Source organism: Bacillus sp. bc15 (assembly GCF_900142585.1).
In the GTDB taxonomy this organism is placed as follows: Bacteria; Bacillota; Bacilli; order Bacillales; family Bacillaceae_G; genus Bacillus_A; species Bacillus_A cereus.
Window position 1 is genome coordinate 626,704 of sequence record NZ_FRBJ01000001.1, and the last position, 115,343, is coordinate 742,046.

The following is a 115,343-nucleotide window of genomic DNA, read 5'->3' on the forward strand; positions in this document are numbered from 1 at the left end:
CCGACCGGAATAACAGGACTAACCGGAGAAACGGGACCGACCGGAATAACAGGAGCAACCGGAATAACGGGGTCGATCGGAGAAACGGGACCAACTGGAGAAACCGGATCAATAGGGATAACGGGACCGACGGGAGCAACAGGGATAACAGGAGCAAAAGGACCAACTGGAGAAACGGGAGCAACAGGTCCTACTGGGGGCATTGGTCCTATAACCACAACCAATTTGTTATATTACACTTTTGCAGATGGAGAGAAACTTATATATACAGATGCTGACGGGATACCTCAATATGGTACAACGAATATTTTGTCTCCTAGTGAAGTTTCTTATATTAATTTGTTTGTTAACGGAATACTGCAACCACAACCATTATATGAAGTGAGTGCTGGTAAATTAACTTTATTGGATACGCAACCACCATCGCAAGGATCTTCAATTATATTACAATTTATCATTATTAATTAAAAGGACAGTTCCTTAATGAAAAGGAATCTGTCCTTTTTGTTTTATATTTGAATAGTTAAAATTAAGTGAAGGTACATTCAATTTCTAGCTGTTATAAATGGTTGAATGATAGGAATTTTAACTTCAATCCTTTTCATAGTGTATTGGAATAAAATATAAAATGAATTTTTCAATATAGTATATGAGAGTTCTCTATAATACAAACGGCTTCATGTTTAAAAAAGAGAACACAATCTTAGTAAAGAAATAAGGTATATTTATATGAAAAAAATGGCACTGTTAATTGTTGAGTATATTCAAATTAATATGTGTATTTAAACCTAAGAGATAAACGTGGAAAAATAAAATAAACTCTTAAGTTTAGGTATTTAATCTAAGCAGTCAATTATTAAAAACATATAATTAATATGTGAGTCATGAACATAATTAAATAGCGTTTGCAAGTTTAATTATATTTCATGTTTCCTATTTTAAGTCAATATATAACACATACTCTTTTACAACTTTATGATCCTTATAATAGGAAAAACTCAAATATAAAACAAGTAAGGAGGACATAAATGACAAGTAATAATTGTTTCGGTCATAACCACTGCAATAATCCGATTGTTTTCACTCCAGATTGCTGTAACAATCCACAAACAGTTCCAATTACTAGTGAGCAATTAGGTAGATTAATTACTTTACTAAACTCTTTAATTTCGGCTATTGCAGCGTTTTTTGCAAATCCAAGTGATGCAAACAGATTAGCTTTACTCAATTTGTTTACTCAACTATTGAACTTACTAAATGAATTAGCACCTTCTCCAGAAGGGAATTTCTTAAAACAATTAATTCAAAGTATTATTAATTTACTACAATCTCCTAACCCAAATCTAAGTCAATTACTTTCTTTATTACAACAATTCTACAGTGCTCTTGCACCATTCTTCTTCTCTTTAATTATTGACCCTGCAAGCTTACAACTTTTATTAAACTTATTAACTCAATTAATTGGTGCTACTCCAGGAGGCGGCCCAACAGGTCCAACAGGTCCAACAGGTCCAGGAGGCGGAGCAACAGGAGCAACAGGAGCAACTGGTGCAACAGGAGCAACAGGTCCAACAGGAGCAGGAGTAACAGGAGTAACAGGAGCAACAGGAGCAACAGGAGCAACAGGTCCAACGGGAGCGACAGGTCCAACAGGAGCAACAGGAGCAACAGGCCCAACAGGAGCAACAGGATCAACAGGTCCATCAGGAGTAACAGGAGCAACAGGCCTAACAGGAGCAACAGGAGCAACAGGTCCAACAGGAGCAACAGGTCCAACAGGAGCAACAGGAGCAACAGGCCCAACAGGAGCAACAGGATCAACAGGTCCATCAGGAGTAACAGGAGCAACAGGCCTAACAGGAGCAACAGGAGCAACAGGTCCAACAGGAGCAACAGGTCCAACAGGAGCAACAGGTCCAACGGGAGCAACAGGCTTAACTGGTGCAACAGGAGCAACTGGTGGCGGAGCTATTATTCCATTTGCTTCAGGTACAACACCATCTGCGTTAGTTAACGCGTTAATAGCTAATACAGGAACTCTTCTTGGATTTGGATTTAGTCAGCCTGGTGTAGCTTTAACTGGTGGAACAAGTATCACATTAGCATTAGGTGTAGGTGATTATGCATTTGTAGCACCACGCGCAGGGGTTATTACGTCATTAGCTGGTTTCTTTAGTGCAACAGCTGCTTTAGCTCCATTATCACCTGTTCAAGTGCAAATACAAATATTAACTGCACCTGCAGCAAGCAATACGTTTACAGTACAAGGCGCACCTCTTTTATTAACACCAGCATTTGCCGCAATAGCGATTGGTTCTACAGCATCAGGAATCATTGCTGAAGCTATTCCAGTAGCGGCTGGAGATAAAATACTACTGTATGTTTCATTAACAGCAGCAAGTCCAATAGCTGCAGTTGCTGGATTTGTAAGTGCAGGTATTAATATCGTTTAATTTGTTACAATGTTTAGTAGGAAATTAAACAGGGGTTTGTATATAGTCCTTCCTAATAAATTTAGGAAGGACTATATTTTTTGAGGAAATAAGTAATAAATCAATTGAACAATTACTCTTTATTAAGTTCGTATAAAAAAGTATAATTTACCCTTTCTCATTTAAGGCATAAGTTATGTAACTTTAAAAATTTCCGACCAGCAAAAAAAGATGAATTCTTTTAAAAAAGAATTCATCCATAAAATAAACTATTTATTTTTATTACAGTTACATCCTTTTTTCTTTACATAGCCTTGCTCGGCTAAGTCTCTTTGCGATTGGGAATTGGAAGATTGAGAATTGGAAGATTGAGAGGATGCTGAAGAGCTACTATTTTTATTATAAGAGTAGTTTTTTCGATAGTTATAATTACTCATAGTACTATCACCTCCAATTTAATATATAAATATTATATGTATGTACACTATCAATTGTTACTATTATTAATAGGAAGAGAACATACAATAAAAAAATCTCCTCGGTATTTTCCTAGGAGATAAATGATGATTCTTTTAAAAATTTACAAATTAATAGCCCCAGTAAAGAGGAAAGTAATAAGAATCTTGGGGATACGGATTATGTTGTTGAGGGAGGGGCTGGGTTGGGTAATTTTTCATTCCACGGTTTTGATTGCAGTTTGCCGGAGGGCCAATAACAGTAGTTGATTGAATAGGAGAAACCGCTTGTTTCCATTGTTGTTCATTGAGGCAGTAAGTATGGGCCATCATATGAGCCGGAGTTAATCTTAAAATATCAGAACCGAAAATAACTTCTGGCGCTGGGGCATTGAAAATAGCTAATAAATGAGTATTATCAGCTGTAGCAATTTCATAATGCCACCACGCTTGTGGAATGTTGGCAACTTGCCCCGGTTTTATCGGTAAGTTTAATATTTGATTCGTAAATGGATTAAGTAAAGAAACAACAGCAGACCCTGAAATACAATAAACAAGTTCAGCTGCATTTTGATGAATATGTGGTTCTACAACATTTCCTGTACTTAAATAAATATCTAATAAAGAAGTATTTTCTAAAGTGTTTAATTGTTTAATACCAAGTACATTTATATAATTTTGGGCATCTTTCCGAAAAAAATTACTTTTATTTACATCATAAGTAAAATTGGTTGAGGGGGAGGTATAGTCGATGTTGGCAGTCAATTGTATTACCCGCCTTTCTATAGGTAAGTTAGGTTACAAAATTAGGATATGTGTCTAGTCTTTGTTTTGTGCTGTTGTCGGTAGCTTAATAAATTCACTTATTCCATAAAGAATAAAGTATAAAGATTAAACTATATTCGTATTCCCATTCATACTTTGGATTGATGGAAAAAAGTAATGAAAATGTTAATTTAAAAGTACATCAATCATTTATAAGGAGTGAATGTTCATGTCATTTAGTGAAATGATTAGAAATGAAGTACTCAGCTGGGCGGGTGTTTCTGAAAAACCGCATCGATTTGGTGGTATTGAAATAAATTATGGTAAGAAAGAACTTGGCCATCTTCATGGTGATAAATTAGCTGATTTACCATTTCCGAAGTTAAAGCGAGATGAATTAGTGAAGCAAGGATTGGTAAAACCACATCACGTATTACCTGAATCAGGATGGATCAGTTATTATATAAAGAGTGAAGAGGATATTCCATTTGCAATTGAGTTATTTCGTATGCAATATGACCGAATTAAAAAGTAATGAAATAAAGTAGGGTAATAAAAATTTATTTTCATGTCACATCCCTCCTTAATCGTTCGTCTTGTATGTAGAACGATAAGGAGGGATTTTATTATGAATACATTTGATGTAGCAATTGTTGGCGGTGGGCTTGCTGGATTAACAGCATCTATATATTTAGCGAAAGCTGGAAAGAAAGTGATTGTATTAGAAAAATCCAGTCAATTCGGTGGCCGAGGGATGACTATAAATAAAAATGGAATCTGCATGAATCTTGGTGCACATGCTTTATATAGAGGCGGGGCAGCGTTTATAACTTTTAATGAGCTCGGTTTGAATCTTCCAGGTGGAATACCATCTACAAAAGCACATGGAATATGGAAAGGGGATATATTCACCATCCCAACAGATTTTCGCTCAATTTTATCAACACCACTACTTTCGTGGTCTGCAAAAGTACAATTCTCACGTCTTATGATTCGTTTAGGAAATTTAGATGTAGGAGAAGTTCCGAAAATGAGTCTAACTACATGGGCAGAAAATGAAATAAAAGATCCAATGGTTCGTAATATATTTTATGCGCTATGCCGGACAACAACATATACGTTTGCTCCTACAATACAATTAGCATCATCTGTACTAAAGCAAATACAGCTTTCTATAAAAGAAGGAGTGCTTTATGTAGATGGTGGTTGGGAGACGATAATAACAAAATTAAGAGATTTAGCGAATGATGTCGGGGTAAAATTTTTGGCTAAAAAGCATGTTTTGGAAATAGAGCATTATGAAGATAAACAAAGAATACATTGTGTTGATGATGAGGTTTTTGCAGTAGATACAGTCATCGTGACGACTCCGCCAAAAGAGGCTTGTAAAATAATAAAAGGTGCAGAAGGAACAAGTTTGCATAGATGGAATGAACAATCGGTACCGGTTACTGTTGCTGCATTAGATATTGGCTTGAGACAATTACCCAATCCTACACATCAATTTGTATTAGGATTAGATCAACCTATATTTTTCACAAATCAATCGAGAGCAGCTAAATTAAGTGAAGATGGATCAATTGCAGTGAGTCTAATTAAGTACCATAATCCTATGCTAGAGATGAATCATATTCATGAAGATAAAGAACAGTTGGAAAGTACGATGGAGTTGTTACATCCAAATTGGAAAAGAGAAGTTGTTGCACAGCAATATTTACCGAAAATAACAGTAGTACATGATTTTCCTCATATTGACCGTGTTGAAAAGCCGGGTCCTAATATACCTGAAATGCCAGGTGTTTATGTTGCAGGAGATTGGGCAGGGCATGATGAAATATTAGCTGATGCTGCGGTAGCAAGCGGGAAACGAGCAGCGTTACACATTTTAAAGCAATATGGAAGTGAGGCAGTTCATCATGGAAACGGAGCAGTTATATGAAGCGTATCAACCATTATTATTTTCGTTAGCATACAGAATCCTTGGGAGTGTTATGGATGCTGAGGATATCGTTCAGGATGTATTTATCTCGCTAAATAATATAGAAGATCCTCAATCTATAGAAAATATGAAAGCATATTTATGTAAGATGGCGACAAATCGTTCAATTGATAAATTACGATCGGCAGCGCATAAACGTAACGTGTATGTAGGGATGTGGTTACCAGAGCCACTTGTAGACGAGAGTGATGAGCCATCAAAGTCATTTATAATGAAAGAATCCCTTTCCACCGCATATTTATTACTTTTACAACAACTATCTGAGGTAGAAAGGATTGTTTTCATATTAAGAGAGGTTTTCAGTTATGAATACGAAGAAATAGCTTCAATTGTTGATAAGAGTAGTGTGAACTGCAGGAAGATCTTTCAACGTGCACGAAAAAGCATTTTGGAGAAACCGAAGCAATCAAAATTAAGCACGGAGAAAATGGCTTCTTATGTTGAAAAGTTTGTATCATCATTACAGTGTGGGGATGCGGAAGGTATGTTAGAAGTATTAAAAACAGATGCTATACTCAAAGCTGATGGTGGTGGTAAAGTTACGACTGCGATTAATCCGATTTATTCTGCGGATCGAATTATACGTTTGTTCTTTGGGATTGCACAACGATTGACAGAAGAGTACACTGTTGATTTCAAAATGGTAAATGGTATACCAGGAGTTATAGTTACAATAAATAATAAAGTAACGTATGTTCTTTCGTTTGCATTTGAGGATGAGAAAATTTCAAATATTTATATGATGGTTAATCCTGAAAAACTTATGCATTTAAATGTAAAAATATAAAAAAGCGCATTTCTTCAGAAATGCGTTTTTTATTATTTTTCTAACATTTCAAGAGGTACATCTTTTTCGCCCGCTACCTCAAATTTAATTTCCCCGTCTTCTTCATAAATACGTGTAATAATCGGTATAGTAATCATTAATTTTTTATGCTGTTTTCGTTTTCGAGCAGCATCTAAGCTAATCACGTTCATTTGTAAGCATCCTTTCTTCTGGAAATATATAAACAAAGAAAATGCGTCCGAAAAGGGCGCTTAATTGAATTTGAAATACCGATTCATTTAAATGGGGTTTATATAATTTAATAACTGCAATTTTAATATGAAATAATATGAATGGAATAATTGCACGTAGAAATTAACTTTACCAAAAAACGAAACAATATGCTATAAAAAATTATAAATCTTTGTCATATAACAGGAAAAAGGTTTTTGTTTCGCATATAATAAAAAATAGACGGGCAGCAAGAGCTTTTTCATCATATTGCTTGGAAAGGCGATGAAAAGAATGGATACAGTAGATTCATTATTATTGCAACTTGAACAATATGGAGAAGAGCATGATCGAAATAAAAAAACAAGGGAAGAAAAACTACGGAATGTTTCTCGTGAGATGGGGCAATTTTTATCAATTTTAGTAAAAGGGTGTAATGCAAAAAATATCTTGGAAATTGGAACTTCTAATGGTTATTCTACATTGTGGTTAGCTAATGCGGTAGAAGAAACAAATGGAAATGTAACAACTGTAGAGCTTTCTTCAGAACGAGTTGGAGAGGCACTTGTCAATTTTGAAAAGGCAAACCTGTTACAAAGAATCGATATTCATAATCAAGAAGCAGGGGCATTTTTAGATTCCCAATTAGATCATTCATTTGATTTTATTTTCCTAGATTCAGAGCGCACGCAATACATGTGGTGGTTTGAGCATATAAAACGTATGTTACAACCAAAAGGTTTTCTTGTTGTTGATAATGCAACTTCTCATGCGAGTGAATTAGATGAGTTTATAAAAATGATTGAAGAAGATGATACGTTTGAAACGGTGTTATTAGCGTTTCAAAAGGGAGCATTTGTAGCTCGCAAAAATAAATAGAAGTGAGTGTAATAGAATTATCACATTGAAAACGGGTGAATGTCAAAAGATTGAGTGTAGCACGATTGAAAGAACGTAAATTATTTAGGAAATATATGAAGAATCCGCCTTCAGCATGTTGTTCTCTAGGTCTTAAGTCTGAGGAAAATTATGTTGATTACAGGTATACTTATAGTAAGAAACAGGGAATGACTGCATAAATAGGCATTTCTAAAAAAGTCGATTTCAAGCAGTCAGAATGTATATGAAATACGATATAATTGATGAAATATAGTGCATATAAATTCGCACATATAAATAAAGGAGCGATTTTGTTGACTGAACTCGAGAAAAAAGAACCTGTATCCATTGTGAAAGATAATAATGTAGAAGTAGTAGTTGATACAGTTATACAAGATGCAGAATTAGAGGAACTAAATAAAGAAGCTGATCTTTATGTACAAAAATTAAATAGCGAGCAAAATACAGATTTATCAAAAGTATTGTCTCAGCTAGGAGATTTAGGGGATAAAGAGCAACAAGCAGCAGGACAAACGTTATCAGCTTTAAAACGCCCTGTAACAGCGATGATGAATGGGAAAAATGAAGAAATTCCAAATACATTGTTAGAATTAAGAAAAGTGGTATCAGAGCTTGATCCCAATTCACTTAAAGCAAGTGGTATGAAGAAAATAATGTTTAAAGTATTCAAGAAAAATCCACTTGAAACATACGTGCATAAATACCAATCTATAGATAAACAAATCGAGGAAATTATTAGATCCCTTCTAATTGGTCGTGATAACTTACAAGAGGATACAGTTGGTCTTGAAATGTTAAAAGAACAATCGCACGATAAAATTCATGCTCTTGATAAACAAGTATACTTAGGGAAAAAGCTTGCTGGCATGCTTGAAGCTGAGAAACAAAACCCAGAGCGTCAAAGGGATATTCCGTTAATTAACGATGCATTAGAAAAGATACTTGTACGTACACGTAATATGCAGCAAGCGAAAAGTGTATTATTACAATCTATAGCTTCTGTAGACATCATTAAGAAAAATAATGAAAAATTAACAGAGGCAATACGTAATGCGATTACGATGACACAAAACGTTGTAACAGTTTCAGCTGCTATTCAGCTTGCATTAACGAATCAACGGAAAACAATTGATGCCGTAAATGCGACGAATGAAGCAATTGAATCGATGGTATTAAGTAATTCTCAAGCGTTAAAACAAAATACAGAAGAAACGACGAAATTGCTTGAAAACCCTGCTATTAGCATGGATAAATTACGTGAATCATTCCAAAATGTGTTCGCTGCAATTGAAGCATCTGAAAAATCGTCAGAACGTATTATTGAGTCAAGCAAGAAGTTCGTTATTGAACTAGACACATTTAATGATGAGATGAAGCAGAAACTCATTCAGCGTCCAAGGAAATAACGGATTATTAGAGGAGGTGAACAAATGAGTTTCATTCAAACAGTACTATTACTACTTGGTACATTGCTTTTAATAGCATTTACTGTCGTTGTTTTAGTCGTATACTTCGGGCGGAAACTGTATTTTTCATGGACGAAGCCATATAAAAGAGCGCAAGATTCTCTAGATAAGATATCAAACAAATCAATACCGTTTCTACAAGAATTTACACAACATCCACTGTTTTATCGCTGGATTCGCACCGAAGGAAAGAAAGAACAAAATACATTAAATACTCTATTTTGTGCATCAGGTCAACGTACGAGAGAGCAAGTCTTCTCGATGTTACCGAAAGAAAAGCAGAAAAAAGTGCATGTAATGGCAAAAACTACGAAAAAGCTTACGAATGAAGATATTGATGTGGCTGCGATGAAAGTGAAAGATTTCTTAAGACAAGAAACGCAGCAAACTGTAAAACCGACAGACTTATCATTTTACAAATTGTATTTTTATGACCGTTATCCAGACGCATTAAATACAATTCAAGCGTATAAACGCTCAATAAATCCTTCATTACAAAGAACGGTTGATGATATTACAATTTCGGTATTAAATGCACTTCCGTACTATCAAGAGCAACGCATGTTTGAACAACAACATAAACTTGAAACATTCTTAATGAAAGATTTAACGGCCATGTTATCGTTGGTAGTACAATTACCACCTTCACAAAGACCAGAGAAGGAAGAAGAACTGAAGATCTACTTGGAAAATTTCAAAAAAGAAATGGAAGTAGTAGAGCGAGATATTCGCGACTCGATTGATCACGATTTAAATGTGAAGATGAGGGCAGCGACTGAGAAGTTTAAGAATAAATAACAAAAAGCGCCTTAAAAGCTAAATATCACAGCTTTAAGGCGCTTTTTTTATGAGGTTTTATTTTGCTCTAACGGTAGTATGACTAGAAGCCACACTTTCATTATGCAATCGATCAACTGCAGTTACGACATACGTATACGTTTCTCCAGAAATAGCGGTTTTATCTACATAAATTTCTCCAAGTTTTGTTTTTCTTACAGTAGTAAGTAAATTTTTGGGATTTTGTATATCCACTTCATTTTTCCCATTCACGCGGTAAATAGCGTAATAAGCAGAATCATTATCTCTATTGTCAATGATACCGATTGCAATACCTTCATCTCTTGGAATGGCGCCTTTTAAAGTCGGCTGTTTTGGTGGATCATGATCAAGCCAAGGCATAGGCGGGATTAATGCAGGATGTTTATATATGTTTTTTGAAAGTCTATCTTTAACTCCGAGTGGATTGTTATTAATATCTTTTAAGCTAAAATGCATACTACCTTTTATATCAGGATATAGCCGGTTTAATGCAATTTGTTTTGGATATTCTTCTGGATCAGACCAAGCAGGGACGGAGTTATTATTAATTTTATAGGCCGCTTGACCGATGTATAGGTGAAGCGGTTTGTTATTTGTTTCTTTAACCCACCAATCTACTAATATGTCATATGCAGCTGGGGTGAAACCTATATTCCAATATATTTGCGGTGTAATGTAGTCAATATATCCTTTTTGTATCCACTCACGTGTGTCAGCATAAAGGTCATCATAGTTTCTTTGGCCTGCGGTTGTGTTAGAGCCAGTGGGATCGTCAGCTATATTTCGCCATACGCCGAACGGACTAATGCCAAACTTTACATATGATTTTTCTTGTTTTATAGCAGTATTTAAATCTTTTACAAGTTCATTTACATTATTACGTCGCCAATCTTCTATATTTGTAAATCTACCATTATTATATGTTTCGTATGTTTTCTGATCTGGAAATTCTTCACCGGCTACTTTATATGGGTAAAAATAATCATCCATATGCAGCGCATCAATATCGTAATTTTGTACGATTTCTAAAGCGCCTTCTGTTATAAATTTTTTCACTTCCGGAATACCGGGATTGTAATATAACTTTCCGCCATAAGTGACAACCCAATCGGGATGTTGCCTTGCAGGGTGATTATTTGATAATCGATTTATATCGGTGTGATTCATCGTTATTCGGTATGGGTTAATCCAAGCGTGGAATTCTATATTTCTTTTATGAGTTTCTTCAATCATAAATGCGAGCGGGTCATAACCAGGATCTTTTCCTTGTGTTCCTGTAATGTATTCAGACCAAGGACCGTAATTTGAAGGATAGAAAGCATCAGCGGTTGGTTTAATTTGTACAACAACTGCATTCATACCAGTGCTTTTTACATCGTCTAATAATCTTATAAATTCTTGTTTCTGTTTTTCAATGGGTAAGCCAGTTTTTGAGGGCCAATCAATATTCAGAACAGATGCAATCCATACAGCACGTAATTCATGTTTTTTGTACGTAGTATTTACTTCAGCATAAGTAAAGTGAGGGGGAATGAAAGAGAAAGGGATGAACAAGATGACGATACAACATATCATTAATAAACGTTTAACGATCATTTATACGCCTCCCTATCATATGATTATTTAAAATAATATATGAGGCGAGGTTGACTTTGCAATAGAGAAAATTGCATATTGAAACATTAATTTAATAGGAAAAATATTTTTAATGAAATTTACTTTCATTATAACTAAATTCATTTACTACTTCATATGCTTGTTAGTAAAGTGAAACTTCCTTTCATTTGAAGGGTAATAAATTATAAGTATAGGAGGATTAATAAATGAAAGTTTTGTTCGTCTGTTCTGGAGGAATGTCCAGTGCAATTGTTGTAAACGCTTTAAAAAAAGAAGCGGAGAAAAATGGTGTGAACATGGAAGTGCATGCAATTGGAACGAATGAGGTAGAGGAAGAAGTAAAGAATGGCTGGGATGTCGTAATGGTGGCACCTCAAATAAGACACCGATTTGACTCTGTAAAAAAATTTGCAGAGGAGGAATCTATTCCGTGTGGCATCATACCGCCGCAAGCATACACACCGCTTGGTGGCCCGACTTTATTAAAAACTGTAAATGAATTAATAAGTTAGGGGGAAACGTTATGAATAAGTTTGTCACGTTTCTTGATAAAAACTTATCTGGACCGATGGCAAGGCTTTCTGAGCAGAGACATTTACAAGCAATCCGTGATGGAGTTATTTCGGCGTTACCATTTATTATAGTAGGAAGCTTCTTTTTAATAGTAGCATTTCCACCACTGCCGAAAGATAGTTTCATATCAGTTTGGGCATTAAAGAATCAAACAAGTATATTGATACCATATCGTTTAACCATGTTTATTATGTCCTTATATATCGCATTTGGAATAGGATATAATTTAGCGAAAAGTTATAAATTAGATGCTTTATCAGGAGCACAGCTCGCGGTATGTTCACTACTTTTAACATTAACGCCTGAGTTAATTGATAAAAAAGGATTCATGCTTCCGATGACAAATCTCGGAGGTCATGGATTATTTGTGACGATGATTGTTTCTATTTTATCCGTAGAGATTTTAAGATTTTGTAAGAAGAAAAATGTAATGATTAAAATGCCAGAACAAGTACCGCCATCTGTATCGCGTTCATTTGAAGCACTTATACCTGCAGCATTCGTTATTATTATAATGAGTCTAGTAACTGTCGTTTTTAGCATTGATTTACACCATGTTGTTGATAAATTAGCAGCACCATTAGTAAAAGCTGGGGATAGTTACTTCGGTGTAATGATTCCAGTGTTTTTAATTACGTTTTTTTGGTCATTCGGAATCCATGGTGTGTCGGTTGTTGGAACTGTTGCTCGGCCATTATGGGAAGTATACCTAGGGAAAAATGGTGAAGCAGTTGCTAGTGGAGCAGATCAGTTGCCATTTATTTCACCAGAGCCGTTATATCAATGGTTTATATGGATTGGCGGTTCTGGTGCGACGTTAGGGCTTGTATTAGCTATGATTATATTTGGTCGATCGAAATATTCGAAAGCATTATCAAGAACTTGTATTGTTCCGGGTATTTTTAATATTAATGAACCAGTCATATTCGGATTACCGATTGTACTAAATCCAATTTTAATTATCCCATTTATCATTACACCACTTGTAACAGCAACTGTTGCATATTCAGCAACTGCGATGGGATTTGTAACACCAACGCATATTATGCCGCCATGGACATTACCTGCTCCAATTGGTGCATATTTAGCAACAGGTGGAGATTGGCGTGCGATTGTATTAGTATTTATAAATATAGCAATATCGTTCCTTATTTATTTACCATTCTTTAAAATGTACGACAAAAATATGCTTGAAATTGAAAAGAATGGTGACGGGGAATCTGTTAATCCTTAATCTGCACGCTGTTATTTTGAGTGATAGACTTTTTGTCTATCACTTCTTTCACATTAAAACTAGAAAGGGGGAAATAGAATGAATATAAAATTTAGTTATAAAGGCGTATTTTTATTATTATTTGGAGTGATTTGTGCAAATTTACTTTTTGTCCCTTTATTAGGCATGCTAAATCTATCACAAATGCATAGTATATGGCTCGTTACAAGTATTGCGGCAAGCGTTTTGCTTACGGTAGTTGTTTCTTTCATTGATGGATCGTTTGCATCGAAAGCTCAGTTGTTTTTTAGATTTATATTGTTTTCGATTGGTTGTACGTTCGTTACTTACATGATTGTTTTTTAGTAAATAGGAGGTCATGCACGTTATGTATATTGCAGGGGTAATGTCTGGTACTTCATTAGATGGAATAGATGTAGCGCTCGTTCATATAGAAGGAAGTGGTGTAGATTCTAAAATCGAACTCATCCATTTTACTACTGTTCCATTTTGTAATGATATGAAAAATGAGATCCAACAAGCGTTATCAATTGAAACTTCGAATGTCCAACTTATATGTAGTTTAAATTTTAAACTTGGTTTATGCTTCGCCAATGCTGTAAAGGAAGTTTGTAAAGAGGCCAATTTTCCTTTGAGACAATTAGATTTAATAGGCTCTCACGGACAAACGATTTATCATCAGCCAAAGCAAGAAGGTAATATTCTTTCTTCAACTTTGCAAATTGGGGAACCAGCAGTAATAGCGTATGAAACGAATACGACAGTTATTTCTAATTTTCGAACGATGGACATGGCAGCTGGAGGACAAGGTGCACCACTTGTACCATATTCAGAGATTATTTTATATCGTCACCAAACTAAAAATAGACTACTACAAAATATCGGCGGGATTGGTAATGTGACTGTAATACCAAGTCAACTAAGTGAGAAGAGCGTTATAGCATTTGATACAGGTCCAGGTAATATGGTAATGGATGAAGTATGCCAAAGGTTATTTCAGTTGTCATATGATCAAAATGGTAAGATTGCAAAACAGGGGGTAGTTGTAGAAGAAATTTTGACATATTGTATGAATCACCCATTTTTGAAAATAAATCCACCGAAATCAACTGGTAGAGAACAGTTTGGAGAAGCGTTTGTGACTGAATTATTGAATCGATTTGAAAAGCATAGTAGAGAAAATATATTGGCAACTGTCACGATGTTTACAGCAAGTTCAATTGTTCATCATTATCAGGAATTTATTTTTCCGTATTATGAAATCGATGAAGTAATTTTAGGCGGGGGCGGAAGTTATAATCGTACACTTGTTGAAATGATACGATTTGGATTAAAGGAAGAAAAATGCAAAATATTTATTCAAGAAAATTTAGGCTATTCCTCAGCGGCGAAAGAAGCGATCGCCTTTGCGGTTTTAGCAAACGAAACGTATTATCGTAATCCGAGTAATGTGCCGAGCGCAACAGGTGCTAAGAATTCCGTGGTTTTAGGGAATGTAACATTCCCTCCAATATGTAAATGAAAATGAGGCGAACATATGAAGTATATGATCGGAGTAGATGGCGGGGGAACGAAGACAGAGGCAATTGCATTTGATCAAAATGGAAATGAAGTTGTAAGAGGTATGAGCAGATTTGGAAATGTATTAATAGATTTTGATGAGGCACTTTTGCATATTATGGAAGCAATTGATCAATGCCAGAAGAGTTTAATAAATGGGCATTGCGTTTGTGTTTGTTTAGGGTTAGCCGGCATAAGTGGCGCGAATACAAATGAATTAACATTACGTTTAAAAAAGAAATACGGAACAGAAATTGAAATTTTTAATGATGCAATGATTGCGCATGCAGCTGCTTTAAAAGGTAAGGATGGAATATTAACTATAGGTGGTACAGGGGCAATTTGTATCGGAAAGAAAGGAGAAGTGTATGAGTATAGCGGTGGATGGGGACATATTTTAGGTGATGAGGGGAGCGGATATTGGATTGCATTACAAGCTTTAAAGAAAATGGCAATTCAATTCGATCAAGGAATCAGTCTTTGTCCATTGAGTTTGAATATTCAAAGTCAGTTTCAACTGTTGACACCGTCTCATATAAAAAGCTTAGTATATACTTCTTCTAAAGATAAAATTGCAGCAATCGCGCCATTAGTTATTCAGGCAGCGAGAAATGGCAATGATTATGCGCATGAAATTATAATGCGAGCTGGAAAGGAATTAGCAAGAATTACGGTAGATGTTTATAACAAGATGCAATTTAAGCGCTCAACTCCAATTGCAGTAAGTGGCAGTATATTGCGTTTAGTTCCTGAAATATTTGCTGCATTTAAGAAATGCTGTGAAGAAAGTATTAAAGAAATTGTATTTGTATCACAAGCAGAAATGGCAGTGAAAGGAACATATTATTTAATGAGGGATATATATTTTTAAAAATAGCGTATGAGAATTTTTGTATGATTTGTAAAAATATGATATTAAAATGTATAAAGGGATGTATGTTAAAACGTACAATATACGTAGTAATTGAATATTGTATATGTAATCCCATGTAGAAAGTGAATGATTACATGATTAATAGTATGCAGTTTTTATATTTGATGGCTTCTTATTTAATTGGAAACATCTTGACCGCTTATATAGTAACAAAATTGAGACATAACGTTGATATTAGGGGTGAAGGAAGCGGAAATCCTGGTGCAAGAAATATGGGGCGCGTATATGGAAAAGGGTATTTCATCGCTACATTTTTAGGGGATGCGATTAAAGGGGCAATCGTTGTTACTGTTGCAAAATATCTTTTTGAAGATCCTACATTCGTAATGTTAACATTATTGGCCGTTATTATTGGACATATTTACCCAGTTTTATTTAAAGGTAAGGGCGGTAAAGGTATTTCAACATTTATTGGAGGATTAATCGCATTTGATTATTTGATAGCGCTTACCCTCATAGGCATTTTTATTGTATTTTATTTAATATTTAAAGGATTTACGAAGCCAGGACTAATTACGATTGCTTGTTTACCAATTTGTATGATTTTTTATTCTTATTCTATTGTTACGACTATTTTAAGTGGAATGATTATTGTACTTATTCTATATGTAAATCGAGAATAAAATAAATGTTTAATAAGTGGGGATAATCTCCACTTATCATTTTTTATTAAATAGATAAAGGAGATAAGGCATGGGGTTAATTTATAAAGTTGCTGATCAAGATTGGGAATTTGAAAGTATACATAAATTAAATTATAAAACTTTTGTAGAAGAGATTCCGCAACATGAAGAAACGAAAGACCGGTTTCGTATAGATCGGTTTCATGAAGAAAATACATATTTAATTTGTTTAGATGAGGATAGATTAGTAGGTATGGTCGCGGTGCGGGGAAAACGACCATTCTCGTTAGATTATAAAATTTCAAATTTAGATGTTTATTTGCAAGAGCATGGAGAAAAAGTGTATGAAATTCGTTTACTTTCAGTAGAACGTGAATATAGGAATGGAAGAGCGTTATTAGGATTAATTCGTTTTCTACATCGTTATTTGCTTCTAAATGGATATGAATTGGCACTCATTTCTGCAACAACACGTGAACTAGCTTTATATGAGCAAATGGGATTCAAATCTTTCCATACGTTAGTTGGTACAGAAGAAGCAGCCTTCCAGCCAATGTATGTTACCCCTGCTATGTTTGAAGAATCGAGTGTTGGAAGTATTATGACGAAAGAATACACGTTTTTACCTGGTCCAGTAGATATTGAAGAGAATGTTCGAAAGGCATTTTCTACGCGGCCTATTTCGCATCGCTCTAAGTCATTTCAAGTGACGATGGACAATGTGAAAAAACGGTTACTTCACATGACAAAAGCAAAACATGTACAGCTTATGTTAGGAACAGGGACGTTAGCAAATGATGCAATTGCTTTGCAACTACGTTCTTTAAAAGGGAAAGGACTAGTATTAACAAATGGAGAATTTGGAAATAGATTAGTTGGGCATGCAAAACGAGCACAATTACATTTTGATACGTATAAAAAGGAAATGGGAGAGCCGTTTATTTATAACGAATTAGAAGAAATAATGACAACCGGAAATTATGAATGGCTTTGGTTTGTTCATCATGAAACATCTAATGGAATGTTAAACGATTTAAACGAGCTAAATACTCTTTGTAACGAGAATCAAATGAAACTATGTGTAGATTGCATAAGCTCAATTGGAGCAATACCAATAGACTTGAAGGATGTGTATTTTGCAAGTGGTGTTAGCGGTAAAGCGATTAAATCATATACAGGAATTTCTTTCATTTTTCATAACCACATTGTAAAAATAAACGAGGCTGTGCCGGCTTATATGGACATTGGTATGTATGAAGAAAATGAAAGCATTCCATACTCACAATCATGGAATTTAATTTATGCATTGCAAGAAGCGTTGAAGAGATTTGAAGATGAAAAGGCATTTGTAAAAATTAAAGAGACATACGATTATGTTGAAGAAGTTATTACTGATATGGGGTTAAAGCTTGTTTCACCTAAAGAACATGCCGCGAAAATTATATTTACAATTCAATTAAGCGAAGGTCAGTCTTCTAAAACGGTAGGTGATGCGTTAGCTTTACAAGGATATATTGTCCATTATGAATCAGCGTATTTACAAAAGAATAACTGGATCCAAATTGCATGCCTGAATCATTATAAAGAACGTGATATGAAGAGGATGTTAAATTGTTTGCAAATGTGTTTATTTCAGAGTGGGGTACATATATAAAGACTTTTTCTTTTCGTATAAAGGAGCTACGACTTACGAAAACTTAGGAATAGAACATTGGAAGAGGTGTAAGTATGATAACTAGAAAACTACCATTACATATAGACGATATTAAAAAAGCTCACAAGATTCTAGATAGAAATGCTCGTAAAACGCCATTAGTAAAATCTTTTTACTTGACTAGTAAAACGGGCGGAGAAATTCATTTGAAATTAGAAAATATGCAATTAACGGGTTCTTTTAAATTCCGTGGCGCATTTAATAAAATGTCGCGGCTCACGGATCAAGAAAAAGAAAAAGGTGTAATTGCATGTTCAGCAGGTAATCATGCACAAGGAGTTGCATTATCTGCTCATTTACTCGGTATTAAGAGTAAAATTGTTATGCCAATTTCTGCACCGCAGGCGAAAGTTGAAGCAACTAGAGGATATGGATCTGAAGTGATTTTACATGGTGAAACCTTTGATGATGCAAAGGCAAAATGTGAAGAAATTATAAGGGAAACAGGTGAGACATACTTACATCCATATGATGATGTAGAGGTAATGGCTGGTCAAGGTACAATTGGATTAGATATTCTTGATGATATGTGGGATGTAGATACTGTTATTGTACCAATAGGTGGAGGCGGAATTATTTCTGGTATTTCTGTAGCATTAAAATCTTTTAATCCATCGATTAATATAATTGGTGTCCAAGCAGATAATGTTCATGGAATGAAGGCATCTTACGATAAAGGAGCAATCGTAGAACATTATGAGGCACCTACTATTGCAGATGGTTGCGCAGTTAAAATACCAGGGGAATTAACATTTGAAATTGTAAAAGAATTAGTAGATGATATTGTAACTGTATCAGAAAAAGAACTGGAAGTAGCGATGAAAGATTTATTACAACGTGGGAAAGCTGTTGTAGAAGGTGCAGGTGCATTAGCAACTGCTGCACTTCTTGCAGGAACAGTTGATAGTTATATAAAAGGGAAAAAAGTAGTAGCTGTTATATCCGGTGGGAACGTGGACTTACAGCGCATATCAAGTGTATGTGAGCACTTTTTTGTCGCTAATGAAGTGAAATAGTTTTATAAAAGAAGAGCTAAGAGAAATGATCTTAGCTCTTACTTTTTGTCTACCGTTTACTGTAAGTATCAATAATTTTGCTGTTTAATGAATTGTTTTATTTAAGCGCCAATTTTTACACATATCTTGAACGTTACAATAATTATTTCAATATTGTCGAAACATAAGCAGAAATTTAATATAATAGTTTTAATGTGCTAATGAGCGGTGAGGAGGGCAGGTCATGAATAAAGAAGAACAGGTCATGAACGGTTTCAGGGAATTATATAATAAGCTGGTTTGGCTTAATAAAGATAAGATGGAAGAAGGTCTTAAAGGTTTTAAGTCTTCTGAAGTTCACTGCATTGAATATATTGAAAACAATGCAGATTCTAACGTGACACAACTCGCAGAGGCTTTTTATGTGACTCGCGGTGCTATAAGTAGAATGACTAAGAAGCTCATACAAAAAGGTTTTATTGAAAGCTACCAAAAGTCAGAAAATAAGAAAGAAATTTATTTTAGGCTTACCGAACAAGGGAAAGAAATTTATAAAATCCATGAAAATCTGCACAAAGAGTTTCATGAGCGGGATAAAGCTGTATTTGAGCAAGTAACTAAAGAAGAATTCGACAGTATAATTCGTTTCGTGGAAAAGTATAGTAGACATTTGGATGCAGAAATAAAGAAACAAGGTATACATATTAAATCGTAATACATTTTAATAATGAAATGGCAGCCCTACTCTAATGCGAATAGGCTGCTTTTTCATTATGTCATTTTTGTTGACTAATCAACAAAACGGAGTTATTATTTTGTTGACGAAGCAACAAAGTATTTTAAGGAGAGAAGTTAAATGTCTATATTTAGATCACAAAATGAAAGGGAAACTGAAAAAAGCATAGATAAACATGCTTTACTATTCGGACTTATTTCTGTATTTCTTTGTGGTATAGGTTTCAGTATCATCATGCCTGTAGTCCCATTCTTAGTACAGCCATATATAAGTAATCCGGAAGAACAAGCATTAGTTGTAACACTACTAACTTCCGTATATGCGGCTTGCGTGTTTTTAGCTGCCCCAGTACTCGGGGCTTTAAGCGATAAGTATGGCCGTCGTCCATTACTTTTAATATGCTTATTTGGTTCTGCAATTGGGTACTTAGTTTTTGGAATAGGAGGAGCTTTATGGGTACTATTTGCTGGACGCATAATAGAAGGAATAACAGGCGGGAGCATAAGTACTATCTTCGCATACTTTGCAGACATCATTCCAAAAGAGCAGAGAACGAAATACTTTGGATGGGTGAGTGCAGTTGTAGGTGCGGGAACTATCATTGGTCCAACCATTGGGGGGGGACTTGCCAAGTTTGGTGATACTGTACCTATGTATTTTGGTGCAATCATAACGTTAATAAATGTTGTATATGGGATCAAATATATGCCTGAGAGTCTTGAAAAAAATAATAGGTTGAAAGAGATTACTTTTGTAAGGTTAAATCCTTTTGCACAGCTAGCAAACATACTTTCCATGAAAAGTTTAAAATGGTTACTTGTCTCAGCGTTTTTACTTTGGATACCTAACGGATCTTTACAAGCAATTTTCACGCAATTTACAATGGATACTTTCAGTTGGAAACCTGCATTAATCGGACTTATGTTTTCAATTTTGGGCTTTCAAGACATCTTTTCACAAAGTTTTATCCTGCCAAAGCTTTTGATCCAGCTTAGTGATAAACAAATAGCAATTCTTGGGATGGTTTCGGAGATTATAGGATACAGTTTTATTGCGGCATCAGCTTTGTTTTCACTCTATCCACTACTTATCGTTGGAATGCTGATGTATGGTTTTGGGGATTCAATTTTCGGGCCTTCATTCAACGGGATGCTTTCAAAGTCTGTTAGTTCTAGTGAACAAGGAAGGATTCAAGGTGGAAGCCAATCTATTCAAGCTTTAGCAAGAATGATTGGTCCTATTATTGGAGGACAAATCTATGTATCACTTGGTCATACTGCACCTGCTTTTATGGGTATGATCCTTATAGTCGCGGCAATAGCAGTTTTGTATAAGGGGACACATGCAACTATATAAACTATCTGCACTGTTATTGACTTTCGTTATGAAAGAATCTCTCTACCGGAATCTTTCATGAATCAATTGCATAACAAATATAAGAACAAATAATAGGGTGTCAGAACTTAGGAACAAGTGCTGACACCCTATTTGTTTACAGTTTGAGGACTAAGAGAAATTCTTTTACTTTTTAGGAATTTATATTGTGCAATACTCTCATGGTAAATGACTAGATAGTTTAATTATGCTTGTGCTGAAGTAAATAATGACTCCATTTTTACCTTGCTTTTCTCTCGAATTTCAGCATCTGCATGGCGCATCACATATTTATGCGCTACAGCGATTGCTAAAACATCATCTAATAAGCCAATCCCAATAATAGCAGCTATATCTGGAATGAAATCGATTGTTAATACGTAATAAGATAAAGCGGCTAATATTATGAATTTCGCTTTAGTAGGTAATTCTTTCTTTTTCATTGTGTAGAATAAGATAATACTTTCATATACGCTGGATTTACCGAGGTTTACAGAGCTTTTTTTGAACTTTTTCCAAAGTGTCTGTTTCTCCATATAAACACTCCTTTTACAAAAACATAGATTTTTTAAAAGGATGGACAAAGAAGAGAGAGATTAATCAATTTTATTGTTTTTCTTAATTATATATTTCCATAAAAATAGGGGAATACCTGTTCAAAATAATATAATGTGGATTATGCAACGATTCACAGTGTTCCGTTACATAGTATATATATTGTAAAATGTATGTGGGTGATTTAGTTATTATTATGCATTTTATAAGCGGTATGGGGGAAGAAAAATGAAAATAATAGAACTACCAATTGAATTCGAATTTAACGGGCAAAAACAATGTATTTATCCAAGTTTAATTATATTACATAATGAATTAACGTTAGTCGATACAGGATATCCAAGTTTTTTACCTTTAATTGAAAATGCAATATTAAAACATGGATATGAGATGAAAAACTTAAAGAATATAATTATTACCCATTATGATGACGATCATATAGGATCTTTATATGATTTCAAAGTGAAATATCCAAATATTAATGTTATTGCTAGTGAAATTGAATCTAACTATATTAATGGTGATATAAAATCAGAGAGGTTAGTTCAAGCTGAAGAAATGTTAGAACGTATGCCAAATGAAGAAAAAGAATTTGGTAAATGGTTTATACAACAGTTAAAAAATATAAAACATATTTCCGTCGATGAAAAAGTACATGATGGTCAAATGATTTTGAATAATGAATGTCAAGTAGTGGCAACGCCAGGACATACCTCGGGGCATATTTCATTATATTTTCCCAATTTAGACTGTGTAATTACAGGAGATGCAGCGGTTCAAGAGAATCGAGAGTTAGTTATAGCTAATCCGAATTTTTGTTTAGATATAGAAAGGGCGGAACAGTCTTTAGATAGGATTAAAAGTCTTAAAGCAGCACAGTATTATTGCTATCATGGAGGAAAGCTTACTGTATAAACTAATGAAAACCGGTCTTTCCTAAATCGAAAAGATCGGTTTTTTAGTTCATATATTTTGCGAGTTCAACCAAATCAGTAACATTATATTTCGGTAAAATTGAAGTATATATGTAAAGAAGAATATATATAATTTGAGCAAGGGTATAGGGGGGAGAAGATGGGTTCGTTATTTGATGTAATAGCAGATATCATTTTATTTTATCCTCGAAATGACATGAAATTGAAACACCATATCGCAAAATTAAGTGAATTAGAGTGGTTTTGAAATCTACATGAAGATCCGAAGTATACAAGTTTAATTTGGAGTAATAGAAAAATTAAGAAGTTCATTTTGTCTTCTACTAACATGGAAGCATTAATAAAATCTGAGAAAAAGCAAAAAGAATTTGTTCATCTAGTACAGGATGAATATAAAAAAAGAAGATAAGAATTTTTTTATTTTTCATATTTGGCGAAACAAATGGTACAATGAAAGCTAATGTGAAAAATAAGGAAAAGAAGTGGTCTATTTGAAAAACTTTTTAGAATTAGGAATTAGTGAAACTTTTAATCATACATTACGTGAAAATGGAATTACAGAAGCAACACCAATTCAAGAGAAGGCAATTCCTGTTATTATGTCAGGTAAAGATATTATTGGGCAGGCGAAAACAGGAACGGGTAAAACGTTAGCATTCGTGTTACCGATTTTAGAAAAAATCGATCCAGAGTCTAGTGATGTTCAGGCTTTAATTGTTGCACCAACAAGGGAACTAGCCCTGCAAATTACAACTGAAATTAAAAAAATGCTTGTTCAAAGAGAAGATATTAATGTACTAGCGATTTATGGTGGGCAAGATGTAGCACAACAGTTGAGAAAATTAAAAGGTAATACACATATTGTTGTAGCAACACCAGGACGATTATTAGATCATATACGACGTGAAACAATTGATTTAAGTAATCTTTCAACGATTGTACTAGATGAAGCGGATCAAATGCTTTATTTCGGTTTCTTATATGATATTGAAGATATTTTAGATGAGACACCTGGTAGTAAACAAACGATGTTATTCTCAGCAACGATGCCAAAAGATATTAAAAAATTGGCGAAACGTTATATGGATGAGCCGCAAATGATTCAAGTACAAAGTGAAGAAGTAACGGTAGATACAATTGAACAGCGTGTCATTGAGACGACAGATCGTGCAAAGCCAGATGCACTTCGTTTTGTTATGGATCGTGATCAGCCATTTTTAGCAGTTATTTTCTGTCGTACAAAGGTTAGAGCAAGTAAGCTTTATGATAATTTAAAAGGACTAGGTTATAATTGTGCTGAACTTCATGGTGATATACCTCAAGCGAAACGTGAAAGAGTTATGAAGAGTTTCCGCGAAGCTAAAATTCAGTACTTAATCGCAACGGATGTAGCAGCTCGTGGACTTGATGTAGATGGTGTAACGCACGTATTTAACTTTGATATCCCTGAAGATGTAGAAAGTTATATTCACCGCATTGGCCGAACAGGACGTGCAGGTGGATCAGGTCTTGCAATTACGTTCGTTGCAGCGAAAGATGAAAAACATTTAGAAGAAATTGAAAAAACGCTTGGTGCACCAATACAAAGAGAAATAATCGAACAACCGAAGATAAAACGTGTAGATGAAAATGGAAAACCGGTACCAAAGCCAGCTCCGAAGAAATCAGGTCAAAATCGTCAAAGAGATAGCCGCGAAGGTTCGAGAAGTGAATCAAGACGTGATTCTAGAAATAGCTCAAGAAATGATTCAAGAAATAGTTCGAGAAATGAAAACAACCGATCATTTAATAAGCCAAGTAATAAAAAAGGTAGTACAAAGCAAGGTCAGCAACGACGTGGCCGTTAAATAGGTATTATTGTCAAAGAGTCGCAAAGCGTTGCGGCTCTTTTTTTATACAAAGAAGTCGATACAAGTACAAGGGAGGTGTTAAAGAGTAATTCTTGAAATTTCATTCACCGTATTAAAATATTTTAAAAAATCCATAAAGGAAATAGAAAGTATGGTGTTGTATATGTACGATAATAGGAAACTTTTTGCAAACTAAACATATAATTTTAATAGACCGACAGTCGGTCTAGTGAGAAGGAGAACTTGAATGCGAATTGTAAAAGAGTATGAGGAGCGTAGAAAGGAAATTTTAGAAATAGCTGAGCGTTTGTTTCTTACGAAAGGCTATACGAAAACAACCGTGAATGACATTTTAAAAGAAATTGGTATAGCAAAGGGGACGTTTTATCATTATTTTAAGTCGAAGGAGGAAGTAATGGATGAAATCATTATGAGGATTATTAAAGAGGATGTCACTAAGGCGAAAAGGATTGTCTCCAATCCCGATATTCCAGTTTTAGATAAGTTATTTAAAATTTTAATGGAACAATCACCAAAATCGGGAGATGTAAAAGAAAAAATGATTGAACAATTCCATCAACCAAATAATGCAGAAATGCATCAGAAAAGTTTAGTGCAGTCCATTATACATTTATCTCCTGTATTAACGGAAGTTTTAGAGCAAGGAATAGAAGAAGGCATATTTTGTACCTCATACCCACAAGAAACGATTGAACTGTTAATTTCCTCAGCGCAAGTCATATTTGATGATAGTTTATTCCAGTGGAAACCTGAAGAAATGATAAACAGAGCTAAAGCTTATATCAAAATGATGGAAGCATCTGTCGGAGCGAAAGAGGGATCTTTTGATTATATGATGGAAGTTTTAATTAAACAGAAATAGTGATTTTCTGTTTAAGTATTATCGACCGACAGTCGGTCTAGGTTAAATGAAGGATGTGACGAGGATGCCAGCAAGTATTCAATCTTCCTTGAAAGATTTTCACTTAATGGTAAGTGGTCAAATTATTACTATTTTAGGTTCAACACTATTACGTTTTGCTCTCTCACTATATGTGCTAGATATAACAGGGCGTGCAGATATATTCGCAGGGTTATATGCGGTAACGAGTATTCCGTTTCTGCTAGCACCTCTTGGCGGAGCAATAGCAGATCGTTTCAACCGCCGTAATGTAATGGTCATTTTTGATTTTATAAACGCTGCTATTGTATTAAGTTTTATAGTTTTGTTATTAACTGAATCGGTATCTATTTTAATGATTGGAACAATTATGTTTTTACTAGCAGTCGTTAGTGCAATGTACGCACCAGTTGTAATGGCGAGTATTCCTCAATTAGTTCCAGAGAAAAAGTTAGAACAAGCAAACGGTATCGTAAATGGTGTGCAAGCATTATCTAATATAGTTGCACCTGTACTAGGAGGAATATTATACGGCATAATTGGTTTGAAAATGCTCGTAATAATAAGTTGTCTCGCTTTCTTTTTATCTGCAATTTTAGAAATGTTTATTACAATACCATTTATAAAAAGAATACAGGAAGGCCATATCGTACCGATAATTGTAAAAGATATGAAAGAAGGTTTTCTTTATGTTTTAAAGCAACCTTTTATTTTGAAGGCTATGTTACTTGCAGCTTTACTAAACTTAATTTTGACACCGTTATTTGTTGTTGGAGGACCTATTATATTACGAGTAACTATGCGGAGTAGCGATACGATGTATGGAATTGGAATGGGATTAATTGATTTTGCAACTATATTAGGTGCATTGTCAATCGGTTTCTTTGCTAAAAAGTTACAGATGAAAACATTATATAATTGGATGCTTATCATAGTTTTATTAGTAATACCAGTGGCACTATCAGTTACACCGTTTACTCTTAATTTAGGATACTATCCACCATTTATCCTCTTTATACTTTCTTCTCTTCTAATCGCAATGACTATGACAATTGTATCCATCTATGTGATTACTGTAGTCCAAAAGAAAACACCAAATGAAAATCTAGGAAAAGTAATGGCAATTATAACAGCGGTATCTCAATGTATGGCGCCAATTGGGCAAGTCGTATATGGTTTTATGTTTGAAGGATTCAGTGCGAAAATTTATTTACCTATATTTGCTATTAGTTTCATAATGATATTAATAGCTATAGTGACGAAGAAAATATTAAGAAATGAAGGGAACTAGCTTCATATGATTAGGAGAATGTTAAAAAGAGATTTCTCTAAAAATAAAATGATAATTATCATTTTATTTATGTTTATCAAGTTATCAAGTTTTTAATGGCTAGTGCTTCAAGTAACGTTATAAATCTATGATCGATTGTTTAAAGTATCAAGCGCACCGCACGTCGTACAGATTCATACCGGAGAAATAAATCAAAAGTCAATGGATTCATTTGTAGAAAAAACTCCTTTTGTAAAAAAGTGGCAAACGGCAGAGATGATCCAAGTACAAGTAAACGGGTATAACATTTTTATACAAAATAAAAATAAGGCGAACATAATAGCGTAATAGATATTAGTTCCGTGAAACAAAACGCTAATTTTAATTTTTTATTAGATTTAAATAATAAAGTGATACAGATTAGTAAAGGGGAAATAGGTGTACCGATTTATTTTATGCAAAAATACAATCTGCATATTGGAGATGAAATATGGATTATAAAAAATAATATAGAACAAGAATTTACGATATCAGCATGTGTTCGTGATGTTCAAATGAATCCATCAATCGTTAGTTCAAAGCGATTTGTAATAAGCAATGAAGACTTAGAAAGATTAAAACGAAATTTGGGAGAAAGAGAATATCTTATTGAATTTCAGTTAACAGATGTAAATTAGATAAATGAATTTGAAGATTTATACCAGTCATCGAACTTACCTCAAAAAGGTCCCTCTATTACTTATCCTCTTTTTAAAACACTTAATTCATTAACTGATGGAAGAATACTATCGGGAAATTAGTGTTATGAAAGCTATCGGCATTACAAGTAAAGATATTCAAAAACTATATGTAACAAAATATGTTGTTATTTCAGCTGGCGGATGTATATGTGGATATATTCTTTCACGATTTGTTACAAAAGTATTCACCTCAAATATCGCTCTTTATATGGGGGCAGGAAAAAGTGATATACGGATAGATTTACAGCAATCTGAAAATATAGAGCAACGATTTAAGGGCGTTATATCAAGAATATAACATGTTAGGTCAAACAAACCTTGATATAACAATGTTTGTTTAACTTGAATTTGTAAAACATTTACATTTTATAAATGCAAGTTATCCAAATCAACGTAATTATAAACATAAACATGATTAACACCAATCGGTTTACGTGACATTTGTATATTTTAAGTCTTTGATAAATAATACAATTTAAATTTTGCAGATCAGTAGAATGAGGAAATATGCTTAGAGTATTAGCGAAACCCAACCCTAATCAATTCTTCATCATTTATTTCAATTACGAATCTATATTCTTTGTCTAATAGCCAGTAATAAAAACTGACTGCATCAACGTCAACTAGTGATTGGAATACTTTATCAAGATTTGTACTTACTACAGGGATTTCATAGTTATCCCATATTATAAAAATCTGTTCGTCAAAATCTAGTTGGTTTGCTCTAATAAGGGAAATTATTTGTTCTTTGTTCGAAGCTATGAATTGGTTATCTATCTGTTCCCAATCTATTCTTCCCGAGACAGTTATAGGAAATGAATTCATTAAAATAGTAGCAATCTGCTGGCTTTTTTCTTGGGAGAAAATGAGAGTTTCGTTTCCTAGGGATTCAAGGCATTCATTAAACAAAGGGTTTGTATCATTTCTGTTTTTTGTTTTCAGTGCTCTTAACTTTTGTCGCAATTTCCATTGTCTTGACGATCTATCATCCATTTTTAACATTCCTTATACAATTATTTAAGAATGAGTATAGCATATAAGGGAAGTCTTTATGAAAAGGAACTTTTTAAATATAAATTAAACAAAAGTGTTATTTGAAAAAAGGGCCTTTTACGGAAAGATAAGAGGCCATCAAAAAATATAACAACATAAAAATTTTATATTATGTATATACAATTTGAAAAGTTTACTGGAAATAATAAAATGTATAAAATTCTTATAAAAAAAGCCCTAGGATTAGGGGGGCTAGGGCTTACTTTGTTGGTATATCTCACAAGATATTATAAAAAGAAAAAGAACTTAATGAAGATAACACATGAATGTTTCGTAAATGTATCAAAAAAGTGAACAAAAGCGTTATTTTATTAGAAAAGTATGATTGTATGAAATAACATGTATGAAAGAAGAGGCGTTAGCAAAAATATCCCTTAACGAAATCGGCTTTATTTTTCAGCAAAGTAACCTTCTTAAGTGACTCATGTTGTATAGGTAGCAGAGAAAACAAAAAGAGTTCTTTTTATGGAGGACGGAGAAGTTGTTAGTGAAATACAACTAGGCAAGTTTAGGAATGATGATTTAAAAGCGCGAGAAGAGAAATTGTTAAAATGGTTAGCTGTACTCGGATTTTAAAGACAAAAACTCCTATTGAATATAGGAGTTTTTTCTTTGTTTGAAAGTTCGAAAAGATATATAATAATTTTCTGACTATTAATTTATGGAGGGGTATTAATGAAAACTGAAACGTTACACACACAAGAAGATATTTTAAAAATGCTTGATTCATTATTAAGACCTGCAGAACCATTTTGGAATGAGTTTTATGAGAATAAAGAAAAAGATGTTCCGTTTTTTGAAAATATTCCAGATGAGAATCTAGTTTCGTATATAAAAAAAGAGAGAGTTTCAAAAGGGAAAGTATTAGAACTTGGATGTGGTCCAGGTAGAAATGCCATTTATTTAGCGACTCAAGGATTTGATGTAACAGCAGTGGATTTATCTGTAGAGGGCATTAATTGGGCTAAAGAGAGGGCATTAGAAAAAGGAATAGGAATTCATTTTATTTGTAATTCAATTTTTAATTTAGAGGTTCAAAACGAATTTGATTTTGTATACGATTCGGGCTGTTTGCATCACATTCCACCGCATAGAAGAATAAATTATGTGGATTTAATTAAAAACTCATTAAAATCGGGTGGTTATTTCGGATTAACATGTTTTGCGGCAGGCGATTTAGATGAGCGAAATGGATCAGAAATAACAGATTGGGATGTATATAGAGGGTGGAGTCTACAAGGTGGTCTTGCATACTCGGAAGAAAAGTTACGAGAGATATTTAAAGAATATGAGGTAATTGAGATTAGAAGGATGGAACAAATGAAACAACCGAATGAAATGTTTGGAGAATCATTTCTTTGGACAGCATTATTTAAGAAGAAATAAGAAAGTAGATAATTGACAAACTCATCGTTTTTATAGACAATACACTCATAGGAATGTACGTTCGGTTTTTTGGCCGACTTATGTTTTACATAAATATATAACAAGGGGCTGTCTCCATATGAGTAACACAAATCAAAAAATTACTACGTTTTTAATGTTTGAAGGCAAAGCTGAGGAAGCAATGAATTTTTATACGTCGCTATTTGATCAATCGGAAATTGTAAGTATTTCTCGCTACGATGAAAATGGACCTGGTAAAGAGGGAACTGTAATTCATGCAACTTTTACGCTAAATGGCCAAGAGTTTATGTGTATTGATAGTTATGTAAATCATAATTTTACATTCACTCCAGCTATATCTCTTTATGTAACTTGTGAGACAGAAGAAGAAATTGAAACGGTCTTTCATAAACTAGCGCAGGATGGAGCAATTCTTATGCCTTTAGGTTCTTATCCGTTTAGTAAAAAGTTTGGCTGGTTAAATGATAAGTATGGTGTATCTTGGCAGTTAACTCTTGCTGAATAAAAAAGAAAAAGCGTAGCTTATTTGTTTGTAAAAGATGTTCATCTTGTATGGGATGAAGTTTCTAGGGTTTTAAAGAATAAAGGTATTCTTATTGCTGGATTTACAAATCCGTTACTATGGATCTTTGATGATAACCAAGAACAAAAAGGTATTCTTGATGTTAAACATTCAATTCCTTCATCAACATTGGATTATTTACCAGAGGATGAAGTTCAAGATTACATCGATTCAAATCAAACAATAGAATATGCGCATACTTTAGAAGACCAAGTCCAAGGCCAAGTTGAAGCTGGTTTTGCTATAACAGGTTTTTTTGAGGATGATTTTGGTGGAACAAGGATATTAGATAAGCATATTAAAACATTTATTGCGACAAAAGCTATAAAGTTAAAGATGGATTAAGAATTTTTGCTTGTCATACGGGGCGTTAGTCGAAGAATGCTCTTAAAATAGAAAAGGATGGTGCTTTCCATCCTTTTCCTTATGTATTTTGAGTGTCGAAACTATTCTCAAAACAAGTTTTACACTACCAATTGTATAATTAGGTTATGCTTTTATATTAAGAATTTTGCTGACCGAATCTTTTCCCGAGTTTAGCTAACAATTCAGGTTGATCGCTTTGGCTCATTATAACTTCAATAAAGATAAGTTGATTCTTATTAAAAGTTATATTTGTTAAGACTTCTGCTAATTCTGCTTCATTTTCTACTTTAAATGTTAGACTTTTTTCTTCTGATCCAAATACCATTGATAGTTTATTGTAATCCCACATTTGTATATCATTATAAAGTTGGTTTTGGCCGTGAATGGCACGTTCAACAGTGTATCCGTTGTTATTGATTAAAAATATAATCGGTTTTAAATTTTGACGTAGTATAGTTGATAACTCTTGGGCAGTTACTTGGAAAGAACCATCACCAATAATTAAAATGTTGCGCCGTGATAAATTGGCGAGCTGTGTACCAAGTAGAGCGGGCAGTGTATATCCGATAGATCCCCATAACGGTTGTCCTACATATGCAGTGTTATTAGGTAGAGGGATAGCAGCACTACCAAAGAAAGGTGTTCCTTGTTCTACAATTAAGATGTCGTTTTCTTGTAAGAAATGGTACATTTGCTGCCAAAAACGTTTTTGTGTGACCATTTGTGCTTTTGGATTGAACTCTTCAGTAAAAGGTGATGGTGCTGAAATAAATGGCTTAATTTCAAGAGTATCTTTATTACGATGCGCAATTGAATCACTTAAATGTTGTAAAACATCCTGCATTACAACTGGACCGTATTTTTTATCTATAATTTTCACAGTGTAGGGATGGATTTCTATAACTTGTTCTTTTGTAAAACCTTGTGTGAAGCCGCCTGTAATAGTATCAGTTAACTTCACACCAATACTAATAATACAATCAGATTCATCAATTCTTTTTCTCAAGTACGGAGAACTTACATCACCAGTATAAATCCCTATAAATTGAGGGTGTTTTTCTGGGAATATTCCTTTTCCCATACTTAACGTCGCGATGGGAAACCCAGTTTTTTCTACGAATTGATGTAAATTTTCTTTAGCGTGAAATCGATCTACTTCAAAATCAGCTAAAATTACAGGTTTTTTGGCATTATTTATTATTGAAGTGGCATGTAGAAGCATTTTATCCAACGCTTCTTTATTACTTAAAATCGGTTTATATAAAATTGGTTCTGTAGGTTTATTAATTGGTTTATTATACACATCAATCGGCAAATTAATATGAACCGGGCGTTTTTCATTCCAACATGCGCGTAAAACACGGTCAATTTCCTCAGCAGCATGCTCAGGTGTTACATTTGTTTGTGCCACAGTGATTTCTCGATACATATTGGAAAAGTGATCGAACTTTCCATCTCCTAACGTATGATGGACGATTGCTCCATTTTCCATTACTTTTGTTGGTGGCGTACCCGTGATTTTTATAACTGGCACGTTTTCCGCATATGAGCCAGCAATACCGTTAATAGCGCTTAATTCTCCAACACCGAAAGTAGTAATAAGAGTAGCGATTCCTTTTATGCGAGCGTACCCATCTGCTGCATATGCAGCATTTAATTCATTACAATTGCCAATCCACTTTAACTTTTCATGTGCCACCACATCATCTAAAAAGGCAAGATTATAATCACCAGGAACCCCAAATATATGTTCAATTCCTAATTCGTGTAGTCTATCCAATAAATATGTACTTACAGTGTATTGTTTTTTCAAATGAATCAGCTCCTAATTATGCAATGAATGTTTCAATAGACTGAACAAGTTCTAATGCGTTGATTAAAATATTCATTACTAGATTGTGGTATAATTTACATACAGGGGGAAAGTAGATGATACAACATAAAGAAGAACAGATGAATGAGGCATTAGCATTATTTTATTTTGCATATAAAACATTTACTGAAAAGCCAGATGAAATTATAAAAGAATATGGCATTCAACGAGTACATCATCGAATTTTATTTTTTATCGCACGTTTTCCAGGGATAAGTGTAAATGAGTTATTATCACTATTAGAAATAAGTAAACAAGCTCTTCACGGACCGTTACGTCAACTTGTGGAAAAGGGCTTAATTGAGAGTAATGAGGCTATGCATGATCGACGTGTAAAACAGTTGTCTTTAACAGAAAAAGGTGCAGATTTAGAGAAAAAACTGAGTGATGTACAAAGACAACAAATGGGTGTTATTTTTTCAAAATTTGGTGAATCATGTGAGGACAATTGGCACCAAGTTATGAATGAAATGGCAAATAGCCGATCAGGTTTTGATGCTTGGGTATCAAAACGGGAAATACCAGTCGATCAAAAATAATGAAAAAACTTCTGTTTTTATCGTTTGAAAAAGAACAAATTTTATCCATACATTTGGCAACTATCGTTTGGTCATAGAGTGAATGGATAAAAAGATACATTACTAGATACTTTATACGTGTACGCAATGGAACAATAAAATTCACATTTCCGAAAGGGGAATTATAATGATAAAACTTGTACTTATTCGTCACGGACAAAGTTTATGGAATCTTGAAAATCGCTTTACTGGATGGACAGATGTTGATTTATCAGAGAACGGATTAAGTGAAGCGAGAGAAGCAGGAGCAATATTAAAGAAAAACGGATATACTTTTGATGTGGCTTATACATCTGTATTAAAACGCGCAATTCGGACGTTATGGATTGTACTTCATGAGATGAATCTTACTTGGGTCCCAATACATAAATCTTGGAAGCTAAATGAAAGGCATTATGGTGCATTGCAAGGGTTGAATAAAGATGAAACTGCTCAAAAATATGGTGAGGAGCAAGTTCATATTTGGAGAAGAAGTGTTGATGTAAGACCACCGGCTCTTACTGAAGACGATCCTCGATATGAAGCGACCGATCCAAGATATAAAACACTCAAAAAAGGTGAATTTCCATTAACTGAATGTTTAGAGGATACGGAGAAGAGAGTACTTGCTTATTGGCATTCAGAAATTGCGCCGACATTAAAAAGTGGTAATAAAGTAATTATTTCATCACACGGTAACACAATTCGCTCGCTAGTAAAATATTTAGACAACCTTTCAAGTGATGGTGTAGTTTCATTAAATATTCCCACTAGCATTCCGCTTGTTTATGAATTAGACGAAAACTTACGTCCGATTCGTCATTATTATTTAAGTATGAATGGAGAAGTACCTGAAGGGGAAATTCCGAAACATATTTCTTTTTAATACGAAAATTTGAAATGAATGCTTGTCTACATATACAATATAGACTCATGGTAAAGTGAAATTTTAATCAGTGGGGGTCTTACTGCCCACAAATAACAGGATAAAAGACGTGGTACTTTCTAATGTATATGCGATGTAGCTAATTTTAGAAGCTTGTCCACGTCTTTTGTCATAAAGAGAGCAGCTTGCGCATGTAATGATATCGTGAGTAGTTTTTGAATGGAGGGTGATGTGATTAATGATCTCTAACATTCGAATTGGCTTATTTGTTTTAGCGATTGTCTTTGTAGTCCTTGTTTTCTTTTATTGGAAAAATGAGGAGTTATACGAGGAGAAAAAGCAACGTATTAGAAAGACTTGGTATGGTTTGTTTATCATATCTGTCACCGTGTATTTCATGATAAAAGGAATTGATTTAACCCTCTGGAAAAATCTTTTAATGTTTACTGCAATGGTTATTTTTGTTGATATTGCGTTCATTTTAACACCTAATATTTCTGAAATATGGGGTGCGAAATTTAGCGATATTGGCAAGACAGTTCAATCAATAAAACGATCATTAATTGCATCTAAAGCGAGAGGAGAAATATACACGACAATTATTCAAAATGTTAATCCATCAGTATTCGGTAAGATGGAATGGCATACGGAAGAGGAATATACAAAGAGCTTAAATGCATTTTTAGATTCATATGCGGAAAAGATTGGTGCGAAAATTGTTGTTTTTGAAGCCGCGAAGGAATTAAATACAAACTTTCGTGGTATTCGCTCGCAATTTAGTATTATCGTTCCGTTAGAACATATCGAGCAATTGAATGAGCAGAAAGCGGTGCAAGTAGAAAATGTCGGGATTATACCAGCAAAAATAGTAAGTGACGTTTTCATTGTTATTGATGGAAAGAAAAATAACCTGCAAGATCGGGATTTTGAAAATGTATATAATTTAACAATACATCATAGTTATTTTAGTAAATAAGGACAGAATCTTTTTCTGTCCTTTTCTTCTATACATAAATTAAAAACAAAATCCGACAAAGTTGAATAAAATTGGACAATCATTCCTACACTAGCATGTAGAGGTGATTGTAGTGGTAAAAGATTATGACAATGATTTTTTTAAAGAAGATAACGAAGATACAACAGATTTCTCTTTAATAAAAGGGGATACGTTGCAGCAAGTAGAAGAATTAGAAGAAGAATTAAAAAGAAAATCATAAGTATACACTCTTTCTACATTTGCTATATAATATAAATAAAAGGTTGTATCTTTTTGAAAAGGGGGAGAAGAGATGGCTGAAGTCAATGTACAAAAGTCTTCGTTTTTTAAAGAAAAAAAAGAAGAATCAAATACAGATTTCTCTCTTGTGAAAGGTGCATTAACGGAGAATATAAATCGGTTAGAGAAACTGATGAATAATAGTAGTTCAAAATATATACAGGTGAAAAGAACAAAAGAAAATGCATAGAGCATTTTCTTTTGTTCTTTTATTTAATAGTAAACTTTTCTCTTATTTTTTCAGGCAAATCTGCTTTCTGAATCTCTTCATAGGACTTTACTTCAATTGATGATATTTCATTTTTATTATTATCATCTTGATCTACATAAAGGCGTAAAAACGCGTCTGCATTTAATTTATGATTGTTTTCTTTTTTTGTACTTCTAAATGTAATTTGTTTTTTGACGCCATCTTCATCATATGCGGGCAGCGTATAGTTTCGTAAGTTTCTACCATCTACCTTTTCGATAGTTCCTTCGCCTTTTATCTGCATGTAATATACATCTTTACCAATTCTATTTAGTGACGCTCTCTCACAGCCAATAGTAAAACTAGAAAATAATAAACATAGTGTAATAATTGCTAAAAACTTTTTCATTTTCTTTATCTCCTTTAATGTGTTTCTTTAAAAAGTATACGGCTATTATTAAATGAGAAAAATCGATATAGATTACAATGCCCTTACAATGTTGTAAGAGTGTTTTACAGAAAATGAACAATAAAAGTTAAAAGAAAGGTAAAATAATGAATCATGGTATAATGATAAAAGACTTACATACTATTTTTTCATTTTGAAAGGAGCTTGAAAAATGTATTCTACTTTAGAACAATTAACAAAGCACCCTGTATTTTATCATTTTGCAGAAATTTCAAAGATTCCTAGAGGATCAGGTAATGAAAAGGAAATTAGTGATTATTTAGTGGGCTTTGCAAAAGAGCGTAACTTAGAAGTCATTCAAGATGAAGCATTAAATGTCATTATTAAAAAAGAAGCAACAGCTGGTTATGAAAATGTACCAGCTATTATTATTCAAGGTCATATGGATATGGTTTGCGAAAAAAATCAAGCAACAGTACATGATTTTGAAAAAGATCCAATTGAATTAAGAATCATTGGGGATATGTTATATGCAAATCAAACAACTTTAGGTGCTGATAATGGTATTGCAGTTGCGTATGCATTAGCTTTATTAGATTCAAAAGAAATTACGCATCCAGCACTTGAAGTCGTTATCACTACTGAAGAAGAAACGACAATGGGTGGGGCTTTTGCTATTGATCCAAATCATTTTGAAGGAAAGATATTTATAAATATTGATTCTGAAGAAGATCATAAATTACTTGTAAGTAGTGCAGGTGGTGCGAAAGCTGTTGAAACAATTCCCGTAATTTGGGATGAAACGCCAGCGAATATGGATGCATACCGTCTATATGTTGGTGGTCTAAAAGGCGGACATTCTGGTATGGAAATTGATAAACAACGTGGTAATGCGAACAAAATATTAGGACGAGTATTACGTGATTTATCAGCACATACGGAGTTTAACATAAGTGAAGTTCACGGCGGATTAAAAACGAATGCAATTCCGCGTGAAAGTGTAGCTACAATTTTAATTCGTACAGAAGATGTAGGACAAGTAGAAGAAAAACTAGAATCATGGACACGTGTATTACAAGAAGAAATGCGTGCTGTTGATCCAGATGTTCATGTTACACTGACAAAATTGGATGAAAAAGTTGAAAAAGTATTTGCTAAAGAGACACAAAAGCAGCTTATTTCATCATTATTCTTAATTCCGAATGGCATTCAAAGTATGAGCATGGATATTAAAGGTCTTGTAGAAAGCTCAACAAATTTAGGCGTTATTGAAACGTTGCAAGATGAAATTAAATTACGTAACGAAGTGCGAAGTTCTGTAAGTAGTTTAAAACAACATGTTGCAGAAGAAATCAAATATATTGCTGAATTAGTTGGTGCTACATTTGAAATAGAGTCAGAGTATCCAGAATGGCCATACAATCCAAACTCACAAATTCGTAATTTATTTGAAAAAGTACATCAAGAAAAATACAATAAAGAAATTGAAATCTTCGCTGTACATGCGGGGATTGAGTGTAGCGCATTCGTTCAAAAGATGCCTGAATTAGATGCAATTTCATTCGGACCAGACATTTTCAACGTCCACACTCCAGATGAACATATCAGTATTTCTTCTGTAGTGAATAACTGGGGATTCTTCATTGATGTAATGAAGGGTACGAAAGAATTAGCTAAGTAATAACGACGAAATAAAAAGGAGTCTATAAAAATTTATAGGCTCCTTTTTTGTATTGGAATTTATCCCACTATTTGCCGGGCAGCCCGATTGGTTCAACTAATAATCAGTGGGGGATGAATAAAACCACTACTGATTAAAGTTTCACTTTATGAGAAGTCATTTTTCGTTAGTATGTAATATTAAGCTTGAACAATTAATAAGGATGAATTGTTGATGTTTTTTAGTACTGATGAAGGGGTGGAGAAATGAAGGAAAGAAAGCATTTTATTGTTTGTATGTTTTTATTGTTCTTCACATTTAGTTTTATTGGTGTTCAGAAAATAATAGCAGAAGAAGTTGAATTTTCAGGAACAACAGCTCCATTGAATGTAAATGTTAGAGAGGCAAAAAGTTTAAATGCAAATATTGTAGATGTGATTCCCGGAAATACAAAAGTATCTTTTAAAGGATGGGAGTATGGTGAAGCGGTTAAAGATTACTGGACAGGAAATTTAGATAATCGTTGGTTTTATTATTTTAAAGATGGAAAAAAAGTATATGTAACGTCAGCGTATATTAATGGAAATCCTCCAAATACATCAATAGATCGTAAATTATCTGTACCTAACATATTACAAGAAAGGTCAAATTGGTGTTGGGCAGGCACTTCGGTTTCAGTTTTAAATTATTTTGGGAAAACTCCATCACAAGATCAGTACGTTAGGTATGTTAAGGGTGGATCATATAATAATCCTGCAACTTCACGTGAAATACAATATGGATTATCGGGATATGGTGTTAGCTCAGCTATAAGTTCTGGAGCAAAATCTTATGATTGGTTCAAAAGTCAAATTAATAGTAATCAGCCGATGATTGCACTCATTATGTGGCAAAATGGAGCTAACATCGGACACTTTCTAGTACTTGATGGGTTTTATAAAGGGACAAATGGAACAGATTATATAACATACATGGACCCTTGGTATGGTGATCATTATAATCATAATTTCAGTACGTTCCATAACAATAATAATTTTTGGTGGAGTGAAACTGTTTATAATATCCATGCAAACTAATAATATTAAAAGCGGGGGTTCATAAATGGGAAAACTACTTAAGCTTGTGATACCGTGCATGTGCTTAATGACTGTTATTATTTTTGCTAGTAAAATTAGTTATGCATCAAAAAATAAAAGTGAATCAGTACAATCGATTGCATTAAAAGATTATCAATATAGTAAGGGAGGTTCTTCAGAAAATTTAAGTTTTGAAAAAATAACAACATCTCCATTTTCGTTACCAATCTATGAAACAATTCCAGCACAGCAAATTTTAAATAGCTCTGAATTTAAGTATTTACTATTACCAACAAATGAAAAGCTATGGTTTATTATGAAGGATGAGCAGCCAGAAGGACTGATTGTTGCGAATGATACTGAACCGATTCGAACGGGCGGAGAAAATAGAAGTAAAGATTTATATGGATTATATAAATCAATAAAAAATAATACAAATGAAACAAAAGATATTATTTATTTCGAATTTGAAGGGCAAGGAATATTGGTAGTAAATCAAAATAATGATCAAGAAATATACCTTAGTAAAGGTGCCGCTGCCATATTAAAACTTCCTGCTAGTCAAAAAGTATTGAGCAGTGAAGTAATACAGAAAATGAAAGAGAGAATTGTAACTGCTTTTGAATAGTTAAATATAAACTGAATAAATATATATATGTATTTAATATGAAATTTCATGTACTGTATTATTTTCGAAAATAATACAGTACATGGTATAAAAAGGATAACAAAAAAAGAGTGTAAGATATTATGAAAAAATGATGATTATAGTAGGAATAGTTGATTCTTACTTATTTTGTATAGAGTTCGATTCAAATTGCACTTCACATTTAAAATATTTAAATAATTCAAACGGAAAAGCTTGACCTTCACACTATGTAAAGGTTTACAGTAAGACAGAAAAGGAGGTTAAGAAATGAAAAAAATAACGAATTTGTGTATGAGTGCTATACTAACCACATCTATTTTCAGTGGTTATGCTCTAGGGAAAGGGATTGAGAAAGTTCAGGCGAAGGAAATTGAAAAAACGCAAAGAAAAGATATGAAGAAAGTAGAGGTACGAAAACAAGTAGGAAAGTATACAATGCCAGATGAAAAAAGCAAACATGAAGGAACATGGCTACAATGGCCTCATGAATTTACATATGGGCAAAAATATCAGCAAGAAGTAGAGCCAATTTGGATTCAAATGACAAATGCTTTAAGCAAAGGCGAAAAAGTTCATATTGTTGCATATGATCAAGAAGAAAAAGAAAGAATTACTGAGGTTTTAATAGATCACGGGGTAAATATGGGGAAAATTGATTTCTTTATCGCACCTACTGACGATGTATGGGCGAGAGATACTGGACCAATTTTTGTTTATGATAATGACAAAAATCTAAAGATATTAGACCCAGGATTTAACGGATGGGGAAAGAAAACACCATATAAGAAAGATGCTCGTCTTCGTGAGAATCTTAGTAAACAGTTAGGAATTGAAAGAATTGATTGGAATAAATTTGTTCTTGAAGGTGGCGCATTTAAATTAGATGGTAATGGAACTGCTTTACTAACTAGAAGTGCTGTAACGAATAAAAATAGAAATGCAAAATTGTCAGAAAAAGATATTGAAAAATATATTAGTGACCTTGGGGTAACAAATTTTATTTGGTTAGATGGAGTACCTAACTTAGATATTACTGATTTTCATATTGATGGATTTGCAAAATTCCACGATAAATCTACTATTATAACATTAAACAAAAAAGATTTAGCTGAATGGGGAACGTCTGATAAAGATATTAACAAGTTGTTGCAGGCAAAAGATGCTGAGGGTAATAAGTACAAGTATGTATATCTGCCGCTAAGCAAGAATAATATTACATTAGAAAACGGAAAGCAACTTGATTATAAAGGTTCATATATTAATTATTATATAGCGAATCAAGTTATCTTAGTACCTAACTATAATGACCCTAATGATAAAATAGCAAATGAGACGATTCAAAAACTTTATCCTGATCGTAAAGTGGTGGGGGTTGATGTAAGAGAGCTTTATAAAAATGGTGGTATGATCCATTGTATTACTCAACAACAACCAATTAATTTAAAATAATATATTTATAGTGTTTAGGGAAGTTTTCTATTTCTTATGAGAACCTGTTTATCTATAGGATAGGTAAAGATGCGATGGCATTTTTACCTATTTTATTTTATTTTTTATCCTGCATTAACGGGCAGCTCGAATGATTAAAGTTTCAGTTTATAAGTTAAGTATACCTTTCCTATAAACTGAAGAAACCCACCCTTTTTGAAAAAGCTTAATCAAAATGGATGGATTTTCTACATTAAAAGCTATACTTGCTGTTACGGAAGAAACATTGTCTAAAGGTATGTTTTTACCTTTTAAAAGTTCCTGGTACAATTAGTCTTACTAAAATATCTAAATACAATCTATATTTTTTCTTTTAGCAAGCCATACATGCCCATCACCTTCAGAATTACCTTAAATAATAAAAGTTCAGTGACTTTTCTGTTTTTATTTGTAAATGAACACATTATACTTGGCCAATTATTGTGCAACCTTTTCGAATAAATGATTTTCTTTATTTGAAAATAAGGGTGCATCTATAAAACCATAATGATAAACTAAAATACCTAATTCCACTCTAGAATTAATATGCCATTTTTCTTTAATATGATTAATTATCGTTGAAATTCTTCGAGGGGTAACATATATTTTTTTTGAAATTTCTACATCTGTAAATCCTTTTGCTACATAAATAGCCACTTCTAACTCTCTTTCGGTCAAAATTCTTTTCATAAAATACGCTCCTTCGAAATGATTTATATAAAAATCAAAAGAAACTATTAAAAGAAATAAAGGTGAAAAATCATATTTATTTTAATCTGGCTATTTGCGGGTAGTAAGACTCCCACCTCAAAATTTAGATGTGGCAAAGAAGTCGGACTCCCTGAAAAAGCCTGCCTGGAGTGGACTAATAATCAGTGGGGATGAATAAAACTCCCATTGATTATTAGTGAACCATATTTTAATAATTTCTCGTATTGTGATACAAGTTTGTAAAAGAAACTATAAATCCATATAATTAGTAATTGTAACTATATTAATTTTACATTACATTAAAAGTTGGAAAATATTCTTATACTCATAAAGTGTTACATTTGAGGGAGGAAAGATGGAATTCTACAATCTTGGTATTATTATTAAAGAACTTAGAAAGAAAAAAAACATGTCACAATCTGAATTATGCCATGGAATATGTTCACAAAGTCAAATTAGTAAGATAGAAAAAGGTATTATTTATCCATCTAGCATATTGTTGTATCAATTATCTGAAAGACTTGGTATTGATCCAAATTATATATTTGCACTAACCAAAAACAAAAAAATAAAATATATTGAAAATGTAAAATATGTAATGAGAGATTGTGTGAAACAAAAACAATATAATGAGCTTTACGAAATAGTGAAAAAAGAGAAAAACGAAAATAATTTCCAATCAAAAGAAGATAAACAATTTCTATTATGGCATGAAGCGATTGCTATATATTATGTAAATGGAGCAACAATTAATGCTTTTGACATTTTAAATAGAGCACTAAAACAAACCTTAAGTAGTAGTAACTTTTTATCAGAAAAAGAAATAAGCATAATGAATTCAATTGCTATAATACATGCAGAAAATAAAGAGTATGAGAAAAGTATAAATATATTAAAACAAAGTTTAATTAATTTTAATAAGATAGAATTTCCTAGAGAAAAAGAAATCAAATTAAGACTCATTCATACGTTAACAAAATGTTTACACCTTGCAAATCAATATGAAGAAGCAATAAAGTATAGTGAAATAGGCATAAAATTAGCCATAAATATGAATACTTTATACTTATTAGGTGAATTATTTTTTGAAAAAGGTGCAATTTTATTAAAAGTTCAGCACTCTAATGAAGTTGGTTTAACATACATAAAAAAGGCATTATTTATATTTGAATTAACAGAAAGAAAACAATATATAAAAATGATCAAGGATAAATATATTAAAAATCAAGAATAAACAAGAAATAATTCTAACATAAGTTATTCCTAATTGGTATTTATTCCTAAAAAAAGTGCTGTAATACGAACTATTCCTAATTGTTGTTTATTGCTAAAATAAGTACCGTAATATTAGATAAAAATAAAGGGTGGCATTTTATGAAAACAAGAGGGATTACTCGTAAAGCAGATAGCATGGGGCGTATTGTTATTCCAATGGAAATAAGACGGAGTTTAGGAATTGTAGAAAAAGATTCTCTTGAAATGTTTATAGAAGAGGATCAGATTATTTTACGAAAATATCAATCTCCAAGAGCTTGTGCACTTACAGGGGATATTTCAGACAGCAATATTTCGTTAGCGAATGGGAAGATTATTGTAAGTCCAAACGGGATGGAACTGTTAATAAAGAAGTTACAGCAATATCTTTTAAAATAAAAGGTAAGTAAGAAATTTAAAATAGAATATACTTGGAAAAAGGTCCTCTATCACCATTTAGGGGACCTTTTTATTGTTATCAATAAAATTGAGAGGCCGTAGTTGGTTCAATGAAATACGAATTACCTTATAAATAGTCTGACTATTTTTTATAAAAAAACTATTTATTTACATTTTTTGGTTTCGTGTTATATTTTTAGTGTCAATATATTTATCTTGAAAATTCTGATTTTAAACTCGGGAAAACTTTAGAAAATGAAATACTCTTACTTGAATTGAAAATCATATAAACATAGTTTGAAAGTAAAGTATGAAAATGAATCAGATTTTCAAATTAAATTTGCCAATTTAACGGAGATTCGTGGGGGAAATGTGACTAAGAAGAAATCTCTTATACTCCACGTTTTTTATCTGTAAATTGGTAGTTCTAATAGCTTTGAAGAAAAGCAAAGGAGCAAAAAAGAAGTAGGTAGTTCATTTAATAGAAGATATGGTGTGAAAAAATAAAACAACGGAGGTTTTATAATGAATAAAGGAACACTGCAGATTACAGAAATTGAAGAAATTAGCATTCCTAATGTATTGAAGGATAAAATCAAGAATCTAATAGACCATGAATTAAAAACTCATAATCCGTATACTTGTGATCAAGAAATAGCTGCAAGCTTTTCGAGAGAGTGGCTTAATTGTTTGATTGATTATTCAAAGAAAACTTCGAATTCAGACATAAAAAAACTACTACATATGATAAAAGTAGCGAATTGTGGTGGGAACGTACCACCTACTCTTATTAAAAATATTCCATGTGATCCTATGGAAACATTATTACCTGGGGAGAATCGCAAAGGTTTTAATTATGGTGAAGACGAAGACGATAGAATGAAAAAATATTTTTATGCAGAATGGGTCACATGGCTTTTTGCCACACTTTTTAATTATGATGCTTTAATTCACCCATCCGAACATGCAGGGAAAAATAGATTTCACCTCATTTCCCCTTTGAACAACGATGAAGTTTTGCGAAATGTCGGTGCAAGCACCGGTGGTGGGAATTTTTATCAACATAACGATGCCACAGTGTTTACAGATATGAAAGACCAATCAGATATTGAAGCAAGATTGAAAACATTCAATACGAATTTAGAAATTGTATCAAATAGACTTAATAAATCCGTGGAACGAATAGTGTCTGAAATTACTTGTGGAAAATTTACTAGAGTTGATGCTCTTTTATTAAAAGGAGTGTTAAATTTAAAAACTCAAACTCATATTGGAACGCCAAAATTACTTCAAAAGCATCTTGAAGAAAATCACTTCAGTAAAGATGATATATTGGCGATAAGTAAAATGCCTATTGCTCATATCGCAGGAATGGCGGATGGTGAAATATCTGGATTTGTAGGGGAAATAAACCAAATTATATTTTTGGATGATAATGGTGATATTATTGCAACTTGTTTGAATGGAGCAGAAAATAGATTGATTTATGTGGGAGAAAGTGAAGAAGAAAAATTGAAATTTGACATGTTTTTAGAACTCTTACGAACAACGCCTACTTATAAGGTTCCACTTACATCTGAAGATTTATTAATTATCCCAAATTCATACTATGGTAAACAAACAAATGTAACTCATGGTAGGGAAAGGTTATCTGAGGAAGAATATAAAATCCCGATTGGAGATAATAAGTACGGAAGAAGAATTGTTTGCAGGCAGTACGTTTCCAGCCGATTACGTGATCAGAAAGAAAGTTACTTTACAGATATCATTAACTAGTTTAAAGAGAGGAGGGGCGATGGGGAGGTTTGGGTTATAATAGCTCAAGCCTGCCCCTATTCTTTGTATGGATTTTACTATTGAATTACTCATACTACTATTTTTAGTAGCTGTATTAGCAGGATGGATAGATACAATTGCTGGGGGCGGTGGTATGATAACTATCCCGATAATGTTATTAGTAGGTATGTCTCCTTCTGTAGCGATAGCAACTAATAAACTACAAGGGAGTAGCGGAACCCTCATGGCAACAATGATTTTTATTAAGAAGAAAGAAATTAATCTCAAAGATATGCGTTTGTCCATCTTAATGACCTTTTTGGGATCCGTTTTCGGTGGATGGCTTGTTTTACAGATACGGGCAGAATATCTAATCATGATATTACCTTTTTTACTTATTATTATTGGTCTTTATTTTCTATTATCTCCAAATATAGCAAACGAAGATCGACCGAGAAAAATAAGTATGTTGTTGTTTGCGTTAACAGTGGCTCCATTCCTTGGATTTTATGATGGCTTCTTCGGCCCAGGAACAGGTAGTTTAATTGCTTTAGCATTCATTCTTTTATGTGGATATAGTGCTACAAGAGCAACTGCAAATGCTAAGATCTTGAATTTTACAAGTAATTTCGCCGCTTTGTTATATTTTATTATTTTTGGCCAAATCGATTGGACAATTGGGTTGATTATGATGCTTGGTCAAATTATAGGATCATATATTGGAGCGAAGATGGTGCTTACAAAAGGGACGTCGTTAATACGACCAATAGTGGTTATTGTTTGCTTTGTCATGGCAATTAAAATTTTTTTACAAAATATGAACTAAATGTAATCAAAATATTATTTGGATCAAAGTTAGAGTGTTTTCATGTTCTTATTGCAGTATTACGCTGTTTAAGATGTGTTCAAAATTACACAATTTGACTAGTGTAATGTATTGCGTTATGCTTTTTTTAGTATAAAAGAAAGGCTTGAAGATAATGATTCGTCGTTTGAGAAAGCTAAAAAATGTAGCTGTCGTAGTAAGCTTCTAAGTAAATAGCAAAATATATAATACTTAGAAGCGAGGAATAAAGTTATGAAGTATCCATTATTTAATCATTGGTCAGAAACACAGTATATAAAAGATATAGTAACAAATCCACTCATTGAAGTGGGAGAGTACTCCTATTATTCAGGCTATTATAGTCATCAAAATTTTGAAGATGGCTGTGTAAGGTATTTGTGGGGGGATGCTAAGTCTCAAGCACTTTTCAATCCAATTGAACAGATGGGATGGCATCTTGATAAACTCATTATTGGGAATTATGTTTGCATTGCAAGTGGAGTAGTCATTTTAATGGGTGGTAACCATAATCATCACTCAGAATGGATTACAGTATATCCATTTGCTGAGCAAATTGAACAATCATATGAACCTAAGGGCGATACAGTCATAAAAAGTGATGCTTGGATTGGAATGAATGCTATAATAATGCCTGGCGTTACTATTGGTGAAGGGGCAATTGTTGCTGCGGGATCTGTCGTAAGTAAAGATGTTCCGCCGTATACAATAGTTGGTGGAAATCCTGCTAAGGAAATAAAGAAACGATTTACTGATACAGAAATAAATATGTTAATGGAAATGCGTTGGTTTGATTGGGATAGGAAATTGATTGAGAAGGCAATTCCGCTGTTATCTAGTCCATCCATCGAACCATTATTTGCTTTTTATAAAAATAAAGTGAAAAATAAATAAATCAGTTAGAAAAACTACATCCAGTATAGGGTGTAGTTTTTTTATTACAAAAAACTAATAGTTTAGACTAAAGAAAATTCATCTCTAATATAAGTCTAGCAAATAGCTGAATTGAATAATTAAAATCCTTGATAGCTAATAAAGCATTAACGGGCAGTAAGACCCCCACTGATTAAAGTTTCACTTTATTTTTTGTAAATATGGAACAAATGTAATATCTAGATTGTCTATTAATTGTAATCCTAAAAAATATGAAAGTGCGAATCATTTTGAAAAATATAAGGGGATTAAAAATAGGGATATGTGTGGGAATACAAAGTATCAGGGCATCTAAAAGTGTCGGGTGAGATGGTCTATATGAAAGCGATTCTAATGTCTTATATGTATATACAATTTGAGAACACTGTCTGTTTTTTTGAGATTATGTTAGAATAACGCTTTTTTGAGTACAAAGATATTGGAGGTAACAGAAGTGAAAGGTATGTTTTGCAAGAGATTTATTGCAATAGTAACAGTGCTTACACTATTTTTTAGCATGTTCGTTACATTTGGAAGAGCAGCAGCGGAAACAGTTTCTGCTATAGACGTTGAAGCGGGATCAGCAATTTTAATAGAAGCAAATTCCGGAAAAATTTTATATGAAAAAAATGTAGATGAATCATTGGCAATTGCTAGTATGACAAAAATGATGAGCGAATACTTAGTTCATGAAGCGGTGGATAAAGGAAAACTTAAATGGGATCAAAAAGTTAAAATCTCTGAATATGCACATAAGATTTCGCAAGATCGTTCATTATCAAACGTTCCATTAGAAAATGGTGGCTCTTATACGGTAAAAGAGTTATATGAGGCAATGGCAATTTACTCTGCAAATGGTGCAACAATTGCTTTAGTTGAACAGATTGCTGGTAAAGAAGTTAATTTTGTAAAAATGATGAACGATAAGTCGAAAGAGTTTGGAATGAAAGATTATAAATTTGTAAACTCTACAGGCTTAACAAATCAAGATTTAAAAGGATATCACCTAGAAGGGACAACTCTAGACGAGAAAAATAAAATGTCTGCAAGGGATTGTGCAATTTTAGCACAACGTCTTATTCAAGATTTCCCCCAAATATTAAATACAGCAAAAATTCCTAAAAAAACATTCCAAGAGGGTGGTAAATATCCAATTGATATGGCGAACTTTAACTGGATGTTAAAAGGTTTAATTAAGCAATATGAAGGTGTAGATGGTTTGAAAACAGGAACGACTCCAGAAGCGGGAGATTGTTTCACTGGTACAGTAGAAAGAAATGGTATGCGCCTAATTTCTGTAGTGATAAAAGCAAAATCTCATACGGCACGTTTTGATGAAACAAAGAAATTATACGATTATGGATTTGCGAATTTTGAAGTGAAGAATGTCTACGGAAAAGATTCAGTAATAAAAGGATATGAAACAGTTCGAGTGGCAAATGCAAAAGACAAAGATGTAGTAGTTCAAACGAAGCAAGCTGTTTCACTTCCAATGCCGAAGGGCAATAAAGACATTTATAAAAAAGAATTTAAAGTATTGAATAAAGAACAAGAAGCGCCTATTAAAAAAGGTGTAACAATTAGCAAAATGATTATCTCGCCTAAAGATAATACAGATCCTGGGTTCTTATCAGGTAAATCATTACAAATAGACCTTGTAACAAAATCTGATGTGGAACAAGCAAATTGGTTTACACGTTTTATACGTAAAACTGGATCTTTTTTTAGTGGTATGTGGGATAGTGCGATTGATATAGTAAAAAGCTAATTTTATAGGATACAACTAAATGTTTCACTTTATAAAAATTTAATAAAATCTTTTCTTTGTATTAAATATTTTGTTTTAAATTATGTATATAAAGAAATGGAGGTCAAATTAACTTTGTACTGCTTATATTAGGAATTTAAAGAAAGAATATGTACAATTCTCCCACTACATTCTTATAGTGGCCTTTATGAACAGCAAAATTTACAATTTACAAGGAGAACATTTTATGAGTAACAGAATAAAAGAATTAGATTCCATACGAGGGTTAGCGGCACTTACTGTGGTATTTGGACATTTTTGTTTAATGCTACCATCGTTGCCTAATTCTATTAAATTTTCCCCGCTTAGGTTTTTATGGGCGGGTGGGGAAGCTGTTATCGTTTTTTATGTACTAAGTGGTTTTGTGTTATCTATGGCACTTTATCATTCAAAAACAAATTATTGGGGATATTTAATTAAGAGATTTGTAAGAATCTATATTCCTTATTATTTTTGGATAATCGTTACCTTTGTTTTATTTATTTTATTTTCGTCGTATGAAGTGGTAGGATTACGGGATTGGTTCTATGATAGGTGGCAAGGGTCTATAACAAAATTAGATATTCTAAACCACTTTGTACTTCTTAATAACTTTTTTACGGAAAATTATAATCCAGTTATTTGGTCATTGGCTCAAGAAATGCGTATATCTATTGTGTTTCCTTTGTTATTCCTTCTTTTTTATAAACTGAATTGGAAGAAAACGATACTATTTGCTTTGAGCTTTTCATTAATTAGTGTTGTTCTTAATATGTTGCATATTGGGAAAGCTGAAGGGTTTTATAATGGTTATGCTGATACACTGCATTTTACATCTATGTTTATGGTTGGAATGTTACTTTTTAAGTATCAGGAAAAACTTATCTACTCATATAGGAATATGAAAAAATTTAAAAAAGGATTTCTTATTACATTAGGGGTTATTCTATATTTATATTCCATTTTAATTTATGGTTTTTCCCGTAATGATACAACTTTCTTAATAAAAGATTGGGGTGTCGTAATGGGGGTTAGTATATTTATTATAATGGCTATGAGTAACCTAAAAGTAAAAGCATTTTTAAATAAGAGTGTATTTGTATATTTAGGAGAAATTTCATACAGTATCTATTTATGTCATTTTCCAATCATGATGGTACTATTTAAACTTTTGTATACAAAGATACCTATCTTTTTCCTTCTTACTTTGTGCATTGCAATGACACTACTTTTTTCTATAGTTTCATATCATTTAATCGAAAAGAAATGTATCAACTGGGCAAAACAAAGAACAACAAATTTTTTGAAAAAAGTATAATTCCTAGATAGATTGTATTTCTTTAGTAAATATATGAATATGACCGATTCCTAAGTATACTTAGGAATCGGTCAATTTTAGATTCTAAATGTAAATATAGTAAAGTGGAATATAATTGAAATCGAAAACCACTTAGAAATAACAATTACGGTGTGAGCTATTGTATAGTATAGATATGGTTAATAATAAAGGGGGAATACATATGTGGAAGCGATTTGTAGCAATTGGCGATAGTTTTACAGAGGGGATAGGGGATGAAGTTGAGGGAATTACATTAAAAAGCTGGGTAGATCATTTTGTTCAACTGTGTGAAAACGATATAGAATATGCCAATTTTGCAAAGCGTGGGTTAGTAACTGAAGAAATTCGCTCGCAGCAATTGGAAAAGGCGCTAACTTTTAATCCAGATTTGGTTAGTCTCATTGCAGGGGCAAACGATGTTTTAAAAGGACGTTGGAATCATGATGCATATAAGAACGATATGGAATTTATGGTAGATACATTAAGTAAAGCAGGGGCTGATATTATTATAGCAAACCTTCCGGATTTTACAGTTAGGCTTCCTTTTGCTTTTGAAAAAAAACAAGTAATAAAAGAACAATTATTAGAGGCAAATGAAGTTATACGTTCATTGAGCAGAGAGTATAAGCTTCATCATGTTGATTTTTGGAATCATCATTTAGTTAATGACAATACGCTTTGGTCTAAGGATTTAATTCATCCAAACTCAAAAGGATATGTAAAAGTTGCTGAATTAATTTTTAGTAGTTTGCCTGTACAGAAGACAAAATAATAGTTTGCAATGTAACGAATATGGTATTAATTGTATTAAGCTATGTTTTTTAGTAAATGGAAAGAACTAAACATTTAGCAAACAAAGCGTATCTACGATATATTTCTACAGTAGTGCATAAATGTAGAATCACAAAGAAAGATCACTTATGGAAATAGGTGATCTTTAAACGTTTTTATAACTAAATTAAAATATATACTGTATTACTAACAATTTCGTACTACATAAAAATTAAGTTCTCTTATAGAAAAACTGATTTTATATTATCTTAAAATATAATAACATATTCAAATCATATTTTGGGTATGTATCCTAATTGTGAATAATGTGTAATTTTTTTGAAGTATAAATATCCAATAAATAAAATAGGTAGTAGGTGCAGAAGTATTAATACTATATTATTCAATTCTGTTATGAGTACATTAGTAATTGGTAGTATTATATTTTTATTATCAATTTTAGTTATTGGAATTAATTTGCATAGAAAATATGTAGGATAAGAAAAGATAAATATACTTTATTGTATATTTATCTTTTTGTTTAGTAGGATTTATAGCCTCTTTAAACTATTATGTTAATAAAATTAAAAAACTTAATTTTTGATATCCTTATGGCTAAAGCCATCTATAAAATGGCAATATAACTAAATAATTGTTTGGTATGATTTTTGGATTTGGTTTTTTTATCCGAATTTTCTGATTCAAATATTTCAACTTTATGAATATAGTAGGTGAAATATTTGTGTGATAGTATTTGAGATAGAAAAAAGCCAACTTTAAAAAGGATGTGAATTGAATGTGCAAACGACTGTAAAGGGTTATATTAAGGCAACGTTTAGCTGTTATTAGTGTAAGGGAAAGATATATTTTGTAACAGTTGATATAAAAATGAAGAAATGGGTACGCTTTATTTTATCTGACTATTTTAAAGATATAAAAAATAATAGTTTAAGTTTTGACGAAGTTAAATTTTAGGTGAGATGTCAATAATGATTAATTTGGTTTAATAAAGAGGTACCTTATACGCAAAAGCGTTTATATTAGTAACCTAAGGAGCTTGCTTTTATGAAAACTACCGATTCAAAAGGCCTATTAGGAAATAGGGTATATTTACAAGTTTTCTCTGCCTATTCATTGCTTATGCTTGGTGTTTTTATTGATATGTTAGCGATTATGACTATAGTTGGGTTTGAATGGGAAGTAGATCCTACTATGATTGGATTGATTCCTGTTGCATATGCACTTCCAGGAATTATTTTTGGCTCATGGGCAGGTGTTATTGCAGATCGTTTTAGAAAAATTCCAATTATGATGTTCTGTAATCTAATGGTTGGTCTAATAACGATTGCTCTTTTATTTGTACAAGATATCCACTGGCTCTTAGTGGCATTAATGATTCGTTCCATTTTTATTGTTTTCTATTATCCTGCACAGCAAACACTAACAAGACAGATTGTATCCCCGGATTTGCTTACTAAAGCAGTAAGTATCAACGGAATAGTAGAGCAGGGTACCAAAATAGTAGGCCCACTTATAGGGGGTATGTTGCTGAGCTGGTTTCAACCAGAGTTCTGCCTCATTATAAGAGCTATAAGTTGTTTATTAGCTACCTTAGTTCTCATACCCACAATAAAATTTAAAGAAACTATATCGAAAGAATTTGTTGAAAAGCAAAAACAAAGTACTTGGACCGCTTGGGTACAAGGGTGGGGTTATGTGTTATCTAATCGGATAATATTATCAACCATGATTTTCGTTACAATAGCCATGGCAGTATTACAATTAGTAGACTCACAATTCCCAACTTTATTTAAGAGCCTATTCCCACATGATAAAAGTAAAATGGGATATATCATTTCTATTATTGGTCTTGGCGGGATACTTGGTGCATTACTAACTCAGAAATTAAAACAATTTCAATATGGCTGGGTAGTATGTGGAGGTATGGTTTTAATGGGAATTGGTTTTGGGGGGATTGGTTTGATAACGCCCGGTACGGTCTTCGTTTTAGCCTATTTAATTAGTTTTATCGCTGGTATCGGAAGTGGGCTGATGCTTGTATCTAATCAAGTCATATTACAAATAGAATCCGATCAAGATCAAGTAGGAAGAGTATTTGGTATTCAAAGTAGTTTAACAAACGCAGTTTTAATTATTTCTCCTGCTATGAGTGGCCCATTAGTGCATTTGTTTGGAGTAACTCAACTCTATGTTTATGGAGGGATTGGGCTTGTTATTATTGGAGTAATTGGAGTTTCAATGCAGAAATATTTATGGGGTAAACATAAACACGAACCTATAAGAGCAAATAATTTTTGAAGGGAAGATTTTTATGACCAATGAGGAATGTTATCCATTAAGCCATCCGCAGCGAAGAATATGGTATACAGAAGTTATTCATTCTGATAAAGGAATATGTAATTTAAGATTTTTATTTAAACTTCATCGAAAAATGAATTATTCAAAATTAAACCAAGTTGTGAATCGCGTTATCAGTGAAAATGACGGTCTGTGCATTAGGTTAAAAGAAAATGGGCATCAGGAACCGAAACAATATTTTATTAAACATGAAGAACAAGAATTTGAGTTTTTTGATTTCAGTAATGTGGAGAATACAAATTTACTTGAGGAATGGATTGAGCAGAAAACAAAAGAAACGTTTACATTATTTAATTCAAATTTATACTATTTCGCTTTAATAAAATTAAACGATAATGAATGTGCAGTCTTTGGAAATGTTCATCATATTATTATGGATGGTTTATCAATTCAAATATTTACTGAGCAGATTGCAAAATATTATTATGACATGCATAACGAGAATGAAGAAGGCGAAATTAAAAATTCATATGTTCAATTTCTGACCAATGAACAAACATACTTGAATAGTAGTCGCTTTCAAAAAGATCAAAAATTCTGGTTAGAGGAATTTAAAACACTGCCATCTGCGACTGGATTGAAGCCTTATAATACGTACCAAGTTAGTACCAAAGCATCACGTGAGACGTTTATATTAACGGAGCATTTGAAGAGAAAGATAGAAAAATTTTCTGAAGATTACAAATTTAGTTTATACACCCTTTTTGTTGCTGCTTTCTCGTTGTCCATGTATCGGTGGACCTCATCGCTTAATATTGGTTTAGGAATGGCTTACGGCAACCGTATGACTAAAATGGAACGAAAATTGATTGGAATGATGGTGAGTACAGTTCCTTTAAGAATGGATATTGATCCAGAAGAAGAAGTACTTTCATTTATTAGTAGGGTGTCCAGAAAACAAAGTAAATCATTAAGACATCAGAAATATCCATTTGATTTGTTATTAAAGCGGATTAATAAAGAGAATAACAGTAATGTGAGACTTTTCGGAACTACGATTGATTATAGGGATCGTGATGAAAGTGGTGACTCACTATGGATTCCAAACCGTGAAGAAGTACAAGATTTTGCAGTGCATATTGAAAATCTAATTGATATAGACTCTTTACATGTACATATTGATTATCGTGAGGAGCTATTTTCTAAGGAAGAGATAAAACAGTTTTTTAACGTGATGTTAGCGATAATGGAAAACACTTTTGAAAACCAAAAGCAGAAGGTGGCTGAAATAGAAATCATTTCTGAGGAAGATAAAAGAAAAAGTTTAGTTGAGTTCAACAATCCTAAACTGGATGTCCCGCCTCAAGTAACTATTCATGAAATGTTCGAACGGCAAGCGATGATTTATCCAAATGCTATTGCAGTTACGTATGAAAAAGAAAAAATTACTTATAAGGAGCTTAATGAACGTGCAAACCAGTTAGCTCATTATCTGCAGAAAAAAGGAGTAGGACCTGATACTTTAGTTGGACTGTGCGTTGAACGTTCCCACGAGATGATTGTAGGTATTTTAGGGATTTTGAAGGCTGGTGGGGCTTATGTCCCACTTGATCCAACATATCCAGAGCAACGACTTCAATATATTTTAGAAGATGCTAGCATTCAGTTATTCGTAACGCAAGAAAGTTTAAAAGAATTGAACTGGTTACCAGAAAATGTTGAGTCGATTTGCCTGGATCGTGATCAAGATGAGATTGGGAAAGAAAGTAAGACTTTGCCGGTTTCTAGTGTCGGTCCCCAAAATCTGGCATATGTAATCTATACTTCGGGATCAACGGGAAATCCAAAGGGCGTTATGATAGAGCATCACAATGTCATTCGGTTATTTAAATCGACGGATTGTTGGTATCAGTTTAATGAAAAAGATACTTGGACGCTTTTTCATTCGTATGCATTTGATTTCTCAGTATGGGAAATTTGGGGAGCATTATTATATGGTGGAAAATTAGTTGTTGTTCCGTACTGGATTAGTCGATCACCTAAGGATTTTTATCAATTATTGGTGGAGGAAGAAGTCACAGTTCTAAATCAGACACCCTCCGCATTTCGACAATTAATACGAGTGTGTGAACAAGAAGATAAGAATAAAAATTTGCAGCTGCGTTATGTGATATTTGGTGGAGAAGCGTTAGAACCTACTAGCTTGTTACCGTGGTTTCAAAGGTATGGGGAGAAAAACCCACAGTTAATTAATATGTATGGAATTACAGAAACTACAGTTCATGTTACATATTATCCAATTACTCTAGATGATGTGCAGCATGCTTCAAGAAGTAATATTGGAAAGCGGATTCCCGATTTAGAAGTGTATATACTAGACGCTTATCAACAACCTGTTCCTATAGGTGTCGATGGTGAACTTTATATTGGCGGGGCAGGGCTTGCACGTGGGTATTTAAATAGACCTGAATTAACAGCAGAGCGTTTTATATCTCATCCATTTAGTAGTGATCTGAAAGCAAGATTATACCGGACAGGAGACTTAGCGAGGTATTTGCCAGATGGGAATCTAGATTATCGTGGAAGAATTGATCATCAGGTTAAAATACGTGGTTTCCGAATTGAGATTGGGGAAATTGAGTCTACTTTACATACATATGCATATGTAAAAGAGGCAGTTGTAATTGTAAGAGAAGATCAGCCGGGCGATAAAAGATTAATAGCATATGTTGTAGGAGATGGAAATGTAGATGCGTGGAGAGAGTATCTTAAAGCGAAACTACCAAGTTATATGGTTCCTTCGGGATTTGTGGCGATGGAAGCTATTCCACTTACAGCTAACGGTAAAGTTGATCGTGAGGCCTTACCTATGCCAGAGGAAAAGCAGATTAATAGTGAATGTGTTGGCCCTCGGAATAGTAACGAACAGATACTGACTACCATTTGGAAGCGAGTATTAGGTGTTAAAAAGGTGGGAATCTATGATAATTTCTTTGAAATTGGTGGCGACTCGATTCTCAGTATTCAAATCATATCTCAAGCAAGTCAAGTGGGGTTAAAACTTACTCCAAAGCAAATGTTTGAATGCCCAACTATCGCTGAGCTGGCACAAGTGGCTATAGAAACGCAGGGAGTACAAGCGGAGCAGGGAATTGTGATAGGTGATGTGCCTCTTACTCCAATTCAGTGCTGGTTCTTCGAGCAAGAACATCCACATACAGAGCATTGGAATCAATCAATGCTTTTAAGAGTAAAAGAAAGATTGAATGTGAAATTACTAGAGGGAGCGATATTAAATTTACTGAAACATCATGATGCTTTACGTTTCCGGTACGAACAGTTACCAAACGGAACGTGGAGGCAGAGAAATGAAGGGACTGATGAGCTGTCAGTACTCCATGTTGTAAAACGTAATCAAGTTAATGAAAAAGAGTGGAATAAAATAATACAAGAAGAGATGAACATTAATCAAGCTAGTTTCAATTTAGTTAATGGTCCGTTAATGAGAGTAGTGTACTTTGAAGATAACTTGACTAGAAATGATCGAATATTCTGGGTGATTCATCATTTAGTAGTAGATGGAGTGTCATGGAGGATTCTATTGGAAGATTTACAGGTGGTATATAACCAGATGAAACAAGGTCAAGAAGTTCGCTTACCTGCGAAAAGTACATCTTTTAAAGAGTGGTCTGAACGACTCCAGACATACAGTGATTCGGGTATTTCAAAAGAAGTACAAAATTATTGGAATGAACAAGTAGAAAAAGAAACGATGAAAATTCCAATGGACTATCCAATACAAGAAACAACAGAAGAATCGATTGATCAAGTGACGAGGACTTTAGGAATAGAAGAAACACAAACATTGTTACACGAAGTTCTAGTCACTCATAAGACAAGGATTGATGAGGTACTATTAACGGCATTAGGACAAGCTATCGTCGATTGTACAAATCAGCAAACCGTTTCTATTCATCTAGAAGGACACGGAAGAGAAGAGATGATTGAAGGTATTGATTCATCAAGGACAGTGGGCTGGTTCACGAGTATTTATCCCGTTCATCTCAATTTTCAAGGAACTCAAACACCTATTGAAGGGTTAAAGGCTGTCAAAGAACAATTACGTCGAATTCCAAATCGCGGAGTTGACTATGGTATTTTATGTTACTTGAATAAAGGATTACTTCCGTTTTATCAGCAAAAGCCTTCAATAAGCTTTAACTATTTGGGCCAATTTGATCAGGTGTTTTCAAGGGACTCTTTGTTTATGCAAGAGACAGGATTTACATTTTTAGATCATGCTCCAGATTCCAAACCATCTCATCTAATTGATGTTATCGGAATGGTGAAAGATGAAAAGTTACATTTTGTTTGGATGTATAGTAGAGAACAGTTTTCTAAATTGAAAATTCAATTGATAGCAGATGGTATGTTAAGGCATCTCCGTCAACTTATAAATAAACCAACAACAGAGTCTGCTTTTACGGTATCAGATTTTGCTGATGCAGAGGATCTTACGGAAGAAAGCTTGAGCAAAGTATTACTTAAATTAACAAAGAAGAGGGTGTAAAAATGGGAGACGTTATTGATATATATGGTTTATCACCTTTGCAAAAAGGAATACTGTTTCATACTTTATACGATCAAGATGATGAACATTCTTTTTCCTATATTGTACAAGTAGGTTTCTTGCTCGGGGGGCAATTGGATGTTGATATTTTTGAAAAGGCTTGGGAATATGTTATTAATCGACATGAGGTTTTACGTTCAGTATTTGTGTGGGAGGAAGTAGAAAAGCCATTACAAGCGGTTTACCAACGTCTTCCTTTTACTATTCATCAAGAGGATTGGAGCACCCATCCACATGAGGAAAGGGCGAAGAAATTACAACAGTTTTTGAATGTAGATCGTAGAAAAGGATTTTTATTGGATGAAGCACCATTGATGAGAGTCACTGCGATTAAAGAAGCAAAAGAGGAAACGAGAATTATCTGGACACATCATCATATTTTGCTAGACGGATGGAGTGTGTCATTGGTCTTTAGTGAAGTGATGGAAGTTTATCTCAAGATGATAAAGGGAAAATTGTTGAATCTTCCTAAATCTCTTCCTTATAAAAAATATATTCAATGGATAAATAAACAAGATCAAAGTCAAGCAGAGGAATTTTGGAAAGAAGAATTAAAAGGGTTCTATGCACCTACTCCATTAGCAATGGAAAGAAAGGATCAAGGACAAGAGAAGGGTTATGGAGAGTGTGCTTATCAAGTATCTGAGGAACTTACTGAGAGTTTACAAAAGTGGGTACGAAATAATCGATTAACGTTGAATACGTTAGTACAAGGTGCATGGGCTTATTTGATGAGTAGGTATAGCGGTGACAGTGACGTCGTATTTGGCGTAACTAGCGCTGGACGTCCTACTGATTTAATAGGAGCAGAGAATATGGTGGGGCTATTTATTAACACATTACCTACCAGAATTCGATTAACGGATAATACATCAGTAGTAGATTGGCTTCGTAAAATACAAATGAAAGAAATGGAACGAAGACAGTATGAGTATAATTCGTTGATAGATATTCAAGGCTGGAGTGAGGTTCCGCGAAATTGCTCCTTATTTCATACCTTGTATGTGTTTGAAAATTATCCAATTCAAGGTGAGAGAAATGATGATTTAAGATTACTAGATGTTAAAAGCACGGAACAAACAAATTATCCTTTAACACTCATTGTAATGCCCGGTAAGAAAATTACTTTAAAGTTGATGTATGATCGAAGCTATTTTAATGAAGAAGCAATAAATCGGATTCAGAATCACTTATTGCAAATATTAATTCAGATGACGAAGAGCCTAGATTCAAAACTATTTGAAATTACTCATTTAACAGAAGAAGAACAAATACAGTTACTAGAGGAATGGAATCATACTCAAGTTAATTATTCGGCTGAAGGCATGATTCATACGATGTTTGAGGAGCAAGTAAAAAAAACACCGGAAGCAATCGCGGCTAGTTACGAAAATGAACAAATTACCTATAAAGAGTTGGAGAAGCGTGCAAATCAGTTAGCTCATTATTTACAAAAGCATGGTGTAGGCCCAGAGTCTCTAGTTGGGGTATATATGGAACGTTCATTACAAATGATGATAGCGTTATTAGGTATTCTAAAATCAGGAGCAGCGTATGTTCCACTTGACCCTACTTATCCAGAGAGTCGACTTCGATATATATTAGAGGATGCTGGAATCGAAGTACTAGTGACGGAAGAGAATTCTAAAAATTTGTTTGTATCTGAAAATATAGAAACGATTTGTATGAATAAAGATTACACTGCAATTGAAAAAGAAGAAACAACCCCATGTATAAGTGGTGTAACAGGAGAAAATTTAGCGTATGTTATGTATACTTCAGGATCTACAGGGAATCCAAAGGGAGTAATGATTGAGCATCATTCAGTAATTAATTATCTAGAATGGATGCAACATAAATATCCGCTTTCTGAAAAAGATGTGGTCTTGCAGAAAACGCCATTCTCATTTGATGTCTCTGTTTGGGAATTGTTTTGGGGCATTCACGTTGGTGCAAGTGTATCTTTCCTACCTCCAGGTGGAGAAAAAGATCCTTCTATTATAGCTGAAGTGATTAAACAACATCAGGTTACTATAGTTCAATTTGTACCTTCGATGTTATCTGTTTTCTTAGATTACTTCAATCATATTGAATTGAACATGAATTGTTCGTCCGTACGCCATGTATTTTCTGGTGGAGAAGAACTAAGTTCAGGGTTAGTTAGACGTTTTCAACAGAAATGGGATTATAGTGGACAAGTGAAATTAACCAACTTTTATGGGCCAACTGAAGCCACTATTTATGTGAATGCATTTGATATTCAGCCTAATCAAGAATTTGTTTCTATTGGGAAGCCAATACAGAACACGCAATTATATGTATTAGACCAAAATCAACGCTTGCAATCAATAGGAACTGAAGGTGAGTTATATATTGGTGGTGTTGGTTTAGCGCGTGGATACTTAAATCGTCAGAATCTTACTGCTGAAAAATTCATTTCGCACCCATTTCAATTGGGGGAACGACTATATCGAACAGGAGATTCAGTAAGATATCTAAATGATGGAAATATAGAATTTATAGGTAGAATGGATCATCAAGTCAAAATGCGTGGTTTTAGGATTGAACTAGGAGAAATTGAAGCAACTTTAGAAAAATGTTCGTTTATTAAAGAGGCTGTCGTATTAGTTAGAGAAGATCGTCCAGGTGATCAACGATTGGTTGCATATGTAATAAGCGATGGAAATACCGAAGAGTGGAGAGAGTATTTACAAAACCAATTACCGAATCATATGATTCCAGCGCACTTTATAGAGTTAGAACATTTCCCGCTTACTCCGAATGGGAAAATTGACCGAAAGGCCTTGCCAGCACCTGATGAGCAAGCTATTGAAGATTTAAATGTGCTACCTCGGACGCCATCGGAAGAGCTTATTGCCTCGGTTTGGAGTCAAGTGTTAGGAACAGAAAATATTGGCATTCAGGATTCCTTCTTTGAACGTGGTGGGCACTCACTACTTGCTACTCAAATCGTCTCTCGATTGCAAGAACTGTTCCAAATTAAAATTCCATTACGTGAACTTTTCAAGCACGATACAGTGGAAGCATTGGCGAAACGAGTGGATCAGTTACGAAAGGAAGATAAAAAACGAAAGGTTGCTCCTCTTGTACCTATGAAACGAGAAGAAGTTATCCCACTTTCCTATGCGCAGAAACGTCTATGGTTTATTGATCAATTAATGCCAAATAGTGCTATGTACAATATTCATGCAGCGTGTCGCTTAACAGGTAAATGGTCAATTGAAGCATTGGAGGTCGGATGGAATCAATTGTTGGAGCGTCATGAATCATTAAGGACGACAATTCTAGAACAAGAGGGTGAACCTTTTCAACAGGTTCAATCTCATGTGTTCAGGCATATTCCTCAAACGAATCTAACAGATCTTTCTTTGGAAGATAGGGAAAGAGAAATGAAACGCCTTATTCAAAACGAGGCGGAGGAACCATTTCATTTTGGACAAGGTCCTCTGATTCGAACACGAATATTAAAAGTGGACAGGGAAGAATGGGTTCTCATTTGTACGATGCATCATATTATTTCAGATGGATGGTCAATGGGAATCTTACTTGAAGAATGGATGGCTTTTTATGAAGGAGCACTAACCGGAAAACCAGTGGAATTGAAGGAGTTATCTATCCAATATGCAGATTTTGTCATGTGGCAGAAGGAATGGCAAAAAGAGGAGAGTTTGAATCAGCATCTTCAATATTGGAAGGAAGAATTATCTGGGGAACTACCGGTTTTACAATTACCGATGGATCGTCCTCGACCTGCAGTTCAAACCCATCGTGGTGCAAGTCAGTCCTTAATAGTGGCGAATTCCTTACAGGAAAAGCTCAAAGATTTAAGTTTGCAAGAAGGATGCACTTTATTTATGACATTGATGGCAGCGTATCAAAGCTTCCTTTCTCGTTATACAGGACAGGACGACATTATAGTTGGAAGCCCAATCGCTAATCGAAATGTGAAAGAGATTGAGGGATTAATAGGATTCTTTGCAAATACGTTAGTTTATCGAGCTGATTTCAGTGGAAATCCGACGTTCCAAGAACTATTGTCGCAGGTAAGAAAAAAAGCGCTAAAAGCATTCGAGTATCAGGACATCCCATTTGAGAAAGTGGTAGAATCCGTAAAACCTGAACGGAATACAAGTCATTCACCAATATTCCAAACTATGTTTACTTTACAGAATACGAAACAAGAATTTCTTCAGCTATCTGAAAGACAAATGGAACTCATGAAAAGCCATGCTTCTGTTGCCAAATTTGATTTGAGTTTATTTGCTTCTGAGACGGAAGAAGGATTATCACTAACCTTTGAATATAATACTGATTTGTTTAATGATACAACCATTGAACGTATGGCAAGTCATTTTAAACATTGGTTAAATCAAATTGTCTCTCATCCAAAATGTATACTATCAGAACTGAATATGTTATCGAAAGTAGAATATAAGCAACTACTAGAGGAATGGAATGAATCAGCCGTTATAGATATAGAAGATAGTACGATTCATACAATGTTTGAAGAACAAGTGGAAAAAACACCAGAAGCAATTGCAGTAGTGTGCGAAGATGAAGAACTAACATATCGAGAGTTGGACGAACGCTCAAATCAGTTGGCACATTATTTACAAAAAAATGGTGTAACATGCGAATCATTAGTTGGGATTTGCGTTACACGTTCATCCGAGATGATTGTCGGTCTCTTAGGAATTATGAAGGCGGGAGGAGCATATGTCCCAATTGATCCAGCGTATCCGGAAAGTCGACTGCAGTACATTTTAGAAGATGCTCAAATAAAGGTACTGGTGACACAGGAAAAGTTACAACAAAAAATGGTTATACCTACATTCGTCAACGTCATTTGTATTGATCGTAATCGAGCAGAAATAGAACAGGAAGTTACTACGGTATGCACGAGTGAAGTGACGGGCGATAACTTAGCCTATATTATCTATACTTCAGGTTCCACTGGAAATCCAAAGGGAGTAATGATTGAGCACAGGAATACAGTAACAATGATTCATTGGGCGTATCACACGTATTCTCGAAAGGAATTAGCGGGAGTATTAGCTTCAACTTCACTATCTTTTGATTTATCCGTTTTTGAAGTATTTGTTCCCTTAACGATGGGTGGTAAGGTGATTGTCGCTGAAAATGCTCTACATCTAGACAAGTTGTCTACCAAAGGTGTGACTTTGGTTAATACTGTGCCATCGGCAGCAAAGGAACTGGTTCGAGCAAAAACAATTCCTTCTTCAGTAAAGGTAATAAATTTGGCTGGAGAACCGTTACCATATCCGCTTGTTCAAGATTTATACGAGAGAAGTACGATTGAGAAGGTGTTCAACTTATATGGACCGTCTGAAGATACTACGTATTCCACGTATATGGAATTAGAAAAGGGTGTCATGCATAGGGTACCACCAATCGGTAAACCAATCTTCAATACAGAAGTATATGTATTGAGTGCTGAACAAAAAATGGTTCCAATTGGTGTAGTTGGTGAGCTATACATTGGTGGATCAGGGTTAGCACGTGGATATTTAAAACGCCCTGACTTAACGAAAAATCGATTTATACCGCATCCGTTTAAAGAAGACGAGCGAGTATACCGGACTGGAGATCTAGTAAGGTATTTGCCGGATGGAAATTTGGAGTATGTTGGAAGAATTGATCATCAGGTGAAAATTCGTGGATTCCGGATTGAACTAGGAGAAATCGAGGCGGTATTACAAAAGCATACATTAGTTAGCGAAGCTATTGTGATGGTGCGGGAAGATTATCCTGGCGATCCACGTTTGATCGCCTATGTTGTAGGAGACGGGGATGCTCAAAAGTGGCGTGATTATCTCAAGGATCAACTACCAAATTATATGATTCCAGCCTATTTTGTTGGATTAAATGCATTTCCACTCACTCCTAATGGGAAAATTGATAGGAAGGCCTTACCAGCACCAGAGAGACAGGAGATAGCAAGTGGTTATATTGCTCCTCGTACGTCTACGGAAAAAACAATTGTTTCGATATGGCATGAAGTTTTAGGTATGGAAAACATCGGAATTCAGGATTCGTTTTTTGAAATTGGTGGACATTCATTACTTGCTACGCAAGCTGTTTCCAATCTTAAAGAGGCTTTTGGAATCGAGATACCATTGCATGATTTATTTATGTTTCATACGGTGCAGCAATTGGCAGAACAGATTGATCAATTGCTCTATAACAAAAATCAAGAAATGCAGAATGATAGTAAAGAGAATGTAAGTCTTCAAGACTATATTCAAAAAGAAGCAGAAGTGAGTAATGATGAAGAATTACTGGAACTACTTAAGCAATTAGAGGAGCTATCAGAGGAAGAAGCACAAGGGATATTCGAGAGTAATTTGATTGAGGAAGGGGTAAAAAAATGAGAAGTGATTTACTTGCAAAGCTGAGTTCACTTTCTCCTGAGAAGAGAGCATGGCTTCAGAAGCAAATGCAAAAAAAGGAGAATAAAGAAGCACTCCCGTTGTCTTATGCGCAACAACGTTTGTGGTTTATGGACAGATTTAACCCAAACAGTTCTTTATATAATATTCCAACAGTATGGCATCTAAAAGGAAATTGGATACCTGAAGCATTAGAGAAGGGATTCAATCGACTCATTGAACGTCATGAATCATTACGAACTGTTTTTAAAGAAGTAGGAGAACAGCCTGTGCAACAAATTCTCGAATTTCTTCCTAGAGCATTACCTGTAAGGGATTACTCTCAACTTCCTCTAAAAGTAAAAGAAAAAGAGGTAGATAGTTTAATTGCGAGAGAAGCGCAAGAACCATTTGATTTAATGAATGGTCCTTTAATTCGTAATCAGCTTGTTCAATTAGAGAAGGATGAATGGTTATTACTGTGTACGATGCATCATATTATTTCTGATGCTTGGTCCATTGGTATATTCATGAATGAATTACTTGCTTTCTATGAAGAAGAAATGGGTGGAAATCCTGCTAAATTAAGTTCATTATCCATTCAATATGCAGACTTTGCGAAGTGGCAAAAGGAGTGGTTGCAAGGTGATGTGCTAAATCGTCAGCTTACGTATTGGCAGGAAGAATTGTCTGGTGAACTTCCTATCTTACAACTGCCAGTGGATCGACCTCGACCGGTTAAGCAGACTTACTCTGGGGCTACGCATCATGTAATTTTTCCTTATAAATTGCTTAGTCAATTGAAGGATATAAGCCGACAAGAAGGATCTACTTTATTTATGACTTTAATGGCCGCATACCAGAGCTTTCTTGCTCGTTATACAGGACAAAAAGATATTCTAGTTGGTAGCCCGATTGCAAATCGGAACCATAAGGGAGTAGAAGGATTAATTGGTTTCTTTGTTAATACGTTGGTTTATCGATCAGATTTGAGTGGCACCCCTACCTTTCGGGAGATTTTGAACCAAACAAAGAAAAAGGCGTTAAAAGCTTACGAATATCAAGATATACCATTTGAAAAAGTGGTAGAAGCTGTGCAACCTGAACGAAGCATGAGTCATTCCCCTATATTTCAGACCATGTTTACGCTACAGAATATAAAACAAGAACGACTAGATTTGCCTGATAGAAGTATTGAAATGGTAGAAAGTAATATGTCTATTGCTAAATTTGATTTGAGCTTAACTGCCTATGAAGTGGAAGAAGGTCTATTCGTCTCATTTGAATACAACACGGATTTATTTGATAGTAGTACCATTGCACGTATGGCAGGACATTTTGAGAACTGGCTAAATGAAATCACGTATCATCCAGATGAATCATATACAAAGCTGTCAATGTTATCGGATACTGAGCAAAAACAACTCCTAGAAGAATGGAATGATACGGACGTAGTTTATGGTCATGATTGTATGATTCACGAGCTATTTGAGCAACAAGTTGCACGGACACCTGATGCAGTGGCGGTAGTTTATGAGGGTGGAAAGCTAACGTATCAAGAACTAAATGAAAAATCGAATCAATTGGCACATTTTCTACAAAAACGAGGTATCGGACCTGAATCATTGGTTGGTATATGTATTGAACGTTCTCCTGATATGATTATCGGTCTCTTTGGGATTTTGAAGGCAGGTGGGGCTTATGTCCCACTGGACCCAAGTTATCCCGAAAACCGCCTGAGATACATTTTGGAGAATTCACAAATTCAAGTGCTGTTAACAAAAGAGGCACTACAGGACTGGTTACCTAAAGATATTCAAGCAATTTGTTTAGATCGGGATCAAGTAATGATTTCTAAAGAGAGTAATTTAGCTCCGGTGAGTGGAGTAACAGCAAATAACTTAGCCTATATTATATACACTTCGGGTTCGACAGGAAATCCAAAGGGGGTAATGATTGAACATCATTCTGTTATAAATCGCCTACAGTGGATGCAGAAAAAATACCCATTGTCTGAGGAGGATACAATCCTACAAAAGACACCGTTTTCGTTTGATGTTTCTGTCTGGGAATTATTTTGGTGGTCATTTGTAGGAGCACGTGTTTGTTTACTTCCACCAGGAGGAGAGAAAGATCCTGCGGTGATTGAGGAGTATATTGAACGATACCGTGTGTCCACCATGCATTTTGTTCCGTCGATGTTATCTACTTTCTTAGATTATATGGAATTATATAATTCGAAAAGGGATGTATCGTCTTTAATTCAAGTTTTTACTAGTGGAGAAGCGTTAAACACTGAACAGGTTCGCCGGTTTAAGGGGATCTTTTACAATGCTCAGCAAACAAAGTTAATTAACTTGTATGGTCCTACTGAAGCAACTGTGGATGTGACTTATTACGATTGTGATTTAGAAAAAGAACCAATGCTTATTCCGATTGGTCGTCCGATTGATAATACAGAGTTGTATGTGTTAGATCAATATCAACAAGTGGTCCCGATTGGTGTGGCAGGGGAACTTTACCTTGGAGGAGTAGGATTAGCACGTGGCTACTTCAATCGACCGGATTTAACTACTGAACGTTTTATTCCGCATCCCTTTAAGGACGGGGAACGATTATATCGAACGGGTGACTTGGTTAGATATATAAATGATCGTAACTTAGAATATATTGGAAGAATAGATAACCAAGTTAAAATTAGAGGATTCCGAATTGAATTGGGAGAAATAGAAGCAGCTTTACATGATCACTCATCTGTAAAAGAGGCAGTCGTGTTGGTGAAGGAAGATCGACCAGGAGATAAGCAGTTAGTAGCTTATGTAGTGGGTGAAGGGGATACTGGGGAGTGGCGTGAATATCTCAAGAAGCAATTACCACATTATATGGTTCCGGCATACTTTTTCCAAATTGAAGGTATGCCACTTACTCCAAATGGTAAAGTGAATCGGAAAGCATTATTGGAATTAGAAGAACAGTTCATAAGTGAAGATATTACTTCATCACGAACACCAGTGGAGGAGCTCATCGTTTCCGTTTGGAGCCAAGTGTTAGGAATAAAAAATATTAGTGTTCAGGATTCCTTTTTTGAAATCGGTGGTCATTCACTACTAGCTACTCAAGTAGTGTCACGTTTACAGGGAATTTTTCAAATCGAATTACCAGTACGTGAACTATTTGAATATACAACGGTGGAGTCACTGGCAAAGCGATTAGAACAGTTACGTAAAGGAGATAAAAAACGAGAGATTCCGCCACTAATACCAATGAAACGAGGAGAAGCTATTCCACTATCTTATGCCCAACAACGTTTATGGTTTATTGATCAATTTACACCTAATAGTGCCCTTTACAATATGCCAATGGTATGCCGTCTTACAGGGAATTGGCTACTTGAAGCATTGGAAACGGGATGGAATCAACTAATAGAACGTCATGAATCACTGCGGACGGTCTTTCAAGAAGTGAATGGTCAACCCGTACAGCAAATTGAACCGTATGCTTTTCAATCAATTCCGAAAACGGATTTAACTATGCTTTCTTCTGAAGATCAAGAAGAAGAAGTTAAACGTTTAATTCAACAAGAAACAGAAGTGCCATTTGATTTAACAGAGGGTCCATTAATCAGGACAAGTATTTTGCACGTGGGAGAGGAAGAATGGATACTCCTTTGTACTCTACATCATATCGTTTCAGATGGATGGTCAATGGGAATCCTACTTGAAGAATGGATGGCATTTTATGAGAAAGCAACGGATGGAAAGGTAGCGGAACTTGAACCATTACCGGTTCAATATTCCGACTTTGCTCAGTGGCAAAAAGGATGGCTAAAGGAGGAGGTGCTTGATCAACAACTCCAATATTGGAGGGAAGAATTGTCTGGGGAGCTTCCTGTACTCCAACTTCCTGTGGATCGCCCGCGTCCCGCAATACAAACTCATCACGGGTCGACATACACTATGGTTCTGCCAAGCACGCTACATGATAAATTGAATGAACTTAGTCGAAAAGAAGGGGCTACGCTCTTCATGACGCTTTTAGCTGCATATCAAAGTTTTCTATCTCGTTATACGGGACAAGAAGATATTCTGGTCGGAAGCCCAATTGCGAATCGGAATTATAGAGAAATTGAAGGACTAATTGGTTTCTTCGTTAACACGCTGGTTTATCGAGCTAATTTGAGTGGTAGACCGACATTTCAAGATGTACTGTATCAGGTTCGTCAAAAGGCATTGAAGGCGTATGAATATCAAGATATTCCATTTGAAAAAATTGTAGAAGTTGTGCAACCGGAGCGAAGTACAAGTCATTCGCCAATCTTCCAGACTATGTTCATCTTGCAAAATATGAAACAAGAGTTACCGGTGTTATCTAGTAGAAGTATTGAAATGATAGAAAGCCATAGTCCAATTGCAAAGTTTGATTTAAGTGTAATGGCAGTTGAGACGGAAGAGGGATTACTTTTTACTTTTGAGTACAATAAGGATTTATTCAATGCTACTACTATTGAACGGATGGCAGGACACTTTGAGAAATGGCTACATGAAGTTTCTCATCGCCCACAAAATCCGTTGCATGACCTGAGCATGCTATCAGAACCCGAACGTACTTTGTTATTAGAAACATGGAATGACACTGTAATGGAAATGTCTCATCAGGGTCTTATTTGCGACAGATTTGAGGAGCAAGTAGCAAGGCGTCCGGATGCGATTGCGGTAGTTGATCAAACAAAACAGTGGACTTATGGTGAACTGGATACACAAGCAAATCAGTTGGCAAATGTTTTACGGCGAAAGGGAGTAGCCCCAGAGTCAGTGGTAGGAGTTTATCTTCCGAGGTCAGCTGAGCTAATGGCAAGTTTACTAGGCATTTTAAAAGCTGGTGGAGCTTATGTTGTTTTAGATCCGTTATATCCAAAATCAAGGTTAGAATACATGATTGAAGATGCAGGAATTCAATTTGTAGTGACGGCGGAAGGACAAGAAGGACATTTCGCACACGTCGAAATGGTGAGGTTAGAAGAACTAACAGTGGAAAGCGTAATCGCACCTACACGTCAAATAAATCCAGAGAACTTAGCCTATATTGTTTATACCTCTGGTTCTACAGGAAAACCGAAGGGTGTCATGGTTGAAAATCGCTCATTAATGAATATGGTTTCTTGGCATCAAGAAGTTTATCATATTTCAGCAGAGGATCGTGCGACTCAGATTGCAGGGGTTGCTTTTGATTCGGCTGTCCAGGAGATTTGGCCGTATCTAACTGCTGGCGCAGCACTCTACTTGTCAACAGAGGAACTGAGAATTAATCCAGAAGCACTAAGGGACTGGCTCATTGATTCACGAATAACAGCTAGTTTTGCACCTACGCCTATTCTGGAAAGACTCTTGAAATTATCTTGGCCAGATAAAACGGATCTTCGTTTTATCATTACTGGTGGGGATCAATTAACGCAGTATCCATCTAGCGATATTCCTTTTGCGGTAATTAATCAGTATGGTCCATCGGAAAATACCGTTGTTACCACAGATTGTTACGTACCTGTAGGGGTGACAACAGGTACGCCATCTATTGGTCGACCGATTGCAAATACAGAAGTTTATGTGTTAGATTCTCATCTTCAGCTAGTACCAATTGGTGTAATTGGAGATCTCTATATTGGAGGGAAGAGTCTTGCACGTGGATATGCTAATCGTCCGGATCTTACAAAGGAAAAATTTATTCCACATCCTTTCAAGTCAGGAGAACGTCTCTATTATACAGGAGACAAAGCAAGTTATCTTTCTGATGGTAATCTCCAGTTCCATGGACGTATAGATGACCAAGTAAAAATTCGTGGTTTCCGGATTGAATTGGGAGAAATAGAAGCTGTTTTGCAGGCACATTCTTCTGTGAAAGAAGCAGTTGTATTGGTACGAGAGGATAATCAAGGTGATAAGAGATTAGTAGCTTATGTAGTTGGTGAAGGAAGTGTCCATGAATGGCGAGAACATCTACAAACACATTTACCAAATTACATGGTTCCAACAAACTTTATTGAGATGGAATTTTTATCACTTACACCGAATGGAAAGCTTGATTTGAAGGCATTGCCTATACTTAGTGAACAATCCGCTGAAAATACTGTATACCCAAGAACTCCGCTGGAAGAACTTATTGCTTCAGTGTGGAGTCAAGTGCTAGGAATAAGAGACATTGATGTTCAGGATTCATTCTTTGAGCTCGGTGGTCACTCTCTACTTGCTACACAAGTGGTCTCACGCTTACAGGAAGTCTTTCAAATCAAATTGCCAGTACGTGAACTGTTCGAATATTCAACGGTCGAAGCATTATCGAAACGAATAGATCAGTTACGTAAGGGGAGCGAAAAACGAGAAATTCCACCATTGATGCCGATGGAACGAGGGGGAAATATTCCACTGTCTTATGCCCAACAGCGCTTATGGTTTATTGATCAATTTGCACCTAATAGTGCACTTTATAATATGCCAATGGCATGCCGTCTTACAGGGAATTGGTTACCTGAGGCATTGGAGTTGGGATGGAATCAGTTGATAGAGCGTCATGAATCTTTGCGGACTGTATTTTATGAAGAGGATGGCCATCCTATGCAGCAGATTCAACCGTACGTTTTCCGTCCGCTTCTGCAAATGGACTTAACTAAGCTTTCATTAGAGGAGCGAGAAAGAAAGTTGGAGCAATGGATTCAAACTGAAGTCGAATCTCCATTTGATTTAGAAAAAGGGCCATTGTTCCGTGGGAAACTCATAAGAATTTCAGAAGAAGAATGGGTTCTTCTGTGTAATATGCATCATATTATCTCAGATGGATGGTCGATGGAAATCTTGCTTCAAGAATGGATGGCATTTTATGAGAATACGATTGGTGAAAAACAAGCAGAGCTGGAACCACTACCAGTTCAATATGCCGATTTTGCTCAGTGGCAAAGAGAATGGTTGAAAGATGAAGTACTATATCAACAACTTGCGTATTGGAAGGAAGAATTATCCGGTGAGTTACCAGTCTTAATGTTGCCAATGGATCGTCCGCGTCCGCCAGTGCAAACCCACCATGGATTAACTCATAATGTTTTGTTATCGCGCTCATTACTGGATAAATTAAACGAACTAAGTCGTCAAGAAGGGGCCACACTTTTCATGACCTTATTGGCATCGTATCAAAGTTTCCTTGCTCGTTATACGGGACAAACGGATATTATTGTTGGCAGCCCAATTGCAAATCGAAATTATCGAGAAATTGAAGGGCTGATTGGTTTCTTTGTCAATACATTGGTTTATCGCGCTGATTTAAGTAATGCACCGGCATTTCAAGAGTTGTTGTCTCAAGTGCGGATAAAAGCATTGAAGGCGTATGAGTATCAAGATGTTCCGTTTGAGAAAATTGTAGAGGTTATCCAACCTGAACGAAATATAAGCCATTCTCCGATTTTCCAAACCATGTTTACTTTGCAAAATACGGGACAGAAGCTACCAGAACTACATGGAAGAAATATAGAAGTAATGGAAAGTAATGCTCCTATCGCTAAGTTTGATTTAAGTTTAACTGCTGCAGAAGTGGAAGAGGGTTTATTACTTACTTTTGTTTATAGAACTGATTTATTTGACAGCTTAACTATTGAATCCATGGCTGAACATTTTGGGAACTGGTTGAATGTAATCGTGGAGAATCCTGATAAATCATTAGCTAAGTTGCCTATATTGTCAGGATTACAGCAAAAACAGTTGGAGGAGTGGAATAATGATGCTGTAGCATATCCACAGGAAAGTACAATTCATCAGCTGTTTAAAGAGCAAGTAAATCGTACACCTGATGCGGTAGCAGTGGTAGATGAAAAACAGCAGTTAACGTATCGAGAGCTGAATGAAAAAGCTAATCAATTGGCCCACTATCTTCAGCAATGCGGGATTGGGAATGAATCATTGGTTGGACTTTACTTTGAGCGTTCAGTTGAGATGATTGTTAGTATTATGGGGATTTGGAAGGCTGGAGCAGCCTATGTTCCATTAGACCCATCATATCCAGAAAGTCGTCTACGATATATTTTGGAGGACACTGGAATTCAAGTATTAGTTACGAACGAGTCATTGGAAGACTGGATACCTAAAGAAATCAAGATAGTTTGTCTAGATAGGGATCAAGCAATGATTTCACAAGAAAGCATTCTTTCACCAAAATGTGAAGTAACAGGAGAAAACTTAGCGTATGTTATCTATACTTCAGGATCAACGGGGAATCCAAAGGGTGTCTTGATACAGCATCATTCTGTACTAAACTTGTCGCATGGTTTACAAAAAGAAGTTTTCGAACATGAGATACCATCTAACATGCATGTCGGTTTAAATGCGTCAATTGCCTTTGATGCATCTATCCAGCAATTACAAATGCTGCTTTATGGTTCAAGTTTGTATATTATTCCGAATGAAGTACGAAGTGATCCGGAGCAGTTTGTAGCTTATATTAGGGAGAACAAGTTAGAAATCTTTGATATAACACCTTCATTGCTTCAATTACTTATAGATGCCGGATTGTTAGAAACGTGCGATGGCGTTCATGTTCCAAGTAAGGTACTGGTTGGTGGTGAAGCAATTATGCCGTCATTATGGGAACAGCTAGTAGAGACTGATAAAATACAGTTTTATAATGTATATGGTCCTACAGAATGTACGGTTGATGCAACATACTATCATATCAAAAAAGATAGTAAGAGAGTAACAATTGGGCGTCCATTGCCTAACGTCCAAACTTATGTATTAGATAGTAATAGGTTGCCAGTTCCAGTTGGTGTGATGGGGGAACTTTATATCGGAGGAGCAGGTCTAGCAAAGGGGTACTTGAATCGTCCAGAGTTAACATCCGAACGATTTATTTCTCATCCATTCAAAGAAGGCGAGAGGTTATATAGAACAGGCGATCTTGTGAGATATCTTCCTGATGGTAATATAGACTACTTAGGAAGAATGGATAATCAAGTGAAGATTAGAGGATTTCGAATCGAACTTGGGGAGATTGAGTCGACTTTACAAGAGCATGACTTGGTAAAAGAGGTAGTTGTAATAGTTAGGGAAAATCAGTCGGGAGATAAGAGGTTAGTAGCTTATGTAGTGGGCGAAGGTAGTGTAGAAGAATGGCGAGAGTATCTTAAAACAAAACTGCCAATCCATATGATACCTTCCTACTTTGTCGAAATGAAAGAATTCCCGCTAACCATAAATGGAAAGGTTGATCGGAAATCGTTACCTATACCAGATTATCAAGGAACACAAGAAGGCTACGCGGCCCCAAGAAATGAACGTGAACATAAGCTTTCTATGATTTGGGAACGTGTGCTAGGTTCAAAACGTATTGGTATTTATGATAACTTTTTTGAAATTGGTGGAGATTCAATTCTTAGCATTCAGATTGTCTCTCGCGCAAAGCAAGCTGGTTTACAGTTGACACCAAAACAACTATTTGAACACCAAACGATTGCTGAGTTGGCGCAAGTAGTCAAAGAAGAACAAGGTGTACAAGCTGAACAAGGAATTATAACTGGAGAGACGATACTTACACCTATTCAGCAAAGGTTTTTTGCACAAAATCATCCTAATCCACATCATTGGAATCAATCCATGTTCTTTAGAACGAAAGAAAAATTGGACATAGGATCACTGGAAAAGGCGGCAGGTAACCTTCTACTTCATCATGATGCCCTGCGTTTAAGATATGAACGTTTACCTAATGGGACTTGGGAACAGTGGAATGAAGGAATTGAAGAACAATTGATGCTGACTGTCATTTCATTAGACGAAGTGCCGGAAGCGGATTGGCATGAAGTTATTCAAAAAGAGATTAATGTTGCACAAGAAAGATTGAATTTACATGATGGTCCTTTAATGAGAATGGTGTATTTTGATGAAGGTGAGGAGACTGGCCGATTATTTTGGACAATTCATCACTTAGCCGTGGATGGTGTTTCTTGGCGAATTTTATTGGAAGATTTGCAAACAGCATATACGCAAGCGGTCCAAGGGCAAAAAATTCAATTACCTATGAAGAGTACATCTTTTAAAGAATGGTCGGAGAAATTACATCATTACGCTGAAACTGGAATATCAAAAGAAGTGCTACATTACTGGGAGCAGCAGGTTGAACAAGACGTAGTTATACTGCCAGTAGATGGTACTATAAGTAATCCAGTAAGCGCAGTAACTGAGGAAATTACTGTGGTGTTAAACGAGAATGAGACCCGTATGTTATTGCAAGAGACTTTAAGCACTCACCGTGTCAAAATCAATGAAGTATTATTAGCAGCATTGGTACAAGCTACAGCAGCATGTACGGGACAGCCGATATTAAGCGTAGATTTAGAGGGACATGGTCGAGAAGAGATTATTGAAGATGTTGATTTATCGAGAACCGTGGGATGGTTTACAAGTATTTACCCAGTTCATTTAAATATTACTAATGCTAATACGCCAATTGCAGCATTAAAAGCAGTTAAAGAACAAGTTCGCAAAATTCCTAATAAGGGTGTTGATTATGGGGTGTTGCGTTACATGAACGCAACAATGTGTGAGCCATTAAGCTCCCAATATACACCGTCTATTAGTTTTAACTATCTTGGACAATTTGACCAAATGTTTTCTAGCGATGCAATGTTTATTCCAGAGAACGAATTTAAGCGTTTAGATCATGCTGCCGGTTCCAAGCGATCGCATGTAATTGATGTAATTGGGGTTGTAACGGATGGAAAACTTCAGTTCACTTGGGTATACAATGTTGGACAATTTGCCAAATCAACGATTCAAAGTATTGCACAGAATATGCTATATCAACTGAGTAGATTGATTCAATCTTCAGATAGAGAATCTGCACTGACCATTTCGGATTTTGCAATGGCTAATCTTAGCCAAGAAGGTTTGACAAATGTACTAAACAAAATGCATCGTGGAAAGAACAATCAGATTACTGATTTATATCCACTATCACCTTTGCAAGAAGGTATGATTTTCCACACATTGCATGATCAAGGGGATGAACATGTTGCACCGTATATAGTGCAATTGAGTTTTATGATTCAAGGGGAAATGGATATTCCTACTTTTGAGCAGGCGTGGAAATCTGTAATTCAGCGGCATGAAATTTTTCGTACAGCATTTGTATGGGACGAAATTGAAAAACCTGTACAAGTGGTGTATGAAAATATCCCATTTAAAGTGAACAAAGAAGACTGGCGTACAATGACAAGTGAAGAGATAGCGGAAAAAAGAAAAGTCTTTTTGGCATTAGATCGAAAACAAGCCTTCCAATTTGATGAAGCACCATTGATGCGGGTAACAGTCATTCAAGAAGGTGAGGAAGAATATCGGATTGTTTGGACCCATCACCATATTTTACTGGATGGATGGAGTTTACCATTGGTCTTTAATGAATTACTTACAGTCTATCAGAAGAGAATGAATGGAGAAGCTGTGAAGTTACCTAAGTCCTCACCATATAAGAAATATATCCAATGGTTAAGAGAACAAGATAAGGAGCAGGCGGAACAATTCTGGAGAGAGAAGCTAAAAGGTTTTACTGCGCCAACTTTGCTGGGCTTAGAAAGTAAAGAGGAAGAAAAAGGTTACACAGAGAAGGTTACGTATTTATCAGAAGAGCAGACTCAAGCGTTACAAGGATGGGCGAAACGCAATAAACTTACTTTGAGTACAGTAATTCAAGGGGCATGGGCATATCTCATGAGCCGATATAGTGGAGAAAATGACATTGTTTTTGGTGTAACAAGCTCAGGGCGTTCTACGGAGATTATTGATGTTGAAAACATCGTAGGTCCTTTCATTACAACGTCACCGACGCGAATTCAATTGATGGATGATATAAAATTAATAGATTGGTTGCAGAAGATACAAGAGGAAGAGATAGAAAGAAGACAATATGAGTATGCTTCTTTGACAGAGATTCAGGGGTGGAGTGAAGTTCCTAGAGGAATACCGCTGTTCAATAGTTTATATGTGTTTGAAAATTATCCAGTGAAAGAGGAGTCTTCAGAAAATCTGGAAATTGGTGAATTGGAAGGGGTAGAACAAACCCACTACCCATTAGGGTTAGCTGTAGTTCCAGGAATCCAGTTATCGTTAAAGTTAATGTATGACCGTAGTAAGTTTAATAGAGTAACCATTGAACGAATGCTGGGTCATTTACACCAAGTGTTAATGCAAATGCTCAAAAACATTGATCAAAATCTATCGGAGCTAGTATATATTACGGAAGCTGAACAAAGAAAGCTATTGGAAGAATGGAATAATAATACTATATCCTATCCACGTCAAAATGTAATTCATCAACTATTCGAAGAGCAAGTAAATCGTACACCTGACGCGTTGGCAGTAGTAGATGAAAAACAGCAACTAACATATCGAGAGCTGAATGAAAGAGCTAATCAATTAGCCCATCATTTACAGAAATGTGGAATTGGGACAGAGTCATTAGTTGGCCTCTGCTTTGATCGATCAGTTGAGATGATTGTTGGTCTCATGGGAATTTGGAAGGCTGGAGCAGCCTATGTTCCATTGGATCCATCGAATCCAGAAAGCCGCCTGCAATATATTTTACAAGACACGGGAATTAAAGTTTTAGTTACAAATGAGGTATTACTAGGATGGATACCTAAAGACATCAAGACAGTTTGCCTAGATAGGGACCAAGCAATGCTTTCTCAAGAAAGCAAACTTTCACCAATATGTGAGGTAACAGGGGAAAACTTAGCGTATGTTATCTATACTTCTGGTTCGACAGGGAATCCAAAGGGGGCTTTAGTACAGCACCATTCTGTAATAAACCTATCCTATGGTTTACAAAAAGAAGTTTTCTCACATGACATACCTAGTAATATGCGCGTCGGTTTGAATGCGTCAATTGCCTTTGATGTATCTATTCAGCAATTACAAATGTTGCTTTATGGTTCAAGTTTATATATTATCCCAAGTGAAGTTCGCACTAATCCGGAACAATTTGTGTCCTATATTAGGGAGAATAAATTGGAAATGTTTGATATGACACCTTCATTACTTCAATTACTTATAGATGGAGGATTGCTAGAAATAAGTGCTGATGTTCATGTACCAAGTAAGATATTAGTCGGTGGTGAAGCAATTATGCCGTCATTATGGGAACAGCTAGTAGAGACAGAAAAAATTGATTTTTATAATGTATACGGTCCTACAGAATGTACGGTTGATGCAACATGCTATCATATCAAAAAAGATAGTAAGAGAGTAACAATTGGCCGTCCGTTGCCGAACGTTCAAACTTATGTATTAGATAAAAATTTGTTACCTGTTCCAGTTGGTGTAACAGGTGAGCTATATATTGGGGGTGCAGGTATAGCGAGAGGATACTTGAATCGCCCAGAATTAACAGCAGAGCGATTCATCCGTCATCCATTTAATGAAGAAGAACGTTTATATCGTACGGGAGATTTGGTTCGTTATTTACCTGATGGTAATTTAGATTACTTGAGAAGAATTGATAATCAAGTGAAAATTAGGGGCTTTCGTATTGAACTTGAAGAGATTGAAGCGAGTATAGAGAGGCATCCATTGGTAAAAGAAGCAGTAGTTTTGGTAACAGAGGATAAATTAGGAGAGCAGAGATTGGTTGCTTATGTAGTTGGAGATGTTAGTATGCATGAGTGGCGTGAGTATCTCAAGACACAAGTACCAAATTATATGGTTCCCGCTCACTTTATTAAGGTAGACGAGATTCCTCTTACAACAAATGGCAAAGTTGATCGAAAGGCATTGAACAATTTAACTATTCATAGAGAAAATAACTTCTCTACACCAATCATTCCAAGGGATGAAATTGAATATCAGTTGATTAAAATCTGGCAGGATGTGTTACAGATAGAAGATGTTTATGTAAATGATGATTTCTTTAATAGAGGAGGACACTCTCTCCTTGTAATTAAATTAGTTTCAAAAATTAGGGAGAAGTTTGGAAAAGAGATTAAGGTGTCTACATTGATTAAGAATCCAACAGTGGAAGGAATCGCATGCCTTATTCGTGATAAGCATGATATGACGAAATCAGTAGCAGCGCTAGTTTCACTACAAGAATCAGAGAAAAGACCTTTCTTCTGCGTTCATCCGTTTATGGGGAATGTATTCTGTTACATTCAACTAGCAAGATTGCTTAAGAGCCATTGTTCATTTTATGGTTTACAGAATCCTCTTATAGAAAAGAAAGAAATTGACGAGTTAACTTTGCCGGAAGTAATTCAACTTTACATCGAAGAAATAAAACGTGTTCAGCCAGAAGGTCCATATCGTCTTGGAGGATGGTCTTTAGGCGGTGCGATTGCTTATGAAATCGCAACTGTACTAAGGAGTCAAGGTGAGGAAGTTGAGTTGTTGATACTAATGGATACTAAAGTACCTTCAGAGCAGGACTATAAAACAACGGAGGATATGCTCTCATATATATATGAGCATTTCATTCCTAGAGATTTTACTGAGCAGGAAGAAGGCCTCTTCCATAAACAAGATATGCTTGTAGAGCGATTAATTATGGAAGGAGTACTCCCGCCTGATGCAGATCTTATCAATTTGAAGCAAGTTATCAATGCTCATAGGAAATGCCTGAATATAATGGCAGAGCATGATTTAATACCATACTCTGGAGAAGTTCTCTACTTTAGTGCTGAGGAAGGAAAAGAGTTGTTTACAGATTGGGGACCTTTATTAAAAGGAAGAGTAAATAAGTATTCTGTCCCTGGATCACATGAGGAAATAGTAGACTTCCCCGCAGTTGAAAAGATAGCTAAGTACCTATTAAATGAATTTGAAGAGATAAAAGAAACATCCCTTTCATTAACTGAAAAGTAGAGAGCGCAAAAGATGCAACGCAATGAACGAAAAGGGGAGACCAATACCTGCATGCATATCAAGTGTAGGGAATAATGAATATATTAAGAGCATTACTTTTTAAGGGGATAATGTAAAAAGTAATTGGTAGAGACATAGAAATCTTTGTAATAGAAGCGAATGCCTGATGATATTACTGAGGAAAGGTGCATATTTTCATTGATATGTAAATATGCACCTTTTCTATTGTATTTGCAATTTAATAAAGTTAATTTGAATTTATGTAACGCACATATATGAAGCCATCTTTTAAAAAGGAAGTGATTTATCATACACATTCAAGCTGTGAAAATACCAAAGAATATTGAAAGTCATTTGTTTAAGCAACTTAGTAACTTGGTTTCAAATGAGAAGAAAGAACGAATGAAGCGTTTATTAAACTCATGCGACGTTAATAGGACTCTGATAGGGGATTTACTAATCCGATCTCTAATCTGCCAAAAGTATAAAATTAATAATGAAGAAATTAGATTTAAATATAATGAGTATGGAAAACCTTTTATTGAAAATTTTTCTGACTTTCATTTTAATCTGTCACATTCAGGAGAATGGGTGATTTGTACTACTGCTAATTTTAATGTGGGTATTGATATAGAAAAGGTTTCAGAGATAGAGGTTCTTAAATTAGCAAAAGAATTTTTTTCAGCGGATGAATTTTATGATATATCTAATATGAATTCTGATGAACAAATTAATTGTTTTTTTGATTTATGGACATTAAAAGAAAGCTATATAAAAACGATTGGAAAAGGGCTTTATACCCCATTAAATTCATTCTCTATAAAAAAAGAATCACGAACTTTAATTTCATACAAGAATATACCTAAAAACTTTTACTTTAAACAATATAACATTGATCCAAATTATAAGTTATCTGCTTGTGCAACAAGGGATGAATTTCCGCAAGAGATAATAATTAAAGACATTTATGCAATTTGCCAAAATATATACAAATTTGAAAGTAAGGAGAAAATCAATGCAGAAGACTAAACTTTTTTGCTTTCCACATGCTGGGGGATCTGCTTTTAGTTACGCAAAATGGAAAAATCACTTTAATCCATATATTGAGGTAGTCCCGATAGAGTTAGCTGGTAGAGGATATAGAATTGAAGAAAACTTGTACGGAAGTATGGAAGAGGCAGTAAATGATGTCTACAATAAAATAGTTATGCAGATAGATGATTCGCCCTACATTCTATTCGGGCATAGCATGGGAAGTTTGATCGCCTATGAAGTAGCCAGAAAAATAAAAGATTCTAAAAACGTATCGCCTGAATTTCTTGTTTTGTCCGGTAGAAATCATCCAAATAGTAAAATAAAAAATATCCGACATAATCTTTCTAATGAGCAATTTAAAAGAGAAGTTATTGCAATGGGAGGTACACCATCTGGGGTACTGCAATCAGAAGAATTAATGGAGATTTTTCTCCCTATTCTAAGAGCAGATTTTAAAATCGTTGAGACGTATATTCATGACAAAAATACACAACCATGTGATATTGATTTTCTTATATTTAATGGGGAAAATGATGAATTTACTACATATGATCAAGTAATAAAATGGGAACGATACACAAGTAAAACGTGTACTTTTCATTCTTTTGAAGGTAATCATTTCTTTCTAAATGAAAATATTGAAGAAATAGCAAATAGTATTATAGGAAAGTTTAATTCTAAAAGATTATCAACTAGTTTTTAGAGATTTTCTTTGATCATCAGACAGTCGTTGGATAACTGGTGAGTTAATTGATGCAATTTGTGGATCTTGCTTATAATGCTAATTGTAAGTATTATGTACTTTAAAACCAAAACTTTCCCAATTTAATGTTGAGAAAGTTTTGGTTTTTATTATTCTAGTAGTAATCACTTTTTAAAGTTATAGAAATTTAAAAATAAAGTATTGTATACATGTAAGTATGATTAAAAATAAAAAGTTGTAAATGCTAAATTTAATTAAATACGCCTTACTCTCTTTAACATTGGCCTGAATGAATAGTTTATAGGAGATTACACTGGCTAAAGATGCGATAATTGTTCCAAGCCCTCCAATATTTACTCCTAGTAATAAAGCTTTCCAATCAGAAGTAAAGTTTGATAGAAGAATTGAAGTAGGAAAATTGCTAATCAATTGACTCAAAAATATGGAACTAAAGAAGACTGAAGTATCTCCTCTTAAATTAGCGCGAGCAAATGTCTCCAGCGCATCCGAATGGGAAATGTTTCCGATAAAAATAAAAAAACCGACAAAGGTTATTAGAAGAAAGTAATCGATCTTAAATAGTAAGTTTCTATCTAACGTAAATGCTGCTATCAATGTGACTATTAGCGCAATGTAATAATCAATGACACCAAAAATAGATGCAATGATAGTGATAAGTATCAAAATCCAGATGGTAGCTTTTTTTCGATTTTTCACGGTAATTACAGGTAGTTCTATTTTTAAATCTGTTTTTTGAAGTTTTTGAGTAAATATAAATAACAAACTAATTCCAAGTACAGCTAAAAGCAGGAATGAACCTAAAAATGGGATGAGCTTAATTCCATAGTAAGAATATAGGTATAAATTTTGTGGGTTTCCCATAGGCATCAAGCTACTACCGATGTTTGCCGCAATTGTCTGCAAGATGATTGTATCCATCATGTTTATTTGTGTTTTTTTACTAATGACAAGTGTTATTGGTACAAAAGTGAGGAGGGCGACATCATTTGTTACAACCATGGAGCAAATAAAGCATAACAAAATTAGAATAATAGATATTGACCTGCTGTTATTGCATTTATTTAAAATCGCAACGGCAAGTTTGTCTAATATCTTTAGCTGTTCCAAGGCTTTAATGGCCACCATTAGATTAAATAAGCTAATTAACACTTCAAAGTTAATATATTCGAACCTTGGCGAATGTATTAAGCAGCTTACAATTGCTAATATTAGTGAAATGGTAAGTACTAAATCCTTTTTTAAAAATTCGAATTTCATAAGGAGTCTTTTTTTATTTTGAACGAATACTATTTCTTTCACAATACACCACCTGTAATCTATGTTAGTAAATATACGTTTTTTGGGATAACTCAATATTGCTAGAAAAGAGGATGACATAAGGTCCTAAATAAGAGTTTTGTAATGTTTTATCCCTTCAACAAAATCCTTTTTTCTTAGTGTCTTTAATGTTATAAATATGTGCAATATAGACGAATCCAGCTAGGGGGATTAATTGAGAAAACAAATGTTTTTTGTATGATACCATAAATAAATTAAATGTTTTATTTTTTTAATATTCTTATAATATTCTATTGATTCTTGATTTCAAATACTTTATAAGAAGTTTTAAAAGAGAAAAAGTATGCATGTTTTTATGAAGAAAATAGAGGCTTGCCAAAGGATAGGTAGAACAAAATCTGCGACGTTTGGGTACTGTATAAAATTCAAAAAATCTCACTGTTTTTTTAGATGAAAAATCTTAAAATAATTTTGTTTTTATAAAAATCTGTACTTTTTCGTAACATTCTGTACTTTTAATTATAAATTAAAGACAAGCTTCTCTTATTTAAAGATTGAAAGCGCTTTATAGATTTTTCGTGAAATTTTTACCTAGCCTATTTTTGAGATTAGTAGTGGGAAAGGAGATATTTCCATGTTCTTGAGACAATTAACAAAAAACCACTTAATCACTATTGATTATTATGATTTAAATCACCGGTAAACGAAACAAACATAATAGTACAACAATGTTAGTGGATAAAAATATTAGTTTGCAGAAAGGGGTAGAGCATCCGTTTGTATAAGCGTTAAGTACTTCAAAATTTCAGTTTTACGGTTACATGTTGTGATGTTTGCTTAAACAGGCCAATACGATTAATATAGAAAATTTTTATCCTTGTTGTATTTGAATATGAAAGAGGTATTTGTAACAGGAAATATAGGTGATTTTATATAGATTATGATATACAAATTTTGGCATGGAGTGATGATATGGAAAGGCTTTTTGTAGACTTAGTCGGATCAACAAATGATTTTTTATGGTCTAAATTATTAATTATTATGCTTGTTATTTGCGGAATTTATTTTACATTTAAATTGAATTTTGTACAGTTTCGAATGTTAAAAGAGATGGTTCGTGTATTAATGGAGGGGAAAAGTGGTTCTAAAGATCAAATCTCTCCTTTTCAAGCGTTTTGTATTGGTATGGCAGCCCGCGTTGGAACAGGGAATATCACAGGAATTGCGATTGCAATTGCATTAGGTGGTCCTGGAGCTGTATTTTGGATGTGGATTATTTCTATTATTAGCTCGGCATCCAGTTTTGTCGAAAGCACATTAGCACAGATATATAAAGTAAAAGATAAAACTGGTTTCCGTGGTGGTCCATCCTATTATATGGAAAAAGGGTTGAATAAACGTTGGATGGGAGTATTATTCTCTATTTTAATCACAATTACTTTTGGTCTTGTATTCAATTCAGTACAATCAAATACAGTTACAATTGCTTTTCAAAACTCATTTGGTACAGATCGTCTAACAGTTGGGATAATCATGGCCATTGCTTTCGCTGCGATTATTTTTGGTGGTGTACAACGTATTGCAAAGATGGCTGAATACAAGGTGGTATTTTTAGCGGTATTATACATTGGAGTTGCATTATTTGTTGTAGTTACCAACATATCAAAAATGCCGGAAGTTCTTTCTCTTATTGTTCAAAACGCATTTGGTTTTAAACAAATAGCAGGCGGTTCAATTGGTGCAGCACTTATGAATGGAGTTAAACGCGGTTTATTCTCAAATGAAGCTGGTATGGGAAGTGCACCAAACGTTGCTGCAACAGCAACAACAAGTCATCCGGTGAAACAAGGACTGATTCAAGCATTTGGTGTATTAACGGATACACTGATCATTTGTACTAGCACTGCCTTTATTATTTTGCTGTCTGATGCATATAAACAACCGGGGTTAAATGGTATTGCACTTACACAAGCAGCATTAAGTGAACACATCGGTTCTTGGGCATCGGGTTGTCTTGCTATCTTTGTTTTTTTATTTGGATTTGGTGCGTTAATTGGCAACTATTATTATGGTGAAACAAACATTCGCTTCTTACATACAAGTAAAGTGTGGTTAATGATATACAGAATAAGTGTGTTGGCTATGATTGTATTTGGTTCTGTTGCAAAGATTCAAATTGTATGGGATTTAGCGGACTTATTTATGGGCTTTATGGTTATTATTAATTTAATTGCTATTACCTTACTTTCAAAAGTAGCATTTGCGGCGTTACAAGATTATATAAACCAGAAAAAAGCTGGTAAAGATCCTATTTTTTATAAAGAAAACATTAAAGGGCTTGAAAATATTGAATGTTGGGATAGTTATGAGAAAACTTCAAAAAAGAAAAGTGTGTAATAAGAAGGATATTCAGACTGCAATATGTCTGAATATTTTTCTTGGTTCTAGTGCAAATAGTATTGATTATAGTAAAGAAAAAATCATTCTATATAAAGTTAATAGTACGGGGGAATATGATTAAATGATAAAGGAATCTAGCGTTCAAGTTGAGGGGCAAGAAAAAGTTTGCTTAGATCAATGGGTAGCTCATTATCGAGCGTATGCAGCTAAGGGACGAAGCGCCAGTTATATTCCCGCTCTGGGGGAAATAAATGTATCGCAGTTAGGTATTTGTATAGTAAAGCCAGATGGAACAATGATAAAATCAGGAGATTGGGAGATACCTTTCACATTACAAAGTATATCAAAAGTAATCGGTTTTATAGCCGCTTGTTTAAGTCGTGGTATTTCTTATGTATTAGAACGAGTTGACGTAGAGCCAACTGGAGATGCCTTTAATTCAATTATTCGTTTAGAGATACATAAACCAGGAAAACCTTTTAATCCTATGATCAATGCTGGAGCGATTACGATAGCTTCACTTTTGCCAGGGACATCGGTGCAAGAAAAATTAGAATCTCTATACGTATTAATTGAAAAAATGATAGAGAAGCGTCCCGCTATTAATGAAATAGTATTTCAATCAGAATGGGAAACCGCTCATCGTAATAGAGCATTAGCATACTATTTAAAGGAGAATGGTTTTCTAGAATCAGATGTGGAGGAGACACTAGAGGTTTACTTAAAACAATGTTCGATTGAAATAAATACTGAAGATATTGCCTTAATAGGGCTTATACTAGCACATGATGGATATCATCCTATTCGCAAAGAACAAGTGCTCCCTAAAGAAGTAGCTAGGTTAACAAAAGCTTTAATGCTTACTTGTGGAATGTACAACGCTTCTGGAAAATTTGCTGCTTTCATTGGATTACCAGCTAAGAGTGGGGTATCCGGCGGAATTATGACACTGGTTCCCTCAAAATCTAGGAAGGATTTATCGTTCCAAGATGGATGTGGTATTGGTATTTACGGACCGGCCATTGATGAATATGGGAATAGTTTACCAGGAATTATGTTGTTAGAACATATTGCAAAAGAATGGGATTTAAGTATATTTTAAAAAGGAGCACAGATATTTTGGTGTAAGAACGATTCCAAAAGTGTTCAGACCTTATATTGTGTCTGAACATTTTTGAGTTATAAAGTATCTTTCTAAAGTAGAAGGGTGTAATGAATACTCACAATCTATAATACTTTCGTTTATATCTTATTTATCAGTTTTTGAAAAAAATAGAGTAAGTATTGTATTAATGCAAATAGGTTTGTATACTGACTGTTAGGCGAAAGTGAGAAGTGATTATTTTGAATCTTAGTAATTTAGTAAAAAAAGACATCTATATTCTCGTTTTAATGATACTTACAGTACCCTTAGTAGGTGAAATAAAGTCATTTCCTTTAAATGAAACATTTAGAATGAGCTTTGGTGCACCAACATTTTTCTTTTTTTTGTTATTGTTTCGAAGAATTCCAGCATTTTTACCGGGTTTTTTAACAGCGATAGTCGTTGTAGTATTTCGTATCTCAATGGATGTCATTATAAAGGGAAATATGGATTGGCTAGCCGCTTTTCATACTCACTATCCTAGTTTTTTCTTTTATTTTACTTATTCGTATCTCTTTCATTTAGCAAAAATTAAACGTTTTTATCATCAACCACTAATGATTGGTTTTATTGGTTGCATGATTGAAATACTGTCAGACTGTGTGGAATTAATGATTCAATATTTCGTATTAAAAACATCAATCACATCCGAGGCAATAAATGAGATCATTGTTATCGCATGTTCCCATAGTTTTATAGTTCTAAGCTTTTTCAATATGATGAAATTGTATGAAGCGCAATCAAGGGAGAGACACATAAAGAAACAAAATGAACACATGCTCATGCTCATCTCTAATTTATATGAAGATGCTGTTCATTTAAAAAAAACATTACAAGATGCTGAGAATATAACAAAAAAATCCTATGATTTATATAAAACCTTAGACTCTTTTGAGCACAAACAGATGGATTTTCAGTTTGGGGATTTAAGGCAACAGGCATTACAAATTGCTGGTGAGGTCCATGACGTTAAAAAGGATAACCAACGTATTTTTGCGGGGCTTTCAAAACTAATTTCTGATGAAAGTTTTACAGATTATATGTCTGTACATGAACTAGTAAATATCATTATACGGGCAAATACGAAATATGCACGGTTGCTAGAGAAAGACATCCAATTTGTGTATAAAATTGATGGTGTGCATCCTCATTATCATATTTACACAATCTTATCTATTATAAATAATATCGTTACAAACGCTGTAGAAGCTATCCAAGGTATGGGAACCATCACAATTGACATTAATAAAGACCACCATTTTGTTGAATTTCAAATAGGCGATAATGGTCCTGGTATTTCTTCAAAATATAAAGATTCAATTTTTGAGCCTGGGTTTACTTCTAAATATGATGATTTAGGCAATCCATCGACAGGTATCGGATTATCGTATGTTAAAGAAATGGTCGAACAACTTGAAGGTGATGTTACGCTTGAGGACAGAACCGAAGGAAAAGGATCAATTTTTATAATTAGATTAGGGATTGATCATATAATTTCGAAAGGGTGATTCTATGTATTTTTATATAGTAGATGATGAAAAAGCGGTTCGCTCAATGTTGGCTCAAATTATCGAGGATGAAGATCTTGGGGAGGTTATAGGTGAAGCTGAGGATGGTTTATCTTTAGAGCAACAAATGCTAATCCTTAAAAATATAGACATTTTATTTATCGATTTGTTAATGCCGATTCAAGATGGAATAAAAACAATCCGTCAAATAAACCCTTCGTTTAAAGGGAAAATCATCATGGTCTCTCAAGTAGAATCAAAAGAATTAATTGCTGAAGCTTATTCGCTTGGTGTTGAATACTATATTATTAAGCCAATTAACCGGATTGAAGTATTAACAGTTGTTCGGAAAGTCATTGAACGAATTCGTTTGGAAAAATCAATAAAAAACATTCAAGAATCGCTTAATATGGTACTAAAATTGGATAGTAATTCAAGTGCGCAAGAAAAATACCGTAATGAAAAACATTTAAATACTTTTAATCATTTTCAAAATTCCATTCATTTTCTTTTGTCTGAATTAGGAATAGCCAGTGAAAGTGGAAGTAAAGATTTAATGGATATGCTAGATTATTTATATAAATATGAACAAGATAACACGTTGGAACAAGGCTTTCCCTCACTAAAAGAGATTTTTATGAATTTGGCTCAAAAAAAACTTGGGGATTCAGCTGAAGATGCCGAATTAAAAAGGTTCATAGAAGCTTCCAAACAACGGATTCGGAGAGCAATTTATCAATCATTAAACCATTTAGCATCCCTTGGACTTACTGATTTTTTAAACCCGAAGTTCGAAAATTATGCTTCTAGATTTTTTGATTTTACTACCGTAAGGAGAAAGATGACAGAATTGAATAATGAACCAACATTACCTGCTCGTATTGATACGAAAAAATTTATTCAAGTTCTTTATTTTGAAGCAAAACGAATACACTTGGAGCTAAGATGATAAACTCTTGCTAAGTATTATTTTCAATTGATAGATTGATAATAGTTTTTCTTTTTATTCTCCTTTATTTCATATTAGTTTTAAAATCAGAAAATTCCGTATCGATTTGGTAGAAGTGTATGAACTTAGAACAAAAGAATATGTATTTTTTATTTTTTAAACATTAATATTCATTAAAAAAAACGAGTATTTTCACAATAAAATATAAATACATAGTAAGTTGAATTTAAAAAAAGATGCTATCTTCTAGCATCTTTTTTTCTTTAAGAGGAAATATCATTGATCCTTATATTATTTGAAATTCAAATGCGGGCATATAAATAACGGAAAAGGAGATAATATTTAACAAATTATAATTGGAAATGGTATTTTAGGTCAGAAATGTTTTTATACTAATTAGGTTATTGGTACTAAACAAGCATAATGTCTCGCTTTTCTGCTCTTTAATCTTATCGTTATTTTTTATTAAGTACATATCGTTTTTTAGAAATCTCAATCCTAGCAGAGTATATAAATTGGGTGATAAAAATGTGGAACATAATTACTTCTTATCTTCCAGATTGGAAAGTCTTTGTACAAGCTTTTATCTTGTTTTTAATTCCGTATACTATCTCAAGAGTTTTTCATTGGGTTCGTATGTCAGAGAAAGAGTGGGAAGAATGAGTTGGTGGAAGTCAAGAGACAAACAAGTGGAAAAAAATAATATTCAAAGTAAAACGAAACAAGAGCATAAACCTTCTCAAAATGCAATCGTTCATTTCACAAATGATTTTGCCTCTAACTTAGAACTTATAAAGCAACAAATCGGACATAATTCTGATGTTCGCTTTCGGAAGTTTAATATTGGACGCACAGATATTCAGGCTGGGATCGTTTTTGTTGATGGCCTATCAGATAAAGAGATAATTGACAAACATATTATGAAATTACTAATGGATGATTTTTCTGATGAATATAAAAATGAATCTTCTTATGTGGAGGGGACTGTTTCAAAAGAATATATTAAAAATAAAGTTCTTACAATTAGTGAAGTAGCAGAAGTCCATTACATAAAAGATTTAATACCCAAAGTATTGATAGGTTCAACAGCTCTTTTAATTGATGGTTTAGCAGATGTGTTTATTCTTGGTACAACAAAAGCAAATAAACGAAACATTGAAGAACCAGTATCGGAGGCATTAGTCAGAGGGCCACGGGTCGGTTTTACTGAAGTATTAAGTGATAATACCTCACTTTTGCGACGACATTGTGCGGATGAGAGTTTATCATTAGTAAAGCTACCAGTAGGAGAACGTGCAAAGAAAGAGTTAGTTGTCGCATTTATTAGAGATCTTGCTAGTACAGAATTGGTGGATGAAGTAAAAAACAGAATTCAGAAAATTGACATAGACAGTGTACTCGAATCTGGTTATATAGAGCAACTCATTGAAGATAATTATCTAAGTCCTTTTCCACAGATTCAAAATACAGAACGACCTGATCGTGTTATTAGTGCTTTAATGGAAGGTCGAGTAGCTATTTTGTTAGATGGAACACCATTTGTTTTAATTGCTCCAGTTACATTTAGTATGCTGCTGCAATCACCAGAAGATTATTATGAAAGGTGGCTTCCTGGTACGCTTCTCCGCTTATTACGCTTCATGACAGCTTTTGTTTCATTATTTGCTCCAGCACTGTATATTTCTTTTATTTCATTTCATCCAGGATTAATTCCCACTAAGCTCGCTATTTCTATTATCGGATCGCGAGAAGGAGTTCCTTTTCCCGCTTTAATAGAAGCGTTAATTATGGAAGTAGCTATCGAAGTTTTGCGAGAAGCAGGTTTACGTCTGCCTAAACCAATTGGACCTGCAATGGGAATTGTGGGCGGTTTAATAATTGGTCAGGCTGCCGTAGAAGCAGGAATTGTTAGTCCAATAATGGTTATCGTTGTTGCGGTAACAGCTATTTCTTCTTTTACTATTCCACAATATAGTGTAGGAATTACGTTACGCATTCTTCGTTTTGTAGCTATGTTTTGTGCTGCGATATTTGGTTTGTATGGAGTTATTCTCTTCTTTCTTTTACTTTGCAGTCATTTAGTGAAACTGAAAAGTTTTGGCGTTCCTTATACCAGTCCTGCTGTTCCATATCGATTCAGTGACTGGAAAGATTTTATGGTTCGCATGCCATTAAAAATAATGAGACGTCGACCAAAAATAATGCATACCAAAAAAAATATCCGCAAAAGGTAGCTGATGACGAAAGGAAGTGGCCTTCAGTGATTACTAAACTTAAAGACCGAATAACAACTTCACAGGCAGTTGTTATTATTGTAAATTACATACTTGGGACAGGAATTCTCACTCTGCCTAGAGCATCTGTGGAAAAAGTGAAAACACCAGATGTATGGATAAGTGTGATATTAGGTGGAATACTGGCAATGGTTTCAGGAGTAATTATGGTCAAATTAAGTCAGCAGTTTCCAGAAAAAACATTTTACCAATACAGTCAAGATATTGTAGGGAAATGGATAGGCAGGTTGCTTAGTTTTCTTATTATAGGGTATTTTCTTACAACTTCAGCATTTCAAATTCGTTCAATGGCAGAAGTAATAAGCTTTTTTTTGCTCGAAGGAACCCCCACATGGGCTATTGTTATGCCTTTTATGTGGATAGGTCTCTATTTGATTATGAGTGGTATTAATTCAATTGCACGGATGTTTGAAATAATATTTCCTATTACTGTTTTTATTTTTTTAATCATTTCCTTTATGAGCATCGGAATATTCGAGATAGATAATCTCCGTCCCGTATTAGGTTTGGGAATTAAACCAGTATTAGATGGGATAAAAACAACGTCTCTCGCATATACAGGTCCTGAAATTATGTTAATTCTTTTGGTATTTATGGAACAACGAAATAAAGCAGTAAAAGCTATTTTAGTTGGAATTTCTATTCCGTTAATCTTTTATGTAATAACTGTTGTAATGGTCATTGGTGCATTATCAATTGATGGGGTTGTAACAAGAACATGGCCGACAATTGACCTTATGCGCAGTTTTGAAATTTCTGGATTGATATTTGAACGTTTTGAATCTTTACTGCTTGTAATATGGATTATGCAAATATTTGCTACCTATACGATTAGTTATTATGCAGCTGCATTAGGATTAGCGCAACTCTTTAAAAAGAGTATTCATCCGTTTATTTTTGCTTTGATTCCAATCATTTACATCATTGCTATGACTTCGAAAAATATAAATGACTTGCTTAAATTGGGGGATATGCTCGGTAATGCTGCTTTATTTTTATTTGGTTTACTGCCACTGCTTCTTCTTATTATTACGCGATTAAAAGGAGGAGTAGTGTGAAAAATAAATTTAATTATATGCGGTTCTATTTTGCTTTGTTATGGACGCTTTTGCTTCTATTTTTAACAGGATGTTGGAGCAGTAAAGAAGTAGAAGAGTTGAGTTTAACTGCAGGTATAGCACTAGATAAAGGGAAGGATTCAACAATTGAGAAAGAGGATGAGGAAGGAGGTTATCCTAAAAGAAATCTTATAACAGCTACTTATCAAATTGTTAGTTCGCAAGCACAAAGTAAAGGAAATGGACAACAAAAACGTTATATTAATGTTTCTGAGACAGGTGATTCCATTCATCAAATTGTTCGTGAGTTTTCATTGAAAAGAGAGAGCACAATGTTCAGCCCACATTTAAAAAACATTGTTATTAGTGATAGTCTTGTACGTACATACAGTTTAGAACAATTACTTGAACAGTATCTCCGTGACAATGAAGTTCGGCTTAGCTGTATGCTCTTAATTAGCAAGGGGCTAGCGAAGGAGGTACTGGAATCAAATAAAAAAGGAGAAATTCCAGCATTTCGTTTGTCTGGAATTGCAGATAATAGAAATAGAACAACAAGGATTTTACCTCCTGTATCGCTCGCTAAATTGGAAGGAAAGATGCGGTCAGGGTCCAGTTTTCTTTTGCAAAATGTAATCTCGATAAAAGGGGAAACAAAATTTGCAGGAGCTGCTGTAATTAAAGGGAAGACAAAAAAGTTGATGGGCTTTTTAAATGAACAGGAATTGGAAGGAGTAGTATGGATAAACGGAAAAAGGAATGGTGGTGTGGTAAAAACTTTTGATAAAGAATCAAAGAAACTCATTATATACGAAATAAAGTCAATAAAAAGCAAAATCATACCACATGTTAACGGAAATAATATTTCCTTTGATGTAAACATTGAATCAGTAGGGCGTTTGTCTGAAAATTGGATGCAATCAGGAAAAGATTTTGAAAATGAATTTTTAAAAAAGGAAGAAAAAGCTATTGAAAAAGAAGTAAAGCACTTAGTACATCATGTTACAAAAAAAATACAAAAAGAATATCAAGTCGATATTGCGGGTTTTGGCAACCAATTAAGAATTAAACACCCGAGAACATGGGAGAAAGTCAAAAAAGATTGGGATCAAACATTTAGTAAAGTACCGATTAAATATCATATAAATGTAACTATACAAGATTATGGAGCGTCAAGTTTAAAACGATGAGATACCTTAATTGAAATTATATTTGAATCAAAACAAAAAGTTATAAAAGTTTTAATTTGAAAATTTTTGTAACTTTTTGTTTTTTTATGTCCTTCTTATTATAGATTAAAGAAATGATTTTATCCCGCTATTTGCCGGGCAGTAAGACTCACACCTCAAAATTCAGCGAAAGCAAAGAAGTTATTAGAGGTATATGTAAGCTCTATATAGGAAGGAGAATTTTGAAATTCTATTGATAAACCAAGTAATTGTAATAGCCCTTATTTAGAATAATAATTTCAAAATCAATAAAATTTAGAGTAGAAGGAGCAAGAGCAAATTATTATGAATAAACAAATAGGTTTTATCGGATGTGGAAACATGGGTATTGCTATGATAGGTAGGATGATTAAAAAAAATATAGTTTCTCCAGATCAAATAATTTGTTCAGATTTAAATGTCATTAATTTAAAAAATGCTAGTAATGAATATGGCATAACTATAACTACTAACAACAATGAAGTCGCTAACAGCGCTGACATTTTAATTTTATCAATCAAACCAGATTTATACTCATCGGTAATTAACCAAATAAAAGATCAAATAAAAAATGATGTAATCGTTGTAACTATTGCTGCAGGAAAAAGTATTAAGAGCACTGAGAATGAATTTGGTAGAAAGTTGAAAGTTGTTAGAGTAATGCCTAATACACCGGCACTTGTTGGAGAAGGAATGTCTGCGTTATGTTTTAATGAAATGGTTACAGAAAAAGATATAAAAGAGGTACTGAACATATTTAATATTTTCGGCCAGACGGAGGTCATAAATGAAAAACTAATGGATGTTGTTACATCTATTAGTGGTTCTTCTCCAGCATATGTGTATATGTTTATAGAAGCCATGGCAGATGCTGCTGTACTTGGCGGTATGCCGAGAAAACAAGCTTATAAATTTGCGGCTCAGGCTGTATTAGGTTCTGCAAAAATGGTATTGGAAACAGGAATACATCCAGGTGAATTGAAGGATATGGTTTGTTCTCCAGGTGGAACGACGATAGAAGCTGTAGTAACGCTAGAAGAAAAAGGTTTAAGAACAGCTATCATTTCAGCTATGAAACGTTGTACGCAAAAATCTATGGAAATGTCTAGTTTAACTAGTAAGTGAGAAGCGAATTTATATAATATTTCAAATCTATTTAATGTAAAAGAAATATTATGAGGCTAGTTAATAACTAAGTAAATTTATATACAACACTAACGAGAAGAACAAACCTTATTTTAAAGGGGATACAGAAAATATGAGTAATTTACTAAAAAAGAAATCCGTTACACAATTGTTAGAGCATAATCAAAGCAAGACTTTAACGAAAACATTAGGAGCATTTGATTTAATTATGTTAGGGGTAGGCTCGATAGTTGGAACGGGTGTTCTTGTGTTAACTGGATTAGTAGCAGCAAGAAATGCTGGTCCAGCAGTTGTTTTTTCATTTATACTTGCGGCAATTATATGTGGATTTATAGCATTATGTTACGCGGAAATTGCTTATACACTCCCGGCGTCTGGTAGTGTATATACGTACTCATATGCAACAATTGGTGAGTTTGTTGCTCATCTAGTAGGTTGGTCATTGCTGTTAATATATATCGTGGCAACAGCGGCTGTCGCTGCTGGATGGACAGGCTATTTCCACAATTTAATAAAGGGATTTGGATTAGAGATACCTAAAGCTCTAGTAACGATTCCTTCGCATGGTGGTATTGTGAATCTACCAGCGGTAATCATTACATTGATATTAGCATGGATGTTATCCCGTGGTACGAGGGAAAGTAAACGAATCAATAATACAATGGTATCGATTAAAATTGGAATGATTTTGTTGTTTATTACGGTTGGTATATTCTATGTAAAACCAATGAACTGGATACCAATTGCACCATACGGTTTAAGTGGAGTCTTTACGGGTGGAGCAGCTATTTTATTCGCTTTTACGGGTTTTGATATATTAGCAACTTCAGCAGAAGAAGTAAAAGACCCGAAACGTAATCTTCCGATCGGTATTATTGCATCATTAATCATATGTACAATTATTTATGTTATGGTATGCCTTGTTATGACAGGAATGGTTTCCTATAAAGAATTAAATGTCCCTGAGGCAATGGCTTATGTAATGGAAGTTGTAGGACAAGGAAAAGTCGCTGGTGCAATTGCTGCAGGTGCTGTAATTGGCCTTATGGCTGTTATTTTTTCCAATATGTATGCGGCAACACGAGTATTCTTTGCAATGAGTCGTGATGGATTGTTACCGAAATCATTTGCGAAAGTTAATAAGAAAACTGGAGCACCCACTTTTATAACTGGATTGGCAGGAATAGGGAGCTCTATAATAGCTGGGTTTATTGATTTGAAAGAATTAGTTAATTTAGTTAATATCGGTAGTTTGGTGACGTTTGCGTTAGTTTGTCTATCAGTTATTATCCTTCGTAAATCACACCCAAATTTAAAACGTGGATTTATGGTACCTTTTGTACCTGTATTACCATGCGTTGCAATTGTATGCTGTGTGTTTTTAATGCTAAATTTACCGTTAAGGACATGGGTGTACTTTAGTATTTGGATTACTATTGGGGTAGTAATATATTTCCTTTATTCGATAAAACACAGTAATTTAAATGAGGAAACGATCTCGAAATTACATGATAAAATTGCGAGATAATAACGATCGAAAATTTTATTAATAATCATATTGATAGTTGAGTAACATAGAAACAGTTTTTTGACATTTAGCAAGAGATAAAATAAGAGATGCTAGGGCAGCTAAGTACTTTTTTAGAAACCTTGCTTGTTTTTTACGATTTAAAACCGCTAAGGAGAGAGAAGTATGAGTGAATTGCATTTTATGAGTATAGAAGAATTGGATAATAAATTGAAAAAATCTGATAGTGGTATTTATTTCATTAAAGATTATAATGACAATATTATTTATGTAGGCAAGGCTTTTAGTATAAAAAGTAGAGTATTAGCTCATTTTAATAGTTATTCCAATATTAAGGAATATGTACATTTATTTAATAAAGTAGCGTATCTCATTGAAGATAGTTTGTTAAAACGCTCATTGTTACAAGTTACTTATATGATTAAATATAAACCAGTATTAAACAAAGAAGTCCAAAAAGAATTCCCAGAGTTATATACTCAATACATTAAGCAAACAAATAAAAAATCCATGTTGTTAGAAATTAATGAAGCTAAAGAAAAAAGGGATGAGTTAAAGAATAGATTAGTAAAATTAGTAGGCGGAAAAACTATGTTTTATGACATAATTTCTCTGTTAAACAATGGATATAACTATCATGTTCTCGCAAAAGTATTGAGCATAGAGCTTCAAACTTTAATTATAATGAAAGAACACCGAAATAAATTCCCGATACCACATAATTATAAGAGGACAATAAAGCATCAAGATATAATGTATGCTTTATCTGGAAAAAAGAATTAAGTACTTCAAGCTTAAACACTTAACTTTAAAGTACTTAATTCGTTGCTTTTGTAGCTGTTATTGTTATATTGAATGCAATGTACATTTGTGTTTCAAATTTAATTGGTGGAATAAGGGGAGGGAAAGGGTTCCCATAAAAATACTAGAAGAAATTAGGTTACTCATACGTAAATAGCATAATTAGGCACATGTTATTTATAAATATTCAAAGATACGAAAGTAATACAAATGAAATTCTTATTTCTGCTACTACAAGTACTATTGAGCAAATGAAGTATGAAATTGCTTTTGAACTAAGAGTCACACTGGGACCTGATACATCACATCATCTGCAAATGGTTCGAATCGGTGGAGAGATTACAAAACGCTTAGTTTGAATGGCTGAAAAACAGTTAACAGGTCAATACAGATTACACTAAGAAAATAATCCGTATATATACGGATTATTTTTCCTTTAATTTACAAAAAAATAAATTTCGAAATTGAAAAAACCTCTCAGATTCCTTTGTAATAATCTTTTTTAGTTGTGTTAATGACATAGGTATCGAAAGGTGATAAATTCGATACGAACGATGTATAAGTCCTTAAAAGGGTTTTGATGTTATTTGTAATTTTAATTCCATAATACTTAAGCCGATATAATAAAATGTTTTATGTCTAAATCGATATAAAGGAATAGTTTTTAAGTGATATTTCTTTTTTATAGAATAAGCAAAACCTGATATTGTAGTAATTATTGATTTGAGGTCAATTTACTGTGCACCTTGGTTATTGAAGTTTTTTGTTGATTAACAACTATTGTATTTGGAAATTATTAATAAGTTTATCTCGCTATTTGCCGGGCAGTAAGACCCCACCTCAAAATTCAGCGGAAGCAAAGAAGTTAGGTGGGAGTCTTACTGCCCGTAAAAGCCCGATTGGTGTGGGCTAATAATCAGTGGGGGATGAACAAAACCCCCACTGATTAAAGTTTCACTTTATGTGATGTGGTAATAAAACTATCTAGTTTGCTATTCTTAGTATTTGTAAAGTCTCTATATTTTTTCCTCTTTTGTGGAAAGTAAAACTAATGTTACGACCAGTAATATAGTGTCATTTTTTGAATATTCCATTCGTTTTTTATTTTTATTTTTAGTTGATGAAAAGGCCTTTCTCTCAATTAAATGTTTAATTGAGCACTTGAATTTCCTCCACCTTGTACTTTTCAAAACATAGTGTTTCAAAAATAGCCGTATCGCTTTCATCTTTTTCCGATTTCACGACTTCTTTATTATCTTTTTCTAAAATTTGGAGCAAAATAGTTTTTCAGTTTCATATTTAAATTAGCAGTATTTATTTTTTGAATTCAATTTGTATAAATGATTGAATTGGAACTTTGACTGTTGTTTCTTGCGGTGGTACAGTATCTCCTGTTACTTTCGCTTTATTTTAAATCTTTTTCCAGCTTGGTCCTCGCATTGACTACCACTGTATTTTGTAGTACTTCACTGTTTTCTCAAGTTCAATAATTATATCTTGTAGAATTAAGAAAAGAACTTAGCTTATTTCGTTTACTTATCTACTCTGATATTTAGATGCTAACTACAATTAAATAATATATGATTTTTATAAAAAAGATATAGTAATATTTTGTTGTGAATTGTACTAATTTGATATTTTATAGTATTATTTGTCGTGAATTATATATAACAGAATATATTTTATGGATCTATAAAGGAGAATGTAATGAATACTTCTATCGATATACAACACTTATGTGATCTTGCACATAAAGCATTTAATGCCCCTGTACATATTTTATCTGCAGACAGAAAAATTTTATATCATTCTACATCTGATAATGTTTGTAGTCCTTTTTATTCTTCAAAAGAAGAACATCTTACTGATATTTATCAAGAAAACGATCCCTTTAACTTGCCACTTTTCCGAAGTAACAACTATCTTGAAAATTTTGTTCTAATTCATATAGAAAATCATGATGATATTAAAGGGACTATTATAATCGGTCCTACTATACATCCAAAAGATTCAGATGATATGATCATAAAATTTCAGAAAGAATTTAAATCAAATGATAACATTCAAGAAAGACTTGCCTATTATCAGTGTTTATCTGAGATTAAAAAAACTACATTAATTGATATGGGAATTTTATTACATTACATGATTTTCAATGAAAAGTTAGATGTAGATATTGTCTTGGAAAAAAATAAAGTACTAGAGGAAGTTCCTAATAAAATTGTGAAACCGGATTTATATATTTTAAAACGCCGACAAAACAAACCTAAAACGCACAATATGGCATTAGTAAATGATTTCTTTTCGACTATTAAAGAAGGAAATAAAAAAAAGTTAATACAGTATATGTATGCGGTTTCACAAGAAGATGTTGAACTTATGCTAATAGAGGATCCGCTCAGGAATCAAAAAAACCTTGGAATTATTGCGATTACCTTAGCCACTCGATATGCAATAGAAGGAAACCTGCCACCAGATATTGCTTTTGCTCATAGTATTTTATATATACAAACCCTGGAACAATTAGATAATGTAGAATCTGTAAAGCGATTGTCAGGGGATGCTTTACGTACCTTTGCAGATCGTGTGAAAGAATACAATGCAAAAAAGTATTCTTACGCGGTTACTACATGTATAAAACATATTAATAAAAATGTTTACGATGGAATATCTCTGAATGAACTTGCTAATCATTTAGAAATTACGCCTACTTATCTGTCTAAACTATTTAAAAAAGAAATGGGAATTACTTTAAGCGAATATATTCAAAGGGAACGAGTGGAAGAAGCAAAGAAATTATTAACACTCACTACTTATTCGTTATCAGATATCTGTGCTTGGCTTAACTTTAATGACCAAAGTTATTTTATAAGAGTTTTCAAAAAAATCACTAGTATGACTCCTAGGCAGTACCGTGAAAAATATACAGTAATATAAGCTTGTTATCTACTGTCTCCAATGTAAAGACTTAAACATGGGTGTAAGTATCCCAAAAGATGAAAATACTGAACTTATTACGCTAGAAAGAGTTTGTGATTTGTCTAGAAAAAGAACTTGTATTCAAATAGACGTATGAGATTAACCTGATATTATCTTGTTAGCGGAACAGTTTCAATTTTTATAACAATCATGTGCTGAATTTATAGGTATAGTTTTATTTTAGATAAACACTAGTCTGACGTCAGCTCAAACAAATAGCTCTTGAAGATTTAATAAACACATATGTGAGCAAAAGCTCAATGGAAATCTTTGTACCATATTGTTAATTTGAAAAAATACACTAACCGTTATTTTGCTAAAGGAAATAAAAATACAGAAGGCTGCAAAGTGTTCCAAGGAAGTTTTGCAGCTTTTTTGTGATTTAAAACCTATGTTTATAACGATGATAAGTTTATAGACTAATATCTTCATATTAGATATTTATTAATGTTTATATTAGGATATCTCGTGAAAAAAATCAATAATATAACATATATTACTAAATATATCTACATTTTATGCAATTATACATAACTAAATAAAGGTAAAAAAGTATAAAAAAACCTATTATATTATTCTATAAGTATTTTTTCTAAAATAAAATTTCTTGGTTGAGCTAAAATAGTTATTTTTAACCGTATACACATTAATTTGTAATCATTACAATTACAGAAATGAAATTTACAAATAACTATATTTATATAATTTTTTTCGGTTCATATTTTTATTTAGCAGTAAATTATCGAGCATAATCGACAAAATTTTTCTATTTACGCATTAAAAATTTAATGTTTTAATGAACAACATAACTGGTATGACCAGACAGAAAGGAGAAGGTTACGCTAATAGGAATTATAGTGAAGTTATAAGTAACATTATGTTGGGAATATTTTTCTGAATAGTCTTTTTGTTTATGAGAGGTCAAGAATCAAATTGGTAATAAACTTGTTCTAAGTTTCTGCATAACAAAAGTGAAGTTATTCCGCAATAAAAGTATAAGCAATGTACAGTATAATTTCACCTTTTGTTGTCTAGTAAGGAGTTTGCTGACAAAACTAAGAGGGATATTATCAAATTGAAATTAAACAATGTTATGACAAGATTAACTGTAAGCATTGGTTTATTGATCCTCACGATTCTGTAAGTTAAACCGCAACTTTAGGAAAGAATTAATAATTTACTACTCATAGGGTGCCTGATTCAAATATAGTTAATAAATTTTTGTTATTTATATTTTAAAAAATAGAGTATCGAAATGAGAGATAAATAAAATCCTTACATCCTATTAGAAGTAAAAAACAACGATATTAACGTATCTGAAAGATTTCTCCTTCTTCTCCAGTTTACAAAGAGAGCGGTCGTACAAGTTATATGAATTAAGTTATAAAAACAATGGTAAAGGAGTGTACGGAATGAAAACTAAAATAATGACAGGATTTTTAATAACATCCATTGTAACTGGAGCAACTATTCCTATCAATACTCTCGCAACACCAATCGTTCAAGCAGAAACTCAACAAGAAAACATGGATATTTCTTCATCATTACGAAAATTAGGTGCGCAATCTAAATTAATCCAAACGTATATTGATCAATCTTTAATGAGTCCTAATGTACAGCTAGAGGAAGTCCCAGCTTTAAATACCAATCAATTCCTAATCAAACAAGATATGAAGGAATGGTCATCGGAACTCTATCCACAGTTAATTCTATTAAATTCAAAAAGTAAAGGATTTGTAACAAAATTTAATAGTTATTACCCGACATTAAAATCGTTTGTAGACAATAAAGAAGATAGAGAAGGGTTTTCGGATAGACTTGAAGTACTTCAAGAAATGGCTATGACGAATCAAGAAAATGCGCAACGACAAATCAATGAATTAACAGATCTTAAATTACAGCTTGATAAAAAATTAAAAGATTTTGATACTAATGTGGCAACTGCGCAAGGCATACTAAGTACAGATGGAACAGGAAAAATAGATCAGTTAAAAAATGAAATATTAAATACCAAAAAAGCAATTCAAAATGATTTACAGCAAATTGCATTAATACCAGGGGCTTTAAATGAACAGGGATTTGCTATATTCAAAGAAGTTTATAGTCTTTCAAAAGAAATTATTGAACCAGCTGCTCAAGCAGGGGTGGCAGCGTATAACAAAGGAAAAGAAATTAACAACTCTATTCTAGAAGCGGAGAAAAAAGCGGCGCAAGAAGCGACAGAACAAGGTAAAACTGCTCTAGAGATTGAATCAGCAAAAAAAGCAGCTCGTGAAGCAATTGAGAAAAGCAAACAAGGTGAAATAGCAGCCGCAGCCGCAGCAAAAACACAAGAGTATGACCTGATGAAGGTCATTGATACCGAAAAGATTAAGAAAACATTTGGTGTTTTTGCTGAAGTAAATAAATTAACAGCAGAACAGCGAGCATATTTAGATGATTTAGAGAAACAAAATCAAAAAATATATGATTTAACAACGAAACTATCAATAGCTGATTTACAAAAATCAATGCTTCTTCTTACACAAAATGATTTGCATACGTTTGCAAATCAAGTAGATGTAGAACTGGATCTACTAAAGCGCTATAAAGAAGATTTAAATCTAATAAAAAATAGCATTACAAAATTATCTACTAATGTTGATACAACTAACGAGCAGTCTCAAAAAGATACATTAAGACAATTAAAAAATGTAATAAGTTACCTTGAAGAACAAGTATATAAATTTTAATATTGCGTTTTTGGGGAATTCATAAAGATTATAAGCATTTAGCGAAAGAAGGAGAATAGTCATGAAAAAATTTCCATTCAAAGTACTAACTTTAGCTACATTAGCAACTGTTATAACTGCTACTACCGGTAACACTATTCATGCATTTGCACAAGAAACGACCGCTCAAGAACAAAAAGTAGGCAATTATGCATTAGGACCCGAAGGACTGAAGAAAGCATTGGCTGAAACAGGGTCTCATATTCTAGTAATGGATTTATATGCAAAAACAATGATTAAGCAACCAAATGTAAATTTATCTAATATCGATTTAGGGTCAGAGGGGGGAGAGTTGCTCAAAAATATTCACCTTAATCAAGAGCTGTCACGAATCAATGCGAATTACTGGTTAGATACAGCGAAGCCACAGATTCAAAAAACTGCTCGTAATATTGTAAATTACGATGAACAATTTCAAAATTATTACGACACATTAGTAGAAACTGTACAAAAGAAAGATAAGGCAGGTCTAAAAGAGGGTATAAATGATTTAATTACTACAATCAATACAAATTCAAAAGAAGTTACAGATGTGATTAAGATGCTACAAGACTTCAAAGGAAAACTATATCAAAATTCTACAGATTTTAAAAATAATGTTGGTGGTCCAGATGGGAAAGGTGGATTAACTGCAATATTAGCAGGTCAACAGGCAACGATTCCACAACTTCAAGCTGAAATTGAGCAACTTCGTTCTACTCAGAAAAAACATTTTGATGATGTATTAGCATGGTCAATTGGTGGTGGATTGGGAGCAGCTATTTTAGTTATTGCAGCTATTGGAGGAGCGGTAGTTATTGTTGTAACTGGCGGTACAGCAACACCGGCTGTTGTTGGTGGACTCTCGGCTCTTGGTGCAGCTGGTATCGGTCTAGGAACTGCGGCTGGTGTCACAGCATCTAAGCATATGGACTCCTATAATGAAATTTCTAACAAAATCGGAGAATTAAGTATGAAAGCAGATCGTGCTAATCAAGCAGTTCTTTCACTTACTAACGCGAAAGAAACATTGGCATATTTATATCAGACTGTAGATCAAGCGATATTGTCTCTAACAAATATTCAAAAGCAATGGAATACAATGGGCGCAAATTATACAGATTTACTGGATAATATCGATTCTATGCAAGACCACAAATTCTCTTTAATACCAGATGATTTAAAAGCCGCTAAAGAAAGTTGGAATGATATTCATAAAGATGCAGAATTCATTTCAAAAGATATTGCTTTTAAACAGGAGTAGAACTGAAATTTAAAACCTAAATTGGAGGAAAATGAAATGATAAAAAAAATCCCTTACAAATTACTCGCTGTATCGACGCTATTAACTATTACAACTGCTAATGTAGTTTCACCAGTAACAACTTTTGCAAGTGAAATTGAACAAACGAACAATGGAGATACGGCTCTTTCTGCAAATGAAGCGAGAATGAAAGAGACCTTGCAAAAGGCTGGATTATTTGCAAAATCTATGAATGCCTATTCTTATATGTTAATTAAGAATCCTGATGTGAATTTTGAGGGAATTACCATTAATGGATATGTAGATTTACCTGGTAGAATCGTACAAGATCAAAAGAATGCAAGGGCACATGCCGTTACTTGGGATACGAAAGTAAAAAAACAGCTTTTAGATACATTGAATGGTATTGTTGAATACGATACAACATTTGATAATTATTATGAAACAATGATAGAGGCGATTAATACAGGGGATGGAGAAACTTTAAAAGAAGGGATTACAGATTTACGAGGTGAAATTCAACAAAATCAAAAGTATGCACAACAACTAATAGAAGAATTAACTAAATTAAGAGACTCTATTGGACACGATGTTAGAGCATTTGGAAGTAATAAAGAGCTCTTGCAGTCAATTTTAAAAAATCAAGGTGCAGATGTTGATGCCGATCAAAAGCGTCTAGAAGAAGTATTAGGATCAGTAAACTATTATAAACAATTAGAATCTGATGGGTTTAATGTAATGAAGGGCGCTATTTTGGGTCTACCAATAATTGGCGGTATTATAGTGGGAGTAGCAAGGGATAATTTAGGTAAGTTAGAGCCTTTATTAGCAGAATTACGTCAGACCGTGGATTATAAAGTAACCTTAAATCGTGTAGTTGGAGTTGCTTACAGTAATATTAATGAAATGCACAAGGCCCTTGATGATGCTATTAACGCTCTTACTTATATGTCCACGCAGTGGCATGATTTAGATTCTCAATATTCGGGCGTTCTAGGGCATATTGAGAATGCAGCTCAAAAAGCCGATCAAAATAAATTTAAATTCTTAAAACCTAATTTAAATGCAGCGAAAGACAGTTGGAAAACATTACGAACAGATGCTGTTACATTAAAAGAAGGAATAAAGGAATTAAAAGTGGAAACTGTTACTCCACAAAAATAGGGAAATATTAGTTCTGTTGTAAAGTGAACTAAAACATAGAAAGTCTATGATTACACTGTTAAACAGAAAAGTAATAATTAATAAATCCTTATATAACAGAAAGGCGGAGTCTCATTAAAGACTTCGCCTTTCAATTATATATAAGTATGATTCGAATAAAAAATAACCTTGTAGTTTAATTGCTTTTTTTAAATTTGTAACAGAATCGGTTAATTTGAAGTAGATTATATACATTTTCTTTAATACTTAATGATTTGAAGGCTGCTAAAGAAAGTTCAAACGATATTGATAAAAGATGTAGAAATCATTTTGAAAGACATCGCTTTTTAATAAGATTAGAACTTGAAACCATGCCTTATATAGGAGGAATACGAAATGATGAAAAAAATCCCTAATAAACTACTCGCTATATCAGCGTTTTTAACTATAACAACTACTTATGCAGTCATACCACTAGAAACTTTTGCAATTGAAATTGAACAAACGAACAATGAAAATATATCTCTTTCAGCAAATGAAGAACAGATGAAAAAAGCTTTGCAAGATGCTGGTTTATTTGCAAAAGCTATGAATGAATATTCTTATTTGCTAATTAATAATCCAGATGTGAGTTTTGAAGGAATAACTATTAATGGAAATGCAGATTTACCTAGTAAAATTGTACAAGATCAAAAGAATGCAAGAGCACATGCTGTTACATGGAATACACAAGTAAAAAAACAGCTTTTTGATACATTGACAGGCATTATAGAATACGATACAAAATTTGAAAATTATTATGAAACATTAGTAGAGGCGATCAATACTGGAAATGGAGATACTTTAAAAAAAGGGATCACAGATTTACAGGGAGGAATTCAACAAAATCAAAAGTCTGCAAAAGCATTAAAAGAAGAATTAATTCAATTAAAAAATGCTATTGGAGAAGATGTTAGAACATTTGGAAGTCATAAAGAGACATTGCAATCGATTTTAAAAAACCAAGGTGCTGATGTAGAGGCTGACCAAAAGCGTCTAGAGGACCTTTTAGGACAAGTAAAATATCAGAAAGACATAGAATCTAAGGGCTTAGACATGGTGAAAATCCCCTTTATTCCAACCTTGATTGCTGGTGGCATAATGATAGGTGATGCAAGAGGTAAGTTAGGTTGGCTAGAACCTGAATTAGCAAAATTACGTCAGACTGTAGATTATAAAATAACATTGAATCGTGTAGTTGGAGTTGCATTTCATAATATTAGTGATATGCATAGTATGCTTGATAGTGCTATCACTGCTCTTACTTATATGTCTACGCAATGGGAGGATTTAGATTCTCAATATTCGGGTGTACTGGGACATATTGATAAAGCTGATCAAAAAGCTGATCAAAATAAATATAAATTCTTAACCCCCAGCTTGAATGCAGCGAAAAACAGTTGGAAAACATTAAAAACAGATGTTGTCACTTTGCAAGAAGGGATAAAAATTGCAGAGAAAAAAGAACAGGATTTTTTGAATCAGCTTCGTCCATCAAACGTTTTTTACTTTTATAAAAAAATTCATAACGCATACACTTTTGAAATAAAGACTGGAACAAATGCGCCAAATGCGTCTTATAAAGTTATGAATTTAACTAAAAACACTGTTCATAATATGTGGAGTGGAGGGGCTAATACTAACATGTGGGCTGATTGGCTTTCATTCAATCCAAATGATGAATTTGCGGTAGTAGCAGTAGTGGATGGTAAAGAATATGTTGTGTATAAAGACAAAGTACAAAATATAATGAACTGAATCTGAAAGTAACGAAGTAATTGGAGCTGGAGAATAAACTAGACACCAAGTTAATTGAAAAATCTCCTTATATCCTAGAATATTTTGCTCAAGAAAAAGAATTTGTTCAGCGAAAAAGTAAATATTGAACCAAGGAGTTAGTTGTATTATGTGTATGGTTTTACCGAAAGGTTTCAAGTACATTACTCATACAATTATGTAGTTATCCTGAAGCATCTACAGGTGTTCTTATCGACCTTGAAGAACTACTTAGCTTCCTAAGTGGAGTGACTTTATGCAAAATTAAGTGAACGTTTTTGTACATAGATTAGTTGACATTTATATAGATTTTTTTCATTTTCAAAGATAGTTTTGTTTTTTATGTTATTTTTCAAAAATTACTGTTGAAGTTTCTATATTCATGACTCAGTATATAATCATTGTTTGATGAAATGACATACCACGTCCCTTAGAATTTCATACGTATTACGATAACTTAAAGAAAAAAGATAATAGTAGTCAACGGTTACTATTATCTTTTTTGAACTATTTTTCATTAAAATATCTCATCTGCTGTGCTCCTTATTTACTTTTCCAGATTTTATCCTAGTTTAAAATTTATGCATTTGAACTGTTTATACAATTTGTAGGATTTTTAGCTTTTTTGTCGAATACACTTAATGCAAGGAGGGACATTACATGATTATTAAAGATTATTTCATCAACCTTTCTATTTTTTCTTTATTAGTTAGCGCAGCAATATTTATTCAAGTGTTTACAATTAATTCTAGTCGATATTTCGAAAAGCTCTATGGAGGGATTATTGCAGTTACGTTAATGTTCTTTTCTTTTCCATACATGGGATTTTCCTACGATCTTCGAGTTGTTCCTCTTATTCTATCTTTTATTTACTTTGGTCGTATTGCTGGTTGGATTACGTTAATTAGCATAATTGTAATGCGCATCTTTTACACTGGAGGGTATTGGGAACCTCCTGTGATTGCTTATTTAGGTATGGGGATTCTATTTTCTACTTTTAAAACTTATTTTAAAAAACTACATCCTTTTAAAAGTGCATCGTTATATTTTTCTGTTTTTATTGGAATAAAGTGGTTAGTTGGCGTATTATTTAATACTACATTACTTTACACAGGAGGCCTATTATATATAGCGTTAGGACTTTTAATTGGGCTATTTCTTATGGAAGCCTACCAGAGATTGTATCATTTAACACAGGACTTATCTAAAATGAATCGAGAATTAAAAAAATCGAAGCAAGAACTTGCAGATACCGTACATGAGCTTCAAGGAGGAATTTTTAAATTTAAAAAAGTGGGTAAGCACTTTATACACACTTTATGTGATGGACAGTTTTATTATCAAAACGGGTTTTATTCTGAACAGGTGGTAGGAAAAAGCTTACGTACTATTGATGCTTCTATTGTTCCTCCACATTTAGTTCCACAATTGATGAAGTACTATCTTCAGGCATGGGAAGGAAAAGAAATTATATTTGAATTACCTTGGCCAAATGATAAAACTATTATTCTTATTGCGCTTAGGCCGATTAAACGAAATGGACAAGTTATTGAAGTTGTTGGTTCTACAGTTGATATAACCGAAAGGAAAAAGGTAGAATCAGAATTAAGCGCTACCAAAGAATTATTGGAATCATTTATAAAGCACAATCTAGATGCTATTACCATTTCTGATCGAGAAGGGCATATTTTACAAGCGAATAAAGCTTATGAAAAGATATTTGGGTGGTCATCACAAGAAATCATAGGTAAGAGATTACCTTGTGTACCAGATTTTTTAATGGAAGAATCGCTTAGAAGTATTCAGAAAATTCTAACAGGAGAATCTGTGGTTACTAGATTAGAAACTGTTAGACAAAGGAGTGATGGGAGTCTTCTTGATGTTAGTCTGACAGTTTCCCCTATACTAGATGTAAGAGGAAATGTGATAGCTTTATCAGCAATATGTAGAGACATCTCTGAAAGAAAACAAGCAGAAAGAGAACGACATCGATTACACCAGCAATTAAGAGATAGTGAAATGAAGTACCGTGCACTAATCGAACAAGCAACTGATGCGGTATATGTAGTAGAGCTGAATGAAGAGAATGCTCCAAGTCGATTTATTGAGGTAAACCCTGTTGGGTGTAGAAGGTTTGGATATAGTAGAGAAGAGTTGCTCTCATTATCATTTTCAAATATAGTACCACAAGATTCTCAAATGATCGTAAGGTTATTAGAAAAAATTAAAAAAGGACAAACTTCCTTCACTTTGCAAGATGAATATGTTTTTCCAACAGGAAAAGTAATAACAACTGAGTTTAGTGTTCGTGTTTTTAACTTAAATGGTAAAAAAGTTTTCCTAAGTATTTCTCGTGATATCACTGAACGGCTAAAAACAGAAGAATTATTACGAAAATCTGAAAAACTTGCTGTTGTAGGACAATTAGCGACTGTAATGGCTCATGAGATTAATAATCCATTAACTGCAATGAAAGGGTTCATGCAATTACTAAAATCAACGGAAAGTGAGAATAATCAGGGTTATATTAATATAGTATCATCAGAGATTGAGCGTATAGAGAGCATTACAACTGAATTTATGGCGGTAGCCAAACCACAGGTGGTAAAAATGCAACCTAATAACATTAGTGTGCTAATGGATCAAGTTTTAATGCTACTACAACCTCAAGCAATGATGCATAATATAAAATTTAGAATCGATCTTAACCCTGGTATTCCATTGATTTCATGTGAAGGAAATCAATTAAAGCAAGTATTTGTTAATATATTAAAAAATGCAATTGAATCTATGCCGATGGGAGGAGAAATTCTCATTCAATTAAATATACTTGATAATAATCAAGTAAGTATTCGTTTTATCGATCAAGGGTGTGGGATTCCAAAAGAACGTATACCATACCTCGGAGAACCTTTTTATAGTATTAAAGAAGAGGGGATTGGCTTAGGGTTAATGATCTGTTATAAAATCATTGAAACACATCAGGGAAAGGTATTTATTGAGAGTGAAGTGAATAAGGGGACTATAGTTGAAGTCACGCTCCCTATTTGTACACTTCAAAATTAATATATTCTTTTTACTGAAATTTTTTAAGAAACCATACAAAATGTAATGCTAATGTTACTTAATGAAATAATAAAGAGAAGAATACTGGTAAATGTACCCTATAGAATAGACACTTGAAAAAACCTGTTATAAAAACATCCTTTCTTTAGAACCAAAAGAAAGGATGTTTTTAATATTGTAATTTTTCTTGGAGACATTTCAATTTTTTACTTGTAATACATTTTTTAACTAATTTTGGTTAAGTTAGTTAAAAAGGAATTATTTTTAATGAGCATATTGACATATAAATATCCCTCATTTTTAAAATAGAAATTTCTAAAAACTATATATAGGTTCTTTTTGAAAGGAAGGGTATTATCAATTGAAACCACATGAAAAAGTACCTGTTCACTCTATAAAATCTTTGCAGGAATTAATGCAATTACTAAAAAAATCTAAAGATTTTATAACGTTGGAAATTGCTTCTAATAATTCCTCTATAGTCATTTCATATTTTAGAACATTAATCGATGTAAATATATTTCATGAAGAGGTTTTGACTTATATAAAAGAGAAGAGCTTCGATTCGTTACAAGATATTCACTCTGTCTTACCTTTTGAGAATTCAAAAATAACAAATCAAATGGAAGATATTCAGGATAGTATTTTAAATGGCTATATACTTATTCAGTTCGATACAGATAAATTAAATTGTTTGTTAGTAAATGTGTCAAAGAAAGAAAAAAGGGATATTACAAAAGCTGAAATTGAATATAATATTGTGGGTCCGCAAATCGCATTTGTCGAAGATTTAGATGTAAATTTAAATTTAGTACGTAGAAAGCTTCCAACACCTTATTTACAAATGAAAGAATTGAAAGTAGGATCTCTCTCTAACACAACTGTTGCGATTGTATTTATTGAGGGAATTGTAAATGATCAAAATCTACAAGAAATTATAAAAAGGGTAAGTCAAATAAAAACAGACCATGTTTTGGATAGTACTTATTTGATGCAGTTAATTGCAGACAACCCGAATTCTATATTCCCTCAATTTTTGAATACAGAACGTCCGGACCGTGTGGCAGCTGTATTAGCAGAAGGGAAAATTGCACTTTTTGTAGATGGCTCGCCTTATGCCATCACTCTTCCAACAACATTAATTGATTTTTTTTCTACGACAGAAGATTACACCATGCCTTGGATTATAGCCTCTTTTTTTCGTCTATTAAGGCTTTTTGCTTTTATATTTTCTGTCTTAACGACGCCATTATATGTCTCGATCTTAACATATCATTACGAGCTTATCCCAAAAGAACTTCTTGAAACGTTAATCATATCGAGAAGTAAAGTACCTTTTCCTCCATTAATTGAAGCACTTTTTTTAGAAATAACAATTGAATTACTGAGAGAAGCGGGGGCACGTTTACCAACTAAAGTGGGTTTAACTGTCGGTATAGTAGGTGGTATTGTGATTGGACAAGCATCGGTAGAAGCAAGTCTTACAAGTAACGTACTTATTATCATTGTTGCACTTTCAGCTCTTAGTTCATTTACAGCACCAATATATCGTATTGGTAATACAATTCGAGTAATTCGTTTTCCTTTTATAATATCTGCACACCTATTGGGCTTATTAGGAATTGTTTTAACAAGCTCTTTGCTTTTAGCACGTTTATTACGTACAGAATCATTAAGACGTCCTTATTTGTTTCCTTTTTATCCTACACGCCCTACAGATTGGAAAGACAGTATTATACGTATGCCGATCTCAGCGATGTTTCGACGTCCTATTTTTTCAAGGTCTAAACAGCGTTTTCGCTTTAATCCAGAAGAGGTAGAGAAAAATAAAATACTATCAAGAAATGATTTTGATGATTGAATTTAACAGGGAGGAGCATTATGAAACAGATCCCAATTGAGTATCAAGTCTCTCCATATATGGTATTTTTTTTAATTATTACTATACAGATGGGAGTTGGTATGCTTGGTTTTGAAAGGATTAGTGCAAAATTAGTTGGAAATGATGCGTGGATTAGCACGCTACTTTTTGGAATATCTGTTAATCTTATGATTTGGATCATATATCAGATTTTAAATCAGGGCAATGGAGACATCATTGCAATCAATCAAAACGTACTTGGAAAATGGATTGGTGGATTGCTCAACTTCATTTTTTTATCCTATATTGTATTGTTAGGTGCAACAACACTACATACTTATATCGAAGTAGTACATGTTTGGATGTTTCCTTCAATTTCATCTTGGGTTATAGCGGGGGCGTTTTTGGGTCTATGTTATTACATTGTGACTGGAGGATTTCGTGTAGTTGCCGGAATCGGCTTCTTTGGAATCGTTATCCCAAGCATTCTAATCTTCACATTTTTTTATCCTTTGCAGTATGCAGATTTCCAGAATTTATTTCCAATTGCACAGCATTCATTCCTAGAAATTATGAAAGGAATGAAAGGAAATATGTTTAGTTTTTTTGGATTTGAAATGTTATTGTTGTACTATCCATTTATTAAAAAGGCAAGAACGTCTCAAAAATATGCGCACTATGCAAATTTAGTAACGACTATTGTCTACACATACCTTATGATTTTAACTCTTGCGTTTTTTAGTGAAAAGCAACTTGCGAACGCGATATGGGCATATTTAAGCATGATTAAAATTATACAATTTCCCTTTATAGAGCGGTTTGAATACATTATTGTTTCTGTTTGGGCTTTTTTTATATTACCGAATGTTTCCTTTACATTATGGGGAGTAAGTCGTGGTATAAAAGAGGCACTGGGAATAAAGCAAAAATATGTTTTGCCAGTTATCATCCTATTCATCTTTATTTTGTCATTTTTCTTGAATAACCGTAATAAAATTAACTTATTAAATACTTGGACAGGTCAAATTGGCTTTGTATATATATATGTATACCTACCTGTACTATGGCTAATTCAAACGGCCAAAATAAAGTTAAGGAGATAAATATGAAGCGCTGGATACTTTTCCTTATATTGGGTGTCTTCTTAATAGGTTGTGCTAAAACAAAAATTGTGGATGACATTGATTTAGTTCAAGTTGCGGCATATGATACTGAAGCAGAAGGTAAGCTAAAAGGAACCTTTGCGATTTCAGCTTATAAAGGAGGCGGGGAAGGTGAAACAAAAATCTATTCAGCATCAGGCCAGACTGGTAGAGAAGTTCTTGCAAGAGCATCCGAAAAATCTTCTGGACCTCTAGAGTTGGGGCAATTGCGTGTTATTATTTTTAATGAAAAAATAATTGAAAAGGGAATGCAGGAAATTTTAGAGACTTTGAACCGCAATCCTAGTGTAGGAAATGCAATTTATTTAGCAATTACAAATGTAAAAGGGGAATCACTATTAAAGGGGAACTATTCTAAAGAAAAAGAAATTGCTTCTTATCTATCCTCTTTACTGGAGCAAAATATGAACAATGGAACGCAACCAAAAACAAACTTTTTTATGTTTTTAAATCAACTTGATGATGATGCGAGAGATTCCTATTTACCGATGATATCTAAAAAAGGGAATGTGTTGGAGTTAAATGGAATAGCACTTTTTAAAAGATGTAAAATGGTTGATAAAGTGAACCCTAAAGATTTATTTGTATTTAAATTGTTGACAGATAATTTTAAACAAGGTACATACCAATTCAAACTACCTGGTTCTTCAAACACTTATGCCACGATAGAGAATATAAAAGCTAGAACAAAATATAAGATGGAGGGGAATAGTAAGCATCCATTCGTAAATGCTCATATTCAAGTTAAAGCTGAAATTCAAGAATTTACAAAAACAAAAAATCTAGATAATCCTAAAGAAATAAAAAAATTAGAAAAAATTATGGAAAAAGAAATAGAAAAAAAAGCAACTACATTGATAAAGAGGTTTATTAAAAAAGACACAGATCCTATAGGACTTAGAAAGCTTGGTAGAACTCACGTAAGAAAATGGAACAGTCAAGAATGGGAAGAATCCTATAAACATTTACGTTTTCGTGTAACAGCTGATGTAAAAGTAACCCAATCTGGTGTTACAGAATAAATAAATCAAATAAGATATGGAAAATTTCAATAAAAAAATATAGTCTCGCAGGAGATTAGGGAGAAGAGAAACTATTAACAAAGCATTTCATAAACATTAAGATGCTTTGTTAATAGTTTTTATACTTTTATAGCCATATCACTAATATGGGGTATAGAATTCCAGAAGGCTGGCGGATATGTGGTGAAAATGTGTATGCTTGTCATAGTATTCACTATATAGCACTGACGTCCTATTTTTATGTCTTTTCAATATGGAATGAGAAAAATGAATGTTTATCGTGGGATGCAACAGTTGCATGGTGTAAAAAGTTAGGCCTTGCACACGTTCCATTGTTATATCGGGGCCCTTATAATGAAAAGGTAATTTATTCCATTTTAACTTGGTGAACGGTAGAGAAAATACAATGAATTGTAAATGAAATCTGTACGGGAATCTAGTACCGTATAGTACAGTGCATATGAAAAACTCCTCAATGCTATCTCTCAAAAAATAATAATTCTCGGCTTTATAAACTGTATTTTCAAAAATATTGCGAGCTTGTAAGAAAGATGAAAGGTAATTCAATATGAGATAAACAACTTTACTACTACAATGAAAAACAGAATCATTCTTAAAAATCATGAGATACGATATCAAGTTATTTGCGTGTTTAATTCATTTTACTAAATATTCCAGTTTCAATAAGGAAAGTCGAATCAGACTATTAACGAATGGTATATTATTCGTATTTTGGAAAAGTCAAAATGAAGACAAGTATCTTCTATCAAATCTCATTCTTGGTGTATACATTTGAAGGGAATTTCTCATATGAAATTAGTAAAAGTAAAAGATCTTAGTTAGGAGAAGGATGATAATGTTAACAAATTCTATGGGAAGGTGAAGAAAGAAGGTAGCGTAGGCCTAATCATTAGGGGGCAGACGCCTCTCTTTTTTTATGTCGCAAATAGCATTAATTCGTTAATTAATTTATATGAGATTATCTTAAATAAGTTAGTTAAGAAAGAAAAATAAAAGTGAGTAAAAAGATAAAAATACACAGGTACGTAAAAAATAAGGAAGTTGTATTTGCAAGTGTTTTAGTTGGGTGTGATATCAATTGTATTGGTAAAGGTGAATATTACGTTTAAATTGCCATGGATGGAAAAGGAGGGGTTTCAAAATCTATGGATGGTAAAGTGACGCGAAAGGAGTATGAATATACATTATCGGGTTTTGATAAGGAAGGTAAAGAAAAAGAGTTAGAATTTATTGCACAAAAGAATCTTCGTAAAGAAGCATTCCTACGTGTATATTATTCAGATAAAAAGGTGTAACAGCTTGGGAGGAAGTGCAGGAAGACGAGCTCCCGAAGAAAGCAAAAGAAAAACTAGGTGTGAAATAATCATTTATTTGTGATGGTGGATTCTTCTAGGTTGAGGGTCCGCCGTTTTTTATTATATGTTATGTTGTAGTTTTTATATAAAGCATATTGAAAAGATAGGTTAAATCTTCTGGAATAATATCTCCATAATTAATAACTTGTACAATAACCTTTCAATTATCACTAAATCCATTCATATCAACAAGTTGTGCCATATATCCGTTTGTAGCAATATCTTTTAAAGTACGCTAAAAATACCTTTTATTTTATCTTATCTTTATCTTATCTTTACCTTATCTTTAAATTTTTATATTAAACTTGAAACCTTAAAGTATTGATGTATGAGTCTAAAAAGGGCGGGAGATAGGTGTTCATTACATAGTTTGTATATAACCAATTACCTTTGAAAAATTGAATTTCTTATACGAGGAGGAATATATGAAGGATACAAGTAAAAATCAAATTATAAAAGCGTTCCTTATTAGTATTTTAGGCTTAGGAACAATACTTGGAATGCTATATTTTAATCATAAAACCAATATTCAACAAAATAAAGCGCAAGCCACCGAAAAACGTGTATTGCAATATGAGTCTACCCTAAAAAAAGAATTAGAAAAATATAATTTAGGAGAGAAAACACCAATTTTATTAGGAATTATGTATCAAGAGAGTAGAGGTGAGGGAAACGACCCTATGCAGTCATCCGAATCACTTGGATTAAAGCCAAATGAAATTCAAGAGACAAGCTTGAGCATTAAACAAGGGGTAAAGCACTTTGCTAAAATGTACAAATATGGAACGGACAAAGATGTTAGCATAGATACAATTATTCAAAGTTATAATATGGGGCCAGGGTATATTGATTTTATTGCTAGTCAAGAAGTTAAACAACACTCGGAGGATTCGGCCAAAAAATTTTCTAAGATGAAAGTTGAT

Annotated in this window: 78 protein-coding genes and 9 pseudogenes (1 of these 87 running past the window's edge); 76 read left to right on the forward strand and 11 right to left on the reverse strand. The window is 33.7% G+C overall.

All coding sequences use genetic code 11. The features are described 5' to 3' along the window. A partial coding sequence (locus BUA87_RS03235; RefSeq protein ID WP_072938403.1) for a DUF4183 domain-containing protein occupies window positions 1-468 on the forward strand: 468 nt, incomplete at its 5' end. A 560-nt stretch (window positions 469-1,028) separates the two neighbouring features. Next, the gene (locus tag BUA87_RS03240; protein WP_072938405.1) at window positions 1,029-2,453 is read left to right on the forward strand and encodes an exosporium glycoprotein BclB-related protein; all 1,425 of its coding nucleotides are present in this window, start codon (window positions 1,029-1,031) and stop codon (window positions 2,451-2,453) included. Window positions 2,454-3,019: 566 nt separating this feature from the next. On the opposite strand, the gene BUA87_RS03245 is transcribed toward BUA87_RS03240, so the two are convergent. Then, window positions 3,020-3,652 carry a cupin domain-containing protein gene (locus BUA87_RS03245; protein WP_000126322.1) on the reverse strand — a complete coding sequence of 211 codons (633 nt, stop codon included), beginning with the start codon at window positions 3,650-3,652 and terminating at the stop codon, window positions 3,020-3,022. Window positions 3,653-3,881: 229 nt separating this feature from the next. On the opposite strand from BUA87_RS03245, the gene BUA87_RS03250 reads away from it, so the two are divergent. The 3 genes from BUA87_RS03250 to BUA87_RS03260 all read left to right on the forward strand — a co-directional run bounded on the left by BUA87_RS03250 (window position 3,882) and on the right by BUA87_RS03260 (window position 6,438). After that, window positions 3,882-4,187, forward strand: a complete 306-nt coding sequence (locus BUA87_RS03250; protein WP_000010317.1) for a luciferase domain-containing protein — start codon at window positions 3,882-3,884, stop codon at window positions 4,185-4,187. Between the two features lie 93 nt (window positions 4,188-4,280). Continuing rightward, window positions 4,281-5,591, forward strand: a complete 1,311-nt coding sequence (locus tag BUA87_RS03255) for a phytoene desaturase family protein (RefSeq protein WP_016512854.1) — start codon at window positions 4,281-4,283, stop codon at window positions 5,589-5,591. Beyond that, the gene (locus BUA87_RS03260; RefSeq protein WP_000447145.1) at window positions 5,569-6,438 is read left to right on the forward strand and encodes a sigma-70 family RNA polymerase sigma factor; all 870 of its coding nucleotides are present in this window, start codon (window positions 5,569-5,571) and stop codon (window positions 6,436-6,438) included. Before BUA87_RS03255 ends, BUA87_RS03260 begins: the two co-directional genes overlap by 23 nt. A gap of 32 nt (window positions 6,439-6,470) precedes the next feature. On the opposite strand, the gene BUA87_RS31160 is transcribed toward BUA87_RS03260, so the two are convergent. Further along, a complete protein-coding gene (locus BUA87_RS31160; protein WP_001100984.1) occupies window positions 6,471-6,629 on the reverse strand; it encodes a hypothetical protein in 159 nt (52 codons plus the stop codon). Window positions 6,630-6,933: 304 nt separating this feature from the next. On the opposite strand from BUA87_RS31160, the gene BUA87_RS03265 reads away from it, so the two are divergent. From BUA87_RS03265 to BUA87_RS03275, 3 genes are all read left to right on the forward strand, one after another. Beyond that, on the forward strand, window positions 6,934-7,527 hold the full coding sequence (locus BUA87_RS03265) for an O-methyltransferase (RefSeq protein ID WP_002094007.1): 594 nt from the start codon (window positions 6,934-6,936) through the stop codon (window positions 7,525-7,527). Window positions 7,528-7,841: 314 nt separating this feature from the next. Next, a complete protein-coding gene (locus BUA87_RS03270) occupies window positions 7,842-8,954 on the forward strand; it encodes a toxic anion resistance protein (RefSeq protein WP_000137412.1) in 1,113 nt (370 codons plus the stop codon). Between the two features lie 24 nt (window positions 8,955-8,978). Further along, complete coding sequence (locus BUA87_RS03275; RefSeq protein ID WP_000008372.1) at window positions 8,979-9,812, forward strand: DUF3974 domain-containing protein; 834 nt, start codon at window positions 8,979-8,981, stop codon at window positions 9,810-9,812. Between the two features lie 57 nt (window positions 9,813-9,869). Here the strand turns inward: BUA87_RS03275 and BUA87_RS03280 are convergent, their stop codons facing one another. Further along, the gene (locus tag BUA87_RS03280) at window positions 9,870-11,429 is read right to left on the reverse strand and encodes a glycoside hydrolase family 10-like protein (protein ID WP_016512853.1); all 1,560 of its coding nucleotides are present in this window, start codon (window positions 11,427-11,429) and stop codon (window positions 9,870-9,872) included. Between the two features lie 227 nt (window positions 11,430-11,656). Here BUA87_RS03280 and BUA87_RS03285 point away from each other — a divergent pair, with 227 nt between their 5' ends. The 10 genes from BUA87_RS03285 to BUA87_RS03330 all read left to right on the forward strand — a co-directional run bounded on the left by BUA87_RS03285 (window position 11,657) and on the right by BUA87_RS03330 (window position 21,175). Next, a complete protein-coding gene (locus BUA87_RS03285) occupies window positions 11,657-11,962 on the forward strand; it encodes a PTS sugar transporter subunit IIB (RefSeq protein ID WP_000865907.1) in 306 nt (101 codons plus the stop codon). Between the two features lie 11 nt (window positions 11,963-11,973). Then, on the forward strand, window positions 11,974-13,257 hold the full coding sequence (locus BUA87_RS03290; protein WP_001032277.1) for a PTS sugar transporter subunit IIC: 1,284 nt from the start codon (window positions 11,974-11,976) through the stop codon (window positions 13,255-13,257). Between the two features lie 78 nt (window positions 13,258-13,335). Further along, a complete protein-coding gene (locus tag BUA87_RS03295) occupies window positions 13,336-13,602 on the forward strand; it encodes a hypothetical protein (RefSeq protein WP_001021963.1) in 267 nt (88 codons plus the stop codon). 22 nt (window positions 13,603-13,624) lie between these two features. Further along, complete coding sequence (gene anmK / locus BUA87_RS03300; RefSeq protein WP_044307164.1) at window positions 13,625-14,779, forward strand: anhydro-N-acetylmuramic acid kinase AnmK; 1,155 nt, start codon at window positions 13,625-13,627, stop codon at window positions 14,777-14,779. 15 nt (window positions 14,780-14,794) lie between these two features. Next, window positions 14,795-15,688 (forward strand): BadF/BadG/BcrA/BcrD ATPase family protein, encoded by an 894-nt coding sequence (locus tag BUA87_RS03305; RefSeq protein WP_000876626.1) that lies wholly within the window; start codon window positions 14,795-14,797, stop codon window positions 15,686-15,688. Window positions 15,689-15,825: 137 nt separating this feature from the next. After that, on the forward strand, window positions 15,826-16,374 hold the full coding sequence (plsY, locus tag BUA87_RS03310; RefSeq protein WP_000610838.1) for a glycerol-3-phosphate 1-O-acyltransferase PlsY: 549 nt from the start codon (window positions 15,826-15,828) through the stop codon (window positions 16,372-16,374). A gap of 70 nt (window positions 16,375-16,444) precedes the next feature. Continuing rightward, the gene (locus BUA87_RS03315; RefSeq protein ID WP_072938408.1) at window positions 16,445-18,028 is read left to right on the forward strand and encodes an aminotransferase class V-fold PLP-dependent enzyme; all 1,584 of its coding nucleotides are present in this window, start codon (window positions 16,445-16,447) and stop codon (window positions 18,026-18,028) included. A gap of 74 nt (window positions 18,029-18,102) precedes the next feature. Next, complete coding sequence (gene tdcB, locus BUA87_RS03320; protein ID WP_000632954.1) at window positions 18,103-19,104, forward strand: bifunctional threonine ammonia-lyase/L-serine ammonia-lyase TdcB; 1,002 nt, start codon at window positions 18,103-18,105, stop codon at window positions 19,102-19,104. 223 nt (window positions 19,105-19,327) lie between these two features. Continuing rightward, entirely contained in the window at window positions 19,328-19,798 is a 471-nt protein-coding gene (locus BUA87_RS03325) for a MarR family transcriptional regulator (protein ID WP_001030895.1), read from the forward strand. A 141-nt stretch (window positions 19,799-19,939) separates the two neighbouring features. Further along, window positions 19,940-21,175: an MFS transporter gene (locus BUA87_RS03330; RefSeq protein WP_000021817.1), complete on the forward strand. Its 1,236-nt coding sequence runs from the start codon at window positions 19,940-19,942 to the stop codon at window positions 21,173-21,175. Between the two features lie 224 nt (window positions 21,176-21,399). Here BUA87_RS03330 and BUA87_RS03335 read toward each other — a convergent pair whose 3' ends face one another. Then, the gene (locus BUA87_RS03335) at window positions 21,400-21,729 is read right to left on the reverse strand and encodes a YkvA family protein (RefSeq protein WP_000415089.1); all 330 of its coding nucleotides are present in this window, start codon (window positions 21,727-21,729) and stop codon (window positions 21,400-21,402) included. Window positions 21,730-21,976: 247 nt separating this feature from the next. Here BUA87_RS03335 and BUA87_RS03340 point away from each other — a divergent pair, with 247 nt between their 5' ends. From BUA87_RS03340 to BUA87_RS31605, 6 genes and pseudogenes are all read left to right on the forward strand, one after another. Beyond that, window positions 21,977-22,663 carry an MBL fold metallo-hydrolase gene (locus BUA87_RS03340; protein WP_072938410.1) on the forward strand — a complete coding sequence of 229 codons (687 nt, stop codon included), beginning with the start codon at window positions 21,977-21,979 and terminating at the stop codon, window positions 22,661-22,663. A 159-nt stretch (window positions 22,664-22,822) separates the two neighbouring features. Then, window positions 22,823-23,092: pseudogene (locus BUA87_RS30780) on the forward strand (hypothetical protein). A gap of 73 nt (window positions 23,093-23,165) precedes the next feature. Continuing rightward, a complete protein-coding gene (locus tag BUA87_RS03345) occupies window positions 23,166-24,530 on the forward strand; it encodes a DEAD/DEAH box helicase (protein ID WP_002152922.1) in 1,365 nt (454 codons plus the stop codon). Window positions 24,531-24,780: 250 nt separating this feature from the next. Next, window positions 24,781-25,416, forward strand: coding sequence for a TetR/AcrR family transcriptional regulator (locus BUA87_RS03350; RefSeq protein WP_001223562.1), 636 nt, complete (start codon window positions 24,781-24,783; stop codon window positions 25,414-25,416). 64 nt (window positions 25,417-25,480) lie between these two features. Beyond that, entirely contained in the window at window positions 25,481-26,725 is a 1,245-nt protein-coding gene (locus tag BUA87_RS03355; protein ID WP_072938413.1) for an MFS transporter, read from the forward strand. 6 nt (window positions 26,726-26,731) lie between these two features. Further along, window positions 26,732-27,658, forward strand: a pseudogene (locus BUA87_RS31605) (ABC transporter permease); the annotation flags it as partial. A 305-nt stretch (window positions 27,659-27,963) separates the two neighbouring features. Here BUA87_RS31605 and BUA87_RS03375 read toward each other — a convergent pair. Next, the gene (locus BUA87_RS03375) at window positions 27,964-28,437 is read right to left on the reverse strand and encodes a CDI toxin immunity protein (RefSeq protein ID WP_000342732.1); all 474 of its coding nucleotides are present in this window, start codon (window positions 28,435-28,437) and stop codon (window positions 27,964-27,966) included. 391 nt (window positions 28,438-28,828) lie between these two features. Here BUA87_RS03375 and BUA87_RS31610 point away from each other — a divergent pair. The 4 genes and pseudogenes from BUA87_RS31610 to BUA87_RS03395 form a co-directional block, all read left to right on the forward strand. Then, window positions 28,829-29,073, forward strand: a pseudogene (locus tag BUA87_RS31610) (hypothetical protein); the annotation flags it as partial. Window positions 29,074-29,172: 99 nt separating this feature from the next. Continuing rightward, window positions 29,173-29,883, forward strand: coding sequence for a class I SAM-dependent methyltransferase (locus BUA87_RS03385; protein ID WP_072938416.1), 711 nt, complete (start codon window positions 29,173-29,175; stop codon window positions 29,881-29,883). A 118-nt stretch (window positions 29,884-30,001) separates the two neighbouring features. Further along, entirely contained in the window at window positions 30,002-30,409 is a 408-nt protein-coding gene (locus tag BUA87_RS03390; RefSeq protein ID WP_000072492.1) for a VOC family protein, read from the forward strand. A gap of 12 nt (window positions 30,410-30,421) precedes the next feature. Beyond that, window positions 30,422-30,811 (forward strand): annotated as a pseudogene (locus BUA87_RS03395) (SAM-dependent methyltransferase); the annotation flags it as partial. Window positions 30,812-30,968: 157 nt separating this feature from the next. Here BUA87_RS03395 and BUA87_RS03400 read toward each other — a convergent pair. Further along, window positions 30,969-32,645 (reverse strand): alpha-keto acid decarboxylase family protein, encoded by a 1,677-nt coding sequence (locus BUA87_RS03400; protein ID WP_000745300.1) that lies wholly within the window; start codon window positions 32,643-32,645, stop codon window positions 30,969-30,971. Window positions 32,646-32,761: 116 nt separating this feature from the next. On the opposite strand from BUA87_RS03400, the gene BUA87_RS03405 reads away from it, so the two are divergent. From BUA87_RS03405 to spoIISB, 5 genes are all read left to right on the forward strand, one after another. Further along, a complete protein-coding gene (locus tag BUA87_RS03405; RefSeq protein ID WP_072938422.1) occupies window positions 32,762-33,244 on the forward strand; it encodes a MarR family winged helix-turn-helix transcriptional regulator in 483 nt (160 codons plus the stop codon). Between the two features lie 166 nt (window positions 33,245-33,410). Further along, window positions 33,411-34,148 (forward strand): 2,3-diphosphoglycerate-dependent phosphoglycerate mutase, encoded by a 738-nt coding sequence (gene gpmA, locus BUA87_RS03410; protein ID WP_072938425.1) that lies wholly within the window; start codon window positions 33,411-33,413, stop codon window positions 34,146-34,148. A gap of 238 nt (window positions 34,149-34,386) precedes the next feature. Next, window positions 34,387-35,124 carry a type II toxin-antitoxin system SpoIISA family toxin gene (locus tag BUA87_RS03415; RefSeq protein WP_072938428.1) on the forward strand — a complete coding sequence of 246 codons (738 nt, stop codon included), beginning with the start codon at window positions 34,387-34,389 and terminating at the stop codon, window positions 35,122-35,124. A 112-nt stretch (window positions 35,125-35,236) separates the two neighbouring features. Then, on the forward strand, window positions 35,237-35,365 hold the full coding sequence (locus BUA87_RS03420; RefSeq protein ID WP_000237818.1) for a hypothetical protein: 129 nt from the start codon (window positions 35,237-35,239) through the stop codon (window positions 35,363-35,365). Window positions 35,366-35,437: 72 nt separating this feature from the next. Continuing rightward, window positions 35,438-35,614 carry a stage II sporulation protein SB gene (gene spoIISB / locus BUA87_RS29850; RefSeq protein ID WP_000852629.1) on the forward strand — a complete coding sequence of 59 codons (177 nt, stop codon included), beginning with the start codon at window positions 35,438-35,440 and terminating at the stop codon, window positions 35,612-35,614. Between the two features lie 19 nt (window positions 35,615-35,633). On the opposite strand, the gene BUA87_RS03425 is transcribed toward spoIISB, so the two are convergent. Then, window positions 35,634-36,023, reverse strand: coding sequence for a YxeA family protein (locus tag BUA87_RS03425; RefSeq protein ID WP_000713869.1), 390 nt, complete (start codon window positions 36,021-36,023; stop codon window positions 35,634-35,636). Between the two features lie 211 nt (window positions 36,024-36,234). Between BUA87_RS03425 and pepD the strand changes: the two genes are divergently transcribed. The 4 genes from pepD (at window position 36,235) to BUA87_RS03445 (ending at window position 40,857) form a co-directional block, all read left to right on the forward strand. Next, window positions 36,235-37,704: a beta-Ala-His dipeptidase gene (gene pepD, locus BUA87_RS03430; protein WP_071714840.1), complete on the forward strand. Its 1,470-nt coding sequence runs from the start codon at window positions 36,235-36,237 to the stop codon at window positions 37,702-37,704. Between the two features lie 245 nt (window positions 37,705-37,949). Continuing rightward, window positions 37,950-38,759 carry a papain-like cysteine protease family protein gene (locus BUA87_RS03435; protein ID WP_000664543.1) on the forward strand — a complete coding sequence of 270 codons (810 nt, stop codon included), beginning with the start codon at window positions 37,950-37,952 and terminating at the stop codon, window positions 38,757-38,759. 25 nt (window positions 38,760-38,784) lie between these two features. Beyond that, window positions 38,785-39,387, forward strand: coding sequence for a hypothetical protein (locus BUA87_RS03440; RefSeq protein ID WP_071714841.1), 603 nt, complete (start codon window positions 38,785-38,787; stop codon window positions 39,385-39,387). A gap of 288 nt (window positions 39,388-39,675) precedes the next feature. After that, a complete protein-coding gene (locus BUA87_RS03445; protein WP_072938431.1) occupies window positions 39,676-40,857 on the forward strand; it encodes an agmatine deiminase family protein in 1,182 nt (393 codons plus the stop codon). A 456-nt stretch (window positions 40,858-41,313) separates the two neighbouring features. Here the strand turns inward: BUA87_RS03445 and BUA87_RS03455 are convergent, their stop codons facing one another. Then, entirely contained in the window at window positions 41,314-41,565 is a 252-nt protein-coding gene (locus BUA87_RS03455) for a response regulator transcription factor (RefSeq protein ID WP_044306588.1), read from the reverse strand. Window positions 41,566-41,941: 376 nt separating this feature from the next. Between BUA87_RS03455 and BUA87_RS03460 the strand changes: the two genes are divergently transcribed. The 15 genes and pseudogenes from BUA87_RS03460 to BUA87_RS32095 form a co-directional block, all read left to right on the forward strand. After that, entirely contained in the window at window positions 41,942-42,820 is an 879-nt protein-coding gene (locus tag BUA87_RS03460) for a helix-turn-helix domain-containing protein (RefSeq protein ID WP_016512835.1), read from the forward strand. Between the two features lie 140 nt (window positions 42,821-42,960). Continuing rightward, window positions 42,961-43,239 carry an AbrB/MazE/SpoVT family DNA-binding domain-containing protein gene (locus BUA87_RS03465; RefSeq protein WP_016512834.1) on the forward strand — a complete coding sequence of 93 codons (279 nt, stop codon included), beginning with the start codon at window positions 42,961-42,963 and terminating at the stop codon, window positions 43,237-43,239. A gap of 525 nt (window positions 43,240-43,764) precedes the next feature. Then, the gene (locus tag BUA87_RS03470; RefSeq protein WP_065228837.1) at window positions 43,765-45,015 is read left to right on the forward strand and encodes a hypothetical protein; all 1,251 of its coding nucleotides are present in this window, start codon (window positions 43,765-43,767) and stop codon (window positions 45,013-45,015) included. Between the two features lie 67 nt (window positions 45,016-45,082). Further along, window positions 45,083-45,841, forward strand: a complete 759-nt coding sequence (locus BUA87_RS03475; protein ID WP_000347984.1) for a TSUP family transporter — start codon at window positions 45,083-45,085, stop codon at window positions 45,839-45,841. Between the two features lie 252 nt (window positions 45,842-46,093). Next, window positions 46,094-46,753 carry a CatB-related O-acetyltransferase gene (locus BUA87_RS03480; RefSeq protein ID WP_000876940.1) on the forward strand — a complete coding sequence of 220 codons (660 nt, stop codon included), beginning with the start codon at window positions 46,094-46,096 and terminating at the stop codon, window positions 46,751-46,753. Between the two features lie 472 nt (window positions 46,754-47,225). Then, window positions 47,226-48,539: a D-alanyl-D-alanine carboxypeptidase family protein gene (locus BUA87_RS03485; protein WP_000677652.1), complete on the forward strand. Its 1,314-nt coding sequence runs from the start codon at window positions 47,226-47,228 to the stop codon at window positions 48,537-48,539. A 187-nt stretch (window positions 48,540-48,726) separates the two neighbouring features. Beyond that, a complete protein-coding gene (locus BUA87_RS03490; protein WP_025118541.1) occupies window positions 48,727-49,875 on the forward strand; it encodes an acyltransferase family protein in 1,149 nt (382 codons plus the stop codon). 202 nt (window positions 49,876-50,077) lie between these two features. Beyond that, window positions 50,078-50,668 (forward strand): SGNH/GDSL hydrolase family protein, encoded by a 591-nt coding sequence (locus BUA87_RS03495; RefSeq protein WP_072938433.1) that lies wholly within the window; start codon window positions 50,078-50,080, stop codon window positions 50,666-50,668. Between the two features lie 1,064 nt (window positions 50,669-51,732). Beyond that, window positions 51,733-52,986 (forward strand): MFS transporter, encoded by a 1,254-nt coding sequence (locus tag BUA87_RS03500; RefSeq protein WP_000858616.1) that lies wholly within the window; start codon window positions 51,733-51,735, stop codon window positions 52,984-52,986. A 13-nt stretch (window positions 52,987-52,999) separates the two neighbouring features. Next, window positions 53,000-57,556, forward strand: a complete 4,557-nt coding sequence (locus tag BUA87_RS03505) for a non-ribosomal peptide synthetase (protein ID WP_072938436.1) — start codon at window positions 53,000-53,002, stop codon at window positions 57,554-57,556. Between the two features lie 2 nt (window positions 57,557-57,558). Continuing rightward, a complete protein-coding gene (locus tag BUA87_RS03510) occupies window positions 57,559-64,029 on the forward strand; it encodes a non-ribosomal peptide synthetase (RefSeq protein WP_072938439.1) in 6,471 nt (2,156 codons plus the stop codon). Continuing rightward, window positions 64,026-78,908: a non-ribosomal peptide synthetase gene (locus BUA87_RS03515; protein ID WP_072938442.1), complete on the forward strand. Its 14,883-nt coding sequence runs from the start codon at window positions 64,026-64,028 to the stop codon at window positions 78,906-78,908. The genes BUA87_RS03510 and BUA87_RS03515 overlap by 4 nt, the downstream gene beginning before the upstream one ends. A gap of 402 nt (window positions 78,909-79,310) precedes the next feature. Then, entirely contained in the window at window positions 79,311-79,937 is a 627-nt protein-coding gene (locus tag BUA87_RS03520) for a 4'-phosphopantetheinyl transferase family protein (RefSeq protein ID WP_178340542.1), read from the forward strand. After that, window positions 79,924-80,646 carry a thioesterase II family protein gene (locus tag BUA87_RS03525; protein ID WP_001172934.1) on the forward strand — a complete coding sequence of 241 codons (723 nt, stop codon included), beginning with the start codon at window positions 79,924-79,926 and terminating at the stop codon, window positions 80,644-80,646. Before BUA87_RS03520 ends, BUA87_RS03525 begins: the two co-directional genes overlap by 14 nt. Window positions 80,647-80,650: 4 nt before the next feature. After that, window positions 80,651-80,722 (forward strand): annotated as a pseudogene (locus tag BUA87_RS32095) (short-chain dehydrogenase); the annotation flags it as partial. Window positions 80,723-80,823: 101 nt separating this feature from the next. On the opposite strand, the gene BUA87_RS03530 reads toward BUA87_RS32095, so the two are convergent. Next, window positions 80,824-81,966, reverse strand: coding sequence for an anion transporter (locus tag BUA87_RS03530; protein ID WP_072938448.1), 1,143 nt, complete (start codon window positions 81,964-81,966; stop codon window positions 80,824-80,826). Between the two features lie 951 nt (window positions 81,967-82,917). On the opposite strand from BUA87_RS03530, the gene BUA87_RS03535 reads away from it, so the two are divergent. From BUA87_RS03535 to BUA87_RS03585, 11 genes are all read left to right on the forward strand, one after another. Continuing rightward, the gene (locus tag BUA87_RS03535; protein WP_000440276.1) at window positions 82,918-84,342 is read left to right on the forward strand and encodes an alanine/glycine:cation symporter family protein; all 1,425 of its coding nucleotides are present in this window, start codon (window positions 82,918-82,920) and stop codon (window positions 84,340-84,342) included. A gap of 124 nt (window positions 84,343-84,466) precedes the next feature. Further along, a complete protein-coding gene (gene glsA, locus BUA87_RS03540; RefSeq protein WP_000588988.1) occupies window positions 84,467-85,447 on the forward strand; it encodes a glutaminase GlsA in 981 nt (326 codons plus the stop codon). A gap of 233 nt (window positions 85,448-85,680) precedes the next feature. Then, the gene (locus tag BUA87_RS03545; protein WP_000584793.1) at window positions 85,681-86,997 is read left to right on the forward strand and encodes a sensor histidine kinase; all 1,317 of its coding nucleotides are present in this window, start codon (window positions 85,681-85,683) and stop codon (window positions 86,995-86,997) included. Between the two features lie 4 nt (window positions 86,998-87,001). Continuing rightward, window positions 87,002-87,946: a response regulator gene (locus BUA87_RS03550; RefSeq protein ID WP_000274080.1), complete on the forward strand. Its 945-nt coding sequence runs from the start codon at window positions 87,002-87,004 to the stop codon at window positions 87,944-87,946. Window positions 87,947-88,605: 659 nt separating this feature from the next. Then, complete coding sequence (locus BUA87_RS03555; protein ID WP_000119211.1) at window positions 88,606-90,180, forward strand: spore germination protein; 1,575 nt, start codon at window positions 88,606-88,608, stop codon at window positions 90,178-90,180. A 26-nt stretch (window positions 90,181-90,206) separates the two neighbouring features. Next, window positions 90,207-91,298, forward strand: coding sequence for a spore germination protein (locus BUA87_RS03560; RefSeq protein WP_000628928.1), 1,092 nt, complete (start codon window positions 90,207-90,209; stop codon window positions 91,296-91,298). Further along, the gene (locus BUA87_RS03565; protein WP_000790793.1) at window positions 91,295-92,488 is read left to right on the forward strand and encodes a Ger(x)C family spore germination protein; all 1,194 of its coding nucleotides are present in this window, start codon (window positions 91,295-91,297) and stop codon (window positions 92,486-92,488) included. The genes BUA87_RS03560 and BUA87_RS03565 overlap by 4 nt, the downstream gene beginning before the upstream one ends. Window positions 92,489-92,812: 324 nt before the next feature. Beyond that, on the forward strand, window positions 92,813-93,631 hold the full coding sequence (gene proC / locus BUA87_RS03570; RefSeq protein WP_001041313.1) for a pyrroline-5-carboxylate reductase: 819 nt from the start codon (window positions 92,813-92,815) through the stop codon (window positions 93,629-93,631). Window positions 93,632-93,764: 133 nt separating this feature from the next. After that, on the forward strand, window positions 93,765-95,180 hold the full coding sequence (locus tag BUA87_RS03575) for an amino acid permease (RefSeq protein ID WP_072938451.1): 1,416 nt from the start codon (window positions 93,765-93,767) through the stop codon (window positions 95,178-95,180). A 165-nt stretch (window positions 95,181-95,345) separates the two neighbouring features. Continuing rightward, window positions 95,346-95,963, forward strand: coding sequence for a GIY-YIG nuclease family protein (locus tag BUA87_RS03580; protein ID WP_002094012.1), 618 nt, complete (start codon window positions 95,346-95,348; stop codon window positions 95,961-95,963). Window positions 95,964-96,151: 188 nt separating this feature from the next. Beyond that, window positions 96,152-96,340, forward strand: a complete 189-nt coding sequence (locus tag BUA87_RS03585; RefSeq protein ID WP_000897404.1) for an alpha/beta-type small acid-soluble spore protein — start codon at window positions 96,152-96,154, stop codon at window positions 96,338-96,340. Between the two features lie 790 nt (window positions 96,341-97,130). Here BUA87_RS03585 and BUA87_RS03590 read toward each other — a convergent pair. Continuing rightward, complete coding sequence (locus tag BUA87_RS03590; RefSeq protein ID WP_071714849.1) at window positions 97,131-97,259, reverse strand: peptidase; 129 nt, start codon at window positions 97,257-97,259, stop codon at window positions 97,131-97,133. A 429-nt stretch (window positions 97,260-97,688) separates the two neighbouring features. Between BUA87_RS03590 and BUA87_RS03600 the strand changes: the two genes are divergently transcribed. From BUA87_RS03600 to BUA87_RS03650, 12 genes and pseudogenes are all read left to right on the forward strand, one after another. Continuing rightward, complete coding sequence (locus BUA87_RS03600) at window positions 97,689-98,918, forward strand: helix-turn-helix domain-containing protein (RefSeq protein ID WP_001097913.1); 1,230 nt, start codon at window positions 97,689-97,691, stop codon at window positions 98,916-98,918. Between the two features lie 1,454 nt (window positions 98,919-100,372). Beyond that, on the forward strand, window positions 100,373-101,692 hold the full coding sequence (gene hblC, locus BUA87_RS03605) for a hemolytic enterotoxin HBL lytic component L2 (RefSeq protein WP_000850229.1): 1,320 nt from the start codon (window positions 100,373-100,375) through the stop codon (window positions 101,690-101,692). A gap of 61 nt (window positions 101,693-101,753) precedes the next feature. Beyond that, window positions 101,754-102,974 (forward strand): hemolytic enterotoxin HBL lytic component L1, encoded by a 1,221-nt coding sequence (hblD, locus tag BUA87_RS03610; protein ID WP_000714435.1) that lies wholly within the window; start codon window positions 101,754-101,756, stop codon window positions 102,972-102,974. 36 nt (window positions 102,975-103,010) lie between these two features. Continuing rightward, window positions 103,011-104,138 carry a hemolysin BL binding component B gene (gene hblB / locus BUA87_RS03615; protein ID WP_000591969.1) on the forward strand — a complete coding sequence of 376 codons (1,128 nt, stop codon included), beginning with the start codon at window positions 103,011-103,013 and terminating at the stop codon, window positions 104,136-104,138. Window positions 104,139-104,513: 375 nt separating this feature from the next. Beyond that, a complete protein-coding gene (gene hblA / locus BUA87_RS03620) occupies window positions 104,514-105,914 on the forward strand; it encodes a hemolysin BL regulatory component HblB (RefSeq protein ID WP_000976148.1) in 1,401 nt (466 codons plus the stop codon). Window positions 105,915-105,934: 20 nt separating this feature from the next. Beyond that, a pseudogene (locus BUA87_RS31615) lies at window positions 105,935-106,147 on the forward strand (hypothetical protein); the annotation flags it as partial. Window positions 106,148-106,592: 445 nt separating this feature from the next. Further along, entirely contained in the window at window positions 106,593-108,998 is a 2,406-nt protein-coding gene (locus BUA87_RS03625) for a PAS domain S-box protein (RefSeq protein ID WP_072938454.1), read from the forward strand. Window positions 108,999-109,359: 361 nt separating this feature from the next. Further along, window positions 109,360-110,859, forward strand: a complete 1,500-nt coding sequence (locus BUA87_RS03630; protein ID WP_000802303.1) for a spore germination protein — start codon at window positions 109,360-109,362, stop codon at window positions 110,857-110,859. A gap of 20 nt (window positions 110,860-110,879) precedes the next feature. After that, window positions 110,880-111,962, forward strand: coding sequence for a GerAB/ArcD/ProY family transporter (locus BUA87_RS03635; RefSeq protein ID WP_000809705.1), 1,083 nt, complete (start codon window positions 110,880-110,882; stop codon window positions 111,960-111,962). 2 nt (window positions 111,963-111,964) lie between these two features. Continuing rightward, entirely contained in the window at window positions 111,965-113,044 is a 1,080-nt protein-coding gene (locus BUA87_RS03640) for a Ger(x)C family spore germination protein (protein WP_000832858.1), read from the forward strand. 143 nt (window positions 113,045-113,187) lie between these two features. Further along, window positions 113,188-113,412: pseudogene (locus BUA87_RS03645) on the forward strand (RNA ligase family protein); the annotation flags it as partial. Window positions 113,413-114,180: 768 nt separating this feature from the next. Next, window positions 114,181-114,428: pseudogene (locus tag BUA87_RS03650) on the forward strand (YxeA family protein). Window positions 114,429-114,505: 77 nt separating this feature from the next. Here BUA87_RS03650 and BUA87_RS31620 read toward each other — a convergent pair. Further along, window positions 114,506-114,628, reverse strand: a pseudogene (locus BUA87_RS31620) (vancomycin resistance histidine kinase VanS); the annotation flags it as partial. A gap of 217 nt (window positions 114,629-114,845) precedes the next feature. Between BUA87_RS31620 and BUA87_RS03655 the strand changes: the two are divergent. Continuing rightward, window positions 114,846-115,343, forward strand: the 5' portion of a protein-coding gene (locus BUA87_RS03655; protein ID WP_000655741.1) for a lysozyme family protein. The gene runs 150 nt beyond the window's last position; 498 of the gene's 648 nt are visible here — the first part of the coding sequence; the start codon lies at window positions 114,846-114,848; its stop codon lies beyond the right edge, outside the window.

Bases quoted from the DNA above. Each gene is read 5' to 3' on its own strand.
- tdcB (WP_000632954.1), top strand. From the start codon at position 18,103: ATGATAACTAGAAAACTACCATTACATATAGACGATATTAAAAAAGCT.
- BUA87_RS03260 (WP_000447145.1), top strand. From the start codon at position 5,569: ATGGAAACGGAGCAGTTATATGAAGCGTATCAACCATTATTATTTTCG.
- proC (WP_001041313.1), top strand. From the start codon at position 92,813: ATGAATAAACAAATAGGTTTTATCGGATGTGGAAACATGGGTATTGCT.
- BUA87_RS03510 (WP_072938439.1), top strand. From the start codon at position 57,559: ATGGGAGACGTTATTGATATATATGGTTTATCACCTTTGCAAAAAGGA.
- BUA87_RS03470 (WP_065228837.1), top strand. From the start codon at position 43,765: ATGAATAAAGGAACACTGCAGATTACAGAAATTGAAGAAATTAGCATT.
- BUA87_RS03625 (WP_072938454.1), top strand. From the start codon at position 106,593: ATGATTATTAAAGATTATTTCATCAACCTTTCTATTTTTTCTTTATTA.
- BUA87_RS03335 (WP_000415089.1), bottom strand. From the start codon at position 21,729: ATGGAGAAACAGACACTTTGGAAAAAGTTCAAAAAAAGCTCTGTAAAC.
- BUA87_RS03325 (WP_001030895.1), top strand. From the start codon at position 19,328: ATGAATAAAGAAGAACAGGTCATGAACGGTTTCAGGGAATTATATAAT.
- BUA87_RS03285 (WP_000865907.1), top strand. From the start codon at position 11,657: ATGAAAGTTTTGTTCGTCTGTTCTGGAGGAATGTCCAGTGCAATTGTT.
- BUA87_RS03425 (WP_000713869.1), bottom strand. From the start codon at position 36,023: ATGAAAAAGTTTTTAGCAATTATTACACTATGTTTATTATTTTCTAGT.
- BUA87_RS03435 (WP_000664543.1), top strand. From the start codon at position 37,950: ATGAAGGAAAGAAAGCATTTTATTGTTTGTATGTTTTTATTGTTCTTC.
- BUA87_RS03340 (WP_072938410.1), top strand. From the start codon at position 21,977: ATGAAAATAATAGAACTACCAATTGAATTCGAATTTAACGGGCAAAAA.
- hblD (WP_000714435.1), top strand. From the start codon at position 101,754: ATGAAAAAATTTCCATTCAAAGTACTAACTTTAGCTACATTAGCAACT.
- BUA87_RS03240 (WP_072938405.1), top strand. From the start codon at position 1,029: ATGACAAGTAATAATTGTTTCGGTCATAACCACTGCAATAATCCGATT.
- BUA87_RS03405 (WP_072938422.1), top strand. From the start codon at position 32,762: ATGATACAACATAAAGAAGAACAGATGAATGAGGCATTAGCATTATTT.
- BUA87_RS03350 (WP_001223562.1), top strand. From the start codon at position 24,781: ATGCGAATTGTAAAAGAGTATGAGGAGCGTAGAAAGGAAATTTTAGAA.
- BUA87_RS03265 (WP_002094007.1), top strand. From the start codon at position 6,934: ATGAAAAGAATGGATACAGTAGATTCATTATTATTGCAACTTGAACAA.
- BUA87_RS03575 (WP_072938451.1), top strand. From the start codon at position 93,765: ATGAGTAATTTACTAAAAAAGAAATCCGTTACACAATTGTTAGAGCAT.
- BUA87_RS03440 (WP_071714841.1), top strand. From the start codon at position 38,785: ATGGGAAAACTACTTAAGCTTGTGATACCGTGCATGTGCTTAATGACT.
- pepD (WP_071714840.1), top strand. From the start codon at position 36,235: ATGTATTCTACTTTAGAACAATTAACAAAGCACCCTGTATTTTATCAT.
- hblC (WP_000850229.1), top strand. From the start codon at position 100,373: ATGAAAACTAAAATAATGACAGGATTTTTAATAACATCCATTGTAACT.
- BUA87_RS03275 (WP_000008372.1), top strand. From the start codon at position 8,979: ATGAGTTTCATTCAAACAGTACTATTACTACTTGGTACATTGCTTTTA.
- BUA87_RS03385 (WP_072938416.1), top strand. From the start codon at position 29,173: ATGAAAACTGAAACGTTACACACACAAGAAGATATTTTAAAAATGCTT.
- BUA87_RS03390 (WP_000072492.1), top strand. From the start codon at position 30,002: ATGAGTAACACAAATCAAAAAATTACTACGTTTTTAATGTTTGAAGGC.
- BUA87_RS03535 (WP_000440276.1), top strand. From the start codon at position 82,918: ATGGAAAGGCTTTTTGTAGACTTAGTCGGATCAACAAATGATTTTTTA.
- BUA87_RS03375 (WP_000342732.1), bottom strand. From the start codon at position 28,437: ATGGATGATAGATCGTCAAGACAATGGAAATTGCGACAAAAGTTAAGA.
- BUA87_RS31160 (WP_001100984.1), bottom strand. From the start codon at position 6,629: ATGAACGTGATTAGCTTAGATGCTGCTCGAAAACGAAAACAGCATAAA.
- BUA87_RS03330 (WP_000021817.1), top strand. From the start codon at position 19,940: ATGTCTATATTTAGATCACAAAATGAAAGGGAAACTGAAAAAAGCATA.
- BUA87_RS03515 (WP_072938442.1), top strand. From the start codon at position 64,026: ATGAGAAGTGATTTACTTGCAAAGCTGAGTTCACTTTCTCCTGAGAAG.
- BUA87_RS03415 (WP_072938428.1), top strand. From the start codon at position 34,387: ATGATCTCTAACATTCGAATTGGCTTATTTGTTTTAGCGATTGTCTTT.
- BUA87_RS03455 (WP_044306588.1), bottom strand. From the start codon at position 41,565: ATGAAAAGAATTTTGACCGAAAGAGAGTTAGAAGTGGCTATTTATGTA.
- hblA (WP_000976148.1), top strand. From the start codon at position 104,514: ATGATGAAAAAAATCCCTAATAAACTACTCGCTATATCAGCGTTTTTA.
- BUA87_RS03460 (WP_016512835.1), top strand. From the start codon at position 41,942: ATGGAATTCTACAATCTTGGTATTATTATTAAAGAACTTAGAAAGAAA.
- BUA87_RS03250 (WP_000010317.1), top strand. From the start codon at position 3,882: ATGTCATTTAGTGAAATGATTAGAAATGAAGTACTCAGCTGGGCGGGT.
- plsY (WP_000610838.1), top strand. From the start codon at position 15,826: ATGATTAATAGTATGCAGTTTTTATATTTGATGGCTTCTTATTTAATT.
- hblB (WP_000591969.1), top strand. From the start codon at position 103,011: ATGATAAAAAAAATCCCTTACAAATTACTCGCTGTATCGACGCTATTA.
- BUA87_RS03555 (WP_000119211.1), top strand. From the start codon at position 88,606: ATGAGTTGGTGGAAGTCAAGAGACAAACAAGTGGAAAAAAATAATATT.
- BUA87_RS03640 (WP_000832858.1), top strand. From the start codon at position 111,965: ATGAAGCGCTGGATACTTTTCCTTATATTGGGTGTCTTCTTAATAGGT.
- BUA87_RS03475 (WP_000347984.1), top strand. From the start codon at position 45,083: ATGGATTTTACTATTGAATTACTCATACTACTATTTTTAGTAGCTGTA.
- BUA87_RS03295 (WP_001021963.1), top strand. From the start codon at position 13,336: ATGAATATAAAATTTAGTTATAAAGGCGTATTTTTATTATTATTTGGA.
- gpmA (WP_072938425.1), top strand. From the start codon at position 33,411: ATGATAAAACTTGTACTTATTCGTCACGGACAAAGTTTATGGAATCTT.
- BUA87_RS03315 (WP_072938408.1), top strand. From the start codon at position 16,445: ATGGGGTTAATTTATAAAGTTGCTGATCAAGATTGGGAATTTGAAAGT.
- BUA87_RS03465 (WP_016512834.1), top strand. From the start codon at position 42,961: ATGAAAACAAGAGGGATTACTCGTAAAGCAGATAGCATGGGGCGTATT.
- spoIISB (WP_000852629.1), top strand. From the start codon at position 35,438: ATGGCTGAAGTCAATGTACAAAAGTCTTCGTTTTTTAAAGAAAAAAAA.
- BUA87_RS03520 (WP_178340542.1), top strand. From the start codon at position 79,311: ATGAAGCGTTTATTAAACTCATGCGACGTTAATAGGACTCTGATAGGG.
- BUA87_RS03500 (WP_000858616.1), top strand. From the start codon at position 51,733: ATGAAAACTACCGATTCAAAAGGCCTATTAGGAAATAGGGTATATTTA.
- glsA (WP_000588988.1), top strand. From the start codon at position 84,467: ATGATAAAGGAATCTAGCGTTCAAGTTGAGGGGCAAGAAAAAGTTTGC.
- BUA87_RS03480 (WP_000876940.1), top strand. From the start codon at position 46,094: ATGAAGTATCCATTATTTAATCATTGGTCAGAAACACAGTATATAAAA.
- BUA87_RS03255 (WP_016512854.1), top strand. From the start codon at position 4,281: ATGAATACATTTGATGTAGCAATTGTTGGCGGTGGGCTTGCTGGATTA.
- BUA87_RS03490 (WP_025118541.1), top strand. From the start codon at position 48,727: ATGAACAGCAAAATTTACAATTTACAAGGAGAACATTTTATGAGTAAC.
- BUA87_RS03305 (WP_000876626.1), top strand. From the start codon at position 14,795: ATGAAGTATATGATCGGAGTAGATGGCGGGGGAACGAAGACAGAGGCA.
- BUA87_RS03290 (WP_001032277.1), top strand. From the start codon at position 11,974: ATGAATAAGTTTGTCACGTTTCTTGATAAAAACTTATCTGGACCGATG.
- BUA87_RS03525 (WP_001172934.1), top strand. From the start codon at position 79,924: ATGCAGAAGACTAAACTTTTTTGCTTTCCACATGCTGGGGGATCTGCT.
- BUA87_RS03355 (WP_072938413.1), top strand. From the start codon at position 25,481: ATGCCAGCAAGTATTCAATCTTCCTTGAAAGATTTTCACTTAATGGTA.
- BUA87_RS03445 (WP_072938431.1), top strand. From the start codon at position 39,676: ATGAAAAAAATAACGAATTTGTGTATGAGTGCTATACTAACCACATCT.
- BUA87_RS03550 (WP_000274080.1), top strand. From the start codon at position 87,002: ATGTATTTTTATATAGTAGATGATGAAAAAGCGGTTCGCTCAATGTTG.
- BUA87_RS03635 (WP_000809705.1), top strand. From the start codon at position 110,880: ATGAAACAGATCCCAATTGAGTATCAAGTCTCTCCATATATGGTATTT.
- BUA87_RS03280 (WP_016512853.1), bottom strand. From the start codon at position 11,429: ATGATCGTTAAACGTTTATTAATGATATGTTGTATCGTCATCTTGTTC.
- BUA87_RS03495 (WP_072938433.1), top strand. From the start codon at position 50,078: ATGTGGAAGCGATTTGTAGCAATTGGCGATAGTTTTACAGAGGGGATA.
- BUA87_RS03600 (WP_001097913.1), top strand. From the start codon at position 97,689: ATGAATACTTCTATCGATATACAACACTTATGTGATCTTGCACATAAA.
- BUA87_RS03580 (WP_002094012.1), top strand. From the start codon at position 95,346: ATGAGTGAATTGCATTTTATGAGTATAGAAGAATTGGATAATAAATTG.
- anmK (WP_044307164.1), top strand. From the start codon at position 13,625: ATGTATATTGCAGGGGTAATGTCTGGTACTTCATTAGATGGAATAGAT.
- BUA87_RS03505 (WP_072938436.1), top strand. From the start codon at position 53,000: ATGACCAATGAGGAATGTTATCCATTAAGCCATCCGCAGCGAAGAATA.
- BUA87_RS03585 (WP_000897404.1), top strand. From the start codon at position 96,152: ATGTTATTTATAAATATTCAAAGATACGAAAGTAATACAAATGAAATT.